The organism is Elusimicrobiota bacterium, from assembly GCA_026388095.1.
In the GTDB taxonomy this organism is placed as follows: domain Bacteria; phylum Elusimicrobiota; class Elusimicrobia; order UBA1565; family UBA9628; genus UBA9628.
This window is the reverse complement of sequence record JAPLKL010000074.1, coordinates 1-81,461: the sequence shown is the minus strand read 5'-3', so window position 1 is coordinate 81,461 and position 81,461 is coordinate 1. Positions and strand designations below refer to the sequence as shown.

The 81,461-nt window shown below is 66.7% G+C and carries 69 protein-coding genes, 1 tRNA gene, 1 other RNA gene and 1 pseudogene; 33 read left to right on the top strand and 39 right to left on the bottom strand.

Annotated features, from left to right (window positions below):
* Nucleotides 1-171: 171 nt before the first annotated feature.
* Nucleotides 172-615 carry a hypothetical protein gene (locus NTY77_18730; protein MCX5797530.1) on the bottom strand — a complete coding sequence of 148 codons (444 nt, stop codon included), beginning with the start codon at nucleotides 613-615 and terminating at the stop codon, nucleotides 172-174.
* Nucleotides 616-658: 43 nt separating this feature from the next.
* On the opposite strand from NTY77_18730, the gene NTY77_18725 reads away from it, so the two are divergent.
* From NTY77_18725 to NTY77_18710, 4 genes are read left to right on the top strand one after another with little or no spacing between them, the layout of a single operon-like run.
* Nucleotides 659-2,008: a Mur ligase domain-containing protein gene (locus NTY77_18725; GenBank protein ID MCX5797529.1), complete on the top strand. Its 1,350-nt coding sequence runs from the start codon at nucleotides 659-661 to the stop codon at nucleotides 2,006-2,008.
* Between the two features lie 15 nt (nucleotides 2,009-2,023).
* Nucleotides 2,024-2,983: an SPFH domain-containing protein gene (locus tag NTY77_18720; protein MCX5797528.1), complete on the top strand. Its 960-nt coding sequence runs from the start codon at nucleotides 2,024-2,026 to the stop codon at nucleotides 2,981-2,983.
* 4 nt (nucleotides 2,984-2,987) lie between these two features.
* A complete protein-coding gene (locus NTY77_18715) occupies nucleotides 2,988-3,329 on the top strand; it encodes a hypothetical protein (GenBank protein MCX5797527.1) in 342 nt (113 codons plus the stop codon).
* Nucleotides 3,326-3,757, top strand: a complete 432-nt coding sequence (locus NTY77_18710) for a hypothetical protein (protein MCX5797526.1) — start codon at nucleotides 3,326-3,328, stop codon at nucleotides 3,755-3,757. Before NTY77_18715 ends, NTY77_18710 begins: the two co-directional genes overlap by 4 nt.
* A gap of 29 nt (nucleotides 3,758-3,786) precedes the next feature.
* On the opposite strand, the gene NTY77_18705 is transcribed toward NTY77_18710, so the two are convergent.
* Nucleotides 3,787-4,803: a thioredoxin family protein gene (locus tag NTY77_18705; protein MCX5797525.1), complete on the bottom strand. Its 1,017-nt coding sequence runs from the start codon at nucleotides 4,801-4,803 to the stop codon at nucleotides 3,787-3,789.
* Nucleotides 4,804-4,895: 92 nt separating this feature from the next.
* Here NTY77_18705 and NTY77_18700 point away from each other — a divergent pair, with 92 nt between their 5' ends.
* A complete protein-coding gene (locus tag NTY77_18700) occupies nucleotides 4,896-5,843 on the top strand; it encodes a tyrosine-type recombinase/integrase (GenBank protein MCX5797524.1) in 948 nt (315 codons plus the stop codon).
* A 418-nt stretch (nucleotides 5,844-6,261) separates the two neighbouring features.
* On the opposite strand, the gene NTY77_18695 is transcribed toward NTY77_18700, so the two are convergent.
* The 6 genes from NTY77_18695 to NTY77_18670 form a co-directional block, all read right to left on the bottom strand.
* Nucleotides 6,262-7,431, bottom strand: a complete 1,170-nt coding sequence (locus NTY77_18695) for an ATP-binding protein (protein MCX5797523.1) — start codon at nucleotides 7,429-7,431, stop codon at nucleotides 6,262-6,264.
* A 168-nt stretch (nucleotides 7,432-7,599) separates the two neighbouring features.
* On the bottom strand, nucleotides 7,600-7,938 hold the full coding sequence (locus NTY77_18690; GenBank protein ID MCX5797522.1) for a rhodanese-like domain-containing protein: 339 nt from the start codon (nucleotides 7,936-7,938) through the stop codon (nucleotides 7,600-7,602).
* A 291-nt stretch (nucleotides 7,939-8,229) separates the two neighbouring features.
* Entirely contained in the window at nucleotides 8,230-8,637 is a 408-nt protein-coding gene (locus tag NTY77_18685; GenBank protein ID MCX5797521.1) for a hypothetical protein, read from the bottom strand.
* Nucleotides 8,628-9,737 carry a DUF4329 domain-containing protein gene (locus NTY77_18680; protein MCX5797520.1) on the bottom strand — a complete coding sequence of 370 codons (1,110 nt, stop codon included), beginning with the start codon at nucleotides 9,735-9,737 and terminating at the stop codon, nucleotides 8,628-8,630. Before NTY77_18680 ends, NTY77_18685 begins: the two co-directional genes overlap by 10 nt.
* A gap of 32 nt (nucleotides 9,738-9,769) precedes the next feature.
* A complete protein-coding gene (locus NTY77_18675) occupies nucleotides 9,770-11,632 on the bottom strand; it encodes a GspE/PulE family protein (protein ID MCX5797519.1) in 1,863 nt (620 codons plus the stop codon).
* Nucleotides 11,633-11,676: 44 nt separating this feature from the next.
* The gene (locus NTY77_18670; protein ID MCX5797518.1) at nucleotides 11,677-12,720 is read right to left on the bottom strand and encodes a DUF1646 family protein; all 1,044 of its coding nucleotides are present in this window, start codon (nucleotides 12,718-12,720) and stop codon (nucleotides 11,677-11,679) included.
* 68 nt (nucleotides 12,721-12,788) lie between these two features.
* Between NTY77_18670 and NTY77_18665 the strand changes: the two genes are divergently transcribed.
* Entirely contained in the window at nucleotides 12,789-13,502 is a 714-nt protein-coding gene (locus tag NTY77_18665) for a peptidylprolyl isomerase (GenBank protein MCX5797517.1), read from the top strand.
* 16 nt (nucleotides 13,503-13,518) lie between these two features.
* Here NTY77_18665 and NTY77_18660 read toward each other — a convergent pair whose 3' ends face one another.
* The gene (locus tag NTY77_18660; GenBank protein ID MCX5797516.1) at nucleotides 13,519-14,142 is read right to left on the bottom strand and encodes a protein-L-isoaspartate(D-aspartate) O-methyltransferase; all 624 of its coding nucleotides are present in this window, start codon (nucleotides 14,140-14,142) and stop codon (nucleotides 13,519-13,521) included.
* Between the two features lie 137 nt (nucleotides 14,143-14,279).
* Nucleotides 14,280-15,632 (bottom strand): alpha-amylase family glycosyl hydrolase, encoded by a 1,353-nt coding sequence (locus NTY77_18655; GenBank protein ID MCX5797515.1) that lies wholly within the window; start codon nucleotides 15,630-15,632, stop codon nucleotides 14,280-14,282.
* A 165-nt stretch (nucleotides 15,633-15,797) separates the two neighbouring features.
* Here NTY77_18655 and NTY77_18650 point away from each other — a divergent pair, with 165 nt between their 5' ends.
* Both NTY77_18650 and NTY77_18645 read left to right on the top strand, forming a co-directional pair.
* Complete coding sequence (locus tag NTY77_18650) at nucleotides 15,798-16,994, top strand: aminotransferase class V-fold PLP-dependent enzyme (GenBank protein MCX5797514.1); 1,197 nt, start codon at nucleotides 15,798-15,800, stop codon at nucleotides 16,992-16,994.
* A 59-nt stretch (nucleotides 16,995-17,053) separates the two neighbouring features.
* Nucleotides 17,054-17,929 carry a transposase gene (locus tag NTY77_18645; GenBank protein MCX5797513.1) on the top strand — a complete coding sequence of 292 codons (876 nt, stop codon included), beginning with the start codon at nucleotides 17,054-17,056 and terminating at the stop codon, nucleotides 17,927-17,929.
* Between the two features lie 78 nt (nucleotides 17,930-18,007).
* On the opposite strand, the gene NTY77_18640 is transcribed toward NTY77_18645, so the two are convergent.
* Both NTY77_18640 and NTY77_18635 read right to left on the bottom strand, forming a co-directional pair.
* The gene (locus NTY77_18640; protein MCX5797512.1) at nucleotides 18,008-19,297 is read right to left on the bottom strand and encodes a clostripain-related cysteine peptidase; all 1,290 of its coding nucleotides are present in this window, start codon (nucleotides 19,295-19,297) and stop codon (nucleotides 18,008-18,010) included.
* Between the two features lie 383 nt (nucleotides 19,298-19,680).
* Nucleotides 19,681-22,047 carry an SIS domain-containing protein gene (locus NTY77_18635; protein ID MCX5797511.1) on the bottom strand — a complete coding sequence of 789 codons (2,367 nt, stop codon included), beginning with the start codon at nucleotides 22,045-22,047 and terminating at the stop codon, nucleotides 19,681-19,683.
* A gap of 102 nt (nucleotides 22,048-22,149) precedes the next feature.
* Here NTY77_18635 and NTY77_18630 point away from each other — a divergent pair, with 102 nt between their 5' ends.
* Together NTY77_18630 and NTY77_18625 are read left to right on the top strand one after the other, a co-directional pair.
* Nucleotides 22,150-23,442 carry an MFS transporter gene (locus NTY77_18630; GenBank protein ID MCX5797510.1) on the top strand — a complete coding sequence of 431 codons (1,293 nt, stop codon included), beginning with the start codon at nucleotides 22,150-22,152 and terminating at the stop codon, nucleotides 23,440-23,442.
* A gap of 44 nt (nucleotides 23,443-23,486) precedes the next feature.
* Nucleotides 23,487-24,257, top strand: coding sequence for a hemolysin III family protein (locus NTY77_18625; GenBank protein ID MCX5797509.1), 771 nt, complete (start codon nucleotides 23,487-23,489; stop codon nucleotides 24,255-24,257).
* Nucleotides 24,258-24,276: 19 nt separating this feature from the next.
* Here the strand turns inward: NTY77_18625 and galT are convergent, their stop codons facing one another.
* Nucleotides 24,277-25,266 (bottom strand): galactose-1-phosphate uridylyltransferase, encoded by a 990-nt coding sequence (gene galT / locus NTY77_18620; GenBank protein ID MCX5797508.1) that lies wholly within the window; start codon nucleotides 25,264-25,266, stop codon nucleotides 24,277-24,279.
* Between the two features lie 66 nt (nucleotides 25,267-25,332).
* A complete protein-coding gene (locus tag NTY77_18615) occupies nucleotides 25,333-25,926 on the bottom strand; it encodes a hypothetical protein (protein ID MCX5797507.1) in 594 nt (197 codons plus the stop codon).
* A gap of 203 nt (nucleotides 25,927-26,129) precedes the next feature.
* Between NTY77_18615 and NTY77_18610 the strand changes: the two genes are divergently transcribed.
* Nucleotides 26,130-27,578: a hypothetical protein gene (locus tag NTY77_18610; GenBank protein ID MCX5797506.1), complete on the top strand. Its 1,449-nt coding sequence runs from the start codon at nucleotides 26,130-26,132 to the stop codon at nucleotides 27,576-27,578.
* A gap of 419 nt (nucleotides 27,579-27,997) precedes the next feature.
* On the opposite strand, the gene NTY77_18605 is transcribed toward NTY77_18610, so the two are convergent.
* The 4 genes and pseudogenes from NTY77_18605 to NTY77_18590 all read right to left on the bottom strand — a co-directional run bounded on the left by NTY77_18605 (nucleotide 27,998) and on the right by NTY77_18590 (nucleotide 29,986).
* Nucleotides 27,998-28,561 carry a hypothetical protein gene (locus NTY77_18605; GenBank protein MCX5797505.1) on the bottom strand — a complete coding sequence of 188 codons (564 nt, stop codon included), beginning with the start codon at nucleotides 28,559-28,561 and terminating at the stop codon, nucleotides 27,998-28,000.
* Between the two features lie 376 nt (nucleotides 28,562-28,937).
* Nucleotides 28,938-29,012, bottom strand: a tRNA-Val gene (locus NTY77_18600).
* 387 nt (nucleotides 29,013-29,399) lie between these two features.
* A pseudogene (locus tag NTY77_18595) lies at nucleotides 29,400-29,516 on the bottom strand (prepilin-type N-terminal cleavage/methylation domain-containing protein).
* A 23-nt stretch (nucleotides 29,517-29,539) separates the two neighbouring features.
* Nucleotides 29,540-29,986 carry a secondary thiamine-phosphate synthase enzyme YjbQ gene (locus NTY77_18590; protein ID MCX5797504.1) on the bottom strand — a complete coding sequence of 149 codons (447 nt, stop codon included), beginning with the start codon at nucleotides 29,984-29,986 and terminating at the stop codon, nucleotides 29,540-29,542.
* A gap of 398 nt (nucleotides 29,987-30,384) precedes the next feature.
* On the opposite strand from NTY77_18590, the gene NTY77_18585 reads away from it, so the two are divergent.
* Both NTY77_18585 and NTY77_18580 read left to right on the top strand, forming a co-directional pair.
* The gene (locus NTY77_18585) at nucleotides 30,385-30,672 is read left to right on the top strand and encodes a hypothetical protein (protein ID MCX5797503.1); all 288 of its coding nucleotides are present in this window, start codon (nucleotides 30,385-30,387) and stop codon (nucleotides 30,670-30,672) included.
* A gap of 102 nt (nucleotides 30,673-30,774) precedes the next feature.
* Nucleotides 30,775-32,046 carry a hypothetical protein gene (locus NTY77_18580; protein MCX5797502.1) on the top strand — a complete coding sequence of 424 codons (1,272 nt, stop codon included), beginning with the start codon at nucleotides 30,775-30,777 and terminating at the stop codon, nucleotides 32,044-32,046.
* Nucleotides 32,047-32,070: 24 nt separating this feature from the next.
* On the opposite strand, the gene NTY77_18575 is transcribed toward NTY77_18580, so the two are convergent.
* Complete coding sequence (locus NTY77_18575; protein ID MCX5797501.1) at nucleotides 32,071-32,724, bottom strand: hypothetical protein; 654 nt, start codon at nucleotides 32,722-32,724, stop codon at nucleotides 32,071-32,073.
* A 104-nt stretch (nucleotides 32,725-32,828) separates the two neighbouring features.
* On the opposite strand from NTY77_18575, the gene NTY77_18570 reads away from it, so the two are divergent.
* From NTY77_18570 to rnpB, 4 genes are all read left to right on the top strand, one after another.
* The gene (locus tag NTY77_18570; GenBank protein MCX5797500.1) at nucleotides 32,829-34,088 is read left to right on the top strand and encodes an OmpA family protein; all 1,260 of its coding nucleotides are present in this window, start codon (nucleotides 32,829-32,831) and stop codon (nucleotides 34,086-34,088) included.
* A gap of 9 nt (nucleotides 34,089-34,097) precedes the next feature.
* Nucleotides 34,098-36,281 carry a hypothetical protein gene (locus tag NTY77_18565; GenBank protein ID MCX5797499.1) on the top strand — a complete coding sequence of 728 codons (2,184 nt, stop codon included), beginning with the start codon at nucleotides 34,098-34,100 and terminating at the stop codon, nucleotides 36,279-36,281.
* Between the two features lie 470 nt (nucleotides 36,282-36,751).
* Nucleotides 36,752-37,486 carry a C4-type zinc ribbon domain-containing protein gene (locus NTY77_18560; GenBank protein ID MCX5797498.1) on the top strand — a complete coding sequence of 245 codons (735 nt, stop codon included), beginning with the start codon at nucleotides 36,752-36,754 and terminating at the stop codon, nucleotides 37,484-37,486.
* 7 nt (nucleotides 37,487-37,493) lie between these two features.
* An RNA gene (gene rnpB, locus NTY77_18555) (RNase P RNA component class A) lies at nucleotides 37,494-37,860 on the top strand.
* Nucleotides 37,861-37,897: 37 nt separating this feature from the next.
* On the opposite strand, the gene NTY77_18550 is transcribed toward rnpB, so the two are convergent.
* Nucleotides 37,898-38,818: a hypothetical protein gene (locus tag NTY77_18550; GenBank protein MCX5797497.1), complete on the bottom strand. Its 921-nt coding sequence runs from the start codon at nucleotides 38,816-38,818 to the stop codon at nucleotides 37,898-37,900.
* Nucleotides 38,819-38,898: 80 nt separating this feature from the next.
* Here NTY77_18550 and NTY77_18545 point away from each other — a divergent pair, with 80 nt between their 5' ends.
* A complete protein-coding gene (locus NTY77_18545) occupies nucleotides 38,899-44,592 on the top strand; it encodes an MG2 domain-containing protein (protein ID MCX5797496.1) in 5,694 nt (1,897 codons plus the stop codon).
* A 3-nt stretch (nucleotides 44,593-44,595) separates the two neighbouring features.
* Here NTY77_18545 and NTY77_18540 read toward each other — a convergent pair whose 3' ends face one another.
* Nucleotides 44,596-45,033 carry a response regulator gene (locus NTY77_18540; protein ID MCX5797495.1) on the bottom strand — a complete coding sequence of 146 codons (438 nt, stop codon included), beginning with the start codon at nucleotides 45,031-45,033 and terminating at the stop codon, nucleotides 44,596-44,598.
* A gap of 161 nt (nucleotides 45,034-45,194) precedes the next feature.
* Here NTY77_18540 and NTY77_18535 point away from each other — a divergent pair, with 161 nt between their 5' ends.
* From NTY77_18535 to NTY77_18510, 6 genes are all read left to right on the top strand, one after another.
* Entirely contained in the window at nucleotides 45,195-45,929 is a 735-nt protein-coding gene (locus NTY77_18535; GenBank protein ID MCX5797494.1) for a hypothetical protein, read from the top strand.
* 143 nt (nucleotides 45,930-46,072) lie between these two features.
* A complete protein-coding gene (locus NTY77_18530; GenBank protein MCX5797493.1) occupies nucleotides 46,073-46,651 on the top strand; it encodes a class I SAM-dependent methyltransferase in 579 nt (192 codons plus the stop codon).
* 264 nt (nucleotides 46,652-46,915) lie between these two features.
* Nucleotides 46,916-47,599 (top strand): hypothetical protein, encoded by a 684-nt coding sequence (locus NTY77_18525; GenBank protein MCX5797492.1) that lies wholly within the window; start codon nucleotides 46,916-46,918, stop codon nucleotides 47,597-47,599.
* A complete protein-coding gene (gene pbpC, locus NTY77_18520; protein MCX5797491.1) occupies nucleotides 47,596-49,707 on the top strand; it encodes a penicillin-binding protein 1C in 2,112 nt (703 codons plus the stop codon). The genes NTY77_18525 and pbpC overlap by 4 nt, the downstream gene beginning before the upstream one ends.
* Nucleotides 49,708-50,123: 416 nt before the next feature.
* A complete protein-coding gene (locus NTY77_18515) occupies nucleotides 50,124-52,253 on the top strand; it encodes a HEAT repeat domain-containing protein (GenBank protein MCX5797490.1) in 2,130 nt (709 codons plus the stop codon).
* Between the two features lie 132 nt (nucleotides 52,254-52,385).
* A complete protein-coding gene (locus tag NTY77_18510; protein MCX5797489.1) occupies nucleotides 52,386-53,258 on the top strand; it encodes a radical SAM protein in 873 nt (290 codons plus the stop codon).
* A gap of 34 nt (nucleotides 53,259-53,292) precedes the next feature.
* Here the strand turns inward: NTY77_18510 and NTY77_18505 are convergent, their stop codons facing one another.
* From NTY77_18505 to guaB, 5 genes are all read right to left on the bottom strand, one after another.
* On the bottom strand, nucleotides 53,293-54,708 hold the full coding sequence (locus tag NTY77_18505; protein MCX5797488.1) for a penicillin-insensitive murein endopeptidase: 1,416 nt from the start codon (nucleotides 54,706-54,708) through the stop codon (nucleotides 53,293-53,295).
* Between the two features lie 431 nt (nucleotides 54,709-55,139).
* Complete coding sequence (locus NTY77_18500; protein ID MCX5797487.1) at nucleotides 55,140-55,790, bottom strand: NlpC/P60 family protein; 651 nt, start codon at nucleotides 55,788-55,790, stop codon at nucleotides 55,140-55,142.
* Between the two features lie 21 nt (nucleotides 55,791-55,811).
* On the bottom strand, nucleotides 55,812-56,567 hold the full coding sequence (locus tag NTY77_18495) for a hypothetical protein (protein MCX5797486.1): 756 nt from the start codon (nucleotides 56,565-56,567) through the stop codon (nucleotides 55,812-55,814).
* Between the two features lie 70 nt (nucleotides 56,568-56,637).
* On the bottom strand, nucleotides 56,638-57,282 hold the full coding sequence (locus NTY77_18490) for a hypothetical protein (protein MCX5797485.1): 645 nt from the start codon (nucleotides 57,280-57,282) through the stop codon (nucleotides 56,638-56,640).
* A gap of 39 nt (nucleotides 57,283-57,321) precedes the next feature.
* Nucleotides 57,322-58,752, bottom strand: coding sequence for an IMP dehydrogenase (guaB, locus tag NTY77_18485; GenBank protein ID MCX5797484.1), 1,431 nt, complete (start codon nucleotides 58,750-58,752; stop codon nucleotides 57,322-57,324).
* Nucleotides 58,753-58,800: 48 nt separating this feature from the next.
* On the opposite strand from guaB, the gene hemB reads away from it, so the two are divergent.
* Together hemB and hemL are read left to right on the top strand one after the other, a co-directional pair.
* Nucleotides 58,801-59,775, top strand: a complete 975-nt coding sequence (hemB, locus tag NTY77_18480; protein MCX5797483.1) for a porphobilinogen synthase — start codon at nucleotides 58,801-58,803, stop codon at nucleotides 59,773-59,775.
* Nucleotides 59,763-61,052, top strand: coding sequence for a glutamate-1-semialdehyde 2,1-aminomutase (hemL, locus tag NTY77_18475; protein MCX5797482.1), 1,290 nt, complete (start codon nucleotides 59,763-59,765; stop codon nucleotides 61,050-61,052). Before hemB ends, hemL begins: the two co-directional genes overlap by 13 nt.
* Nucleotides 61,053-61,067: 15 nt before the next feature.
* On the opposite strand, the gene NTY77_18470 is transcribed toward hemL, so the two are convergent.
* The 10 genes from NTY77_18470 to yqeK form a co-directional block, all read right to left on the bottom strand.
* On the bottom strand, nucleotides 61,068-61,667 hold the full coding sequence (locus NTY77_18470; protein MCX5797481.1) for a hypothetical protein: 600 nt from the start codon (nucleotides 61,665-61,667) through the stop codon (nucleotides 61,068-61,070).
* Nucleotides 61,668-61,767: 100 nt separating this feature from the next.
* Nucleotides 61,768-63,462 carry a hypothetical protein gene (locus NTY77_18465; protein MCX5797480.1) on the bottom strand — a complete coding sequence of 565 codons (1,695 nt, stop codon included), beginning with the start codon at nucleotides 63,460-63,462 and terminating at the stop codon, nucleotides 61,768-61,770.
* Nucleotides 63,459-63,809, bottom strand: coding sequence for a hypothetical protein (locus tag NTY77_18460; protein MCX5797479.1), 351 nt, complete (start codon nucleotides 63,807-63,809; stop codon nucleotides 63,459-63,461). Before NTY77_18460 ends, NTY77_18465 begins: the two co-directional genes overlap by 4 nt.
* Nucleotide 63,810: 1 nt before the next feature.
* Nucleotides 63,811-65,448: an arginine--tRNA ligase gene (argS, locus tag NTY77_18455; protein MCX5797478.1), complete on the bottom strand. Its 1,638-nt coding sequence runs from the start codon at nucleotides 65,446-65,448 to the stop codon at nucleotides 63,811-63,813.
* The gene (locus NTY77_18450) at nucleotides 65,445-66,524 is read right to left on the bottom strand and encodes a type IV pilus twitching motility protein PilT (GenBank protein ID MCX5797477.1); all 1,080 of its coding nucleotides are present in this window, start codon (nucleotides 66,522-66,524) and stop codon (nucleotides 65,445-65,447) included. The genes argS and NTY77_18450 overlap by 4 nt, the downstream gene beginning before the upstream one ends.
* Nucleotides 66,517-66,903 carry a ribosome silencing factor gene (gene rsfS, locus NTY77_18445; protein MCX5797476.1) on the bottom strand — a complete coding sequence of 129 codons (387 nt, stop codon included), beginning with the start codon at nucleotides 66,901-66,903 and terminating at the stop codon, nucleotides 66,517-66,519. Before rsfS ends, NTY77_18450 begins: the two co-directional genes overlap by 8 nt.
* The gene (locus tag NTY77_18440) at nucleotides 66,887-67,792 is read right to left on the bottom strand and encodes a cyclic nucleotide-binding domain-containing protein (GenBank protein MCX5797475.1); all 906 of its coding nucleotides are present in this window, start codon (nucleotides 67,790-67,792) and stop codon (nucleotides 66,887-66,889) included. Before NTY77_18440 ends, rsfS begins: the two co-directional genes overlap by 17 nt.
* Nucleotides 67,793-67,804: 12 nt before the next feature.
* Nucleotides 67,805-68,893: a type IV pilus twitching motility protein PilT gene (locus tag NTY77_18435; GenBank protein MCX5797474.1), complete on the bottom strand. Its 1,089-nt coding sequence runs from the start codon at nucleotides 68,891-68,893 to the stop codon at nucleotides 67,805-67,807.
* 2 nt (nucleotides 68,894-68,895) lie between these two features.
* On the bottom strand, nucleotides 68,896-69,765 hold the full coding sequence (locus NTY77_18430; protein ID MCX5797473.1) for a LytR C-terminal domain-containing protein: 870 nt from the start codon (nucleotides 69,763-69,765) through the stop codon (nucleotides 68,896-68,898).
* Complete coding sequence (gene yqeK / locus NTY77_18425) at nucleotides 69,750-70,892, bottom strand: bis(5'-nucleosyl)-tetraphosphatase (symmetrical) YqeK (protein ID MCX5797472.1); 1,143 nt, start codon at nucleotides 70,890-70,892, stop codon at nucleotides 69,750-69,752. The genes NTY77_18430 and yqeK overlap by 16 nt, the downstream gene beginning before the upstream one ends.
* Nucleotides 70,893-70,975: 83 nt before the next feature.
* On the opposite strand from yqeK, the gene NTY77_18420 reads away from it, so the two are divergent.
* Complete coding sequence (locus NTY77_18420) at nucleotides 70,976-71,668, top strand: glycosyltransferase (protein MCX5797471.1); 693 nt, start codon at nucleotides 70,976-70,978, stop codon at nucleotides 71,666-71,668.
* A complete protein-coding gene (locus tag NTY77_18415) occupies nucleotides 71,669-72,640 on the top strand; it encodes a tRNA-dihydrouridine synthase (protein MCX5797470.1) in 972 nt (323 codons plus the stop codon).
* 9 nt (nucleotides 72,641-72,649) lie between these two features.
* On the opposite strand, the gene NTY77_18410 is transcribed toward NTY77_18415, so the two are convergent.
* The gene (locus tag NTY77_18410; protein MCX5797469.1) at nucleotides 72,650-73,315 is read right to left on the bottom strand and encodes a hypothetical protein; all 666 of its coding nucleotides are present in this window, start codon (nucleotides 73,313-73,315) and stop codon (nucleotides 72,650-72,652) included.
* Nucleotides 73,312-74,097, bottom strand: coding sequence for a hypothetical protein (locus NTY77_18405; protein ID MCX5797468.1), 786 nt, complete (start codon nucleotides 74,095-74,097; stop codon nucleotides 73,312-73,314). Before NTY77_18405 ends, NTY77_18410 begins: the two co-directional genes overlap by 4 nt.
* Before the next feature lie 102 nt (nucleotides 74,098-74,199).
* Between NTY77_18405 and glgP the strand changes: the two genes are divergently transcribed.
* From glgP to NTY77_18380, 5 genes are read left to right on the top strand one after another with little or no spacing between them, the layout of a single operon-like run.
* A complete protein-coding gene (glgP, locus tag NTY77_18400) occupies nucleotides 74,200-76,362 on the top strand; it encodes an alpha-glucan family phosphorylase (protein ID MCX5797467.1) in 2,163 nt (720 codons plus the stop codon).
* A 48-nt stretch (nucleotides 76,363-76,410) separates the two neighbouring features.
* Nucleotides 76,411-78,387 carry a PBP1A family penicillin-binding protein gene (locus NTY77_18395; GenBank protein ID MCX5797466.1) on the top strand — a complete coding sequence of 659 codons (1,977 nt, stop codon included), beginning with the start codon at nucleotides 76,411-76,413 and terminating at the stop codon, nucleotides 78,385-78,387.
* A gap of 16 nt (nucleotides 78,388-78,403) precedes the next feature.
* The gene (locus NTY77_18390; GenBank protein ID MCX5797465.1) at nucleotides 78,404-79,039 is read left to right on the top strand and encodes a zinc ribbon domain-containing protein; all 636 of its coding nucleotides are present in this window, start codon (nucleotides 78,404-78,406) and stop codon (nucleotides 79,037-79,039) included.
* Between the two features lie 4 nt (nucleotides 79,040-79,043).
* A complete protein-coding gene (locus tag NTY77_18385; protein MCX5797464.1) occupies nucleotides 79,044-80,600 on the top strand; it encodes a hypothetical protein in 1,557 nt (518 codons plus the stop codon).
* Complete coding sequence (locus NTY77_18380; GenBank protein ID MCX5797463.1) at nucleotides 80,597-81,055, top strand: hypothetical protein; 459 nt, start codon at nucleotides 80,597-80,599, stop codon at nucleotides 81,053-81,055. Before NTY77_18385 ends, NTY77_18380 begins: the two co-directional genes overlap by 4 nt.
* Before the next feature lie 22 nt (nucleotides 81,056-81,077).
* On the opposite strand, the gene NTY77_18375 is transcribed toward NTY77_18380, so the two are convergent.
* On the bottom strand, nucleotides 81,078-81,245 hold the full coding sequence (locus NTY77_18375) for a hypothetical protein (GenBank protein ID MCX5797462.1): 168 nt from the start codon (nucleotides 81,243-81,245) through the stop codon (nucleotides 81,078-81,080).
* Nucleotides 81,246-81,461 lie beyond the last annotated feature (216 nt).

Below are 81,461 nucleotides of genomic sequence, written 5' to 3'. Positions count from 1 at the left end.
CACCTACTATCTGCTGCGGGGCCTGGGCGGGGAGGCCGATCCCGAGGGCAGCGGCCATGTCAGCGTGGGCGACCTGCACGGCTACGTGCGCAAGAACGTGCTGCGCGCGGCGCACCGCCAGAACCGGGAGCAGAACCCGGAGCTGCGCACGCCGGACAAGGGCCTCAGGCTCTACTGATCCAGCGCGGCGTGCCGCCGCAGCGCCAGCTCCCAGGAACCCAAGATGGCGCCTTGGCAGCGCAGTTCGCCTTCCACCAGGTAGGCGCGCTCCCCTTTCTGGGTCAAGGTCACCTGGCCCGCGTGCCGCCCGTCCCAGGACCGGAAAGACGAGAACATCCGCCGGCCCGCGAGCTCGAAGGCGCCATCGAACCGGCCCAGCTTGGGATGGACCCAGGACCAGCTCGCGGCGGACCCTCCCTTGGAGGGGGCCACCGAGCAGGCCAGCTCCAGGCCCTGCTTCGAGTCGGCGAATTCCAGCCGGCCCTCGATGGACCAAGCCAGGGGCTCGTGGCGGACCCGCAGCTCTCCACGGACGCCCTCCAGCCGGTACCGGGCGTCGAAGAACCTCCCGTGTATCGCCCACGATCCGGGACGCAGCAGGAAGGTATGCGCCATACGCCGGAATCTTACTATTTCCATTTGATATGATGCAGGTCCCATGCGCATCCACTTCTCGGGCGTGGGCGGCTTCGGCATGAGCGCCTTGGCCCAGATCCACGCCATGGACGGCCAGCCGGCCACCGGCTCCGACCGGCTTTTCGACCGGGGGGAGAACCAGGCCCTCAAGGCGCGGCTGGAGGCCCTGGGCATCAAGCTCTTTGCCCAGGACGGAAGCGCCGTCGGCAAAGAGACCGACCTCGCGGTCCTCTCCACCGCTATCGAAGACGACAACCCCGAGGTCGCGGCGGCCAAGAAGCTGGGCGTGCCGATCATGCACCGCTCGGAGCTCCTGGCCAAGCACGTGGCCGAGATGCGCACCATCGCCGTGACCGGGACCAGCGGCAAGTCCACGGTCACGGCCATGATCTTCGAGATCCTCGAGGCGGCCGGCCGCTCTCCCTCGGTCATCACCGGCGGCAACCTCCTGGCTCTGCAGAAGCGCGGCTTCTGGGGCAACGCCTTCCGCGGCGAGTCCGGCCTGCTGGTCATCGAGGCCGACGAGAGCGACGGCTCCCTGCTCAACTACAAGCCGGCCGTGGGCGTCTTCCTCAACCTCACCAAGGACCACAAGGAGGTCCCCGTGCTCCGGGAGTTCCTGCGCAAGTTCCGGGGCAACGTCATGACCGCCTTGGTCAACGCGGACGACCCCAACCTCAAGGACCTCCCCGCGGACCGGACCTTCGGCCTGGAGCGGGGCGAGGTCCGGGCCGAGGTGACGGCCCTGACCGGCGGCGAGTCGCGCTTCCGCATCGGCGGCGAGGAGTTCGTCCTGCCTCTGCCCGGCCGGTACAACGTGGAGAACGCCGTCGCGGCCGTGGCCGCGGCCCTCAACGAGGGCGTGAGCCTCGCCGACTGCCGCCGGGCTTTGGCTTCCTATCAAGGCGTGGCGCGGCGGTTCCAGAGCCTGGGACGAGCCCGGGGCGTGGAGGTGGTCGACGATTTCGCCCACAACCCGGCCAAGCTGGCCGCGGCCCTGGCCGCGGCCCACCTGCGCGCGGCGCGCGTGCTGGCCGTGTATCAGCCCCACGGCTTCGCCCCGACCCGGCTGCTCAAGGGAGAGCTCATCGAGGCCTTCGCCTCGGCCCTGCGCCCGGACGACCGGCTGTGGCTGCCCGACATCTACTACGTGGGCGGGACCACCGCCAAGGACATCTCCTCCCAGGACGTGGTGGAGCCCCTGCGGCGCCGCGGCTTGAAGGCGTCCCATGTGCCGCGGCGGGCGGACATCGTAGCCGAGGTCGTTGCGCAGGCCCGCGCAGGGGACCTCGTGCTCGTGATGGGCGCGCGCGACCCCTCTTTGAGCGATTTCGCCCGCGATATCCTGGCCGCACTGTCGCGAGGAACCTAGAAGAAAGGAGCGATCATGGCCATAATCGACAGAGTCAAATACGACGGTCCCGCCGACGTCCTGGTCTGGCGCTATCCGCCCGACGACCTCTCCTGGGGCACCCGGGTCATCGTCAACCAGTCCCAGGAAGCCATCTTCTACTCGGGCGGCCAGGCCCTGGACATCCTGCCCCCGGGCACGCATGTCCTGGAGACCGCCAACATCCCGCTGCTGCGCACGCTCATCAAGATCCCCTTCGGCGGAAAGACCCCCTTCGCCGCGGAGATCTACTACATCAACAGGGCGGTCAACCTCAACGTCAAGTGGGGCACGAACACCCCCATCCCGGTCCAGGACCCCAAGTACAACGTGTTCCTGCCCGTGCGCGCCTTCGGCCAGTTCGGCGTGCAGGTCTCGGACTCCCGCAAGCTCGTGACCAAGCTCGCCGGCACCATGCAGGAATTCTCGGTGGACACCATGAGCGAGTACTTCAAGGGGGTGCTGTTGACCAAAGCCAAGGACTACATCGCCGAGACCATCATCAAGACCAAGGTCCCCCTGCTGGAGGTCGCGGCGCATCTGGAGGAGATGTCCGAGGGCATCGGCGCCAAGCTCGCCGACGACTTCGGCATCTACGGCATCAAGCTCGTCAACTTCTATCTCAATTCCGTGGACGTCTCCGAGGATGACGAGACGGTCAAGCGCCTCAAGAAGGCGCTCTCCGACAGGGCCGAGATGGACATCATGGGCGCGGGCTACAACACCAAGCGGACCTTCGACACGCTTGAGAAAGCGGCCGGCAACGAGGGCGGCGGCGCGGGCGCCGGCATGGGCCTGGGCATGGGCCTCGGCGCGGGCGCCAACCTCGGCAGCCTGATGGCCGGAGTCATGGGCCAGGCCGCGGCCAAGGCCACCCTGAAGTGCCCCAAGTGCCAGGCGGACCTGGCCGCCGGGGCCAAGTTCTGCTCTTCCTGCGGCGAGAAGCTCGGAGGCTAGGACCATGAGAAAAGCCATCATGCCCCTGCTGGCCGCGGCCGCCCTGTCCGGCTGCGGCCTCCTCTACTCCAACATCCACAGCGCGCGCTCCTACCGTTCCGCCACGCCGGCCGAGGTCAAGGCCACGCCCGCCGACGAGACGGTCAGCGGCATGGGCTGCAACCAATCCCTGCTGTATCTGGTCGCGTGGGGCGACGGGGGCTACATCGCGGCCGTGAAGAACGCGCTGGGCGGACGCGACGCCATCCTCTACGACGTGAAATGCGACATCAAGGTCAACTCCGTGCTCCTGGGCCTCTACACCAAGGTCTGCACCAAGGTGACCGGGAAGGTGGGGAAGCTTTGACCTGGGCGCTGCTGGCCGCGCTCCTCGCGGCCCCGGCCGTCCGGGCCCAGGAGGACGGGACCACGGCCAATCCCGGGCTCATCTCGCCCGGGGGGATGATCGTGTTCTACGCCTCCGAGGGGCCCCTGTCTTTTTCCACGCTCACGCCGGGGGAACTGCCGCCCGGAGCCCGCGACGCCGGAGAAGTGCGGGGCCGCTCCTGCCAGCACGGCCTGGCCATCCCGGTCACGGCCTCGATCCGGCCCACCACGGTCTCGGGCGCGGCCGGCAACGGCGGCTACGACAAGACTTTGGCCTCCATCCTCAAGGCCCGGCCGGACCTCGCCGGCATCTACGACGTGAAGGTGGACATCCAGACCCTCGGCATATTGGGTTTCTACCGCCGCACCTGCACCGAGATCCTGGCCCGGGGCTTCCGGCTTTCTTAGGCGCTTGACTCCGGGCTGTAAACCCGCGGCTATTCAGCCTTGAGCTTCTGGGTGACGGTCTGGCCCTGCGGGTCGGCGAAGCTGACGTAATCCTTCCCTATCTTCTGCAGCTTGTAACCGCCTACGGAATCCCCGACCCGGTATGCTTCCCCGCCTATTATCGCCATGGCGGAGTCGCCCGTGACTATGCCGGAAATATCGAAAAGCCCTTCCGCGGCCGCCTCCTGCGCCGCAGGCGCTGCGCCGGCGGCCGGGCCGCGGCCGGCCCCTGGCTTCGCCCGGCCGGGACTCAGCGGGCCGTGGTAGAGGGCTAGTACCTGCTCCAGAGAAGGACGCACGAAGAACCTTCCGTCTACGCAGACCACGGGCAATCCCGCCCCGAAGGGATCCATGCCGGAGGCCAGCATGCGGGACATTGCCTCGACACGCGCGGCTTCATCGTCGAATCTCTTGTACGTATACTCGGCGCCAGCGCTGTCCAGCTCCCGGAGGAAGCCCTGGGTAAGGCTGCAGTCATCCCGCCCGTACACGATTATGCCGCTGGTGACCGGAACAGAACCGCCGCCCGCGGAACGCCAGCGGTCAAGAAAAGCCAGCAGTTTCCCGCGGTCATAGGACTGCCCGGATTCCAGGCTGTCGGTCTCCTGGGAAGAGAGCAGCGTTCCGTCCTCCTCGAGCACGAAGAAATGCGGCGTCCCCGGCACTTGGCCGTAAGAGAACAGGAGCTGGGCGCTCGACCGGAGGTCGGCATGCAGCCTTACAAAACCCTCCGCAGCCATGCGCAGGCCCCGGTCCTCCGACATCAATCTGCCGAGCCTGCCGCACCAGACGCAGCCATCGCTCCCCACCTCTATGAGGATGCGCTTATGCGCTGTCCGGGCCTCGCTCACCGTTCTTTTTATATCTTCCGGGGTCACGGCGGAATAACCAGCCGAGGTCCTGTTCCGTGAGAAGAACTGGAAACCGAAGTAGACCAGGGCGGTTATCACCGCCAACTTGAGGATCGTGTTCATGCGCTGCACCCCTGCCAGGCCCCCGTGGGGCATGGCGAACGCTATAGTAGCAAACCGCCGATGGAACTAAATGGGGGGTAGCTCGTTGGTCATATGAGGGGTTCCCAAAGACCACGGAGGTACATATGAAACTGCAAGACGCCAACCGTTCGTTCCTGGCCCGCTGCGTCGCCTTGAACCTGGCGGCGGGCAGCGTGAGGTGGTATCGCTTCATCCTGCGCGACCTGGCCGCGTTCCTGGAGAGCCGCGGCGCGCCGGAGCTGGGCGCGGTGACGCCGTCCCTTCTGCGCGAGCATCTGGCTCATCTGCGGGAGAAGGGGATATCCGCTGAGACGGTGTCTCGGGTCTACGGCGCCATCCGCTGCGCCTTCCGGTTCTGGAAGGGCGAGGGCGCCATCCCGACGAACCCGATGGAACTGGTGGAGAGGCCGCGCTGCGAGCGGGTGCTGATCCGCCCGTTCAGCCCGGAGCAGGCGGGCCGCCTCATCGAGATGCCGGATGTCCGGACCGTGGAGGGCCTGCGCGACCGCGCCATGCTGATGCTCATGCTGGATTCGGGCCTGCGCATCTCGGAGGTGCTTTCCCTGGAGGCGAGCCGGGTGGAGTGGAGCAACTGCACGGCGACCGTGATGGGCAAGGGGCGCAAGGAGCGTTCGGTGCCGTTCTCGGAGATGACCCGGCAGGCGCTGCAGCAGTACGCCGAGGCCAGAGCCAAGGGGCTGGTCGCGGCCCCGCAGCTTTTCCTGGGCCGGACCGGCAAGGCTGTGGACCGGGCGAAGGTGCGCATCCTGATCATCCGCTACGGCCGTCAGGCGGGGATCGAGGGGGTGCGTTTGTCGCCGCACACCTTGCGGCATACTTTCGCGGTGCTCTACATCCGCAACGGGGGGGATTCGTTCAGCCTGCAGGAGATCCTGGGGCATTCGACCTTGGAGATGACCAAGCGCTACGTGCATCTGGCCCGGCGCGACGTGGCGGAGCAGCATAGGAAGTTCTCGCCTATGGAGTCGCTGCTGCGGATGTCGGGGTCTGCTGCGGGCGCTGCGGGCGCGCGGGCTCCGGGCTTGGGCTGACCTAGGATGGGGACCGGCCCAGGCGCCCGTATGGCGCCTGGGCCATTCCTGGGCTGGCAACTGGGGCGTAAAAAGCTATTTCATGACTATCGCCGTGGCGGGATGATTCCGCCTAGTCTGAATAAGAGGTCATGGCACATTCTCTCCGTCGGGCACAGCGACGTTCAGACCCTTGTTGTGGGGCATTTAGGCCCGCTGCGGGCAACCTGCCGACGCAGCAGCGACTCCATAGGAAAGAACCTTCCATACTGAATACCCAGCCAGGGGGATGTCCCTTTATGAAAGTGAGGACCCGGCTATCGACGGAGGAAGCATGTTTGCCCATAGCCTATTGCCGCAATTAATAGCACGTTTTTGCGGCAAAAATGGGGGCGACTTCGTCTTTTAGACCGCGGCAGGCCTTGGGATTAAGAGCGTCTTAAACCAAGGCAGGCAGTAGCTTGTCTGCGGAGATGATGCGCATACCGTCCGCAACTCGATCTACCCCGGGCTTCTTGAGAACCTGGTAGGTGAACGGGATATTCAGCTTATCGCGGAAGTATCTCAGATTGGGCGCGAGGCTGTCATCGTTTAGCTTGACCTCCACCGCGAACCAGGGCTTTTCCTCCACCGTCACCAGGAAATCCACTTCCCGTTTAGACGTGTCGCGCAAGAAATAGAGTCCCGTCTTTAAACCTTCGTAATCGTGCAGCCAATGGACGAGTTTGAGTAGGTGCGAACCGACCAGATTCTCGAAGCGGGCGGCCTCATCCGTCACCTCCGACCAATCCCAGAGATAAAGCTTCGGCTCCTTCTTCAGCGCCCGGAACGATGCCCTGGAGAACGGATAGACGCGGAATTGGTAGTAGAAGGATTCGAGGATAGTCAGCCAATGAGACACGGCTCGGTGGCTGACTTCGAGGTCTCCCCTCATGTTGTTGATGGAGAGCAGCGCCCCCACTTTTGAGGGCAGCATGTCGCTCAGGACCTGCATTTTCCCCAGTTCCCGGATCATTTCGGTGTCGCGGATGTCTTCGCGAAAAAGCCGCTCGTTGCGCTCGCTGTGCCAACGCCTGAGAGTGCGGTCGTTCTGGGCGAACAGCGGCTCCGGGAATCCGCCGAATCGTTCCAGGGTCGCGAACTCCTGATGATGCACGGCGCCGATGGGCAACTCCTTAAAAGGCTCGATGGGGCTCTTCGTCTTGGCCAGTTCGGCCAGGGTGAAGGGGTGCATGCGGTAGTAGTGATAGCGGCCTTGCAGGGAGTCGCCGCCTTTGCGGTAGATGTCCAGTCGTGCGCTTCCGGTGACCAAGAACCGATATTTTTCCTTGTGAACGTCGTATTCACCCTTGATGAAGCGCTTCCACCCCGAAAACTTGTGGATCTCATCCAGAATGACGAGTTCGGCGGCACCCGGCCATTGCGCGGCCATGATCTGCCTGCGCTCAGCCTTGTTGTCCCAGTTGAAATAGGCCGTTTCCTTGAACTGGGCACCGACCAATATCCTGGCCAGCGTGGTCTTGCCGACCTGCCTGGGGCCGCCGACAAAGACCATCTTGGCCTTCAAATCTTCGATGATCGGAGAGGACAGGTAGCGTTCCTGGGGCATGGCCAGAGTCTATGTAATTATTTGCCCTAAGGCAAATAATTACATGATATATTTTGCCTTCAGGGGATTTGTTTAGACTCGAGAGGGGATGGTTTCGCGCCGTCCTTGGCGTGGGACATGCCTGGGTGTTGCATAGACGCCTGGGTTGACCCCGGCTCGGACCTCGGCCTAACTTGAGCGGCCTACTACAAGGGTCTGAACATCCCTGTGCCCGACGGAGATGAGGCTCTTGGCGGCTTGCTCGCCGAGGGGGCAGGAGTCTTCGCCGCAGTAGACGATGATCTTTGAGTCGAGCGGGAGTCGGGCTGCGGCGAGATTTTTTACGGGGATGTTGCGGCTGCCTTGGATGTGGCCTTTGGCAAAGTCGCTGGGCGGGCGGACGTCGATGATGACGAGGTTCTGGGGTGAGACGAGCTGGAGGCGGCGGAGGTCGTCGACGTGGGTCTTGGTGTCGGCGGACCATGCCGGGGATGTGGCGAGAATGAGGAAAGAAACTAGTTTATGCATAGAATTCTATGGGTTCGTGTTGCGAACACAATGGTCTCGGTGACTCGACTGCCCGCGTTCCCCGCAGGGGCGCGCGGAACCGCCCAGGCACGAAGTGACTGGGCGGTAGCCGTGGTTCAAGCAACTGGCCCAAAGCGGTTTTTGCCCCGACGGTACGGCATGTCGGGGCGATTCCGACCCGCGCCAACACACCCGCCCAAGAGCGCGGGTCGGAATTCTAGGACACTGTAGGCGATTTTTCATCTTGCCACTCACACAGCTTGTCTACTCAGCCCAACTGACCCAACTCGGCTATTTTTCTGGACGTGCGGCCAGGATCGCGCAGTCGTCTTGTCTTATCTCATAGACGAAGTCGCCGCCCAAAGTCAGAGCACCTTGATCGATCAGCACCATCCATGTATTAACACTGTCTGACTCCGACCAAAGATGCTTCTTCAGTTTCCCAATAGTCACTCGATAGCGCCCCATATCCTCTGGCCAGCTCTTCAGGTAACCATCCTTGCGGCTGGCTAACCGACCTGCGAAATCCGTGTAAGCACATGACCCGACCCGCAATTCGGTCCCTGATAGTCTGACTAGACGGGAGACGCCCAAAACAGCCATCTCGCCTTGCCGATACCTATAATCCGCCAAAAACACGACTGCTCCGACGATGAGAATTAGTACAGAATCGATAGCGACTCTCTTAGCTAATGACATTTTGTCCCCTTATCTCCTTTCTCTGCCTTTCCTTCCGTTCCATTGCCCTTCTTTCCTGGCTTCAGAATGTCGCGCTTGACAGAAAAAGGTGGGGCAAATGGATTCCATTTGCTAGAAGGAGTGAGCTTTAGAATGGAGCCATCGGGTGTACCGACACCTAGGATTATCCCTTGGCCCCATGCAGCGTTCCTGTCACCAATACCGAAGTCGTCGCTATTGTAGTTTGGGTCGACAGCGCCGTGTGTATGATACGCCGCAATTAACTCACCGGAATCAGGCACCCAAAAATCCCCAAGATTCATTTTGTCCTCAGTTCCGAAGATGGCTGGGGCGTAGTAATATAATCCATTCTGCATATAGATTGCTCCGCCAAGTTCCAAATTCAGCCTTATTGAGTACCCAAGGTACTGCTCGATTGCAGCAATGATTGCATCATCCAGAGTAGGATAGGGATCACCCGGGGCAAGACCAAGAGGATCTCGGAACAATAATGGTCTATTGCGCAAGTATGAGTACAGATTGACATCGTTCCCAGCAAACCCTATCGGATCCTCCTGCCCAAACCTCCCGGCTTGAGGATCATAGGTTTGCCGGTGTCTGTAATCATAAAGGTTCGTCTCCGCCTCCCACATCCGCCCGGTGAACGCGAACGGACTTCCGGTCAGCGACGCAGTTGATGTGACCGGCGGCCCCCTCACATCAACAAAGGTCGGCTTGCCGTAAGCCTCGTACTCCACCCTCTCTATCAGGGCTCCATTCGCGTCAGTGTGCGCCACCACGCTGGCCAATGCGTCCCCATGTATGAAGTACTCCGTCCCGTCGGACTTGCGCATGATGAGCGGCTGGTCTATCCCTGGCCCTTGCGTGAAGAGCGCCAACAGATTGTTGTTGCCGTCGAGTTCAGCGAGAATATTTTGCCCGTCGTAAACGAACCGCGTCACGACCGGACTGCTCGTCGAGCCCGTCGACTTCTCGACCCGCCGGCCCGCCGCATCGTACTTGTAACTAGACGCCGTCCCGTCGGGCAGGCTCACCTGCGTGAGCTGGTTGACGCTGTTAAAAGAGAAGCTGGTAACCTTGTGGTAGGAGCCTTCGGTCAAGCGCCCAGCGCTGCGATCCGGCACGGCCGGCCTCAGTCGTTGGAGCCCGCGACGCGGATGACCTCGGCCAAAGAGGTCGCCCCGGACTGCACCTTGCGCAGCCCGTCGGCCAGCAGAGGCTCCATCCCGCCGCGCGTGGCCGCCTGGCGCAGCTCGTCCGCGGAAGCCTTGCGCAGGATGAGCGGGCGCAGCTCGGCTGTGGCGGGGACGGCCTCGAAGATGAGCACCCGGCCGTTGTAGCCGGAGGACCTGCAAACGGGGCAGCCCCGGCCCCGGTACAGCGTCGGGAAGGAGCTGGCCGAGACTTGAAGCCCGGCGCTCGCCGCCAGCGCCTCGATCTGCGTGCTCTCGTCGTCGCCGGGCTTGTAGGCCTCGCGGCAGCCGTCGCAGATGCGCCGGGCCAGGCGCTGGGAGAGGGCCGCGGTGAGCGAGGAGGCGAGCAGGAAGGGCTCGATGCCCATGTCCAGCAGGCGGGCCACGGCGCCCACGGCGCTGGGGGTATGCAAGGTGGTCAGCAGCATGTGGCCGGTCAGCGCGGCCCGGCAGGCGATCTCGGCCGTCTCGTTGTCGCGCACCTCTCCCACCATGATGACGTTGGGGTCCTGCCGGAGGATGGCGCGCAGGCCGTCGGCGAAGCCGAAGCCCAGCTTGGGCTGGATGGTGCCCTGGATGAGCCCGGGCAGGCTGATCTCGATGGGGTCTTCCAAGGTGACGATGTTGCGCGAGGCGTCGTTGAGGAGCTGCAGGAGGGTGTAAAGGGTCGTGGATTTGCCGGAGCCGGTCGGGCCGGTGGCGATGATCATGCCCTGGGGCCGGTGGACGAGCTGGCGCACCAAGGCGGCGTGCGCGGGGAGCAGGCCCAGCTCCTCGAGCCCCGGGAGCTTGGTCTGGCGCGGCATGATGCGCAGCACGGCCTTGTCGCCATAGGAAGTGGGGAAGGTGGCCAGGCGCAGGTCCGCCTCCTGGCCATCCACCGTCGCCACCATGCGGCCGTCTTCGGGCTTGGCGGAGTTGACGCCCTTCTCCGGGTCGAGGCCGCAGAGCACCCGGATGTGGGAGACCAAGGAGAGCTTGAGCGAGTTCGGGACCTCGAGGTGCGTCTCCAGCAGTCCGTCCACGCGCAAGCGCACGCGCAGCCGGTCGATCATGGGCTCGAGGTGGATGTCCGAGGCCCGCAGGAGCAGGGCTTCGCGCATCACCGACTGGGTGAGTTCGCTGACCACAGCCTCCTGCGACAAGACCTTGGGAGCCTCCCCGCCGCCGAAGAAGCTTCGGGTCGGCTTCTTCTGGTCCTGGGCCACGAGCTCATTGAACTGCTGCTGCAGACGCGGGACCCTCGGGACCTCGACCTGGGCCGCTGCGGGCGCGGGCTGGGCCGCTGCGGGCGCGGGCTGGGCCGTCGCGGGCGCGGGCTGCGCCGGGGTCGCGAGGCTTTCTTGGGGCGGGGGCGACGGCTGGGCTGCTGCCCGAAGCCGAATGGCCGGCCCCGCGGCGGCGGCCTCGCCGACCTCTTGCGCCTCGGGCTCGGCATGCCCGGGCAGGTTGACCGCGATCCGGGGGCCATCGGACGCCGGGGCTTGGAGCTTGGGCTGCAGCCTCTCGCTGAGGAACCTCTCCACGCCGTCACGGCGCTGGCGCTCCACTTTCGCCCAAGTAAAGAACAGCCCTTGCTCCTTGAACTTGAGCACCGCGGCGTCCTGGCGCAGGAAGCCTATCCTTTCCTTTATCTCGCCCTGGCCGACCCGGACCATGCCCGGCACATTGCCGCCGTGCCAGAGCACGTAGACCCCTTCGACGCCTTTCAAATGGGGGCCGTTCGTCTCCAGGGCGAAAAGGTCGCACCAGGAGCCGTCTTTTGCTGTGCCCCAATCGAGGCGGAGGCGTTCACTGACCATCAACATGGGATATTATAGGTCTTTTTGGGAACGGCAAGGCGCGATCAGATGAGCAGCAGCAGGACGAAATAGCCCGCCATCAGAGCCAAGCCGATGGGGACGGCGACGGCGGCCCATTCCCGGCTGCGGATGCCGAGCTTGGCCGCGCAGACGATGTTGGGGATGTTCCCCGGGATGAGCATGCCGCCGGCCAGGACCATCCCCAGCAGAGCATACAGGAGCTGCTTCTCGCTCAGGGCAGGGACGATCTCGGCCGCCGCCAAAGTGGCGTTGTCCAGGACCGCGGAAGCCGAATTGAGCCAGTAGAGGCCCCCGGCCGGGATCCCGGCTACGGCGCGCTCCGCCAGGGGCGCCAAGCCCGCGCCCAATAGGACCAAAGACATGACGAAGATATACACCTTCCCCGCGCGCAGGACGACGCCCGAGCTTGCCTCCGCCATGTCGTCGTTCGGGGCCGGGGCCTCGGCCTGCGGCCCCAGCCGCAAGGCGCTCCAGCCGGAGAGCAGGAGGAGGCCGGGCAGCAGCCACGGGCCTAAGAGCCGCGCCAGGAAGAAGAAATCGGCGAAATGCGGCGGACCCTTGAGCTTGAGGGCGACCACCGCGGAGAAGGGACCCCCCCAGGGCGTCAGGGCCGAGCCCAGGCCGATGGCATAGCAGGCGAAGACCACGAGGCGCACCTTGTCCTCGCGGCGGAGCGGCAGCGCGCCGGCGACCTCGGCCAGGATGAGGGCGGCGATGATCGCTGTGACCAGGCTCGAACACAGGCCGAGGAGGAAGACGAAGCCGGCCGCGGCGGGCCGCAGGCCGACCAGCCAGACGATATCGCCCACGGTCCGGCGCAGCCGCGGCCTGACCCGGCGGAAGACCAGTCCCGCCAGCAGGACCGCGACGGTAATGCCTGCGGGGGCGGTCAGCGCGTCGCCGGCCAGGCGCAGGCTCCAGCGGCCTGAGATCGTGACCGCGACCAAGCCCATGAGGAGGAGGAAGGCTTCCAGTTCCTCTTCCGCCTTCCTGACCGAGAAGGGCAGGAGCAGGACGACCCCCATGATGGCGGCCAAGGCCCCGATGGTGAGATAGCCCAGGTTCATGGTCCCCGGTATTCTATGATTTTCGCTCCGTATTGACTGGGGCCGGGCAACTGTGGCAGGCTATGCACATGAAAAGAAACCTTCTCGCTCTCTGCTGTCTGCTGTTCGCCGCCGCCTGTGCGCGGGAGTCGGCCCAGCCGTCTCCGGCCGCGCCGGCCCAGCCTGCCGCGCCGGCGGCCGCGCCGGCCCAGCCTGCCGCGGCGGTCCCGGCCGCCCTTTTGGCTCCGGAGAAAGCGACCGAGCAGGCGCCCGCGGTCTTCAAGGCCAAGTTCGCGACCACCAAGGGGGACTTCACGATGGAAGTCCATCGCGCTTGGGCGCCCCATGGCGCGGACCGATTCTACAACCTGGTCAAGCTCGGCTATTTCGACAACGCGGCCTTCTTCCGAGCCATCGAGGGCTTCATGGTCCAGTTCGGCATCCACGGCTCGCCCCAGGTGAGCGCCAAGTGGCGCGACGCCAACATCCCGGATGACCCGGCCGCCGGCCAGTCCAACAAGCGCGGGGCCGCCGTGTTCGCCACGGCCGGGCCCAACACCCGCACCACGCAGCTCTTCATCAACTACGGCGACAATACCAACCTCGACAGCATGGGGTTCACGCCCTTCGGCCAGGTCACCGAGGGCATGAGCGTAGTGGACAGCCTCTACAAGGGGTACGGGGAAGGGGCGCCCCAGGGCGCGGGCCCGGACCAGGGCCGCGTCCAGATGGAAGGCAACGACTACCTCATGCGGGATTTCCCGAAGCTCGACTACATCAAGACCGCGCGGCTCGTCCAGTAGCCGTTCGGCTCCGGGCCTACCGGGAGGCTTTGCCCGTCATGGGTACGAAAAGCACGGGCATGAGCGTCTCTTCGCGCAGCCCGGCGGCGGTCTTGCGCAGGACCACGAGCTTTTGCGGCCCCAGCGATCCGCGTCCCAGGGGGATGACGAGCCGGCCGCCTTCCCTCAGCTGAGCCGCGAGGGGCTGCGGGATGCGCTCCGGCGCGCAGGTGACCGTGATGGCGTCGAAGGGGGCCTGCTCGGGCCACCCCGCATAGCCGTCGCCGGTCCTGGTGCGCACTCGGCTGTAGCCCAGGCGCGCCAGAGTCGCCTCGGCCTGGCGGGCCAAGGTCTCCACGATCTCGATGCTGTAGACCTCTCCGGCCAGTTCGGACAGAATGGCGGCCTGGTAGCCCGAGCCGGTGCCGATCTCCAGGACCTTGTCCCCGGGCTTGAGTCCCAGGGCCTGGGTCATGAAGCCCACCATGTAGGGCTGGGAGATGGTCTGACCGGCGCCGATGTCGAGGGGCGTGTCCGCGTAGGCCAGATGGCGCGCCCTCTCGGGCACGAATTCGTGGCGCGGCACCTTGCGCATGGCCGCCAGGACCCGCGGGTCGCGCACGCGCTGCCCGGCCGGGTAAGCGGCCACGAGGTCCACCATGTCCTCACGCATGCGGGCGTAGTCCTCCCGGGACGGCGGGCCGCGGCGGCAGGCCGCCAGGGCCAGAGCGGCGGCGACGGCCGCGGCGGGCCAGAGAGCGTTCATCCTCATCCCATTCTAGCACGGCTGCGGGGAGGCTACTTGGTCCAGGCCGCGTAGTTCTTGCCGAAGGCGGCCAGCGTCCAGCCCGGGCCCGGGCTCCAGTCCGCGGGGCCGATCTTCATGGCGAGCTTGCCGTCGATGACGGCCGCGTAGCGGCCCGAGTCCGCGGCCAGCACCGAGACCTGGCTCGCGGAGGTGATGCCCGCGGCCCGGCGCGCGCCGATGAGGGCCTTGATCTGGTCGTGCAGTCCCCAGTCGAAGAAGTGCGGCCAGTACACGCAGGGCACGCCCGGATGGGTGAGGATGTAGGCGTAGCCCTCCATGACGCGGTCTCCGGGGAATGGCCACATGCTCTGGCCGGACCCGCCCGTGGATGCGCCGGTGTCGTGGTTGTCGAGGAAGGTGACGGCCTTGGCCGGCCACCAGCCGATGAGCCCCGGCGGCTTGCCCTGGCCGTCGCGCAGGCGCCAGTACTCGCCCGCGGCCACCGCCTGCTGGAGCACCGCTTTGGTGGTGAAGTCGAAGGCCGAGACGCGGCCGCCCGTGGAATCGATGTAGTCGCAGAGCTTCTGGCGGTGTGCGTCGACGTTGTTGATGTCGAAATCGTCCCAGACCTCGGCCACCGCGAAGGCCGGAGAGGTGGCGTCGTTGTACATGGCCTGGTACCGGGCGCCGTAGCCGCGCACGAGGTCGTAGCGCCAGCCGTCGTAGCCGATATCGCTCTTGAGCCAGTTCATCCAGTCCTTGATGTCCTTCTGCACGAAGGCCTGGGTGTGGTCGATGTCGCGGGCGAAGGGCACGCCCTTGCCCGTGTCCGGATGGCCGCAGGCGCCGCTCCACTCGTCTCCGCTGACCACGGCCTCGCAGCCCCAAGCCGGTTCCGTGAAGCCCCCCCAGCCGTTGGTGCCCACGCGATGGTTGATGACGATGTCCGCCAGGACCTTCACCCCGCCTCCATGTAGAGCCCCGATGGCCTTCTGAAGCTCGGCCGTGGTGCCGTACTTCGAGTCCTGGACGTACCAGCGCCGGGGGATGTAGCCTTCGTTGCTCTCCGCGTCAGATGACGGGGGGAGCCAGATCATGTTGAAGCCGGAGGCCGCGATATCCGGGGCCTTGCTCGCGATGACTCCCCACCAGGGCGAACTCTGCCAGGACAGCCAGTGGAAGCCTTGCAGCATGACCGCGCCGCTGCCGCTGGAGCTGGCGGCGGCGGGTTTAGCCGCGGCCGACTTGGCTTCGGGGACCGAAGCCGACCGCTCGGTGGAGACGCCGAGGGTCGAGGCATGTTTCTGGAGCTGCGGCCAGACATGGGAATCGTCCGCGTCGAGATGCGGGCCTGCGGCCCAGACCGAAAGGGCCAAAGAGAGGAGGATGGCCGGAGCGGACATGCTAATAGGAATATAGGTCTTTCGGGGAGGTGCGGCCAGGGCCGAAGGTCCTAGGCCGATATGGGACCATGGTCCCGGCCCAATGAGTGTCGGTGGTCAACTTTCTTAACAATCTTAACTTTCTCCACCGCCAGCCAGGGATGAAAATCATAGAATGGGTCTGCTATGGACTCGCCAGCCCGATTCTGGGCTTTGGACCCGAAGATCGCATTCCTCAACCATGGATCTTTCGGAGCCTGTCCGCTTCCGGTACTCCAAGAGCAGACCAGGCTGCGCCGCCTCATGGAGGCCGACCCGGTGCGCTTTCTGGACAGGGAACTGGAGGGGCGGCTCGACGAAGCACGGGCCGAGTTGGCAAGGTTCGTGGGGGCCGAGGCGGACGACCTCGCCTTCGTTTCCAACGCCACGACCGGGGTCAACACCGTCCTGCGCTCCTTGCGCTTCGAGCCGGGAGACGAAATCCTGGCCACGGACATGGAGTACAACGCCTGCCGCAACGCCGCGGATTTTGTCGTGGGCAAGGCCCGGGTGGTCGCGGCCCGCATCCCCTTCCCGATCGCTTCGCCGGACGCCGTTGCCCAGGCCGTTCTCTCCTGCGTCACAGACAAGACGCGTTTGGCCCTCTTGAGCCACATCGCCAGTCCTACGGGGATCGTCCTGCCGATGGACTGTCTGGTGCGGGCGCTCCAGGGGCGGGGCATAGACGTACTCGTGGACGGCGCTCATGCTCCGGGGCAGGTCCCCCTGGACCTCAATCGGCTCGACGCGGCTTACTACACAGGCAACTGCCACAAGTGGCTCTGCGCGCCCAAGGGCTCGGCTTTCCTGCACGTGCGGCACGACCGTCAGGAGCGCATCCGGCCTTTGGTCATCAGCCATGGCGCCAATTCCCGGCGCACGGACCGTTCCCGGTTCCGGCTCGAATCCGATTGGACCGGCACCGATGACCCGACGCCGTTGCTCTGTGTCCCCGTCGCTATCCGGTCCATGGATTCGGCCCTGCCGGCTGGCTGGCCTGAGGTCATGAGGCGCAACCATGCCCTGGCCGTGGAGGCCCGCAGCATCCTGGCCGAAGCCTTGGGTGTGACGGAGCCCTGTCCGCAGGGCATGCTCGGCGCTATGGCCGCCTTGCCCCTTCCCCCGGCCCTGGCCGGGCCGCCGGCTCCTGCAAAGGGCCTCGATCCTCTCCAGGAGAAGCTCTTCTCGGAGCATGGCATCGAGGTGCCGGTCTTCGCCTGGCCGACCCCGGAGAAGAAGCTCCTGCGCGTCTCGTCTCAGCTCTACAACAGCCGCGAGCAGTACCAGGATTTGGCCGCCGCCCTGCGTGGAATTCTTAAGGGTGACGGTGGTCGACTTTCTTAACTTTTTTAACTTTTCCGCAGTCGCTGGGAACTTTTAGCCCCTGAACTCGTATTTATAGTATGGGGCGCCATCCTCGCATCAGTTTCCCTGGAGCCATCTTCCATATCATGGCCCGCGGCAATGCGCGACAGAACATTTTCCTTTGTGAGGAAGATTGGGAGTTCTTCTTGGACCTGCTGGAAGAGCAGAGGGCCAAGACCCCGTTCCGGCTTTATGCTTACTGCCTCATGACGAATCATCTCCATCTCCTCATGGAGCCGGTAGCCGCGACGATCTCCCTGATCATGAAAATCCTGCTGTCGCGCTATGCCAGGTACTTTAACGCGCGGCTCGGGCGCACGGGGCATGTATTCCAAGACCGGTTTCGGGCGCCCATTTGTCAAAAGGGGCCTTACTTCCAGGAACTTGCGCGGTATATCCACCTCAATCCAGTGCGCGCCGGGATAGTGGGGGACCCTGCCGCGTGGCCGTACTCTGGGCATCGGGAATATCTCGGGAAAGGGCGTCGGGCCCTGGTGGATCAGGGCCTGCTCCTGTCGATGTTCGATCAAGATGCTGCCGCGGCGAGGGATGCCTATGAGCGGTTCATCTTGGAGGGCATGCAGACGGTGTCGGGTGAGGGGATTGCCGCGCGGAGCCCGCTGGCGATTGCTGGCGGCTCAAATGAGCAGATAGCGACCGGCGAAAACCACGAGGCGGTGCCCCTGCGGAGAGATTTTGATGAGATTGTCGCTGGCGTCACCTCGTTGGGAGGGGCCTCGGTTGATGCGGTGCGCGGCCTATCGAGGGTGCGCAGTGTGTGCCGAGTGCGTAGGGAGTTCATGCGTGCGGCGTTGGGGGACGGCCACTCCATGACGGATATCGCGGACTATCTACGGCTGAGCGTGGCCGCGGTATCCAAGGCCTTGGCGCCTCTCAGGAAAGTTGAAAGTTGAAAAAGTTGACCACCGGCACCCAAAAGACGCGCCCCCGTCCTTGCGGACGGGGGCGGCGTTCTTCAGGCTGTCTTCGATCTAGCGGGCTGCTACGCTGTCCTTGAGGCCCTGCACCCACTGCGCGAACTGCGGCCAGGTGCCGGCCTTGGCCCAGGCGAGCTCGTTGTAGGCGCTGTTGAAGCTCCACGAGGGCAGGTAGACGGCCAGGCCCTTGGCGTTGGACATGCTGTCGCCGGTGGCTCCGTTGGCCACGATGACGGTGTCGGCCAGGAACTTCTCCAGTTCCGCGCCCTTGCTCTTGACCGCGGCGTCCTGCGACGCGCCGTCCACGAGCTGGGCGAAGTGGAGCAGGTCCTTGTTGTCGCTGACATAGAAGGACTGCGCCTGGGAGTGCGCGTTCTTGACCACGGCCGTCTCGTTGGCGGCCATGACCGCCTTGGTCCACCCGTCCAGCAGGGAGAGCAGCTTGGGCAAGGTGGCGGACTGTATGGCGGACTGGGTGCCCGCCTCTCCGATGCCCGCATAGTGCTCGGAGTAGGACTTGACCGCGGTCTTGGCGAGCTCCAGCGAGCTCATGCTGGGCTTGGCCACGAGAGGTCCCAGGAGCGTGTCGTAGGTGTAGCCGTCGCCCGGCTCGGTCTCTTCGGAGCCGACGATGTAGTCCGTGTAGTCCTTGATCTGGTAGCCGACTTCGGCCATCTGCATCAGGCAGGCGTCGGAGGCGTAGATGTCGGTCTTGCCCATGGCCGCCAGGGCGCTGCCTAGGTCCGGGGTGCTCATGTGGTTGCCGGACTCGTCGTCATAGGAGATGCCGTTGATGACGATGTCGCTGGCCTTGTGGAACTTGTCCCAGCCGCTGCCGTGGTTCCAGACCACGAGCATGTAGTGCTGGGCCGGAGCGGTCTTCTTGGCCCAGGCCACGAAGTCCACCAGGTGCTTCCAGTCGCCCATGTCGGCCTTGGCGATCTCCTGCAGCACGGGGCTCGACACATGGCTGGTGTTGTTGTCCTTTTGGATGATGTAGCGGCGCTGGCCTTTCCAGTCGCCGTCCGAAGAGTCGTAACCGGAGATGCGGCCCAACTCGACGGCGATCTTGACCTTGTCCGTGGAGCCGACCTTCTCCATCTCGTTGACGTCGCCGAGCCCGAACTTCTCCAGGTTGTTCTTGGCGTTGACGTAGACCATGATGGTCCAGTTGGCCATGCCGGCCTTCTCGGCCGCGGTCTCTTTGGCGACCTGGGCCTGCAGCGACTGGACGATGCCCTTGACGTCGATGCTTTGGTCGAAGTCGATCTTCTCAGCGGCGACGGCCCTGGCGCCCAGGAGCGACGCGCAGGCGACGAGTGAGACGAACCATTTCTTCAGCATTCATACCTCCGGTTTTTCGCCATCCGCACTCGGCGCTGCTGCGGCGGGGCGGCTCGGCTGGAGCGCGCGATGGCCTATGCTCATGTTAGGGCCGATTATACCATAAAGGTGGGGCCGAAAGACCTAGGCCCGAAATAGGTCTTTTGGCCCATATCCCAAAATGGCCGTTCCTCGTCGGAGAATGGGTTGAAATGGACTCCCCTGCCTGCCGCTCGGCGAGCAAAAAAAGACTTGACAAGCCTCCGGCCATGTCCCGCGCGCAACCTTTCCGCAATCCCAAAATGCTGGCAGGCCAGCGGGTGACGGCGACGGGCATACAACGGAACCGCGCCGACCGGAGTGTCGGCGCGGGGGTTCGGTCCCCTGCGGGGACCGAACCTCGTCTAGTCGACCGTGATGGACTTGCTGACGTTCTTGGGAGAGTCCGGGTGCACGCCGTGGTCCGCGAAGCCCAGGGCGTCGAGGTGGGCGAGCTTGCGCACGCTCATGCTCAGGGCCAGCAGCTGCAGGGCCAAGGAGCTGGTGAAGAAGGGCAGCAGGTCGTCGCCGGTCTTGGGCAAAGGGATGAAGACGGCGCGTCCGGCGCGCCCCCGGTGCGCCGTGCGGTTTCGGGATATGGCCTCGCTCAGGGCTCGGCTCGGCTCGGCCACCACGTAGAGGTCGGCGCCCCGGATCTTGTGCGTGTTGATCTGCGAGACCGTGAGGTTGACGTCCCTCTGCGCCGGTCCGGTCACGAAGATGAGCGGGTAGTTCGCGTAGAGGCCGCGGAAGAGCTCCGGCTTGGGCCGGGCCGTCTGGGCCAGCGCCCCGAGCACGGCCTCCAGGCCGAAGACGGTGTTGACCCCCAGGATGGTGTTGGGCCCGTGCTTGAACTCCGAGGCCTCGTAGCCCTCGGTGTGGTTGAGCACCACCTCGCGGATCTTGAGCGCCCCCTCCTTGGCCACGCCCTGCATCCCCGTGGCCAGGATGTGGATGCTGGGCGCCAGGAAGAGCTCGGCCGCGGCGCGTTCCACCGCCTCGCGGGTCCCGGCCAGAGTGTCCTCCAGGAGCTGCGGCACGCGCAGCAGGTCCTCCCGGCGCTGGCGCAAGCCCCGCGCCTCGGGCCCGGCCGCGGCCAGGGCCAAGGCGTAGAGCACGGCCAACTGATTCATGAAGCTCTTGGTGGCGGGAACGGCGATCTCGGGGCCGCAGCAGAGCGGGATGCAGAGGTCGGTCTTCTCCAGGGCCAGGGTGGAGTTGAGGTTGTTGACCAAGGTCACGACCTTGACGCCGCGGCGCGCGGCGCGCGCCAGGTCCAGGACGTCGATGAGATCCTTGGTCTCGCCGCTCTGGCTGATGCCGATGAGCAGGTCGGCTTCTCCCAGGGAGGCGCCGGCTTCGGCCCGGAAGTCGCCGGGCAGCAGGGCGTGGAGCTTGAGGCCCGCGATGCGGTTGAAGAACACGGCGGCCACCTTGGCCGCGTGGAAGGAGGTCCCGCAGGCGACCAGGTAGACCGCGCCGCCCTGCCGGCGCGTCCGGCGCAGCAGGCGCGTGAAGCCCCGCACGCGTCGGGCCACCTCGTCGGCCTCGTCCCGGAGGCAGAGCCCGTCGAGCAGGCGCAAAGCGGCCCAGGAGCCGCCCGGGGCCAGCCGGCCCAGCTCTTCCAGGAAGCTCCCCAAAGACGACTCGCAGGGCCCGTTGGGCAGGGCGGCCGCCGCCGCCAGGCGGCGCAGAGCGGTGAAGTCCGCGCCGCGCGCGGCGCGCGCGAAATCGCGGCGCAGCTCTTCGGCGTGGGTCAAGGCGGCGAGGGACTGCACCGAACGCACGGCGCGGCGCGCCAGGGCGGGCCGGCGCCGCGCGAAGCGGTCCGCGGCCGAGAGCAGGTCGGACCGGCGCAGGAAGAGGCCCAGGACCTTGCGCACCGCGGCGGGCTGGCTGAAGATCTCCTGCTGCATGAAGTAGCGGAAAGGCTCCTTGAGCTCGGTCTCCTCGACCTTGAGACGGCTGCGCGCCGGCTTCTTGCGGAGGCGCCGGCCGGTCTGGAGGTCGTAGAAATCGGCCCGCTCGTGGTCGTAGAGGGCGAATTCGCCCTCGGCCATGGGCAGGAGCATCTTGGTGCGCGAGAGGACCGAGGCCAGGTCCGAGGAGGCGATGGCGAAGGCCCCCTTGGCCTCGTCATGTCCGAGGCCCATGTAGAGGCTGCTGCCGGCCTTGATGGCCGCGAGCCGCTGGGTCACGGGGTCCACCACCACCGCGGCGTAGGAGCCGACCATCTTCTTCGCCGCGGCCAGGACCGCGGCTTTGAGCGCCGCGGCGCGGTCCGGGGTGCGCCGCAGCTCCGCGGCGAAATAGTGCTCGACGGTGTGCACGAGCATCTCGCCGTCGTTGTCGCTGAGCACGCGGTGGCCGTTCTTGATCAGCCAGTCCTTCAGGCGGTCGCAGTTCGTGATGTTGCCGTTGTGGGCGCCGTAGAGATGGGTCTTGCAGGAGACCTCGTGGGGCTGGGCGTTCTCGCGCGTGACCGAGCCGAAGGTGGCCCAGCGCACCTGGCCGCAGAAGACCCGGCCCGAGAGCCGGGGGATGCCCAATCGGCGGGTCACGGCCGTGGGTGAGCCCACGTCCTTGAGCAAAGTGACCTTGCCGGCCGCGGTCTGGATGGCCGCGCCCGTGGAGTCGTAGCCGCGGTATTCCAGCATGCGCAACAGGGCGCTGGCGATCTCGCCGAGGTCGCCGCGGTCGCGTTCACAGCGCAGGCCGATGACGCCGCACATGTTCTGACATTACTATAACAAAAGCGGGGCGGGCCTTGGCCGCTCGGTTGCTGCCGGGCGGATCTAAAGGTTAGAATCCGGATGAAAGCGGAGAGGGTGACCATGGAATCCACAGGCAAGCCCGGCCTGCTCAACGAGAGCGAGAGGCCCACTTCCCGCCACTACGTGATCCTGGGGATGTCCTGGGCGGGGTGGCTGTTCGATTTCTACGACCTGATGCTGTTCTCGTTCCTGCTGGTGCCCATAAAGAGAGACCTCGGGCTGCAGGACTGGGAGCTCTCGCTGCTCATGGGCTCCTCGCTGGCGGCGACCGCCATAGGGGGGGTCGTCTTCGGCTTCCTCGCCGACCGGCTCGGGCGCAAGCGGATCCTCTCCTGGACGATCGGCGTCTACTCGGTCGGGACCTGCCTTTGCGGGTTCTCGACCTCGGTCTGGTGGCTGCTCGCGTTCCGGGTCGTGACCGGTTTCGGCGTGGGCGGCGAGTGGGCGACCGGGCAGACCTTGATAGGGGAGACCTTCCCGGCCAGGATGCGGGCGAGGTTCGCGGCGGTGATGCAGACGGGGGCGCCGCTGGGGATCGCCCTGGCCTCCGTGGTGGGCGGGTTCGTGGAACCCGCCCTCGTGGGCGCCTTCGGTCTGGACTGGGGCTGGAGGGCATGCTTCTTCATATCGCTCCTGCCGGCGCTGCTCGTGGTCATCATCCGGCGGCATATGCCCGAATCGGACGTGTGGCAAGCCCAGCGCGAGACCGGCGGCGCGCGCCAGGGGTTCCTGGCCGCGCTCAGGGCCGACCCCGGTCTCAGCCGCCTCTTCCTCTTGGGGCTGGTCCTGGCCCTCACCGACATGTCGGCCTACTGGTTCACCTACACCTGGCTCCCGAAGTATCTTTACGACCAGTTGGGCTTCTCGATGGCGAAGTCCGGGCTTTGGATGCTGGTGACGCAGGCCGGAGGGTTCTTGGGCTATCTCTCCTTCGGCGTGGTGGCTGACTGGAGGGGGCGGCGGGTCGCCTACACGGCATTCTCGCTGGTCTGGGCTTTCGGCCTGCTGGCTGTGACGTGGTTCTGGGGGGCCATAGATGCCAGGGTCTGGCTGACCTTGGTGTTCATGTTCCTGGTGGGTTTCGGGACCGGGAACTTCTCCGGCTACGGCCCCATCTTCAGCGAGCTTTTCCCGACGGCGCTGCGGTCCACGGCCATGGGCGCGGCCTTCAACCTGGCGCGCGGCGCGCAGTTCTTCACGCCGCTTATGATCACCTGGGTGACCGCGCTGCATTGGGGCAGCGGCGGCCATGGCCTGGGCGCGGGCATCTCGATAGGCGCCCTGTTCGCGGTATTCACCGGGCTTTGGGTTTGGACCCTGCCTGAGACCAAGGGGACGAAGATCGGGGCCTGAGCCCTGCTCTTCCTTTTGGTATCATAGCTGCGCAGCCCTAGGATATGCAGGATAGAACCGTTCCCGTCATCCCCGCGGCCGCTCCCCCGCCGGCGCCTGCGCTCGACACCCAGCGCTCACTGAGCGAGGCGCGCCAAGCCCTGGCGCATTCCCTGCGCCTGCCGGCCGCGCCGCCGGTCCCGGAGGTCTGGAGCATGCGGCTCTCTTTGGCGGGCGCCGCGCTGTCGCTGGCGGCCTCGGCTTCGCTCCTGGCGCCCGCCCTGGCCGCGGGCAGCCGGCCGCACATCGCCAGCTTCAGCGCCTATGGGCTGGGGCTGGTGGCCATGTTCCTGGCCAGCGCCGCTTTCCACCACCGCGCCGGGCGCCCGCGGCGCCAGTTCAAGAACCTGGACTATTGCGCGATCGGCCTGACCATCGCGGGGACGTTCACCCCGTTCTGCGTCCTGACCCGGAGCGGAGCTCCGTGCTATGGGGCGCTGGCCCTGGTGTGGGCCCTGGCCGCCGGGGGGGCGGCTCTGCGGCTGGCCAGACCGGAGCTTCCCAAGCGGGTCTTCGTCGCCTTCTTCCTGGCCGGGGGCTGGGCCGCGGGGGCGGCGGCTTGGCCCGCTCTGCGGCTCATCACTCCGGCTTGCGCCGTCCTCCTGCTCCTGGGCGGCGCGGTCTATTCCGCGGGGACGGTCTTCTTCAACCGCTACGACGGCGAGGTGGAGCCTCCCGGCTTCGGCCAGCACGAGATCTGGCACCTGTGCATCCTGGCGGCGGCCGCCTGCCATTTCCTGGCCATACGCCTCAGCCTGGCTCCCGGCGGATTCTAGCGCCTGGAGCGAGCCGCGACTAAGCCGGCAACGAGTTCAGGAATCGGGCGCTGTCCTCGGGCAGGGTGGTGTTGATGTACATGCCCGAGCCGAGCTCGAAGCCGGCGGCCCGGGAGATGCGCACCACCAGGCTCAGGTACCAGTGGAAGGGCGCCGTCTCGCCGCGGTCCTGCGGGGCGGACTGGATCAAGAGGTTGTAGTCGGGGTTGTCCAGACCGACATGGATCTTCCTCAGGAGGACCCGCATCACCTCGGCCAGGTCGCCGAGCTCCGCGTCGGTGGCGTCGCCGAAGCTGGCCGTATGGCGCTTGGGCAGGACCCAGATGTGGAAAGGCGAGAGGGCCGCGAACAGCACGAAGGCGGTGAAGCGCTCGGTGTCGGCGAGGATGCGCGCGCCCTGGCGCTCCTCCTCCTTGCGCATGTCGCAGAACACGCAGACGCCGTTCTTTCGGTGGTATTCCTCCGCCTCTTCCATGCGGTGGCGGATATGGGCTGGGACCACCGATGAGCCGATGAGCTGGGCATGCGGATGCTCCAAGGAGGTGCCCGCGGACTCGCCGTGGTTCTTGAAGACCAGGCTCATGGCCACGGAGGGGTCCTTCAGCGACTCGCGGAAGCGCTCACGATAGACGAAAAAAACCTCGCGGACTTGCTCCGGCGCCAGGAGCGCCAAGTGCTTGGCGTGGGATGGCGATTCGATGATGACCTCGTGCCTGCCCAGGCCGGCCAGGCGGTGGTAGCGGCCGGCTTGCGGGTCGTCGAGCCGGGCGTCCGGGGTCAGGGCCGGGAACTTGTTCTTGACCGCCCGCACCCGCCAGGGCTCTCCCAAAGAATACACGCCTGCGCCGGTCCGGGCCTCGTTGCCGGGGCAGAAGGGGCAGGAGGCCAGGCGTTCCGGCAGGGGCGGACGCGCCGGGCCCTCCCGGTGGAAGTCCTCGGGGCGGCGGGCCCGTTCGGTCGCGATGACGACCCATTCCTTGGTGGCCAGGTTCTCTCTGAGCTCGGGCATGAGGCCATGCTAGGATATGCGGGACCCGTTCCTCAAGGACGCCTGCCCTGGAGGGGGTCCGCTAGACTACTCCTGGAGGAGCCCGACGTTCAGGTCGACATTGCAGACATACCTGCGGTCCCTCTGGTACTGCATGGATAGCAGGATCATCGTGGGAATCTCGGATCTGCTCTCGGCGACCAATTTCAACTGCCTGTCTTCAGTCGACTCTTTATTGATCGACCACCCGGCACCTAGCGACTGCCTGATGTCGCGTTCCAAGGTCTTGAATGCGCTCTCACACACCGGGACTATCTCGCAATCCGTGTTGGCGACCGTGCAATGCGGCTTGGGTTCTGCCGCACACGGTTCATTGTTCATTGACAAGGGGCAGGTCCATTCCCAGGCGCAAGAGTATTCACTCCTTTCGTCGAAGACTTTCACCGTACACTCCTGAGCGCCGCGCAAATGGAGTGTGCCCTGGTATTGCCCCTCCCCGGTCTTTCCATCGGGAAACAGTCTGATGAGTTGTCCTCGATAAGAAGCAAAGTTCTTCTTGGCCGCTGGCACGATGAGTTTAAGGAATGTTTTGGCGTCCACGATCTTTGCGGCGCTTTGCGGCTCAGCCTGCGCCGGATTGACTCCCATCATCAACGCCAGGATAAGCGTCTTGTTCAGCATGGTGCTTCCTCCAGCAAGAATCGCATATCAGATTGGAAGATACCACTGTTGCCTATTCGGGTTCAACTCCGAGTCGCAACGCGCCTCACTTTCACCGCACTCGCTTGCGCTCTCCCGGGAGCGGTCAAATCGGATGATGTTGGAACTCGGCTGAGGGCGAGAGGGGGACGGTCCACTTGGGGCCCATTGTTGTAGAATGCCCGATGATGCGGCGCGCCCTCATCGTCGTCGGAGCCTGCGGGCTGCTCGTTCTGGGCGCGTTCGCCGCTCGGGGCGCCCGCAGCTGGCTCAAGCGCCGGCCCGCCGCGATGGGCGGTTTCGAAGCTGTGGTCCTGGCCCAAGGGGCCGCCTGCGCCCGCGCCTGGCCGGGCTATGAGCCGTTCAAGCCGCCGCTGCTGCTGGCCTTCAGCCGCGGCTCGTCGCTGATCGGCGCCGGCCCGCGCCACCCCTGGTTCTTCCGCGGCTTCGGGGACGCGGTCCCGGTGGCGCGCAGCCTGCGCCGCTTCGAGCCCAGCTTCTCCTTCTTGGAGGACTTCGACTTGGACGGGATGACCGTGACCGTGGTGCGCGTCAAGGACGGTCAGACGCCGGCCGAGGCGGCCCGCTACTACCTCCACGAGCACTTCCATAAGCACCAGGGAGCCCGGTTCAAGCAGCGGGAAGCCGGGCCCTATCCGGTCGAAGACCCTCTGGACATGACGCTGGCCGCTCTCGAGAGCCTGCGCCTGGCCGACTGGGTCGAGAGCGGCGATGCCGAGGCCATGCGGGACTTCGCCGCTCTGCGCACGCGGCGCCGAGAGCTCTTCCCGGGGACCGCGGCCGAGTTGTCCGAGGAGTGGCTCGAAGGCGTGGCGAGCTACGTCGAGCGCGCCGGGGCCGAGGCCACGAGCTCCTCAGCCATTGTCCGGGCGGTGCTCATCCAGGCCCTGCGGGACCGGGGGAAGATCTTCGAGGTCCGCAAGTTCCGTCTCTACGCGGTCGGAGCGGCGCTGTGCCGCTGGCTCGAAGCCGAGAACGTCCGGGGCTGGCGCCAGGAGGTGGAGGGGGGCCGCGCCCCTTCGGAGCTCGTCTTGGCGCGGCTGGACCTGCCGCGCGCGCAAGCCTTCCGGCGCGTCGAGGCCATCATCGGTTCGGGGCTCTTCGCCGCGGGCCGCAAGGCCGCCCGGAGGGAGCTCGACGTCTTGGCTGCTCGGCGGGCCCAGGCCCAAGCCCGCTACGCGCGGCTTCCGGGGCGCCGCCTGGTCTTCGACTTGGACCAGGGCCCGGGCCCGGGCTTCAGCGGAGACTGGTTCGATTTCCCGAACGGAGATCAGCTTCTCATCGCGGCTTTGTGGAGCCTGGACAACCCGGTCCTGCGCTTCCGGCTCGTGGACGGCAAGGGGATCTGGTTCCGCCAGGCGACTCACGACCACGAGTTCGTCGTGCCGACCGAGGCGCGCATCACGCTCGACGGCCGACCCTATGCCGGGAGACGCGGGCGCACGGCATTCCGCTCTTTCACGATCGACGAGCGGCGCATCTCGCTGGCCGCCGGACCGGGCGTGCTCGACGATGACGGCACGCGCATGCGCCTGAGCTTCCCGGATTTCATCTGGAAAGCCGCTCCGGGCGGCGCGATGAGGGGATCCGCCAAGCAGGAAACCGCGCCTTGAGGCTTTGGAGTCCTTCTCCTCTTGACCGCAAAGAGACGAGCCCTCCGATCGGAGGGCTCTGTCTGAAATGGCCGGATGAGATGGTGGGCCATCCAGGATAATGTTGGAACTTGGCTGATGGCCCGGCGCCCTCTGGGAATCTAATCGTTCTGGCTAAGGCCTCAAGAGGGTCTAAAGCCCCATTCTCTTCCATGAACAGGCTTACCGACCCTCCCGGCCACGATGAGCCCGCTTAGGGCAGTTGCTGCCTGGAGGTGTTTGGGGCCTGCGGCATCGGCGTTTTTCCCGGCTCCGTGTACTATAGCGATTGCCGGCCCCCGAGGGGGCCGGCAATAGGAAGGGGCGAGGCTAGACAGAAGGGAGTGGCAGACAGGGCGGGCGGAAGAGGGGTTATTTCTCCCACGACTCGTCGAGAGCGCCTACTTCTGGTAGGCTGGCGGCAAGACCGCGAACTCCTCGTCTTTCAAGAAAGGATAAATCGAATTGTTCTCGTAGTCCTGGCCCTCGGGATGGTTCATCATGGCGAACTTCGTGCTCCGTGCCCAATGGATGATCTCCATGATCTGCGGGTCGGGTTGGTGGGTTCTGGCGTATGCGATGAGGTCGCGGACGAAGTCCAGCCGCCGCAGGAGGAACTCGGTCTGCTTCTCAGCATAGTTCTGCCAAGCCCAATTGGTGATCACGCCATAGGCGCTCTCGTTGCGCCCTCTGACCTGATATGGCTTCGAGGTGGCGATCGCCATCATCCGGCTCTTCTTAAGGACCACCTGCTCCATGCTGATCGGTTCATAGATCGACTGCGCGACCTGGGCCTGGCCAGCGGCGATGCTCTTCTTGAGCTGCGCCGATCCTTGGCGAGTCGTCTCCAGGGCTACGGCGAAATTCCCGGAGAGATCCGTTCCCGGAGCGTCTTGGGCTGGAGTGGCAAACACGAACGACAGCGGCAGTCCCAAGACGACGAGGGCCATTGCGACAGATTTCATTATGGGAACCTCCTGGTTTAATGTCCTGTACAAAGTGTACTAGGCGCGGCTTCCGGCCGCCTGAGGCCAGAGCCCTATCCCGCCTCTAGCAATGGGCCCAAACGCCTTAGGCCTCCGGTTGGGCGCCATGGGCCGATACCCCCGATCCGGATGGCGATGGAGAGGAAGTTGGAGAAGCTACCAATCCTCCCTGTTACGATGAGCCGGCGTAGGGCGGGTGCTTATGTCCGGTCAAGTAAGGAAACGGAATCGAATTAGCGGGTGCGCTTGATCGAATAGCGCGGAATCATCCAGCCGGGACGATTCAGGCATCGCATCAGAAAAAGCAAGCCGCCCTTGGGGGCGGCTCATCAGATGCTGACGAAGCAAGTCAGAGTGGTGGGCAGTATAGGATTTGAACCTATGACCCCTGTCGTGTGAGGACAGTGCTCTACCGCTGAGCTAACTGCCCGGCAAAATATATTCTACAACACTTTCCCGGCAATCCCCTAGAACTTCGGCGCGGGCTTTTTGGATCGGATCAGTATTCGGTCCAGACAGTGCCCTTCGTGTCCGTGTGGGTGCAGTTGACGACGACCTTCCCGTAGTTGCCGCTGGCGGGGATGTCGTCGTAGAGCCAGCCGCCGAAATCGCTGGCCACCGCGCTGACGCGGGTCACCTGCTCGTTGTTGTGGGCGGCATGGTAGTCGGCGGCGTGGGCGGATGGGATGGCCGAGAGGTACTTGCCGCCGACGGTCATGGCCCCGAGGAAGTCGGGAAACTGCCCTTCCATGTCTGCGTAGTAGATGCTCAGGGCGCTGCGCAGGGCCCCGAGGTTCCCCTTGCATGCCCCCTCGTTGGATTTGCGGATGAGCGAGGCGAACTTAGGGATCGCTATGGCGGCCAGGATGCCGATGATGGCGACCACGATCATCAGTTCGATGAGAGTGAATCCTGTTCGGGCGGAGGATCTCATGGGGTCATTATAGACTATCCGACTCATCGCGCTGAGGGCTTGCCGACGAATTGGACCACCACTTCCCGCTGCCTGGGCTTGTTGTCAAACTCGGCCACAACGACCTGTTGCCAGGTTCCCAGCAGCAGCCGGCCGTCTTCAAAGGGGACGGTCAAGGATTGGCCCTGCAAGGCGGCCCGCAGATGGCTGAAGCCGTTGGCATCGCCCCAGGTCTCGTCGTGGGCGTAGCTGCGGTCCGAGGGGGCCAGGCGCTCGTAGAGTGCTTTCATGTCCTTGATGAGGCCGGGCTCGAACTCGAAAGTGGTGATGCCCAAGGTCGAACCGACGCCGAAAACAGTCATGTTCCCGGCTTGGAGCTTGGTCCGGCCAAGCCGTCGTCCTAATTCGGCCGTGATATCCACCAAGTCTCCGGCGCCTTTGGTGGAGAAATGCAGCCGCTCGGTCAGTATCTGGACGCTCGGTGCTCCCATGGTCCTTGAAATGGAAACTACTAATAATGAATGAAGGGAGGCAAGGCCATCCGTGCGGCAGGGACGCAGGTCTTGACTATTCCGCGCATCCGGTTATACTCATTGAGTCGGGCGTTCTCGCCTGTCCTGAGTCCGGTGTCGTCGAAGTGGTCGGTAACGAGAAGTGGTTCCAACGGACCGTACGCCGAGGTCGTGGCTGGTGCCGCATCGGGCCGTGCGTAAGTGGCCGTTGCAGTCGCGGTGCGTTCCGGACTCAGGACGGGTTGCCCGGCAGACTCTGGGGCGCCAAGGCAGTCGATAGAACGACGCTTGCCTTGGCGCCTCACTTTTTATGGACGGCTCGAGCGGCGCATATCGATTTGCTAGATTGTCTGGAACGAGCCTGACAGGGGGGCGAGATGGAGAAGCCGCAAAGCTTCAAGGACGACAAAGAGCTTATCGATCATCTGCAGAAGGAATCAGCCTACAAAGGGGAGCTGCTGGAGGCCGAGAAAGAGACGCGCGAGGCGCGAGACCGGGTCTTGCAAGACTTCTGGGCCGAGTTGGACCGTCTGCTGGCCAATGGCAAGAAGATGGTGGAAGGCGAGTTCAAAGCCGCGTATCAACGGACGATCGTCCGCAGGATATCCGACCTGGAAAGAGGCTACCAGTCGAGGCTGCGGAACATCGAAGAAAAATATCCGTGAGGAAGTCCTGTCCGGCGGCTGTGCTCGCCCGGGCGCGGCATCTCCGCTCCCTTGCGGCCGTCTAGAAACGGGGGTATACTCCCAAGTAGGACGGTCGCTGAGATGCTCAACAAGGACTCGGGGGTCGGGCTGCTCCTGGCCGCCTTAATCAGACGCGCCGCATCGAATTGGAAGCCGGCGCTTTTGGTCGTCGGCGGAGTCGGCCTCGTCAGCGTCGTGGCTTGGTTCTTCGTCTTCCGCGAATTGTCGTCGCAGAGCTCGCGCGATGCGTCGCAGCGCCTCGCGGCGATCGCGGCCTTGCCGCCCCCGGCGGCGATCGCCGGCCCGAGCCGGCCCGCCAGTTCGCCGGCGGCAGAGACGGCGAGCCAGCCGGTCCGGACAGCCGCTGAGGCGGACCGGGCTCGCGCCCTCCCACCCGCCAAGGCCGAGGCGGCCCGCGCTGCCGGCTCAGGCTCAGCGCCGGCGCGCGGCGCTCCCGGCGCAAGCTCGGCGTCGGCGCGCGCCGCTTCCGGCGCGGCGCGGGAAGGCCTTCAGGTGACTCCATCCCCGCCCCTGGCGCGCTCCGAATCCCTTCCGCCCTTTGCGACGGACGCAAGAGCCTTCACAGGACGCCCGGTCAGCGTCCCGCTGGCGCCCTTCTCCCGGCAGAACAAAGCCTCCCTGGAGCAGCTTTCGGAACCGCGGGGTCTGAAAGATGATCCGCAGGTCAAGATGCCGGGCCGGGTGCTGGCCGGCCGCGGGGCGCATTCCGAATCCGCTCCCGCTGCGGGCCAGCCGCCGGCCTCGGCCGCCGGTGTCGCGAGCGGCCAGCCCGTCCTCAATGCGCCGGCCCAATCAGGCGTCCAGACTGTCCAGACCGGCCAGACCGTCCAGGGCGGCGGCGTTGCGGCCGCTGGGGCATCCGGTTCCGGCGCCTCGGCAGGAAGTCAGGACCTCCCGGACCTCGCTGGATTGCCCGGCGGCGCGGCCGCCCTGGCCGCGGCGGGCGGAGGGGGCGGAGGGGGGGCGGGGTTCGACGAGAGCGCCATAAAGGCCGCCAGGGCGGACGCCGAGAAGTGCTCCAAGGCCACCGCGTACTACACGCCCCTGGTTCAGCAAGCCAGCCATGAGATGCTGGCCCTCAACTCGCAGGCCATCTCCTGCGGACCGACCATCAAATGCAGTTTCGCCGCCAACTCCGTCTGCGCGGAAAGCGCGGAGGATGAGTCATGGTTGTGGTGGAAGAGGTACTACGCGGCCATGTGCGCCTGCGCCCGGGTCCACTGCCAGCTCAAGGCCAAGTGCGAAGAAGTCAACAGCCTGACTTGCGAGCAGCTGCATGCCTGCCCGCTGACCGCCACGAAGCCCTGCCAGGCGAGCCCCTGCGACTACTGAGAGCGCAGGGCAGGCACCGTCCCGCTATTTCTTCTTGCCGAAGAGCCCCTTGACCAGGCCTGTGGCCCCGCCTGCGGCTCTGAGCGCCGCTGCCGTGAACGCGCCGAACATCACCTTGGCGGCCTCCCCGACCGTGGCGCCGCCGGACTTGCGGCCGATGTCGCGCAACTCGATGTCCGACAGGGGAACGGTCAGGCTCTTGCTCCCGAGAGCGGTCAGGCTGAGGTTGACCTTGCCGTCAGTGACCTTGAAGAGCCCGATCTCCACCTTCAGCCCCGGGGCGAAGGACTCCACGTTCTTCTGGATGCGGGAGAGGTTGCTGCCCGAGAGGCTGCCCTCGAATGTGACCTCCGGGCTCTCCACCACGATCTCCTTGACCTTCACGTGGTCGCCGCGCAGGGACTTGAGGTCCACGGTCAGGCGCACCGAGTCCATGCGGAAGGCGCCGGGAGTCTTGAAGCCGGCGGGGTTGCCGATGAAGAGGCCCTTGATGCGGCCGCTGCCGGAGAAGGGGGAGAGGCTCACGGAAGCGAGGCGCACCTCGGTGCGCGTCGCCTTGGGGCCCCAAGTCTCCACCGCGGCCTTCACGATGGCGCCCAGCTTCAGGTACATGACCACGGCCGCGATGACCGCGACCGCGGCGCAGGTCCCGGCGCCGTAAAGGAGGATTTTTTTCATGACGCGCAGATTATAGCAGTCCTGCTCGCCCCGGGGAGAATAATGGACTTTAAGGCTCCAAATTTGGATAATGCACTTGTCGGACATATAGGAGAAAGACCATCATGAGACTGGCATCGACTTTGGCCCTGGCCCTGCTTTTCAGCGCGCCCCTGCGCGCCGAGGATCTGACCGGCCGTTTCGCCGTGGGCGGCGCCGTGGGCGCGGGCGTGCCCGTGGGATCGGCCTGGGTGAGCCAGCATGCGACCGTCGGGCCGCTTCTGGGCGGCTTCCTGCGCTACGGCCTCAACAAGAACCTGAGTCTCGGCCTCTCCTACGACAATGTGGGCTTCGGCAAGGACGGCATCAGGGTCCAGCCCGTCCTGCTCAACGGCTATTACAACCTCAAGCCGGACTCCCGCTGGAACCCCAACGTGCACCTCGGGCTGGGCGCCTCGGACGTGAAGCGCGACGAGGTCGGCCGGCATACCACCTTCACCGGCAAGCTCGGCGTGGGCGCCGATTACTTCGTCCACAAGAACGTCGCCGTCGGCGGCTTCCTGGACTACCTGCCGGTCTGGAGAAAGTCGGCGGAACGCCATGAGATACACGGGCTGCTGTTCGGACTGACCTTGGCTTACTGGTTCGACCCCTGCAGCCGCCACGAGGCGGCGCCCGCAGCCGCGGCCGCGCCCGCGCCCAAGCCCGCTCCGGCTCCCGCCATCGTTGGCCTCACCCTGGCGCCGGAGACGGCTACGCTCGCCGCCAGCGCCAGCCAGTCGTTCTCCGCTCCGGTCAGCGGCACGCCGAACCAGGCCGTGAAATGGTCGCTCGAGCCCAAGCTGGGGACGATCACGGACTCCGGCGTGTACACGGCGCCTGCGGTCATCACCAAGGATGAGACGGTCATCGTCAAGGCGACCAGCGTGGCCGACCCGTCCAAGTCGGCCTCGTCCCAGGTCAAGCTGCTGGCCCCGGTCCCGGCTCCGACTCCGGCTTCCGCCCCCATCGTCATGGCCGCGCCGGCCAAGGGTGAGAAGGTCTCCATCGACCTGCTCATCGAGTTCGACACGGCCAAGTCCGTGGTCAAGTCCGAGTACGACGAGAAGCTGCGCAAGGTGGCGGAGTTCCTCAAGGCCTACCCGCAGGTCAGCGCCGAGATCGAGGGACACACGGACAGCATGGGCGACCGGGGCTACAATATGAAGCTCTCGCAGCAGCGCGCCGACGCGGTGCGCCGAACGCTCATCGACCGCTTCGGAGCTCCCGCGGACCGGCTCGCGGCCAAAGGCTACGGCCCGACCAAGCCCATCGCGGACAACAAGACCCCGGAAGGCCGCACCAAGAACCGGCGCGTCATCGCCAGCTTCACCGGCGTCAAGTAGGCTGCGCAGATGGCTGCCCCGGTCAAGGGTCATACCTGGCGCTTCTTCCGCGCCGGGGGCATCGACCAGGTCGACCTGCGCTCGGGCGAGGACCTGGCCGCGCTGGCCGAGCTCGACCCCAAGCTCTGGGTGGCTCTGAGCTGCCCGACCAAGGGCCTGGAGTTCGACGCGCGGACCCTCCAGCTCATGGACACGGACGGCGACGGCCGCATCCGCGCGCCCGAGGTCCTGGAGGCCGTGCGCTGGACCCTCAAACTCCTGAAAGACCCGGCGGGACTGCTGGATGGGAGGGACTCCTTGCCCCTCGCCGCCATCGACGAACGCGACGAGTTCGGGTCCCGGATACTGGCGTCGGCCCGGCAGATACTCTCCAACCTCGGGAAGGCCGGCGCGCCGGAGATCTCTCCCGCGGACACGGCCGATACGACGCTCATCTTCAGCCAGACCAAGCTCAACGGAGACGGCATCGTCCCCACGGAGTCGGCCGCCGACGAGGGCACTCGCCGGCTTCTGGAAGATATCCTCAAGACCATGGGCGTCGAGACCGACCGCAGCGGCAAGCCGGGCGTGTCCCAGGCCAAGGCCGAGGCCTTCTTCGCGCAATGCCGCGCTTTCTCGGACTGGTGGCGGCGGGCCGAGGAACGCCGGGCGGGGGAGCCGCCCATCCTGCCCATGGGGGCCGATACGCCCGCCGCTTTCTCGGCCTGGCAGGCCGTGCGGGGCAAGGTGGACGACTACTTCGTGCGCTGCCGCCTGGCGGCTTTCGACCCGCGCGCCGCCGGACCTCTCAACCGCACGGAAGAGGCCTTCGCGGCCATGGCCGCGAAGGCCCTGACGGAGGGGACCGAGGATATCCGCGCGCTCCCGCTGGCCCGCGTGGAGGCCGAGCGCAAGCTCCCTCTGCGCGGCGGGGTCAACCCGGCCTGGCGCCGCGCTTTGGAGGATCTCCGCGCGCGGGTCGTGGCGCCCCTCATGGGAGAGGACCTGAGCGCTCTGCCGGAAGACGGCTGGGGCCGCATCCATAAGGCCTTCGTCCCGTACGAAAGTTGGCTGGCCGCCAAGCCCGCGGCCGCAGTCGAGGCTCTGGGGTTGGAGCGGGTGCGGGAGGTCCTTGCCGGGGGAGGCGAGAAGGCGGTGGTTGAGCTCATCGCCCGGGACCTGGCCCTCAAGCCCGAATTCGAGGCCATCGCGGCGGTGGACCGCTTGGTCCGCTACCACCGCGACCTGGGCCGCCTGCTCAAGAATTTCGTCTCCTTCGCCGAGTTCTACCGCAAGCGCGGCGAGGCCGTGTTCCAGGCCGGCAGGCTCTACATCGACGGCCGCTCCTGCGACCTCTGCATCAAAGTGGCGGACGCCGCCAAGCACGGGGCTTTGGCCTCGGCGAGCCGGACCTTCCTGCTCTATTGCGATTGCAGCCGCAAGGACTCCGCCGAGAGGATGACCGTGGCCGCGGCTTTGACCGGGGGCGACTCGGACCACATCTTCGTGGGCCGCAACGGCGTCTTCTACGACCGGCAGGGGCGCGACTGGGACGCCACCGTGGTCAAGGTCATCGAGCACCCGATCAGCGTCCGGCAGTCCATTTGGTCGCCGTACAAGCGGCTGGCGCGCTTCCTGGGCGAGCAGATCGAGAAGATCGCCTCGGCAAGGGACAAGGCCGTGACCGAGAAAATGGGGGCCGAGCTGGAGAGCCGGGTCAAGGCCGTGGACGAGGGCAAGGCTCCGGCCAAGGAGCCGCCCTTCGACGTGGCCAAGTTCGCCGGCATCTTCGCGGCCATCGGCCTGGCCGTGGGCGGCATAGCCGCGGGCGTGGGCAAGCTGGTGGAGGCGTTCGCGGCCCTGGTGTGGTGGCAGAAGCCCCTGGCCTTCGTCGCGGCGTTCGCGGCGGTCTCCGGGCCGTCCGCCTTCCTGGCCTGGCTCAAGCTGCGCCAGCGCAACCTGGGCCCCTTGCTCGACGCCAACGGCTGGGCCATCAACGGCCTGATGCGGATCAACATCCCCTTCGGCGCGGCCCTGACCTCCGTGGCCAAGCTCCCGGCGGACTCGGTGCGCTGCCTGGAGGACCCCTATGCCCCTGAGAAGGGGCACGCCGCCCTCTATGGCTGGCTGGTGCTCGGCGTCGGAGCCGCTCTGGGACTGGCGGTGTGGGCTCTGGGCGGACCCGCGGCAGCGCTCAGGCTGCTGGGTTTCTAGGACCCGACGGCCTCGTCCAGGCGTCCGCCGCTTTTTGAGCACGGCCGCTTTTAGCTGAAGGGCGGTGTCCTCCTTGTCTGTGCAGTCGCACCGCGCTCCAGCACTGCGGAAATTCGCTGCCCCGCTCGAAAGGGACTACCGAGTCCCCCAGCCAGAATCGCATGCAGGGGCCCGATGTTTATATCTCCCCGGATATAATCACCTTCAACGTGCAAGTGATTATATCGTCCAGCGTATAAAAATAACGCGCGACTCGCAGAGTCGCGCGGAACCGCCCCTGCCCGTAGGGCAGGGGCGGTAGAGGGCTAACTCCCAGGGTTCTTCCGTCCCGACGCTGCGCGTCGGGACGGTGGCGCCCGGCACAACGACCGCCGGGCGCTCGTTTATACGGAATACCTGCAGGCTACCTACAATTCTTCCCCGCGCCCCGTCCGCCCGGCGGCCCGCGCTATTGTGTATAATGATGACTAATGGCCATCAATAAGGAGACGATCCAGCGCCTCGTCGCCGTCCAGGAGCAGGACGCGGTCCTCGACGGACTGCAGAAGGAGATGGACCGCATCCCGCGCGCTATCGCCGCCCTCCGGGCCGGTCTGGAGGCCGCCAAGGCCAAGCACGCCGAGGCCAAAGCCAAGATCATCGGTTTCGAGAAGCAGAAGAAGGAGAAGGAGCTCGAGATGGCGGCCAAGGAAGAGGCCATCCGCAAGCACACCATGGAACTCAACCAGGTCAAGACCAACGACGCTTTCAAGGCCCTGCAGCATGAGATCGACCAGGCCAAGGAAGCGGGCTCCCAGATCGAGACCGAGATCCTTGAGGTCATGGAAAGCATCGACGCCGGCCGCGGAGATGAGAAGTCGGCGGCCGCGGAGCTCAAGGCCGCCGAGGGCAAGGCCAACAGCGAGATCGCGGTGCTGGAGGGTGAGCTGGGCGAGCTCAAGGCCAAGCACGAGGCCCGCAAATCCGTCCGGGACGAGGCCGCGGCCCTGGTCCCGGCCGACATGATGCGCGTCTACAGCCACGCGCGCATGCGCGGCAAGACCGACGCCATCGTGCCGGTCGACGGCGGCAACTGCAGCGCCTGCCGCATCAACCTGGCGCCCCAGATGATCGTCGAGGTGACCAAGGCCAAGGCCCTGGTGATCTGCGAGAGTTGCCAGCGCATCCTTTACAAGCCGGAACCCGCCGCGAAAGCGGCCCCATAGACGATTTCAGGACAGCCGGAGGGCCGCTCCGTCTTCGGGCGGGGAGGAACCTCCGGACTCCATAGAGCGCGACGCCCGTCGAAAGGCGGGGCCACGGGAACGCAAGGACCCGTGGACGGAAAGTGCCACAGAGACATACCGCCTTCATCGCGAGATGCGGGTAAGGGTGAAAAGGCGAGGTAAGAGCTCACCGCCCGGGCCGCGAGGTCCGGGGTCCAGGCAAACCCCGTCGGGAGCAAGGCAGATGGGCGGCCAGCGCGGCTCGCGCGTCCTCCGCAAGGAGGGGCTTCCCGGTAGCCGCATCAGAGAAATGGCCCTCCAGTCCCCCCGCGAGGGGGGATGGACAGAATCCGGGGTACAGGCTGTCCTGAACCGGCCCGGCCCAGCTCCGCTGGGCTGGGCCGGCGCCTATCAGTGAGGCCGGCGGCCGTGGAGCCGCTCGAGCTTCTCTATGAGGCCGTCGCGCCGCAGCAGGTCCCGGTACTGCTCAGGCCCCGCCGCGATGACGCGGCGCAGGCAAGCGAGGTTCTGCGCGACGGCGGCCGCGCAGAGGTCCCGGTCGACGCCCCAGCGGGCGCGGAAGTGGGGGCGCATGTAGCGGTCCACGCCGCCGAGCTCCTGGGCCAGGCGCCGGTGGGTCTCCGCATCGAAATCGAAGGTCTTCTGGAGCATGTCGAACTCGTCGACGAAGCCGGGGATCTTTCCTTCCTGGAACTCGTAGTAGAGGAAAAGGAGTTTCTCCAGATAGGTCCGAGACGACATCTGGCCGAGGAGGTCTCCGGCTCCCAGCATCTGGCCCAGAAGCTTGGAATTCCCCGGCGCGAAGCGGACGGAAGCGATATCGACGTGCAGGCCCGTGCACAGCAGCAGGGACCGCGACAGGTCCGGGTAGTCATCGGGGAAGCCGCGCGAGCGGAGATATTCGGCCAGAAAGTCGATGGACCGCTCCACGTGGCAGGCCGTGTACTTGGCGCCCGTGCCCTCGGTGTCGTCCTCGGCCTGGATGTAGCCGGAATCATGGAACAGCGCCGAGAGCGCGGCCATGGTCAGGTCCGCGTCGGTGAAGCGCGTGCCCTCGACCTGGGCGCCGTGCATGAGGCGGGTCATGGCCAGAAGGGTGTCCGTGGTGTGGTGCAGGTCGTGGTACTCGGTGTTGCAGGCGCGCCAGCCCGGATAGCGCCCCGCGAAGAGGCGCTTGATGTCCTGGAAGGCGGCCTTGACCGGAGCGAGGGACAGCGTCGGGGAGATCAGGCGCAGCAGGTGCTCGGTCTCCCTGGCGACGGCGTCGGGGTCTTCGGTGTCCAGCAAAGAGCGCAGATTCGGCTCTGCCATGCGGGACTATCATAGCATCTCGCCGCCGGCCTGGGAACGCGCCATTGACCAGTCCGGCAGAAAAAAGGCCTAATTGGGCCATGAAACGCCGAGTGACCCTTCTTTTCACGCTCCTCCTCTCTCTGAGCCTGTCTTCGGCCGCGTCCGAAAGCCTCCAGGTCGTGGCCAAGACCCCGTCCGGCCCCACCCAGTCGCGCCGCTCCTCCGATGCCGTGACCGCGACCTTCAACCGGCCCATGGCGGCCTTGAACGCCCCGGAGGAAGCCGGGAAGTTCTGCCCCATCAAGCTCGAGCCCGCGGTCAAGGGCCGCTGCCGTTGGCAGGGCACGCAGGTGCTGTCCTTCGAGCCGGACCAGCCCTTGCCTTTGGCCACCGAGTTCCGCGCCACCATACCGGCCGGGACCAAGCCGCAGGCCGGCGGGGAGGCCCTGGGCGCCGAGGTGAGCTGGACCTTCGAGACACCGCGGCCCGCGCTGGTCGACAGCCGGCCGCGCCACGACGACAAGTGGATCGACCCCAAGGCCGAGCTCTTCGTCCATTTCAACATGGAGATGGACCCGCGGCGGGCGCGCGGCTCCCTCCTGCTCGAGGAACGGGATCTGGCGGGCACGCTGCTCGGCGAGGTCGCCGTCGGGGTGCGCAGGACCAAGCCGGAGGAGCTCAAGAAAGTCATGCCTGGGGATGACTACGGAGCGGCGGCCAGCACAGCCAACGTCCTGGCGATCAAGCCCGCGCTCCTGCGGCCCGACCGTTCCTATAGGCTGCGCTTGCGCGAAGGCCTGCCCGCCGCGGATGGCAAGCTGGGCTTGGCCGCGGAGCGCGACATCGTCTTCGAGACCTGGTACGCCTTCCGGGCCGCCGAGTTCCCGTCCCAGGCCTGCCTGCCGGCGGGATTCCGCATGGCCTTCAGCAACCCCGTGCGCACCAAGGACCTCCTGGCGCACATGAGCGTGGAGCCCTCCACCGGCATGCCCGAGCTCTCCGAGGAGCAGGGCGAGAACACCGGCGCGCGGGACGATGAGAAGCGCCTGGTCTATCACTACCTCCCCGACATCGCCTACCGTCCCGACACCCTCTACGCCTTCAAGATCGACGGCAAGCTCAAAGACGTCTTCGGCAACGAGCTCGGTTCCGACGCGCGTTTCACCCTGGAGACGGGCGGCTACTGCCCGAAGCTGCGCATGCCTTCGGGCTTCGGCATGCTCGAGGGCTATCTGCCGCCGCGCCATCCGGTCGACGCCGTCAACGTCCAGCAGGAGCCTTTGGAGAAGGCCTATATCCCGGATGCGGAGTTCGTGCCGTTCTACCAGGGCGAGAAGTGGAACTGCGAGAAGTCCCCCGCGCATCGGGGGGGCCAGGCCAAGCTCTGGGACCTGACCGTGCGGCGCAACGCCCGCCTGCGCACCTTCATCGATCTCGGCGGGATGTTCCCTCCCGGCTCGCGCGGCGGGCTGGTCTTCACCCAGGTCCAGGAGCCGGGCGGCTGCTGGCTCAAGGCCGTCGACGACGTCACCCGCATCGGGCTCACGGTCAAGGATTCTCCGGACTCCGTCCTCATCTGGACCACTTTCCTGCGCACCGGCGCGCCCTACGGCCGCGTGGCCGTGGAGATCCGGGGGGACGACAACAAGGTCCTCTGGCAGGGCGTCACCGACGCGCAGGGCTTCGCGACGGCCCCGGGTTGGCAGCGCCTGGGCATCAAGGATTGGCAGCGCTGGCACCGCCCCCGCCTGTGGGTCTTCGCGCGCGACGCGGCCGGCCCGGCCGTCATGGCCACGGACTGGCACGGCGGGGTCAGCCCGTGGCGCTTCGACATCCCCACGGATGCCCACCCCCGGCCGCGGCGCTTCGGGGGCTCGCTGTTCACGGAGCGCGGCGTGTACCGGCCGGGAGAGACGGTGCGCTTCAAGGGCATCCTGCGCCGCCTCGCCGGGGGGGATTGGGTCCCCTTGGGAGCCCGCGCCGACGATCCGCGCGTCCTGCGGCTCACCGTGACCGACTCCCGCGACGCCGTGGTGGCCAAGGCCACCGTGCCGGTCTCGGGCTACTCGGCCTTCGACTACGCTCTGGCCTTGCGCGAGGGCGCCCCCACCGGAAGCTGGAACGTGGAGGTGAGCGAGCCTTCCGAGGAGGACCTCTCGGTGGTCAAGCCCGCGGAGCCCGACGCCGAGGGCGAGGGCGGCGGCTCGGAGCGCCGGGAGAAGTTCATACAGCTCTCGCAGAGCTTCCGCGTCGAGGCTTTCAAGCCCGCCACCTTCGAGGTGAAGGTCGCCCCGGGACGATCGTCCTATCTGGTCCGGGACACCTACACGGCCGTGCTCGACGGCTGGTATCTCTTCGGCGCGCCCATGCCCGAGGCGCCCGCGGACTGGTCTTTGCGCCTGGAGCCCTCGGGCTACGAGCCTCCGGGCTACGAGGAGTTCGATTTCTCGCCGGGCTGGTGGCGCCAGGAGGTCCGCACCGGACGGGTCGCGGCTTCGGGCGCGGGCAAGCTCGACGGCCAGGGCAAGCTGCGGGTCCAAGCCTTCCTCGATCCGGCCGGGACCAACGGCCCGCTGGCCGCGGTCCTGGAGGCCGGAGTCTCGAGCCCGGAGCGCCAGCGTCTTTTTGGCCGGGCCACGGCCGTGGTGCACCCGGCCGAGCTGTACTTCGGCATCAAGCCCAAGAGCTATTTCGCGGAGAAGGGCAAGGACTGGTCCGCGCAGGTCGTGGCCGTGCTTCCGGACGGGTCCCCCGCGCGGGGCCTCGTCGCCGAATACAAGCTCGTGCGCCGCGATTGGCTCAGCGTCCAGCGCGCGGGCGTGGCCGGCCGGCTGGAGTGGGTCACGGAGCAGCGCGACACGCAGGTCGCCACCGGGACCTGGACCACGGACGGCTCCACTCATGCCTGGACCCATGCGGTGGCGCAGCCGGGGGAATACTTCCTGACCGTTTCCGGCAAAGACGAGCAGGGCCGTCCGGCCGAGGCCGCGGTCTGCTTCTACGCGACCGGCGCGGGCGAGGCGTGGTGGTCGCGCTCGGACAACGACGTCATCGAACTGGTGGCGGACAAGAAGCTCTACCATCCGGGCGACACGGCCCGGATACTGGTCAAATCACCTTATCCGCATTCCCGGGCCCTGGTGACCCTGGAGCGCGAGGGCGTGCTGGCGCACTGGCTCACGCAGCTCGACGGCGGGGCCGGCTTCGTGGAGGTGCCCTTGGGCGACCGGCACGTGCCCAACGTGTTCGTGGGCGTGATGCTGGTGCAGGGCCGCTCCAGCGCGGCCGAATACGCGGAGGACGGCTCCGACCTGGCCAAGCCGCAGGTGAAGTTCGGCTACGTGGACCTCTCCGTGGACCCGGGCGGGCGGCGGCTCAAGGTGTCGGCCGCGAGCGACCGCCAAGAGTATCGGCCGCGCGGCACGGTGACCGTTTCCTTGCGCGCGTCGGACGAGACGGGCCGGGCCGCGGCCGGAGCGGAGCTCACGGTCTTCGCCGTGGACGAGGGCGTGCTGGCCTTGACCGGCTATCAGACCCCGGACGTGTTCTCGGATTTTTATGGGAACCGGCCGCTCCTGGTGGGCACGGCGGACTCGCGGCTCTACGTCATCGGGCAAAGGAGCTTCGGCGAGAAGGGCGAGAGCCGGGGCGGCGGCGGGGGCAAGGGCGCGGGCCTGGAGGGCATCGACCTGCGCTCGCGCTTCGTGCCGACGGCGTACTGGAACCCGTCGGTGGTCGCGGGCCCGGACGGCCGGGCCCAGGTGAGCTTCACCCTCCCCGACAATCTCTCGCGTTTCCGCGTCATGGCCGTGGCCCAGGCGGGCCGGCGCTTCGGTTCGGCAGACTCGCGCTTCACGGTCAAGAAGCCCCTGCTCATCCGGCCGAGCCTGCCGCGAGGGGCCCGGGCCGGCGACGCCTTTGACGCGGGCGCGGTGGTGCACAACTACACCACGGCCGCGGCCACGGTGACGGTGGAGATGACTTTGACGGGAGATTCCGTGGCCGCGGAGGGCGCGCCCAGACGCGAGCTCATCGTGGCCGCCGGCCAGGCCGTGGAGACGCTATGGAAGTGCCGGGCCCTCAAGCCCGGGGAGGCCAAGTTCCGCTTCAAGGCCGCGGCCGGGGCGGAGAGCGACGGATTGGAGTGGACCGTGCCGGTGCGCGCGCCGGAGCGGCTGGAGACCGTGGCGACGTCCGGAGTGGTGGATGAGGGGTCTGCGGCCGAGGAGCTCGTCAAGCCCGCGGGCAGCCAGCCCGGCGTGGGAGGAGTGAGGGCCACGCTCTCGCCCACGGCCCTGGCGGGGCTGCAGGCCGGGGCGCGCTTCCTTCTGGAGTACCCGTACGGCTGTCTGGAGCAGAGGCTTTCGCGCATGCTGCCGGTCATCGCGGGCGCGGACCTGACCGCGGCCTTCGGGCTGGGCTCGGTGGGCAGCCTCAAGGCCAAGGTGCAGGGCGAACTGGACCATTTCTCAGACTTCCAGGCGCCTTCGGGCGGGTTCGCCTATTGGCCGAGCCCGCAGCGCGCCGATCCTTATATCACGGCCTACGCCTTGGAGGTCGCGGCTTTGGCGGGGAAGGAAGGCTACCGTCTGCCCGCCGAGGTCCTGGCCAAGGCCGTGACTTGGCTCAAGACGACCTTGACCGGCAAGAGCGACTGGGCCTATCCGTACAACGAGAGCGAAGAATACGCGTCCCGGGCCTACGGGATCTACGCTCTGGCCTTGCACCATGAGATCATGCCGGGGTATTTCCAGCAGCTGTTCCAAAAAAGGGACCAGATCCCGTTCTTGGCCAAGGCCTACCTAATCAAGGCCGCGCCTCTGGTCTCCATGGACCAGAAGGCCGGCCAAGTCTTGGCCGCGGACCTGCTCAACCAGGCCCGCCTGGCGCCGCGGTCCTTGCATTTCGAGGAGCCTGAGGAGACGCGCATGCCTTGGGTGCACGGCTCCACGGTCAAGGCCACGGCCGTGAGCCTGCAGGCCCTTCTGGAAGCCCAGGGCGGGTTCCCGGGCGACGAGAAGGCGGTGTACTGGCTGGTCGGCGAGCGCAAGGCGCAGGGCCGCTGGCGCACCACGCAGGAGAACGCGGCCAGCCTACGGGCGCTACAGGATTTCTACCGCGCCCACGAGAAGGTCGAGCCTGACTTCACCGCCGAGCTGTCTCTGGGGGGCGGGCAGTCTTTGTGGAACGAGAAGTTTCAAGGCCGCACGCTGCTGGCGCGCAGCCGGGACTTCAAGCCGGACGCGGTGTTCGGCTCCGCGGACAAGGCGCGGCTGAGCTTCTCCAAGACGGGGACGGGGCGGCTCTACTATACGGTGGCCGAGACCTACGCGCCGGCGAGCTTCGACGCGGCGGCTTCCGAGGGCTTCGAGATCGAGAGGTCGGTGACGCCGCTCTACGGCAAGACGCTCAAGGCCGGGGGCCGGGCCGTGGTGACGCTCACGGTCAGGACCAAGCAGGACCGGACCTTCGCGGCGGTGGAGGACCCTCTGCCCGCGGGCTTCGAGATCGTTGACCCGAGCTTCGGGGTGGAGAGCCATGAGGACGCGCGGGCTCTGGCCGAGCAGGGAGCCCGGGGCGAGTATTGGGGCGGCTTCGAGCGGGCGGAGAACTATGACGACCGCATCCAGATCTTCGCGGATCTCCTGACCGCGGGGGAGCATAAGTATTCGTATCTGGTGCAGGCCACGACGCCCGGGGTCTTCCACTGGCCGGCGGCTTATGTGGAGCAGATGTACGAGCCGGAGGTGTTCGGGCGGACGGCTTCGCGGTCGGTGAGTATCGAGAAGTAGGGGCTACCAGCCCAAGGACTTGCCGCGCGTGGCCGGCTTGGTGCGGAGGAGGGAGTGGATGTTCATGGCCAGGAGCGCGGTGTTGACGGGCTTGGAGTAGAAGCCCTTCACGTTGGGCTCCTGCTTGACGATCTGCTCGGTCTCTCGGTTGGACATCTTGCCGGTGATGATGAAGATAGGGACATCGCCGGCGTCGTTGGCCTGGAGGACGCGCAGGAGCTCGATGCCTTGGATCTTGGGGAGCTTGAGGTCGAGGAGGATGAGGTCGGGATGGTGCTTCAGGACTTTCTGCAGGGCATCTTGTCCATCCGAGGCGGTCTCGAGCTGGAAGCCTTCCTTCTTGAGCAAGGTCTCAAGGACGGCGATGATGTCGGGTTCGTCGTCGACGATAAGGATGCTCTTGTCCGCGGCCGAGGTCAGGGCGCCTTCTTCGGGGGCCATATCATCATGAGACCATTTTGGGAGGAGGCCTTCAAGGTGGGGGTCAGGTCTTGACATTTGACACTAAGCCTGTGGGAGTGTGTCCGGCCACAGTATGGCCCCGACACCCGCAGGGTGTCGGGGCGGGTTCCGGCGCGCAGCGCCGGAACCTCAGCAAAGTCTTGGCCCTGACCCTCTGTCTGCTGGCCCCCGAGGCTCTCCAGGCCGGTCCGCCCTACATCACGGATGACCCCGAGCCTGTGGCCTACAGGCACTGGGAGGTCTACCTGGCCTCCCAACTCTCCCATGACGACACGCAATGGTCCGGGACCCTTCCCCATGTCGAGGTCAACTACGGCGCCGCTCCCGACCTGCAGCTCCATATCATCGCGCCTCTTTCCTTCATAAGGCCGGCCGGCGGCCCCTTGCAATACGGCAACGGCACCACGGAGCTGGGGGCCAAATACCGCCTCATACAGGAGACCGCTTCACGGCCGCAGGTGGGCATCTTCCCCTTGGTCGAAGCCCCGACCGGCGACCGCGCCAAAGGCCTCGGCACCGTCAACACTCCGGTCTTCCTGCCCATATGGCTCCAGAAGACCATGGGCAAGTGGCAGAGCTACGGCGGCGGCGGCTATTGGTTCAACCCGGGCGCCGGCAACCGCGGCTTCCTGCAGGCCGGCTGGCAGGCGCAGTATAATATCGACGAGCGCTGGTCTCCCGGCGCCGAGCTCTTCTACAAGAGCCCCCAGACCGATGACGGCTCCGCCCGGGTCTCTTGCAACCTCGGCTTGGTCGTCAACATCACGGATAATCACCATGTCATGGCCGCTCTCGGCCGCGACCTCCACGGCCCGGTGCTCACGCAAAGCTACCTGGCCTACCAATTGACCTTCGGCCCTGCGGAGAAAAAATGATGATGGCGACTTCGCGGAATAAAAACGGTTTTTCTATCAGCACTTTCTCGCCAGTTACCTCCAGCGCTGGCGGTAATGAAAAAAAAGACTATATACCATCAATAGAATTAACATATTTGGTCGCCATCCCGACCGCATAGACAATGAAGATCAGGGAGAGCGGCATGCCGGAGCGGGAGCTGTGGGAGACTTTCTTCGCTCCCGAGGATATCCTCGCCACCCTCGGGCTCGATGAAAGCCTCATGGACGTCGCGGAATTCGGCTGCGGCTACGGGACCTTCACCATACCCGCGGCCCGCATCATCCGGGGCGACATCCACGCCTTCGACATCGAGCCCAAGATGGTCAGGCTCACGGACGAACAAGCCGTCCAGCACGGCCTGCGCAACGTCAAAGCCGCGCCGCGCGACTTCATGGATCAAGGCTCAGGCTTGCCGGATGCCAGCGTGGACTACGTCATGCTCTTCAACATCCTCCACCTGGAGCACCCCGACCTCCTGCTGCGCGAAGCGGCGCGGATACTCAATGACGGCGGCAGGCTTGGCATCATCCATTGGAACCACGACCCTACGACCCCAAGAGGACCGTCTTTGGACATCCGGCCCAAGCCCCAAGACTGCATCCGCTGGGCCAAAGCCGCTGGGTTCAGCGAGCCCGTCCAGCACGACCTCAAGCCCTATCACTACGGCATCGCCCTGACGCTCCGGAGGCCGCGGCCATGAACGCCGGAACCGCCCGCATCCCGCTCATGCTCTTCGCGCTGCTGACTTTGGCGGCCTGCGCCCCCAGCGGCCCATCCCCGGAGGACATCAAGCAGTTCCTCTCCCAGCCGCACATGAAGCTCAAGTCCTACCCCTTCGATCCCAAGAGCCCCCTGGAGAGCCGCATCGGCCCCTGCCCGGACTTTTTGGTGGTGTTCATGAGGAGCATGGACAAAAGGGCCGACTATCAGGCCTACACCCCCACGCCCCAGGAGAGAGCGCCTCGTGGGCGTCTACTTCGTCAAGAACTTCACCGGCAACGGCATGAGCGACTGGCTCCTGGACGAGTCCGGCCAAGTCTATGCCTGGCTCGTGCTCAACCCCGCCGCCTTCCGCAAGACCATCTCCGAGACTTTGGCCGCCCGCGAGGCCTCGGTCTTCAAGGGCGATGCCGGCGTCACGGTGGACTGCGGCACCCGGTACCAGGGCGTGCTCTACACCATCCTCCATGAAGGCCTGCACGTCTACGACTACGTGCGCGGCGTCACTCCATACGTCGAGGACATGGTCGTCTACGCGACGCGCGGCGGCCAGGGGCTCGGCGTCTCCTGGGACGTCTGGCAGAGCAAGAATGAGCCGCGGCCGGGCTCCGACTATCCTGGCCGCGACAAGCTCCGCTTCTACGGCCTCGGCGGCGGCCCGGCCATCCCCGCGGCTGACGCGGCCAAGGTCTATAAGGGCCTCATGAACTCGCCGTTCCCTTCGTTGTACGGCAGCCGCTCCTGGGCCGAGGACGCGGCCGAGCTCTTCACTTTCTATCACCTCACCCGCGCCCTGAAGCAGCCCTATGCCATACGTGTGGCGGGCCGGGAGCCCATGATCCTCTCACCCATGAAGGGCGGCAAGGCCTTCGGCCGGGCGCAGGGCCTCTACGGATCCTTCTACGGACCGGAGCCCAAAACCGATTGAAGAGGATCGCCGGCGCCGTCCTGTTCTTCGCGGTGTCCGCGGCGGCCGCCGCCGGGCCGTCGGTGGAGATCACGGACCGCTACGGCCGCAGCTTGCGCACCGTCCTCTCGCTCGGAGACACCGTCAACAAGCCCGTGCCCCTGGAAGCCGTGTCGCCCTGGCTGGTCCTGGCCACCTTGGCCGCGGAGGACCGCAGGTTCTTCACCCATCTCGGCGTGGACTTCGAAGCCCTGGCGCGCGCCTTGTGGCAGAACGCAAAGGCCGGGCGCACGGTTTCCGGAGGCTCCACCATCAGCGAGCAGCTCGTGCGCGCCTTGAATCCCCGGCCCCGGAACTTCGGCGGCAAGCTGGCCGAGGCCTTCCAGGCCTTCGCCATGGAACGGCGGCTGGACAAGAAGACCATCTTGGAAGGCTATCTCAACAACGTCTCATACGGCGGCCGATTGAGGGGGGTCGAAGCCGCGGCTTGGTCCTATTTCGGCGTGCCGGCCAAGGACCTCTCCTTGGGACAGGCCGCGCTGCTGGCCGGCATCCCGAAGTCTCCCAGGCGCTACGATCCGCGCAGGCACCTGGACCAAGCCTTGACCCGGCAGAAGCGGGTCCTGGGCCGCATGAGGGATTGGGGCTGGCTCGACTCCGGCGCGCTCGCTTTGGCCTCGGCCGAGAGGATCCAAGTCCAAGCCGAGGACCGGCGGCTGCGGGCCGCGCACTTCACCGAGTTCGTGCGCGGACGCAGCGACTCCAGAGTGCTGCGCACAACTCTGGACGCCGAACTGCAGGAGCGTCTGGAGAAGATCCTGGCCGAGCATTTGGAGCGCCTGGCCCGGTACCGGGTCTCCAACGGCGCGCTGGTGGCCCTGGACAACGCCTCGGGCGAGGTCCTGGCTTGGGTCGGCTCGGCCGATTACTTCGACGCCGAGCACCAGGGCGCGGTGGACGGCGTCACGGCGCTGCGCCAACCCGGCTCGGCCTTGAAGCCTTTCGCCTACGGCCTGGCCTTGGCCCGGGGCTTGAAGGCCTCTGACATCCTGCAGGATACGCCCGCCTACTTCGCGGGAGGCTTCACGCCCAAGAACTATGACGAGACATTCCACGGCCCGGTGCGGGCGCGCGAAGCCTTGGCCTGCTCCTACAACATCCCGGCCGCGCGAGTGGCCGCGGCGCTGGGGGTGGTGCGGCTCTTGGAGGGTTTGCGGCGCTTCGGCCTGGAGTCCTTGCGGGAGAGCGCCGACCATTACGGCCTGGGACTGGTGCTGGGCAACGGAGAGGTCACCTTGCTGGAGCTGACCGACGCCTACGCCGCGCTGGCCCGCGGCGGGGTCTGGCTGCCCTGGACCGTGCTGCGGGGAGAGCCCAAAGCGATGCCTGCTCATCGGGCGCTCGATCGGGAATCCTGCTACATCGTCACGGACATCCTCTCGGACAACTCGGCCCGGGCTTCGGCCTTCGGCCTCAATTCGCCCTTCCACGTGCCCTTCCCCTTCGCGGCCAAGACCGGGACCACCAAGGATTATCGCGACAACTGGGCTTTGGGCTACACCCCCGGCTGGACCGTGGGGGTCTGGGTGGGGAACTTCGACGGCAAGCCCATGCGGCGCGTCTCCGGCATCTCCGGCGCCGGACCCATCCTGCACGACGCGGCCGAGGAGATGGAGCGGCGCTTCGGCGCACGACCTTTCCCCAAGCCGGCCGGCATACGCGAAGCCGAGGTCTGCCCGGACTCGGGCGACCTGCCCGGCCTTTGGTGTCCGTCGCGGATGCGCGAGGTCTTCTCCGTGCGCAACCTGCCGCATAAGGTCTGCAAGCGGCATCGGCCGCCCCAGCCTGGGGCAGCCGCGGCCCAAGCCCGGCTGGCGGTGGATTTCCCCAAGCCGGGAGACGTCTTCAGGCTCGACCCGACGGCCGCGCCCGCTTCCCAGGCCATCCGCCTGCGCGCTTCAGGGGCCGATGACTCATCGGTCTGGACCGTGGACGGCCGGGAGCTGCCGGAGCGCGGCGCTTCAGTCTGGTGGCGTCTGCGGGAGGGGAAGCACCGGCTCAGCGTGGCGCTGCGGCGAAACGGCCGTCTCTCGCGCTCCGCAAGCGTCGGATTTTCTGTCGTCCCTTAGCGACGCTCAGTCCGGGCCTAATCAGACCTGGGACTTCCGGACATCTCCGCAACCCCAAAAGGCCCCTGACATCCGGCGGAACATGACGCATCCTATGGCTGTCTATGTCGACCAGGGATCGCGTCACCAAGGCCCGGCAGCTGTTCCTCCTAGCCTGGCTTTTGCCTTTGGCAGCCAGCATCGGCCTCGGCCCGAGGCTTCATGCCGCAGTCCAGGTCAGCCGGCCAGCCCAGGCCGGAGGCCCGGCCGCGGGCTGGCAGGCTGTCACCCCTGCCGCCGGGGCCGAGTTCCAAGCCCGCGCAGATTTCGCCGCTATCTTTCCGAAACTGCAGGGCTCGCTCAAGCCGGCAGAAGACCTGGGCGCTCTCAGGCGCGTCCTGGCGCAAACGCGGCTTGAGCCGCGCGAACTCGGCGCCATGCCTGCCGCGGCCCGGGTTGAACGCATCGAATCCGCGGTCAAGGGCTATGCGGAGAGGCTGGCCGAGGAAGCGGCGGTGAAGATGCGGCCCGCGGAGGACCCGGCCCAGTCCATCATGGAGTTGAACTCCCTCAAATACCGGTTCGAGGACATGCTGGCCGCGGTGAAGCTCATGGAGCTCGAGAACCAGGGCGACATCGAACGCGCGCTGGACCGGGATGCCGCCGAGGTTGACTCAGCCCTGATCGCTCGCAGCGACGCCCTCGCCCAGAAGATCCTTTCCGCCCTGCCCCGCGCGGCCGACGCGGCCTGGCACGGCCGCACGGCGGTCGTGCCCGTGGGTCCTGACGGCAGCGCGGTGGCCTTGAAGTTCGCAAAGCTGAACAAGAGCGTGGAGGGCGAAGGCGCCGGCCTGGAACGGGCTGGCCGTTTCGGCGTTGACGCCCCGGCGGCCTTGCCGAGCCGCGACGGCTATGTCCGCCCGATCAGCGACCAGTCGCCGCAAGCTGAATATGGCACGGCGTTCATGGCGTACCTTTTGCCGGGGAAGCTGGCTGGAGAGTTCTTCTCCTACCTGGGCGACCTGCTCCCCAAGGACTGGGGCCGGAAGCAAAAGACGCAAGCCGTCAGGTCCTCGGCCCTGAAGGCCGTTGACGGGATGCTGCGGCTCCATGAGAACGGGTGGTATCATGAGACCTTGGCGCCGCTTTCGCACTCCGAGGTGGACTGGCAGTGGGATTACTGGAGACCGGCCGTCGACCACTCGGTATTCGAGCTCTCAAGATTCGGGCCCACCAGCATCCATAACTGGGTCGGAGGCTTGAGCTATGCCAATATCCGGCTCTCGGGCCTGGCGGATTTTGAGCATTTGAAGACTTTTGATACGCGGTCATCGGACAACAAGCAGGTGCAAAAGATCGTCGGCCAGAATATCTTCGAATTGAGCATGCTGGTCATGCGGGCCGGGTATCGCAACAAGCTGGGCGCCGGACCGATCTCCGAGATCCTGGCCGAGGTCTTGCAGCGCCACGCCGCCGGCATCTCAGGCGAGCGGCCCATCGAAATCAGGAGGTCGGTCCTGCTCCCGCTGGTGACTGGCGTCGTCCGGCGGTTTTACGCCTTTAGCGCGATCGCCGACGCCATGCCCCGCTTTTTGGTCCGTCGTTTCAACGATGCGGTCAGCCGCGTATCCAACCGGGCCATGCCGGCAGGCGCGGCCCTGGTCATGATAGGGGAAATCGTGCATCCCTTGATCATGGATGTGATCAAGCCCTATGTCGAAGCCCTCAGGAGCGGCGTCGCCGACTCGGTCTACTGGAATGCAACGGAGAAGCCATCAGGGGCGCCGTACCGCGACAGGCTGGTTTTTTCAGAAGAAAAAGGCTCTCGCTTCAAAAAAATCGTCTTGCTTGCGGCCAAACCAGTGCTGGCCCTGCTGTTCGGCTTTGAGACCGCCCCTTATCTGGGCAGCCTGGGCCGGTTCCGAAGACCCTGGATCTGGCAGCATGGCGCCGACCAGGATGCGCAAGTGCGCCGAAAAAGATCTGCCGCGCTCCAGGGCCGCCAGGATGCAGGCTCCTTAGCGCTCATCCAGGATGCGCTGGCAGACCAGGACGTGGATGTGCGCCGCTATGCGGCCATTGCGCTCGAGGGCCGCCAGGACACAGGCTCTCCAGCGCTTATCGAAAAGGCGCTGGCTGACCAGGATGCGCAAGTGCGTCGCTATGCGGCCGATGCGCTCATAGGCCGCCAGGACACAGGCTCCCTGGCGCTGATCGAAAAGGCGCTGGATCACCAGAATGAAGATGTGCGCCGCTATGCGGCCTCGGCGCTCAAGGACCGCCAGGACGCGGGCTCTCTAGCGCTCATCGAAAAGGCGCTGGCTCATCAGGATGTGGATGTCCGCCGCAATGCGGCCGTTGCGCTCGAAGGCCGCCGGGACGCGGGCTCTCTAGAGCTTATCGCAAAGGCGCTGGCTGGCCAGGCGGATGAGCTGGTGCGCCACAATGCGGCTTGGGCGCTCGTGGGCCGCCGGGATCCAGGCTCCTTGGCGCTCATCGAAAAGACGCTGGCTGACGAGGATCCGTTGGTGGGCCGCTATGCGGCCGAGGCGCTCAAAGGCCGCTGAGCGTGAGGTCGCAGCGGCGGCCCCTTGCGGACCCTGCGGCCCAAGCCGGGCTGGCGTCGGATTTTCTGTCGTCCCTTAGCGGCGCTGATCGGCGTTTTACAGAGTCCGTGGCCATGTCCTAGAATACGACTCATGGAGCGGCGATCCTATGGGCAGACCCCGGCGTGCTCCTGGGAGATCCTCCATGAATGCAACTATCGCTGCCCTTATTGTCCTTTCCTTCCGTCCTGGCTGGCTGAGCCGGCACGCTCCAGCGGCAGCCGCCCAGCCCGCACCCCGGACGACTGGATCTCTTTCTGGCGGCGGATATTCGAGAATCACGGGTCTTTCTTCATCGAAGTGTCCGGAGGCGAGCCCTTCCTCTACCCCGATTTCCCAAAGCTGATCACGGAGATCTGCCGTTGGCACACAGTCCGGATCGTGACCAACTGCTCCTGGAATCCGGACGATCTGCCGCAAGGGCTCCCGGTCCAGAGGGTATGCTTCTTTGGGAGTCTCCATCCTTACGCCGCACGGCTCGACGAATTCGTCGCCAAGGCCGCGGCCATGAAGTCCCGCGGTTTCCGTTTTCACGCGGTCGTGGTCGCCTACCCGCCCCTCCTCGACCGCCTGCCGATATTCCGCGACACGTTCCAAAAGCACGCCATCACTTGGAGCCTGATTCCCTTCCAAGGAGTCTGTGGCGGCCGCCGCTACCCAAAAGACTATGAACCCGCGCAGAAAGCGCTGCTGCAGCAATCGACGCGCGCGACCGATATTCCCTTCTTTGATTATCTGACGGAAGTCCGTTCTCCCTTGGGCAAGGCCTGCGTTTCCGGGATGCGCTATTTCCGGGCCTACCCGGATGGACGGGTCTATCCCTGCATATCCATCAAGGACATGCCCGGCTCGATCCCGCTGGGAGACATACGAGATCCGGGATTCCGCCTCAACGCGGCGCCTACGTCCTGCCCGGCAAGCCGCTGCGTCTGTCCGAGGGAAGTCCACAATCTGTTGCAGCCCTGACCCGGTAGAATCCGGGCCGCTGTCTTAGCGGCGGTCAGGGCGGCAGGATGCGGATGTGGAAGTGGTCGTTATGGTTGGGCCAATGCACCAGGACGGATTTACCGCGGGCGGCCTGCTCGGCGGTCAGCACTCCCTGCCTCTGCAGCGCGTCGAGACCCTGCCCGACCGCGGCGTGCTTGCTCTGATCGACCAGGAAGTACTCCCGCCCGTTGATGTGGCGGAAGCCCGGCATCACGCGCAGGACGGAGGCCACGATCATCGCGTTGGCCAGCGGGTCGAAGCCGTTGTGCTTGACGAAGATGATGTCCGCGTCGATGCCCTTCTGGTGCGAGACGTGGGGCGGGAAGGGTCCTCCGCCCTTGCGCGATATGCCGCCGATCGATAGGCGCTGCTCCTGGCCGTAGTAGTCCGAGTACTGCGCGCCCATGCTCTTCAAGAGGTCGATCATGGTCTGCGTGCCGTAGCAGCCCGGCTCGCACACGGCCTTGATGCCCGGGGCCGGGGCCGGCGTCTCCCGGGAGCCGGGCAAGGGCACGCTGATCGAGCGGTCCGGATTCGGGTTGACGGGAGGGGAGGTCAGCGGGTCGGTCCGGTCGCTGCGCGGCAGGATGCCCTCGCTGGAGATCAGGCCGCCGCCGTTCCAGGCGTCCCTGGCCACGGCTTTGACGTTGTTGCCGAAGCTCCGGAAGAAGCCCGGCTCCTCGGGGGCGGGGAGCGCGGGCGCGGCCGGGTCGTAGCGGGACGGGAGCGGCTCGTAGGCGGGGACGGCCGCCTTCGCCGCGTTCGGCGCCGGAACGTGGGAGCTGTCGAGCTTGAGGGCTTTGGGTGAGACCATGCCCTCGGGCAGGGGCTTGGGCTGGGCATCGCCAGCCACGGCCCCGTCGTCCGTCTCCGGGGCTTCCCCGTCGAGCTGGAGGCTCCCGGCCTGGCTCTGGTCCGCGGCGCTGATGTTGCCGTCGAAGAAGCGCGACAGGAGCTGCGCGTCGCCCTTGGCCAGGAGGCTCAGGCCGGACAGGCTCATGAAGCGCTCCGGGGGGGGCACCTTGCCGTCCTCAGTGGCCGGGGCGATCTCCAGGGAATCGGCCGGGGCGCCGTGGGAGCCCGGCTCGAAGAGCTTGTCGAAGGTCGAGCAGTCGCCGTTGGGGTTGGGGACGAACTTCGAGACATCCCCCTCCCCGGTGGGCTGGAACTCTCCGCCTTCGCCGCGCGGCAGCTGCGGCGCCGCCGCGGCTGCGGCTGGCTTGCCCTTTTCGGCGCCGCCGGGCTTCTCGGTTTTGGCCTCTTTCTTGGCCGCGGGGCGGACATAGACCCCGTCCGTGCAGACCTTGGCCATCAACTCTTTGGAGGGCTTGGGCTTGGCCGCCGGATCCTTCGGATCCTTGCTGGTCGCCGCGGCCAGGAGGCCGGCGCAGATCAGGACGCAGAGGGTCGGGATGAGGGGTGTTCGCATAGCCTAATGATAACAGGAAGAAGTCCGGACGGCAAGGGATGGGAGCTCGACTTCACCCACTTTTCCTAAGCTGCGGATAGCAGCCCCCTGCCGTCCTGCCATTCCGACGGGCAAAGCCCGTCGGAATCCCGCGCACCTGCCCGTATAGAAAGTGGGCAGGTACCGTGCGACGGCGTTCTCCTTACGCACGGCACGCGGCGCGGAAGAGATTGTTTTCGGACGACTGCGTCCGGACACAGTCGTCGGGCGCTGACCTTCGGTCAGCGCGGGTTTGGCGGCTGCGCCGCCAAACCTCAAAAAAGAATTCCTGGCCCCCCTATTATCGCGTCGCCGGAGGCTTCACCTTGCTTCTCTGCGTCGGAGCACTCACCGTCCCGGGGCTCTATTGGCCCGTTGGAAAAGTGGGTGAGGTCGTGATGGGAGGTCTTGGGCTACTCGATGACGCGCCGAGCGTGCGAGAGGTGGGTCTTGTACCAGCCGGCGAAGCGGCGCACGCCGACGCTCTCTGCGTGGCTGTCTATGATATGCTCGGGGTCTATGTAGATTACGACGTGCGAGACGCGCTGGCGGTTCATCTTCAGGATGTAAAGCAGGTCGCCGGGGGCCAGGGGCTCGTCTGGGCCGAGGACGCGGCCGGGGGAGAGGGGCCCTTCGGACTGCTTGGAGATCTCGCTATCGAACTTGATGCCGAGTCCGTAGTTGTAGACCCATGAGGTGAAGTTGGAGCAATCCAGCCCTGGGCCGGTCTTGGCGTTGAACTTGGGCGATGGGTGCCAGCCGGGTATGTGGTGATGGCGGTAGCTGAGCCCGATGTAGCGCTTAGCCACGGCGATGACGCGCTGGCGCCGCCACTGCGCCGGGTCTTTGCCGAGGGGCACGGGCACGGGGGGATACTGGGCCGCGGCGGGTCCCCAGCCGCGCATCCTGCTCCATCTGAACCTGGGGACGTCGGATTGGGGCAGGCGGTCGCGCTGGGCGAGATCCGCGGTGAGCGAGGGGTCTGGGGCCTCTGCGACCTGCGCCGCCAGGGGCAGGGCCAATAAGAGCAGGCTGGTCGCAAGCCTGAGCTGGCCGGTACTCATGGACGGGCGCGCCGAGGGCCCTTAGTCCTTCTTCTTGCTGTCGCTCTCTTTGTCGCGGGCTTCGCGGCGGCGGGCGTTGTCCACCGAGGTCTTGTAGGCCGCGATCATGATCATGACGCGGCTGTCCACGGCGTTGGGCTGGTAGACCTTGACGTCCCAGTGGTCGGAGAAGAAGTTGATCCAGGGGCGCTCCAAGGTGGCGACGCGGCGGCCTTGGGGGTCGGTGATCTCGACCTTGGTGCCGAGCCAGTCCACCTTCTCGGAGAGGGCGACCTCTTTGCCCTGGGCGTCCAGGATGGAGTAGGCGGTGTAGACCTTGAAGAAGGACTTGAAGACTTGCTCTTTGAAGCCGCCGATGGGGTTGCCGAGGTTGTCGGTGACGTCGACGTGGGCGCCCCAGGAGAAGATGCGCGAGCGGGCTTCCGCCACGAGGTTGCCGTCGGCGTCCTTGTACTTGAAGGAGCGGCTGAGGCTGAGTATCTTCTGGGTGATGACGCCGAGCTTCTTGCCGTCTGAGACGACGTCGAAGGTGTCGGTGAAGGAGATGATGCGCTCCTTGATCGAGAACGCGCTGGGCAGTTGCGGGGCTTGGGCCGGGGTGGCGGCCGCGAGGGTGTAGGCTTGGCCGGCGTATGCGGCTTCCGGCGAGGAGGGGATAGCGGCGGGGGCGAACTCCATGAAGCCCTGGACGGCGCTGATCTGGGAGAGCTCGGGGACCTGGGCGCGGAGGGGGGAGACGGCGAAGGCGAGGACGAGGGCGGAAAGAAGGAGTCGCATGGGACTATTGTATCGCGCGGGGGGCGTTCTTCTGAGAGGCTTTGGGCCTAAAAAAGGCCTGGCAATCGTCCTAGGGATGCGGGCTGTTGGCTGGGACCGGGGAGGGGCCGTTTGGCCCGGTGCTCATTATCTTATCCAAGTCAAAAAGGCCGACATGATTGAGATATCTATGCTGGTCGGTTGCCGCTTCTCCGTTATATGTCACTATGAATTTCCCATCCTTGAAATGGGTGATATCCGAGATAAAAGTAAATTGTTTGCGATTGAACAGGATCGTGAATTCCTGATTCGTCAGGGGGTTGACGATCAGGTAAGAGGTTTCCGTGTCGCCACGATATTGCCTGTCGAAGACTTTTAGAGTGATTTTCGAATACTTCTGTTTGTCGACAGGAACATTGAATAATGAGTACCCGTCCCTATATTCTCTTGCGCTATCGAGGATCAGGCACTCTCTTTCTTTTTCGATCGTATAGGGGTGTAGAGTGCTTAAAAGAGCGCCGTTGGCAGAGGATATTTCAATGAATGTCGAGTCGTGATTCCTGCCGTAAATGAGGTTCGACCCTTTTAGATAGACTTCGCCGACTTGGCCTTCGATCTTTGTATTCCAGTCTAAGTCTTTTAGCTTGAGCTCATAGTCCTTGTGATTCGAAAAAGTCATGTTGCAGCCGACAATGAATAAAGAGATCAAGATCAATGTGGGCAATAGGATCGCCATGTTCCTCATTTGGGATTGCTGTAAGTCTCTTGACCTTTGCTAGCGGTCCAAAGCGTGCGGCCGCGACTCAGCCCAAGAAGCCTGGGAGATCCGGATGAATTCCGCCTTCTTCCAGAATTCCTTGAGGTCGTGCGCCCCGGAATAGCTCATCCCCGAGCGCAGGCCGCCGGCCAACTGGTGCACCACCTCGCTGACCGGACCCCGGTAGGGAGCCGCCGATTCCACACCCTCCGGGACCACCTCGGCCACCTCGATCGGGTCCAAGTCCGCCTCGCAGTGATGCTCCCGCTTCTTGCGGGACATGGTCGCGGTCAGAGAAGCCATGCCCCGGTACATCTTGTAGCGCGCCCCGTCGCGCACCACGGTCCAGCCCGGGCTCTCATCGGTGCCGGCCAAAAGGCTCCCCAGCATCACGGTCGAAGCCCCGCCCGCCAAAGCCTTTGTGATATCGCCCGAGTCCCGGATGCCCCCGTCCGCGATCACCGGAACCCCGAACTCCTTGGTCACCCGCGCGCAGTCCATGATAGCCGTCAACTGAGGCACGCCCGAGCCCGACACGATGCGCGTGATGCAGATAGAGCCCGGCCCCACTCCCACCTTGATCCCATCAGCCCCGGCCCGTGCCAGGTCCCGCGCGCCCTCGTAGGTCGCCACATTGCCCGCCACCAGCTCCATCTTGGGAAAGCGCTTCTTGATCGCCTTGACCGCGCCCAGCACATGCTCGGCGTGCCCATGCGCGACGTCGACCACCAGGACATCCGCCCCCGCCTTCAACAGCTCGGCGCAGCGGTCCAGATAGTCCGCCATCACCCCCACGGCCGCGCCCACCAGCAGACGGCCCCTGGAGTCCTTGGAAGCCTCGGGATGCAGCTCCCGCATCTTCAGGTCCCGGGCCGTGATCAGCCCCACCAGGACCCCGTGCGCGTCGACCAAGGGCAGCTTCTCGATCTTGTGCTTGCTCAGAAGCTGTTTGGCCACTTCCTCGTTGATGCCCGGCTTGGCCGTGATCAGGTCCTTGGACATCACCTTGCGCAGAGGCAGGTCGGAATCCTCGCGGAACTGCAGATCCCTCTGGGCCACCACGCCCAACAGCCTGCGCTGGGAGTCCACGATCAGCATCCCGCCCACCTCGTGCCGGCTCATGGCCGCCCGCGCATGGGCCACGGTCGCGTCCGGCCCCAAGGTGTAAGGGTCTTCGATGATGATGTTCTCCGCCCGCTTGACCTTGGCCACCTCGGCCACCTCGTCCTCGATGGAGAGGAAGCGATGGATGATGCCCAGGCCCCCGCAGCGGGCCATGGCGATGGCCATCCCGGCCTCGGTCACCGTGTCCATGTTGGCCGAGACGATCGGGCACTTCAAGGGCAGCTTGCGGGAAAAACGGCCCGTGGTGTCCACGTCCTTGCGGGAGCGGATCGAAGAGCGCTTGGGCGCGAGCAGGACGTCCCGGAAAGTGATGGCTTCCTTCATAAGGTGGGTTCTCCTTGCGGCCAGGGGGGATTATAGTAAAATGACCCTATGGCATTCCCCCAAGAGAGACCCCGCCGCTTGCGCGCATCCGCGGGACTGCGCGCCCTCGTGCGCGAAACCGTCCTGCGTCCCGACGATTTCGTCATGCCCCTCTTCGTGCGGCCCGGCAAGGGCCTCAAGCGGCCCATCAAGTCCATGCCCGGCCAGTTCCAGTTCTCCCCGGACGAGCTGGTCAAAGCCGCCGGGCCGCTGGCGGCCGCGGGAGTGCCCGGAGTCATCCTCTTCGGCATCCCGGACCAGAAGGACGCCAAGGCCTCGGGCGCTTATGCCAAGGACGGCATCGTGCAGAAAGCGGCCCGGGCGCTCAAGCTCCGCTACCCCGGGCTCGTGGTCATCGCGGACCTGTGCTTCTGCGAATACACGGACCACGGCCACTGCGGCGTGGTGCGCAAGGACGGGACCATAGACAACGATACCACCTTGGAGCTCGCGGCCAAGGCCGCGGTCTCACAGGCGGCTGCCGGCTGCGACGTGGTCGCGCCCAGCGGCATGATGGACGGGCAGGTCGCCGCCATCCGCAAAGCCTTGGACGCCGCGGGTTTCGCGCAGACGCCTATCCTGGCCTACGCGGTCAAGTACGCCAGCGCCTTCTACGGCCCCTTCCGAGACGCGGCGGAGTCTCCGCCCAAGTTCGGGGACCGCTCCACCCACCAGATGGACCCGGCCAACCTGCGGGAGGCCCTGCGCGAGGCGGACCTCGACATCGCCGAGGGCGCGGACATGGTCATGGTGAAGCCCGCCTTGCCCTATCTCGACGTCCTGGCCGCGGTGCGCGCGCGCTGCAGCCTGCCCGTCGCGGCTTACTGCGTCTCCGGCGAGTATTCCATGATCAAGGCGGCGGCGGCCCAAGGCTGGATAGACGAGAGGAAGGTCGCCCTCGAAGCCCTGACCTCCATCAAGCGCGCCGGCGCCGACTTCATCCTGACCTACCATGCCCTGGAGGCCGCGCGATGGCTGGCGTAGTCTCGCGGCGTCTCTTCAAGCGCGCCCAGAAGGTCCTGGTCGGCGGAGTCAACTCGCCGGTGCGGGCCTTCAAGTCCGTGGGCGGCACCCCGGTCTTCATGCGCCGCGGCCGCGGCGCATGGATCGAGGACGCCGACGAAAAGCGTTATCTGGATTTCTGCGCTTCCTGGGGGCCGCTCATCCTGGGCCACGCCCGGCGCGAGGTGATCGCGGCGGCGCGGCGGGCCCTGGAGCTGGGCTCGACCTTCGGCGCGGCCACGCAAGGCGAGATCGAGCTCGCCGAGGCCATCAAGCAAGCCGTGCCTTCCATGGAGCTCGTGCGCCTGACCAGCTCCGGCACCGAGGCCGACATGAGCGCGGTGCGCGTGGCCCGCGCCTTCACGGGCCGCGAACTCGTCATCAAGTTCGCCGGCTGCTACCACGGCCACGTGGACAGCCTGCTCGTGGCCGCCGGCTCGGGCGCCACCACCTTGGGCATCCCCGACTCGGCCGGAGTCCCCGCGGCCTGGGCCAAGACCACCATCACCTTGCCGTACAACGACGCGCCGGCCGCGGCCGCGGCGTTCAAGAAATGGAAGGGCCAGGTGGCGGCCGTGATCGTCGAGCCGGTCGCCGCGAACATGGGCGTGGTGCTGCCGGCGCCGGGCTTTCTTAAGGCCTTGCGTGAGCTGACCGCCCGCAGCGGCTCTTTGCTCATCTTCGACGAGGTCATCACCGGTTTCCGCCTCTGCTACGGCGGCTATCAGAAACTCTGCGGAGTCCGGCCGGACCTGACCGTCTTGGGCAAGATCGTGGGCGGCGGCCTGCCCCTGGCGGCCTACGGTGGCAGGAAGGACATCATGCGCTTGGTCGCGCCCCTGGGGCCGGTGTACCAGGCCGGCACTTTGTCCGGCAATCCCGTGGCCGTGGCCGCGGGCCTGGAGGCCTTGCGCCTGCTCAAGGCGCTCAAGCCCTATTCCGCGCTGGAGCGAAGGACCAAAGCCCTGGTCGAGGATATCAGGCGGGAGGCCCTCTGCCTCGGCGTCCCGGTCACCGTGAACTCCGCGGGCTCCATGTTCACGGTCTTCTTCACCGGGCATCCGGTGACGGACTATGCCTCGGCCAAGCTCGCTGACGCCGGCAGATACGGCCGGTTCTTCCGGGCCTTGCTCGACTGCGGCGTGTATTTCCCGCCCGCCCAATGGGAGGCGGCCTTCCTCTCCACGGCCCACAGCCGCGGAGACCTGGCCCGCGCCGGAAAAGCCGTCGGCCAGGCTCTACGCAGCCTGGCCGATTGACACCCGCAAGCGGCCCTATCTTTTCTTCGACCCGCCCTTGAAGTTGTAGACCGGGCCCGCGGCTTGGCCCATCATCTCGCTGCGGCTGGTCGCTCCGTAGCTGGCCTTGGCCGCGATGGCGGGGGCCGGTGCGCTCTGCGGCGCCGCGGCCGAGGCCGCCGGGGCCGCAGCCGAAGCGTCCTGCGCAGCGGCGGCAGACCCTGCCAGCCCGGCGGAAGTCTGGCTGGGCGCCGAATGCGCGTCGAAGCCGGTCAGCGAGCTCGTCAGGTGAGGCGCGGGCGCGGGCGCCTTCTTTGCGACCGCAGGCGCCGCAGCGGCCGTCGCCGGGGATGGGGCGGCGGCCGGCTGCGGCGCGGCCGGCGCGGACGCGATAAGGGTGCGGTCGACGATGGGGACCTGCTCGATGCCGGCTCCGCCTTTGACGACGACGGTCGCTGAGCTTGCGGCTGCCGGCGGGATGATCTTCGCCAGCATCGGGACGCGCGCGGCCACCTTGTCCCAGACCCGGCCGTGGCCGGAAAAATCGACGAACAGGAGGAAATAGCCGAGCATCACGATCGATGCTGCGCTGATGCCCCGCGTGGCCCAGACTTCCCAGGACGCATTCGTATCCATAGGCCCCTCCCCTTCGTATCACTAAGAGGATAGTCCCTGGAGCGGACTTATGCAATAGGGGAAAGCGCTTTTACCAATATTATAATCTTTCAACCGAGCTTTAACTCTTCGGCAATGTCCTTCTAACAGGGTAGGTCAGGAACCGGTCCAGCAAGGGCAAGCTGGGCTCTCGCGGCGAGAGGGCCGCGGCGCGGTCGCGCTGCGCGCGGGCTGAGGCCAGGTCGCCTTTCCGCAGCGCCACGGCCGCGGCCCAAAGATGCGCTCGGGCCGAGTCTGGAGCTTGGGCCAGGGCCAAGCCGGCGTCGTGCTCCAGGACCGGGAGGGGCAGGTCGTCGGCGAGCAGCAAGGGCCAAGGTGTGAGGTGGCGCAGGCCCCGGTAGCCGGCCGCCATGAGCCTGCGGTTGGGGCCCTTGATGTTCACGTAGACCGCGGCCGCGTCTTCTACATAGACCATGGCCCAGTCCGGGCTGGCAGCCAGGGGCCCGCCGGTATAGGAGCCGGCTTGGGCGCTGACCACCGCCCACTGGAAAGCGTAGCGCGCGGCGAGCCCGGCGAAAGCTTCCGGGCGGTAGAGCGATTCCCAGGATGCCTTGAGGAACTCCGGCGGATAGAGATAGGCGGTGCGGCCGTCGATGAAAACCTTGACCTGAGGCTGCAGCCGCCAGATGAGGTAGCCGCCCAGGGAGAGCTCGTTCCAGACCGGCCCCTGGGGCTTGTTCTCCGCGATGAAGCGCACGGCGCCGTCGGGCAGGCGGCCCGGGTCGAAGCCGATGCCCCAGGGGACCTCCCGGCGCAGGGCGACCGCGGCGGGGGCCAGAAGCCCGGCGGCCAGGACGGCGGCGGGAAGCCAGCGGCGGTCTTTGAGCCTGGGCCAGAGCCTCGCTGCGGCGAAGGGCGCGGCCGCGACGATGAAGAGAGGGGCCATGCGGAAGCGCAGGAGCATGAGCAGGAAGCTGCCGAGGACCAGGACCAGGTCGAAGAGCGCGGGCATCTTGCGGCCATCTTGCGAGCGTCCCCAGATGAGGGCCGTCGCGGTGAGAGCGACGAGCAGGCCGAGGAGGGGGTCGAAGTTCCAGAAGAGGTCCCAGGATGACGGAGTCCATTCTCGGATCAAGGTGTTGTGGGAGGCGACGCGCCAGGGGCCGAGGAAGATGCCGGGACCGAACGAACTCAGGCAGGTGGCCGCGGCGGCGCAGGCCGCGGCGCAAGCCGGCTCGGCGCGGCCGCGGCGATGCGGGACCAAGGCTACCGCGGCTGCGGCCAAAGCCGCGCCGATGATCGCGAAGGCATGCACATTGGCCCAGAGGATCTGCAAGGGGACCATGAGCCAGAGCCAGCGATTGTCTTCCTCCCTTCGGCAGCGCTCGATGCAATACAGGGCTGCGGCGAAGCAGGGCAGGCCCAGCAGGGCGGGCCGCAGGATGAGCAATGGGGCGAGGGCGGCCAAAGCCAGGCTGGTGAAAGCCAGAGCCAGGGCGCGGGCTCCCTTTTCTACGCGGCTGGTCATCAGCCAGGCCAGCAGGACCACGGCCGCGGCGGCCAAGAGATGGAGGCCCCAGAACCCGGCGAGGCGATGGGCCGCGTAGAGGGCGATGTCTGATGCGTATTCGTAGGGGACGAAGCGGCCGTTCTGGGTGTAGGAGAAGGTGTCCGCCTTGATGAGGCCGCGCGCCGCTACGGCGGCTCGGCCCACGGCCATGTGCCAGGGGAGGTCGGGGTCGGAAAGGCGCCGCAGGGCGGGCAGGACCGCGGCGGCAAGGAGGCCAGCGGCGGCGAGTTTCCGGCTCCAGGTCATCCGGTGCTTTTGTCTCTGGAGACGAGCCTGCGGAGCCAGGAGCCGAGAAGAGCCGCCAGGATGCAGGGCAAGGAGAGGACGAGGAAGACGATGAGCCCCAGGGGAAGCATGCTTCCGGACGGGTTCTGGATGAACAGGGCCAGCGGCTGCGGGGCCATGACCAGCAGGCCCCAGCGCCAGGGACGCTGCGGCGCCAGGAAGCCCGCGACGGCGCTAGCCAGCGCCATGAGCGGCATGCCCAAAGTCCAGTAGAGTCCGGCGTCCCAGGCCTCGCGCCGATGGCTGACGGCGCAGACGATCAGCCAGACCGCCAGTCCGAGGGCGGCCAGGCCGGAGCCCATGCGCATCCTACATCTGCTCCGGCGCGCTGACCCCCAGAAGCCCCAGCCCCTGGGCGATCACGTCCCGGACCCCGGCGCACAGAAGCAGCCTCGCCCGGGAGACCTCGGGCTCAGCCGGGTCCACCACCCGGCGCTTCTCGTAGAACGGGTGGTAGAGCCCGGCCAGCTCCAGCACGAAGTTGGCCAGCGGATGCGGGGAGAGCAGCTTCTCGCAGTCCTTCAAGACCTCGGGGAACCAGGCGATCTTGAGCAGCAGCGCCCGCTCCTCCGGCGAGGTGAGGAACAGCGCGTTGGGCCCCGGCAAAGGCAGCTTCGGCCCGAAGAGCCCCTGCTTGGCCGCCTCCCGGAAGATCGAGCAGATCCGCGCGTGCACGTACTGGCAGTAATAGACCGGGTTCTCGGACGACTGCTTCTTGGCCAGCTCCAGGTCGAAGTTCAGGTGCGAATCCGGCGTGCGCAGGGCGAAGAAGAACCGGCAGGCGTCCTGGCCCACCTCCTCGACCACCTCGCGCAGGCGCACGAACTCGCCCGTGCGCTTGGACATCTTCACCGCCTCCGCCCCGCGGTAGAGGTGGATGAGCTGGTGGATGATGACGTGGAAGGCTTCCGGCGGATGGCCCAAGGCCGCGACGGCCGCCTTCATGCGCGGCACGTAGCCGTGGTGGTCCGCCCCCCAGATGTCGATGCACTGGTCGAAGCCCCGGGAGAACTTGTCCTCGTGATAGGCGATGTCGGCCAGGAAGTAGGTGGCCGTGCCTCCGGCCTTGATGAGCACACGGTCCTTGTCGTCCTCGGACTGGTCCGCGTCCGCGGTGCCCAGCCAGACCGCGCCCTCCTTCTCGTAGACCATGCCCCGGTCCTTGAGCTTGCCCAGGGTGGCCTTGAGCTCGTCTTTGACGTGGAGCTCGGACTCGCGGAACCAGCGGTCGAAGCTCACCCCGAAGGCGTCCATGTCCTCGCGGTGGGTCGTCAGCAAAGCCTTGATGCCCTCCTGCTGCCAGCGCTGCGGCGTCCAGGCGTCGGCTTCGGCCGGGAAGGACTTGGCCAGGTCGGTCACGTACTGCCCTTGGTAGCCCTTCTCCGGAGGCTCCTGGTCATGGCGCCTGGCATGCAGCGAGAGGCCGAGCCGCTCGACCTGGTTGCCCGCGTCGTTGACATAATACTCCGAAGAGGCTTGGCGGCCCAGGCGGCGCAGGATGCGCACCAGGCAGTCGCCTAGGGTCGCGCCCCGCCCCGAGGCCAGGTGCAGGGGCCCGGTGGGGTTGGCGGAGACGAACTCGATGAGGACCTTGCGGGCCGGCCCGCCCTGGTCGCGGCCGTAGGTGCCGGGGGTCAAGGTGACGGCCTTGAGGTTGGCGCAGAGGGCCGAGTTGCGCAGCTTGAGGTTCACGAAGCCGGGCGGCGAGGGCGCGGCGGACTCCACTTCGACCAGGCCGCCCAGGCTCTCGGCCAAGGATCTGGCGAGCTCCAGCGGAGGCTTGCGCGCGGCCTTGGCCATGGCCAAAGGCCAGGGCAGGCACAGGTCGGCCTGCATCTTGGGAGGGGGGATGGTCAGCGGCAGTTCCGCCGGCAGCTGGACACCCGCGGCTTTGGCCCAGTCCTGGGCCCGGTTCGTCAGCGACTTCCTGAGCGCGGCGAGGATCATAGCCCAGCCGGCACGGCCAGGCCCGCGAGCTGCTTGACCATCCCGGAATCGTGGGCCAGGGCGCAGGCCTCGTCGACGTTGACCAGGTCCTGCTTGATGAGGAAGGCCAGGTACTGGTCCATGGCGATCATCCCGAACTTGGCGCCCGCCTCGATGGCCTGGTAGATCTGGTGGGTCTTGCCCTCCCGGATGAGGCTGCCGATGGCCGGGGTCATGCGCATGAACTCCCGGGCGCAGGCCCGGCCCTTGCCGTCCTTGCGCGGGAGCAAGGACTGGGAGATGACCGCCTGCAGCACGGTCGAGACCTGGACGCGCACCTGCTGCTGCTGGTGCGGCGGGAAGACGTCGATGATGCGGTCCACGGTGGTGGGCGCGTCCTGGGTGTGCAGGGTCGCGAAGCACAGGTGGCCGGTCTCGGCCGCGGTGATGGCGAGCTGGATGGTCTCCAGGTCGCGCATCTCGCCGATGAGGATCACGTCGGGGTCCTGGCGCAGGGAATGCTTGAGGGCCTCGGCGAAGCTCTTGGTCTGCCGGCCCACCTCGCGCTGCAGGATGATGGAATTCTTGTCCTGATACGAGAACTCGATGGGGTCCTCGATGGTCAGGATGTGCTTCTGGTGCTTCTGGTTGATGAGCTCTATGAGGCAGGCCAAGGTCGTGGTCTTGCCGGAGCCCGTGGGCCCGGTCACCAGGACCAGGCCGCGGGGCAGGTCGATGAGGTTGGTCATGGCCGGCATGAGGCCGATCTCGGCGGGAGTGGGGATGCTCGATGAGATGGTGCGCAGGACCGCGGCCACGCCGTTCTTCTGGATGAACACGTTGACGCGGAAGCGGGAGATGCCGGAGATCTCGATGGAGCAGTCCAGCTCCCAGTCCTCCTCGAATCGCGCGCGCTGCTCTTCCAGCAGGATGGCGTAGATCATCCGCTTGCTCTCGTCGGCCGTCAGCGGCGCGGTCCCCGGGATGGGGATGATGAGTCCGTGCCGGCGCACCATGGGCGGCTTGCCCACGACCACGTGCAGGTCGGAGGCTCCCATCTCCACGGTGGCCTTGAGGATATCGATGATGTCAGGCATGGGCCTTCCTGTGCGGGCCGGCCGGAGGAGCCTCTTCCCAGGCCACGGGCCGGGCCTGATGGAAGAGCTTCTCCAGGTTGTAGAAGCGGCGGGCCTCCTCGGTCATGAAGTGCGCCAGGAGGCCTCCGAAATCGAGCACCCGCCACCGGTCGCTCTCCGGCCGCGCCCGGCGCAGGGCCGGGCAGCGCAGCTCCCGTCCGGCCTTGCGCAGGGCGTCTTCCACCGCTTCCAGATGCGGCGGCGAGTTGACGGTCGCGATGAGCAGGTACTCGGTCACGGGGCTCTGCCGCCGCACGTCGAGGAGGACGACCGCCTCGGCTTTCTTGTCCGCGGCGGCCCGGGCCAGGGCCCGGCCCAAGGCTCTAAAGGTAAGCGCCATGGGGGGAATTCTGCTTGAGCCGCTCGCGCAGGCCCTCTTCGACGCGATGGCCGATGTTCTCCAGGGCCGTGGCCAGGAGCTGCGCCACCGTGGTCAAGGTGCGGCCGATATCGGCGCGCTGGTCGTCTTTCAGGTCGGCCTCGGAGCGGAAGATGAGATAGCCGTGGGGCCGGACCGCGCCGGGCAAAGACACGTAGTAGACGTGGTCCTCGATCCAGATGTTGCGGGTCTCCTTGACGGGCGGGAGCTGGCCTTGGACGCGGGCGAAGTCGAAGGGGCCGCAGCCGGCCACGAAGTCCATCTCGTCGTTGAAGGCGTTGTAGAGATGGGCCGCCGCGGACCAATCCCCCTCCAGGTGCGGCACCACGTGCCCGAGGACCTTGGCCAGCAGGGCCTTGCCGCTCTCCCAGGGCTCCAGAAGCATGTGGGAAAGGTCGTAGATGAGGGTCAGTTCGCTGGAGGTCCGGCGCAGGCGCCGGGACAGGACCTGGACCAGCTCCGCGAAGAAATCCACGGCCAGCTCCGGATGCGATTTGAGCCACCGGTTCATGTCCTCGCGGCCCAGGCGGAAGAGCGTGGTGGCGCCGGCGGCCGCGGCTTGGGCCGAGCGCGTAACGTCCTCGACCAGGGCCATCTCGCCGAAACAGTCGCCGGGGCCCAGGATCGCCAGGTCCTTCATGTCTCCGGCGGAGACGCGCTTGGAGATGCGCACCCGGCCTCCGGTCACGAAATAGAGGCTGTCGCCTTTGGCCCCCTCCTCGAAGATGACCGCGCCGTCGGCGATCTCGACGGGCGTGAGGAATTCTCCCAAGGCCGCGAGCTGCTTCTCCGGGATCTGGTCCAGGAGCCTGACTGATTTGAGGAGTTGAAGTTTCTCTTTAGGATCCATGGTGGCTTCCGCCTACATGGCCGGCGCGGGCGCCTTGGCCGCGCCCAGGCCCGCCAGCATCCGGAAGGAGTCGGGGTTGTGGGCCCGGAGGAGCGCCTCTTCGGGCTTGACCAGCCCCTCGCGGGTCAGGTTGGCCAGGGCCTTGTCCATGGGGACCATGCCGAACTTGGCGCCCGTGTCGATGGCGCCGTAGATCATGTGGGTCTTGCCCTCGCGGATGAGGTTCGAGATGGCCGGGGTCATGACCAGCACCTCGCGCGCCGCGATCCGGCCTTCGCCGTCGGCGCGGGGCAGCAGGATCTGGGAGACCACGCCCTGGAGCACCATGGCCAGCTGGACCCGGATCTGGGCCTGCTGGTGGGGCGGGAACACGTCGATGATGCGGTCGACGGTGGAGGGGCAGTCCTGGGTGTGCAGGGTGCCGAAGCAAAGGTGCCCGGTCTCGGCCGCGGTGACGGCCAGCTGGATGGTCTCCAGGTCGCGCATCTCTCCGACCAGGATGACGTCGGGGTCCTCGCGCAGGGCGGCCTTGAGCGCGTTGGCGAAGGACTTGGTGTTCTGGCCCACCTCGCGCTGCCGGACGATGCACTTCTTGGACTCGTAGACGAACTCGATGGGGTCCTCGACGGTCAGGATGTGGCCGGTGAGCTTCTGGTTGACCAGCTCCATGATGGCGGCCAAGGTGGTGGACTTGCCCGAGCCGGTGGGGCCGGTGACCAGGACCAGGCCGCGGGGCAGGTCGGAGAAGCCGACGACCGTGGGGGAGAGGCGCAGCTGTTCGGGGGTCGGGATCTTGGTGGAAATGACGCGCATGACGGCCTCGACGCCGTTCTTCTGGACCAGCACGTTGACGCGGAAGCGCGCGAAGTTCGTGATGGCGAAGGAGCAGTCGAGCTCCCAGTTCTCCTCGAACTTGGCGCGCTGCTCCTCGTAGAGGATGGAGTAGATGAGGCGCTTGGATTCGTCGGCGGTGATCGGCGTGCCGCCGGGGATCTCGGCGATCTCGCCGTTGAGGCGCATCATGGGGGGCTTGCCGATGACCAGGTGGATGTCGCTGGCCCCGGTCTCGACGGCGGCTTTGAGGATCTGCACCAATTCCATTCTCAACCTCCTTGCGGCAACGGGCAATCCTCGGCCAGGACCACGCTGACATCGACCAGCCGCTTGAGATCGACCTTGGTCAAGGCCCGCGCCGACGGGCAGCCCAGCATCCGGGCGACTGCGGCGGCGTTCTCGAAGCGCCCTGCGCGGTCGTAGACGATGGTCCGTCCCTGCCCTGAGACATTGCCCACGGACATGACGTCCGCGCCATTCAATCGTAATATATTTTTAGCGCGGCTGGCGATACCGGGCTTGGGAGAGGCATTGAGGACCTCCACGGTGATGCGCTCCGGGGCCGGCTGGCCGTCCGCTCCCCGGACGAGACGGCTGAGCAGGGCCCCCGCCTGGTCCTCCGGCGGCAGCCAGGCCGGGCGCAGGCGCTCCGGACCGAGGCGCTGGAGCTCGAGGGCCAGGAGGAGGCGGTCGAACCAGGGCCAGGCCGCGGAGCCCGAAGGCGAGAACGTCTTCAGCCACGTGCGCGGTTCGCGGATGCGCCGGGCGATCCAGTCCGCCGCGTCCAGAGGCGGCTCCGCCGACGAGTCCGGCTGCGTCCCGCGCCAGACGGGCAGGCCCGCGCCGATGCCCAGGCCCGGGGCCAGGGCATCGAGGCGGGCGCCGGCGGCTTCCAGAGACGGGCTGCCCTGGCCGCGCGGTCCGCCGGGCAGGTAGACGAGGTCCAAGGTGCGGCGGACGGGCTGGTAGACGGTCAGGACCAGCGCGGGGGCCGGGCCGTCGAGGCTGAGCCAGCCCAGGACCGGCTGGCCCGCGGAAATGGTCCGGCCCAAGGGCGAATGGCTCTGCAGCCAGGCCAAAGCGAGCGCCCCGGCCAGGAGCGCGGCGGCCAGCGCGCGTCCCATCAGGGTCTGGCGCACTGGCGGTTCCATAAGGAGACGGATAGGGGATGCAGCCAAGCTCCCCGCCCCACGGCGTGGCTCAGCTTGGCCGCGAGGCCGGCCGCGAAGGCGGCCTCCAGGTCCCGGAACGCGAGGCGGCGCAAAGGCGCGGCTTCGGGGTGGGTCCGGTCCTCGGAGACCGCGTCGGCCACGTAGAGGATGCGTTCCAGCCGCGACATGGATAGCGAGCCGAGGGTGTGGTTGCGCACGGCGCGCAGGACCGCGCGTTCCCGGCAGCCGAAGCGCCGCCTGGCCAAGTGCGCGCCAACGTAGGCGTGCAGGAGCCCTGGCTGTCGGCGGGCGACCTGCGCCAGCAGAGGCACGCGCAGCCCGTGGTCCAGGGCGTAGCGCGCCCAGCGTCTCTTCTTGATCAGCCGGCCGCAGTCGTGCAGGAGCGCGGCCAGAGACGCGCGCCGGGGGTCATCGCCCCAGCGGCGGGCCAGAGCCTCCGCCAGGCGCCGCACGGCCAAAGTGTGGACGAACCGCCCGGGCTTCAGTCCCGACTTCAGCGCCGCGGGCAGGCCGGTCCCGTAGAGCCCGCGGCGGGCGATGAAGTCCGCCGCTCGGGGCTGCAGCCAACGGGAGCAGTCCAGGCCCGCGGCCAGGTCCGCGCGCAGGCCTGTCGAGGAGACGTCCGGCATGGGCCGGCGGATGACAGTGAAATGGGGGGGGATGCGTCCGCTGGGCGCTCCCGGGCGCAGCGCCGTCCACCATCGGCAGAGCTTGGTCAAGCGCTTGCGGGCGCGCCATTCGGACCAGGCCGCGGCCCAGTCCGAGCCTACCACGAAATGGAGTTCCCAGTCCGGGCGCTCGGCCTTGAGCCGGGCCAAAGTCTCCACCGTGTAGACGCGGCGCCGGCTGAGCAATTCTCGCGTGTCGATGCGGGCGACGCGGCGCCACCGGGAGGGGAGCAAGGGGAGCAGTCCCAGCCTGAGCAGGCGCAGCCGGCCGGCCGCCGGCGCGGCCTGCGCCCTCTTGAGAGGGGCTCGGAATGCCGGTATGACGAGGATGCGGTCCGGCTTGATGCGGTCCGCCGCGGCTTTGAGCAGGGCGGCATGGCCGACATGCGGCGGGTCGAAGCTGCCGCCGAAAAGCAGGACTCGCACGGAAGGATTCTACCAAAAAGGGGGGAGCCGTCCGGCCCGCCGTCCTTGACAGTCCCGCCGGAAATGGGACAACATGGATACGGATGAGATTTTCCGTCATCATCGCCACTTACAACGAGGCCTTCCATATCGGCTCGTCACTCAAACGCCTCCGGCAGATCTCCCGCCAGGACCCGCTCGAGCTCATCGTGGTGGACGGCGGTTCCGAGGACGGCACCGCCGAGCAGGCCCGGGCCTGGGCCGACCAAGTCCTGGTGCACCAGCGCGCCAACCGCGGGGAACAGCTCCACCTTGGCGCCCAGAAGGCCGCGGGCAGCATGCTGCTCTTCCTGCGCGGGGACGCCCAGCTCCCCGGGAACTGGCGGCAGGCGCTCGAGCATTTCTGGCTCTCCCCGGGATTGGACAAGGTGGCGGCCACTGTCTTTACCGTGCAGTTCGGCAAGGATATCCCCTTCCGGCTGGCCTCCTGGATGGTGAATGCGGAAACGCGTTGGCGCGGGCACGCGGACCTCAACCAAGGCCTGTGCACCACGGCGGACATCTACCGCTACAGCGGAGGTTTCCCCCCGTTGGCGTGCCTGGAGGGCCGCGCCTTCTGCGAGCGCCTACGGCCTTTCGGCCGCATCGCGGTGCTGCCGGAGCGCATCTGGCCCTCGGCCAGCCGGCTGCACCGTTTCGGGCTTCTGGGCTGCCTCCGGCGGCGGCTGTGGCTGGAACTGCGCTTGCTCCTGGGATCCGCGCCCGAGCGGCTCGGGCCGGACGGCTGCGCTTCCTAGATGGCCCTGCGGCTGGGCGCTCTGAGACTGCCGTCGGCGGTGCTGCAGTCTCCCATGGCGGACTGCTCGGACCTGCCCTTCCGCCTGGTCTCCCGCCGGCGGGGGCTGGCCTTCGCCTTCACGGAGATGGTCTCGGCGCAGTCCTTGCTGCGCCGCAACCGCAAGACCCTGGACGTGCTCAAGACCGTCCCCGAGGACCGGCCTCTGGGAGCTCAGCTCCTGGGCAAGGACCCGGAGCGCCTCGCCGCGGCCGCGGCGCTGCTGGGGGAGATGGGCTTCGACCTCATCGACCTCAACTTCGGCTGCCCCGTCAAGAAAGTGGTCTCCAACGGCGAGGGCGCGGCGCTCCTGAAAGACCCGGACTTGGCGGAGCGCATCTTCGCCGCGGTCCGCCGGGCGGTGAGTATCCCGCTCACGGTGAAGACCCGCAAGGGCTTCGGCGACGAGAGCGGGGTCGAGGCCGTGGAATTGGCGCGGCGGGCGCAGGCTCAGGGCCTGGACGCCATCACCGTGCACGGCCGCACCCAGAAGCAGGGCTACGGCGGGAGATCCGACGCTGGGGCTGTGGACCTGGTGCGCCGCGCCGTCTCCATCCCGGTCATCGGCAACGGCGACGTGCGCGCTCCCGCAGACGCCTTGAGGCTTCGGGTCGAGAGCTCCTGCGCCGGAGTCATGGTGGGCCGGGGCGGCCTGGGCAACCCCTGGCTCTACCGGCAGGTGCACCAAGCGTGGGAGGGGGAGGCCGGCGGGGACTTCCAGGCTCCGGACCTCGGGTCTCGCCGCAGCGCGCTCCTGGAGCATTTCGACCTGGAGGTGGAGCACCGGGGCGAGCGCCAAGCGGCCTTGAACTTCCGGCGCATCGGGGCCTGGTACACCGCGGGCCTGCCCGGCGCCAAGACCTTCCGCACCGGGGTCTACGCCACGATGGACGTGGGGCTCATCCGGCGGATGATCGAGGACTTCTTCTCCTGATGCGCGCGGTCAGCGGTACTTGCGCAGGAAGCGCAGGTTCGCGGCGATGAGCGCCTCGATGCGGGGCAGCATGAAGGGCGTGAAGGTGTCGTCGGCGTCGGTGGGGATGCGCACCACGCAGCAGTATTCGGCGACGTTGCGCCGCACCCGGCGCAAGACCATGGCCTTGCGCTGAGGGGTGGGCGGCTTGCGCACCATGACCGTGCCCAGGCGGTCGAGGTCGAGGCGCCGGTAGAGCTCGCTGACGAGCCTGTCCCAGGACGGGCTCCTCTGTCCCGCGGGCTTGCGCTCCTCGCTGAACAGGTCGGCGGCCTGGACCTGCGCCAGGACCCGGCGGAGGGACTCGGCTTGGTCGGGCGCGCCGGGGAACAGGTGTATGGCCGCGTCCGCGAAATCCCCGGCGCCGAGGAGGCCCTCGAAGAGCTGCCGGTATTCGGTGCAGCGCTGGGCGCTCAGGCCGCCGGCTGCGAGCTCGGCCAAGAGGCTCTCCCGGGTCCTGAGGAAAATGTCGTTCTTGAGCGCGGCCAGGGGATCTTCGATCTCCTGGAGCTTGCGCAGCATGAACTCCCAGGGGTCGTCCTCGTACTTGCTGATGCCGCGGAACCGGCAGAATTCCGCGAGCCGGGCGATGATGATCAGCTGGTGCGCGGCATCGGACTCGCGGGCGGCCGTCATCTCCTGGCCTTGCGGGCCCGCGCCGGCCTCGGCTCAGGGAGATCGTGCAGGAAGAAGTCAGCAGGCACGCGGCCGGCGGAGCGCCCCCCGTCCCAGGCTCCCAGTTCGTAGACGTCGGCTTGGCCCCGCTGCCAGGGGTCGAAGACCAGGCAGACCTGGCGCCCCGCCTCCAGGCAGCGGCCGGGCGCGGAGTCCGAGCAGACGGGCTCTTCCTCCGAGGCGGGAGGAGAGCAGAGCACGGCTCCGGTATGGAAGGGACGCCCTGCGCGCTCCCGGTCCTGGATCGACCAATGCTCGGGCTTGAGGCGCCCCAGCTCGGCCCACACCAGATCCGACCAGTCCAGGCAGGTGCCTTTGGAGCGCGCCAGGGCGCCGCGCAGGGCGGCTAGGCGCAGCTGCGCGGCCGCGAGCTCCCGGCGCAGTCGCGCTCCGTTTTCGACCTCAGGCTGCTCCACCTGCTTGGCCAGCGACTTGACCTCGGTCTCGCGGCTGCGGACGGCCTCCTCGAGCTGGCGCGCCGGCAGCGTGTCGTCCTGGGAGACCTTGGTGCCTTCGTCGCTGAGCAGACCGACCCGCCACCCCTCGTCCATACGCTTGGACACCACTTCGTTGTAGCGCGCGTAGAGGGTGAAGAGCTCAAGCTGGGCCTCGGTCGGCAGGGCCTTCACGGCGGCTTGGGCGGCGACCGCGGGCGGCTCCCGGAGGAGCCCCGCGAGCCCGGCCTCTTCGGCGCGTAAGGCAGGCGCGATGAAAAACAGCGCCGCTGCGAGGCTGAACCTCATACCGCACGGATGTTATCAATTTCTCGCCGGAGGCTCAATAATCAGACGCGGCGGACGCCGCGGCGCCCTCGGGCGGGACGAATTTGGTAGAATCCCTGTCCTATGACCGATCCCTACCAGCAGTGGCAGGTTCCGGAACGCGTGGCCCGCTTGAAGGACCTCGTTTACAACCTCTGGTGGAGCTGGCACCCGGAGGCTCGGGCCCTGTTCAAGGAGATCGACCGCAACCTCTGGCGCACCACCTACCACAACCCCGTGCTCCTGCTGCAGCGCAGCCTGCCCCGCCTCAACGCCTTGGCCAAGGACGAGGGCTTCCTATCCCGCTACGATTCCGTCATCCGCATCTTCGACGAGTACCTCGAGGACCAGTACACCTGGTTCGCCCGCAAGTACCCGCAGGCCAAGGGCCAGAACATCGCCTATTTCTCGGCCGAGTTCGGGCTGCACAACTCCCTGCGCATCTACTCCGGCGGCCTGGGCATCCTGGCCGGGGACCACTGCAAGACGGCCTCCGACCTGGGCGTCCCCTTGGTCGGGCTGGGCTTCATGTACCCCCAGGGCTACGTGCAGCAGCGCATCAGCGTGGACGGCTGGCAGCAGAACGTCTACGAGCAGATCGACTGGAGCGTCTCGCCCATCCGTCCGGTCATGACGCCCAGCGGGGACAACTTCCTCATGAACTTCAACCTGGGCCCGCTCAACCTCCAGGTGGCGGTCTGGGAGATCGTGGCGGGGCGCGTGAAGCTCTTCCTGCTGGACACCCACGTGGAAGGGAACTCCGCCCAGGACCGGGAGATCTCCGGGCGGCTCTACGGCGGCGACCGCACCATGCGCCTGCGCCAAGAGATCCTCCTGGGCATCGGCGGGGCCCGCCTGCTGAAGGCGCTCGGCATCCCGGCCGAGCACTACCACATCAACGAGGGGCACTCCGCCTTCATGTTCCTGGAGAAAGTCCGCGAGCAGGTGGCCGCGGGGAAATCCTTCGAGGCGGCGGCCGAGGACGTGGCCTCCCGTTCGGTGTTCACCACGCACACCCCGGTCGAGGCCGGACACGACGTGTTCTCCGAGGGCCTCATCACGGAGTATTTCAACAAGTACTGGACCGAGCTGGGGCTCGAGCAGGAGCAGTTCCTGGAGTTGGGCCGGGTGCCGGGGCAGGCGGGCTGGAACATGACCGCCCTGGCGCTCAGGATGTCGGGCCAGCGCAACGGCGTGAGCAAGCGCCACGGCATCGTCTCGCGCCATATGTGGACCAAGCTCTGGCCGGAGAAGAATGAGGAGGACGTCCCGATCGGTCACGTCACCAACGGCGTCCATCTTTCCACCTGGCTGCAGCAGGACCTGGGCTGGGCTTTCTTCAAGTACCTGGGCCGCGATTGGCCGGAGAAGCAGGACGACCCCGCGGTCTGGGCCCAGGTCGCGGGCATCCCGGACGAGGAGATCTGGCGGGCGCACATGCGCAACAAGGAGGAGCTCTTCAAGCTCCTGCGCGACCGGGCCCGGGACCGCTGGATCTCGCGCAACGCCGAGGCTTCCCAGTTGCTGACCCAGGGGGCGCTTTTGGATCCGCAGGCGTTGACCATCGGCTTCGCCCGGCGCTTCGCGGGCTACAAGCGGGCGACCTTGGTCCTGCGCGACCTGGCGCGCCTGAAAGGCCTGCTCCTGGACCACTGGCGGCCGATCCAACTGGTCTTCGCGGGCAAGTCCCACCCGGCCGACGACTCGGGCAAGGCGCTCATCCAGCAGATCTACCACCTGGCCAAGGACCCGTCCTTCGGCGGCCGCATCGTGTTCGTGGAGGACTACGACATGCACGTGGCCCGCTACTTCGTGCAGGGCTGCGACCTCTGGCTCAACAACCCGCTGGCGCCTCTGGAGGCCTGCGGCACCAGCGGCATCAAGGCTGCGGTCAACGGCGTGCCGAGCCTGTCGGTGCTCGACGGCTGGTGGGAGGAGGGCTTCAACGGGGCCAACGGCTGGGCCATCGGCGCTCCCGGCGGCCGCGGCTCGGGCGACGCGGCCGACGCGGCCGACGCGGAGGACATCTACCAGACCCTGGAGAAGAAGATCGTGCCGCTGTTCTACGAGCGGGGCTCGGACGGCATCCCGCACGGCTGGATCAAGGTGATGAAGGAGTCCATCAAGACGGTGGCGCCGCGCTTCTGCGGCAACCGGATGGTCAAGGACTACGTGAAGCTGTTCTACGGGCCGGAGGCCGCGGCGCGGCCGGTGAGCCCCCGGACGACCGCGAAGGTCGGGCCCTAAGCCGCAAGCGGGCGCATGTCCGCCGCCGGACAGCAAGGTCATCGTATCATGCGCACCCTGGGACTCGTCCTCGCCGGGATCCTCCTCGCCCCCATCATGGCCGCGGGGATGTTCCTCTACGGCTGGTGGACCTACCACCGCCTGGAGCGCTCCATCGTCGAGAAGATGGACCAATACTATCTCAACATCAGCACCCCCAACCGCGAGCAGTACCTCCTTTCCGGCGACGAAGTCTTCGAGGTCCCCTACATGGCCTCCAAGCTCAGCGTCGAGGCCGTCCCCTCCCGCATCTACGACGCCGCCGGCCGCCTCATCGGCGAGTTCTCCAGCGAGAGGGCCCTCTACGTGCGCAGCGCCGACGACCTCCCCGCCTTCCTCAAGAAGGCCATCGTCGCCACCGAGGACGGGACCTTCTACCAGCACCACGGCATCAACTACCGCGCCACGGCTCGCGCACTGCTCGCCAACCTGCGCCATCTGCGCATGGCCCAGGGCGGCAGCACCATCACCCAGCAGTTGGCCAAGCTCATGTTCACCACCCGCAAGAAGACCCTCGGCCGCAAGATCTTCGAGGCCTTCTGCGCGCGCAAGCTCGAGGCGAAGTTCACCAAGGACCAGATCCTGCTCATGTACTTCAACTTCGCCTACTTCGGCCACGGCTGCTTCGGCGTCGAGTCCGCCGCCCGCTTCTACTTCGGCAAGACCACCAGCGACCTCGAGCTCGGCGAATGCGCGCTGCTGGCCGGCCTCGTCAACAGTCCCATCCGCTTCTCGCCTTACGAGCACCCCGACCTGGCCAAGGCCCGCCATCACATCGTGCTCAGCCGCATGGCCAAGCTCCATGACCTTCCCGCCTCGGCCGTCGGACGCTACGAGGACGATTTCTGGAAGACCATGGACGCCCGCCTCAAGGCCCCCGAGTCCTCCTTCTGGCGCATGAACGTCAACGAGGCCCCTTACCTCGTGGAGACCGTGCGCCGGGCCCTGGAGAAGGACTTCGACAGGGAGCGCATCTTGAAGGGCGGCCTGCGCGTGCGCACCACCTTCGACCTCGACGTCCAGAAGGCCGCGCAGAGCGCGCTGCGCGAAGGCCTGGGAGCGGTCAACCGCGAGCTTTCCACCGGGACCGCCAAGGTGGTCGGCGGCCTGGCCGCGGTGCGTCCCGAAGACGGCGCCGTCCTGGCCTTGGTCGGCGGCTCCGGCTTCAACTTCTCGGACCAGCTCAACCGCGCGCTGGACATCCACCGGCCCGTGGGCTCCTCGATCAAGCCCTTCGTCTACGCCGCGGCCTTCGAGTCCGGCCGGTTCAAGCCCGAGGACAAGATGCTCGATGCCGCGGTCAAATACCGCCGGGGCGGCCGCGTCTGGGCGCCGCAGAACTACAACCGCAAGTACTTCGGCGAGGTGTCCTTGGCCGAGGCCCTGCACCGCTCGCTCAACTCCGTCGCCATCAAGCTCCTGGAGAAGGTGGACATCGACGCGGTCATCGCCCTGCTGTCCTTGGCCACCGGGGTGCCGCGCCAGGACTGGCCGCGCAACCTCACCTTGGCCCTGGGCACGGCCGACCTCTCGCCGCTGCAGCTGGCCGGCGCCTACGCCGTGTTCGCCAACGGCGGCAAGGCCGTGCATCCCTACTTCATCACGGCGATCGAGGACCGCGAGGGCGCCCCGGTCCAGGCCGGCGGCCCGGCCGCGGATTCCCCGGTCATCCTGAGCACGCAGACCTGCGCCACCATGGTCTCGGTCATGCAGGGAGTCTTCGGCCCGGAGGGCACGGCGCGCGGCGCGGCCAAGAAGACCGGCTTCAACCTGCCCGCCGCGGGCAAGACCGGCACCACCAACGACTACCGCGACGCGTGGTTCGCGGGCGTCACCCCGGACCTCTCCGCCGCGGTATGGGTCGGCCACGACGACATGCGCATCCCTTTGGGCCACGGCGAGACCGGCGGGGTCTTCGCCGCCCCCATCTGGATGAACTTCGTCAAGGCCGTCTATCGCAACCGCCCCACAAAATCGTTTAATTGAGGTCATTGGAGGAGCCATGGCCGATGACATGATCGCGTTCACGCAGAACCATGAGGACCTCTCCACGGACAGGGGCTACCAGTTCAAGTTCTTCTGCGACCATTGCTCCAACGGCTACCAGACCCCCTTCGAGTCCTCCACCTTGGGCGTGGCCGAGGGGCTTTTCAAGGCGGCGGGCGGCATCTTCGGCAGCGTGATGGGCAATACCGCGGAGACCGCAGAGCAGCTGCGGCGGGCCGTGGCCGGCCCGGCTCATGACAAGGCTTTCCGCCGCGCCGTCGCGCAGGGCCAGGGGCATTTCAAGCAGTGCTCCCGCTGCGGCAAATGGGTCTGCCCGGAGAAGTGCTGGAACGCGGAGAAAGGACTCTGCAAAGGCTGCGCGCCCGTGGCCGAGGAAGAGATCGCCGCGGCTCAGGCCACTATCCTGAAGGAACAGATATCGGCCAAGCTGCAGGAGGCCGACCTCACCAAGGGCATGAAGCTCGATCAGCCCGTCTCCGCGGCCTGCCCGAAATGCGGCAAGGCTCCGGGCAGCGGCAAGTTCTGCCAGGAATGCGGCGCGCCCTTGGCCAAGACCAGAGCCTGCGCCAAATGCCAGTTGGATATCCCGGTCGGGGCGAAGTTCTGCCCCGAATGCGGCGGGCCGGCCTGAATCCATGAGCCGGCGCTTCCTTCCCCTGGTCTTATTCGCGGCCGCTCTGGCGGCCTGCGGCCCGGTCGTCCAGGAGGCCGAGCCCGACGACGACAGCGCCCATGCCAGCCGCCTGCCCGCCAACGGCCGCGCGCAGGGCACGATCTCTCGGCCGGACGACGTGGATTGGTACAAGGTCGCCGTGGACCGCGACAGCGGAGTGCTGAGCCTGCACGTGGGCGGCATCCGCGACGTGGACTTCGTGCTCAGCTTCCGGGACAAGACCGGCGCGGAGCTCAAGCGCATCGACGAGACCGGGGTGGGCGGCGACGAGGTCGCCACCGACCTGGGCGTCAGCCGCGGCGACTGGTACGTGGTCCTCTCCAACAAGAACCCCAAGGCCGACAACCCGTCCCAAAAATACGTCCTGACCGCCAAGCTCGAGTCCGCCACGGGCCGGGAGCAGGAGCCCAACGACACTCCGCTTACCGCCAACACCCTCGAGCTCAACGGCGTCACGCGCGGCCACTACTACCCCAACACGAACCTCCTCTCTGACGACCCGGACAAAGCCGAGCAGGACTGGTTCCGCGTGAAGGTGGACCGGGCCGGCGTCTACGCGCTCAACCTCGACCTCAGCGGAGTGCCCAACGTGGATCCCGTGCTGGAGGTCTACGACGTCAACAGCTACAAGCTCAAGGAGGTCTCGGCCGGCGGCGCGGGGCTGGGCCTGACCCTCAAGGATTTCGGCGTGCGCGCCCCGGCGCAGTACCTGCTGCGCCTGCGCACGCGCGGCCCCCGCATGGGCAATCCGGATTCCCTCTATGAGCTCTTAAGCGAGCTGCGGCCTTACGACGGACGCACCGAGCTCGAGCCCAACGACCAGCGCAACGACGCCACGCCCTTCGAGAGGGATTCCATCGCGGGGCACATCGCCCCGGCCGGGGACGTGGATTGGTACCGTGTCAGCGCGGATGTCAGCACGCGGACCATCCTGCGCGCCGACCTCTCCGCCGTCCCGGGGCTGGACCTCATCCTCACCGTGACCGACGACATCGGCCAGCCGCTCTTGGTCATCGACAACGGCATCAGGGAGACCCCGGAGGTGCTCACCGGCCTGGGCATGAGCAACGCCACCTACTACCTGGTCGTGACCGAGAAGAGCGGCAAGGCGGCGGACCCGCGCAACGCCTACACTTTGACCAAGACCTTGGCGCCCTGGCAGCCGGGCTTGGAGTGGGAGCCCAACGACAGCACGGGCACGGCGCAGGCCCTCAAAATCGGCGAGTCGGTGGACGGCTACCTCGCGCCCAAGGGCGACGTGGACTTCTACATGTTCAACGTGTATCAGAAAGGGGACATCGTCTGCGACCTGACCGGGGTCATCAACGTTCGCTGGAGCGCGGAGCTCTACGACCAGGACAACAAGCAGATCCTCGCGCAGATCGCCGCCAAGACGGGCGAGCCGCTCTCCTTCGACCGCGAGCTCGAGCCCGGCACCTATTGGCTCAAGCTCAAAGGCACGGACCCCAACCAGAACAACGTCCGCGATAAGTACACTTTGCGGCTCAAGGCCCGATGAAGCGGCTGGTTTCCCTGGCCCTGGCCGCGCTGTGGGCGGGCTGCGCCGCGCCCAAGCCCGCGGCCAAGGGTCCTGAGCCGGCCGCAGTCCAGACCCCGCCGGCCGCCGCGTCCGCCAATTTCGAATTGAAGGCCTACGAGGTGGTGGGCACGCCGGAAGAGGACACTTTGGAGTACGTGCAAATTTACGTGGGCGGCGCGCTGCAGGGCCGCACCGAGACCGCGGCCAAGTCCAGGCCCAAGCTATGGCTCGGCCGCATCGCGGAGGGCAACCATCCCATGCGCTTCGAGGTCTGGGACTCCAGCGACGGGGTCTCGGGCCTGCGGCGTCCGGACGGCCTGCAGCCGGCCGAGCGCTTCTTCCGCGTCGAGCCCGGCAAGAAGACCACCGTGACCCTCAAGTTCACGGACCAGGGCCGGCAGTCGCTCTTCTACGTCACCCGCGAGCCGAAGTAGGCCCGTCGGTCCGGCGGACGGCTCACATGCTGCAGCAGCCGCCCTTCTTCTGCTCCTGGTTCTGGTTGGTGTTGTCGTTGCCGGGGAACTGCTGGTCACTCTGCGCGGCCTTCATCGACGTGACGCCCATGACCCACAACGCAGCCACGGACAAGGTGATGGCCAACGATCGGTATATCCTCGCTTTCATTTGGGGCCCTCCGCGAATCAGGACTTATTGCCAGTATAGTCCTGGAAGTCGGCGCTGTCAATCGCCGCGGGCGGTCTGTAAGAAAAAAATTAAAATGTCCGCTTTGAGAAAAATAGAAATGTCCGGTTTTGGGCTACCATCATGGGATGGACGACACCGAAACAATAGAGCTGAGCATGCGTGAAATAGACAGATTGCGGGTGATTCGAGACGTTC

Coding starts and splice junctions, on each gene's coding strand:
- NTY77_18690 (MCX5797522.1), bottom strand. CDS start 7,938: ATGCATAAACTAGTTTCTTTCCTCATTCTCGCCACATCCCCGGCATGG.
- NTY77_18495 (MCX5797486.1), bottom strand. CDS start 56,567: ATGCGACTCCTTCTTTCCGCCCTCGTCCTCGCCTTCGCCGTCTCCCCC.
- NTY77_18415 (MCX5797470.1), top strand. CDS start 71,669: ATGGCCCTGCGGCTGGGCGCTCTGAGACTGCCGTCGGCGGTGCTGCAG.
- NTY77_18645 (MCX5797513.1), top strand. CDS start 17,054: ATGGGGCGCCATCCTCGCATCAGTTTCCCTGGAGCCATCTTCCATATC.
- NTY77_18670 (MCX5797518.1), bottom strand. CDS start 12,720: ATGAACCTGGGCTATCTCACCATCGGGGCCTTGGCCGCCATCATGGGG.
- NTY77_18650 (MCX5797514.1), top strand. CDS start 15,798: ATGGACTCGCCAGCCCGATTCTGGGCTTTGGACCCGAAGATCGCATTC.
- NTY77_18615 (MCX5797507.1), bottom strand. CDS start 25,926: ATGCTGAACAAGACGCTTATCCTGGCGTTGATGATGGGAGTCAATCCG.
- NTY77_18675 (MCX5797519.1), bottom strand. CDS start 11,632: ATGGTCAGTGAACGCCTCCGCCTCGATTGGGGCACAGCAAAAGACGGC.
- NTY77_18605 (MCX5797505.1), bottom strand. CDS start 28,561: ATGAAATCTGTCGCAATGGCCCTCGTCGTCTTGGGACTGCCGCTGTCG.
- NTY77_18465 (MCX5797480.1), bottom strand. CDS start 63,462: ATGACCTGGAGCCGGAAACTCGCCGCCGCTGGCCTCCTTGCCGCCGCG.
- NTY77_18395 (MCX5797466.1), top strand. CDS start 76,411: ATGCGCACCCTGGGACTCGTCCTCGCCGGGATCCTCCTCGCCCCCATC.
- NTY77_18435 (MCX5797474.1), bottom strand. CDS start 68,893: ATGGAATTGGTGCAGATCCTCAAAGCCGCCGTCGAGACCGGGGCCAGC.
- NTY77_18630 (MCX5797510.1), top strand. CDS start 22,150: ATGGAATCCACAGGCAAGCCCGGCCTGCTCAACGAGAGCGAGAGGCCC.
- NTY77_18635 (MCX5797511.1), bottom strand. CDS start 22,047: ATGTGCGGCGTCATCGGCCTGCGCTGTGAACGCGACCGCGGCGACCTC.
- NTY77_18695 (MCX5797523.1), bottom strand. CDS start 7,431: ATGCCCCAGGAACGCTACCTGTCCTCTCCGATCATCGAAGATTTGAAG.
- NTY77_18410 (MCX5797469.1), bottom strand. CDS start 73,315: ATGACGGCCGCCCGCGAGTCCGATGCCGCGCACCAGCTGATCATCATC.
- NTY77_18725 (MCX5797529.1), top strand. CDS start 659: ATGCGCATCCACTTCTCGGGCGTGGGCGGCTTCGGCATGAGCGCCTTG.
- NTY77_18685 (MCX5797521.1), bottom strand. CDS start 8,637: ATGTCATTAGCTAAGAGAGTCGCTATCGATTCTGTACTAATTCTCATC.
- NTY77_18705 (MCX5797525.1), bottom strand. CDS start 4,803: ATGCCCCACGGGGGCCTGGCAGGGGTGCAGCGCATGAACACGATCCTC.
- NTY77_18510 (MCX5797489.1), top strand. CDS start 52,386: ATGGAGCGGCGATCCTATGGGCAGACCCCGGCGTGCTCCTGGGAGATC.
- NTY77_18385 (MCX5797464.1), top strand. CDS start 79,044: ATGAGCCGGCGCTTCCTTCCCCTGGTCTTATTCGCGGCCGCTCTGGCG.
- glgP (MCX5797467.1), top strand. CDS start 74,200: ATGACCGATCCCTACCAGCAGTGGCAGGTTCCGGAACGCGTGGCCCGC.
- NTY77_18490 (MCX5797485.1), bottom strand. CDS start 57,282: ATGGCGATCCTATTGCCCACATTGATCTTGATCTCTTTATTCATTGTC.
- NTY77_18730 (MCX5797530.1), bottom strand. CDS start 615: ATGGCGCATACCTTCCTGCTGCGTCCCGGATCGTGGGCGATACACGGG.
- NTY77_18575 (MCX5797501.1), bottom strand. CDS start 32,724: ATGAAAAAAATCCTCCTTTACGGCGCCGGGACCTGCGCCGCGGTCGCG.
- NTY77_18530 (MCX5797493.1), top strand. CDS start 46,073: ATGAAGATCAGGGAGAGCGGCATGCCGGAGCGGGAGCTGTGGGAGACT.
- NTY77_18390 (MCX5797465.1), top strand. CDS start 78,404: ATGGCCGATGACATGATCGCGTTCACGCAGAACCATGAGGACCTCTCC.
- NTY77_18470 (MCX5797481.1), bottom strand. CDS start 61,667: ATGGATACGAATGCGTCCTGGGAAGTCTGGGCCACGCGGGGCATCAGC.
- NTY77_18655 (MCX5797515.1), bottom strand. CDS start 15,632: ATGTCCGCTCCGGCCATCCTCCTCTCTTTGGCCCTTTCGGTCTGGGCC.
- NTY77_18570 (MCX5797500.1), top strand. CDS start 32,829: ATGAGACTGGCATCGACTTTGGCCCTGGCCCTGCTTTTCAGCGCGCCC.
- guaB (MCX5797484.1), bottom strand. CDS start 58,752: ATGAAGGAAGCCATCACTTTCCGGGACGTCCTGCTCGCGCCCAAGCGC.
- NTY77_18375 (MCX5797462.1), bottom strand. CDS start 81,245: ATGAAAGCGAGGATATACCGATCGTTGGCCATCACCTTGTCCGTGGCT.
- NTY77_18720 (MCX5797528.1), top strand. CDS start 2,024: ATGGCCATAATCGACAGAGTCAAATACGACGGTCCCGCCGACGTCCTG.
- NTY77_18665 (MCX5797517.1), top strand. CDS start 12,789: ATGAAAAGAAACCTTCTCGCTCTCTGCTGTCTGCTGTTCGCCGCCGCC.
- NTY77_18610 (MCX5797506.1), top strand. CDS start 26,130: ATGATGCGGCGCGCCCTCATCGTCGTCGGAGCCTGCGGGCTGCTCGTT.
- NTY77_18545 (MCX5797496.1), top strand. CDS start 38,899: ATGAAACGCCGAGTGACCCTTCTTTTCACGCTCCTCCTCTCTCTGAGC.
- NTY77_18380 (MCX5797463.1), top strand. CDS start 80,597: ATGAAGCGGCTGGTTTCCCTGGCCCTGGCCGCGCTGTGGGCGGGCTGC.
- argS (MCX5797478.1), bottom strand. CDS start 65,448: ATGATCCTCGCCGCGCTCAGGAAGTCGCTGACGAACCGGGCCCAGGAC.
- NTY77_18700 (MCX5797524.1), top strand. CDS start 4,896: ATGAAACTGCAAGACGCCAACCGTTCGTTCCTGGCCCGCTGCGTCGCC.
- NTY77_18565 (MCX5797499.1), top strand. CDS start 34,098: ATGGCTGCCCCGGTCAAGGGTCATACCTGGCGCTTCTTCCGCGCCGGG.
- rsfS (MCX5797476.1), bottom strand. CDS start 66,903: ATGGCGCTTACCTTTAGAGCCTTGGGCCGGGCCCTGGCCCGGGCCGCC.
- NTY77_18540 (MCX5797495.1), bottom strand. CDS start 45,033: ATGGCCCCCGAAGAAGGCGCCCTGACCTCGGCCGCGGACAAGAGCATC.
- NTY77_18460 (MCX5797479.1), bottom strand. CDS start 63,809: ATGCGCATGGGCTCCGGCCTGGCCGCCCTCGGACTGGCGGTCTGGCTG.
- NTY77_18715 (MCX5797527.1), top strand. CDS start 2,988: ATGAGAAAAGCCATCATGCCCCTGCTGGCCGCGGCCGCCCTGTCCGGC.
- NTY77_18580 (MCX5797502.1), top strand. CDS start 30,775: ATGCTCAACAAGGACTCGGGGGTCGGGCTGCTCCTGGCCGCCTTAATC.
- hemB (MCX5797483.1), top strand. CDS start 58,801: ATGGCATTCCCCCAAGAGAGACCCCGCCGCTTGCGCGCATCCGCGGGA.
- NTY77_18585 (MCX5797503.1), top strand. CDS start 30,385: ATGGAGAAGCCGCAAAGCTTCAAGGACGACAAAGAGCTTATCGATCAT.
- NTY77_18440 (MCX5797475.1), bottom strand. CDS start 67,792: ATGGATCCTAAAGAGAAACTTCAACTCCTCAAATCAGTCAGGCTCCTG.
- NTY77_18515 (MCX5797490.1), top strand. CDS start 50,124: ATGCCTGCCGCGGCCCGGGTTGAACGCATCGAATCCGCGGTCAAGGGC.
- NTY77_18590 (MCX5797504.1), bottom strand. CDS start 29,986: ATGGGAGCACCGAGCGTCCAGATACTGACCGAGCGGCTGCATTTCTCC.
- NTY77_18640 (MCX5797512.1), bottom strand. CDS start 19,297: ATGCTGAAGAAATGGTTCGTCTCACTCGTCGCCTGCGCGTCGCTCCTG.
- NTY77_18660 (MCX5797516.1), bottom strand. CDS start 14,142: ATGGTGGACCTCGTGGCCGCTTACCCGGCCGGGCAGCGCGTGCGCGAC.
- NTY77_18500 (MCX5797487.1), bottom strand. CDS start 55,790: ATGAGTACCGGCCAGCTCAGGCTTGCGACCAGCCTGCTCTTATTGGCC.
- NTY77_18420 (MCX5797471.1), top strand. CDS start 70,976: ATGAGATTTTCCGTCATCATCGCCACTTACAACGAGGCCTTCCATATC.
- galT (MCX5797508.1), bottom strand. CDS start 25,266: ATGCCCGAGCTCAGAGAGAACCTGGCCACCAAGGAATGGGTCGTCATC.
- hemL (MCX5797482.1), top strand. CDS start 59,763: ATGGCTGGCGTAGTCTCGCGGCGTCTCTTCAAGCGCGCCCAGAAGGTC.
- NTY77_18550 (MCX5797497.1), bottom strand. CDS start 38,818: ATGGCAGAGCCGAATCTGCGCTCTTTGCTGGACACCGAAGACCCCGAC.
- NTY77_18450 (MCX5797477.1), bottom strand. CDS start 66,524: ATGCCTGACATCATCGATATCCTCAAGGCCACCGTGGAGATGGGAGCC.
- NTY77_18405 (MCX5797468.1), bottom strand. CDS start 74,097: ATGAGGTTCAGCCTCGCAGCGGCGCTGTTTTTCATCGCGCCTGCCTTA.
- NTY77_18505 (MCX5797488.1), bottom strand. CDS start 54,708: ATGCGAACACCCCTCATCCCGACCCTCTGCGTCCTGATCTGCGCCGGC.
- NTY77_18625 (MCX5797509.1), top strand. CDS start 23,487: ATGCAGGATAGAACCGTTCCCGTCATCCCCGCGGCCGCTCCCCCGCCG.
- NTY77_18560 (MCX5797498.1), top strand. CDS start 36,752: ATGGCCATCAATAAGGAGACGATCCAGCGCCTCGTCGCCGTCCAGGAG.